Raw genomic sequence first — 113,392 nt, forward strand, 5'->3', positions numbered from 1 at the left:
CTGTTGCTCCAGGGCATCCAGAACTGTCAGCCCGAGGGCAGCCCCCGCAGCCTTGGCGCGGTCAAAGGCGTCTTGCCAGACGACGGGAGAGGTCATGTTCCACCTGCTGTAATAAGGGCCCAGCCACAGAGGGTTGCCCCGTCATAGACTGGGGACGCATCCGTCAGCGTGTATTCGCGCACGCCGTCGAACAGGCGGTCTCCTTTGAGAGGAGGCCCGTAGCCGGCTGCTGACAGTTCATCGTTCAGGATCTGGGCAATGAATGACTCGGTCGGCAATGTCGCATCGATCGTGGCGGCCGTAGGCGGCGGGGCATAGCCCAACAGTTCAACGGACTTGATCTTGTTGGCCGTCACCAGGCGCATCGGGCGCCCCTTGCTGCGGATCTGGCGTCGTCGTCGGTCTGCTCTGTAGCTCATCAGGTGCCCTTTACCGCCCGAAAGCTCTGAACGAGGCCTGCGGCTTCCGGTGTCAGGCCGCCCAGGGCCGGGTCGGGTGTGACCCAGCTTGTGGATCCGACACCCTGTTCGTTTTCTGACTTCAGAGCCTGATCCCGGCCTTGTGCGTGATAGGCCGCTGCGGCAACGCGCCGAACAGCCAGCGCAATCGGACCTGGGAATGTTCCCGGATCCGCCGTGCCGTCCTCATTCTTGCCTGGCAGCCTATAGCCAGCCTCATACGTGACCAGATATCGCCCCGGAGGCCAGAAAGGATGAGACACATCGGGCCGGAACACCTCGCCGCAATCGTCATCGATGACCAGATCGTCAAGCGCGTCTTGTGCAAGCGCTATTCCGTTGCGCGTGACGGCTGTCACTTTCTGAACGGGATACACGCCCAGGAGCAGAGACAGCGTGCGCGGGAAAGGCCGCACAAAGATCTGGTCCTGCCAGGTCTGATACAGAAGAGGTCGCCCAATAAATGCCAGGACGGCCTCAGTCGCATCCAGAAGGAAGCGCTGGAAGTCTGTGTCAGACTGGGCATCCGTGATGCCCAGATCTGCCTTGAGGTCATCGAGTGAGGCCAGAGGCACCAAGGCAGGAGCTGACCCGAGGGCTATGCTTCTCATCGATCAGTCTCCTGCTTGAGATCAGTTGCCGCCGCCAGCTGCCCCTGTCTGGAGCGCCTTGATGGCCGTTCCGGCACCCGGCAGGCCGCCGCCGAAGCGGGCATACCCGAAGAAGGCGGTCTGGAGAGCGTCGGCATAGCGCTCATTCAGGCGCACGACTGATACGCCCTTCACGTTGCGGAACTTGTAGTTCTTGAAGTTACCGAACAGCATGGCCTTATTGCCTGCCCCGATGTCAGGCATGCTCTGATTGATGTTCAGAGGCGAGCCCGCGAACATGTCCGGTGCGCCAGCAGCAATGGATGGAGACCAGAGCGGACGGCCTTCATTGTCCTTCAGCTTGCGCAGAGCCTTGAACGTCATGTCGTTCAACATGAACGAAGCGCCCTGACGATAGGCTGGATCCACGCTGTGCTGCAGGTCGAGAATGTCGTCATAGCCAACGGCAACGGTGCTCGTGGTAGCGCCTACCCCTGCGGCCGTGCAGACACCCTGCGGCATATTCGTGCCGGTACCTACCGTCAGATCATCTGCCAGTGTGCGCCCGAAGCGCGTCGCCAGAGCGCCGCGCAGGAAGGCGTCCAGATCAAGGAAGGAATCCTGCATCAGCGTCCAGGGCACCAGGACGGCATCCGTAGCGTACAGATAGGCCAGGACGTTGGAGATGCCGAACTTCAGGTCGCTGGTGCTGATCGTGGTATTTTCACCGATGATCTTCGCACGGGCGGATGTGTCATCGTTCGTTGGCCAAGGAAGCGGTGCACCTGATGCGGTGGGGATTTCGTCGAACAGATCCAGTGCCGTGAAGTAGCTCTTCAGAGCGACCAGAAGCTGATCAGCAAAAAGTGGCGGGACAAGATAGCCGCCAGCCTGGCCAGACTGGGTGCTTTGTGCTGCACGGAACTCAGTGCCTAGACGCGCCTGGTTAAGTGCGAAGACACGGTCCTCTCCAGCAAGGTTGTCCATGCCGCCACGCAACCAGGCCCCGAAGACGCGGACTTCCTGTGTTTCACGATCACGCTGTTCGTCAGCGCCCCGGCCTTCGTCTTCGCCACGGGCAGCGATCTGGCCAGCCAGTTCAGCCTCGGCAAGTTCTGCTGCCTCAATGCGGTCAATTCGGGCCTTCAGTTCATCTGCCTCGGTCATCATGGCATCGAACTGGGTGTTCTGTTCTGCGGTGACGGTTTCGCCGTTGATCAGGGCGCGGGCGTCAGAAATCAGCTTCGCACGCTTGGCGCGTAGTTCCTTGGAACGCATGGAATGTCCTGTTTTAGATAGGAAACGGGCATGCTGCGCCTGTGCGGCGCGCTACCGTAAAGTCATGTCTGATCCTGCCTCCCCTGGAGGTCAGTCAGAGCATGGTCAGAGGGTGTTTTCGGCCTCGGCCAGACGGGCCATGCGCCGACGCGAGCAGAGCGCCATATCGGCCGCCAGTGCGAGGACATCTTTATCAGGTGTCAGATCGATCTTGGCGGATGGCGAGGTCGTGCGGTCATCATTCACGATGACGTCTGCCAGACCTGCATCCTTGGCCTCTTCGGCCGTAAACCAGGTCTCGGCATCCATCAGTGCGGAAATCTCTTCGACACTCTGGCCGGTTTTTCCGGAGTAGAGGGCCGCCATCTGACCATCGATCTTGGCCATGACACCGGCCGTGGCTGTCATGTCCGCTTTGTTGCCGACGACAAGGCCCCAGGCATTGTGGATCATCATGAAGGCGTTTGGTGCGATCATGACCGTATCGCCTGCCAAAGCGATATAGGAGGCCGCCGAGGCTGCCAGACCGTCGATGATGACATTGACCGTGCCATCATGCTGCTTGAGCGAGGCATAGATGGCCAGGCCATCGAACACGTCACCGCCTGGGCTGTTGATGCGCAAGTTGATGGGGCCGGGACCGACCTGCGCCAGCTGGTTGGCGAAGTCCTTGGCCGTCACACCCCAAAAGCCAATTTCGTCATACAGCAGGATCTCGGCCGGTTGCCCGTCTGCACGTGGCCGGCTGGTCAGGGTCTGGGGAAGCCCTGCCTGCGTAAAGGCCAGGAGGGCGCGGTTTGAGAACCGGCCGGCCTGGGCATTATAGCGTTTCATTCCTGTTGCCCTGGTGAAGGTTGAGGAACAGGCGGGGCATTATCCGGCCCCTTCGCTGCCTGTGTCGCCAACGGCACGTTGGTGCTGTTGATTAGTGGCGTGTCACCGCCCTTGACGGGTGGTCGGTTCTTTTTCCGGCGCGCCTCATTGATGGTGCTGACACCACTGGAGATCTCGCTTTGCATGACCGACGCTGTCTTGGCCGGATCCATGGACAGCAAGCCATCCCGGTCAAATTCTGCGAACACACGCGTGCCGGAGAACAGCTTGTAATTCAGCTCGCTTTCGATCCGTCGCAGATCTGCATCGAGCGAGAAGATGAGGTATGCCAGCGTGTTCTCGGAGAGGCCTGTGCCCCAGGACGTGGTTTTGTCCGTCTCATTCAGCAGGTGAAGCGGGACGCCGAAGAAACGGGAAATATCCGCCACCTGGTAGCGTCTGGCCTCAATGGTCTGGAGGTCCTGCGGCGAGAGCTGGAAGGGCGTGTATTTCGACCCTTCATCCGCGATGACCGTTTTGCCCCAGTTGGCCACGCCCGTGTGAGCCTCTTCCAGCTGGCGGCGGAGCCGTTTGAAAGCTGGATCAGACATTTTCCCAGGCACCTGCATGACACCGCTCGGCATCGAGGCGTTCTGATGGACACGCCCTGTGCGCTCTTCCATCGAGCGTGCCAGGCCGACCGATCCGCGTGCAAAAGACTGGATCCGGGACAGGCCCTTGATTCCGTCAAAGCCCGGTCCGGGAATGTGCAGCATGTCCTCCTGGTGCAGCACTTCGCTGTTGCCGTCATCATCCGTGCAAACGTAGAAATTGATGCCACGCTTGCCAGGCAATCTGACCACTTGAACCTGCCAGGGCATATAGGCGTCGAAGCCGATAACGCGGCCGGCGTTGTCGTAGCGGATCGCGCTGTAATGATTGCCCCAGAGCAGCATGTTCACGCCCCAGAGCTCCCGCCAGGAGAAAGCCGTAAGAGCCCGCCCTGGAAAAGGTGCAGTCTGAAGGAGTGGCATCAGACGATGGTTCGGCAGCTCTTCGCGCTGCCCGTCCGCAGACAGGCGATAGATCCTGAGCGGCAGACCCGCGATGACGCCGGCTTCCAGGGTCACGCATCGATAGACCGCCGAGCAGGCCATGGCCGTGCGCTCACTGACAGGCGGCATCCAGTCATCATTGGTGCCTGGTAGCCCCAGAAACTCACCCCAGTTGCCGATGTCAGAAAGAGTCGTGCTGGGATTTTCGAGGCTCTGGGCCACCACGGGCGGCAAGACACGCTCGATCCGTTCCGAGGGGGGACGTTGAGAGCCGCCGAAAATAGTGTTCAGGAATCCCATAGGTCCTCACGGTCAAAAATGCTTTTGGGTCCGGGTGGCTCCGGGTTTTTGGACATACAGGCCACGGCATCGAACGTGGCCATCAGGGGATCGATCTTCTTTCCGCCTGCCAGCTGCTTGGTGATCTCGATATTGTTGCCCCGTGCCTGGGCTTTGGCGTTGCCAACCGCCCAGGCCATGATGGGACGGCCACCATGATGGAAAGACCCGTCCGCCAGCTTGCGCTCCAGGGTCTTGATTGGCCCGGTGAGCTTCCAGCCCTGACTGACACCGACGATCTGGCTTTCCTCGATTCCGCGACGGCGAAGCTCAAAGACGATTTCCGCGACCCCAGCCGGATCGAGCCCGATCAGGGCAAGTTTGCCCGATCGGTTGAGATCCTCTGCGATGTCGCCCAATTCAATGATGTCATCCTGCATGAGTGTGACCAGGACGAGATCGCCTTCTTTCTCGAAATCAAGATAGCGGGGAGCCTCTTCTTTGCGGGTCTTGAGGACATCGCAGAAGACCCAGCTGCATTGCCAATGCAGCCACTCTTCAGTTTCCTCATCACAGCCCAGAACGACCATGGACAGAAAGTCATCCAGGCCACCGCCGTCAATGCCGGCGACGAGGACACGAGAGCGTCTTACAAGCTCTTTTAGGGTCAGGTTCGGATCACCGCACTTTTCCCAGTATTTCGCACCGGCCCAGGCCTTTTCTCGCAGGGAGAGACCGACTTGGACATTCAGATGCTTTGCCATCCAGACCCGTAACGGGCCTTCACCGGCTTCCTTCTGCTGGTCAAACTGACTGAGAAGGAACTCCTCACTGACTGACAGCCCGTAGTTCGGATTGGTGATGTACCAATTGTCTGGATCTTTGTGTTTCTCAGCCTCGATAAGAGAGAAGGGAAACTCATAAATGACCGGAAAGAACTTCTTGTTTTCCAGCTTTCCATCGCGGACAGACCGGGCATATTCCAGCTTGGATTTAAAGACGCCTGCGGGCTCTTCTTCCGACTGAGTGGACAGGTAGATCACGAAGCCTTCTGGCCGCGAGGACATGCCGCCCATGGCCTCCATGATCATGTTTTCGCCTGTCGGTTTCTTTCCGAATTCCCACAGTTCGTCGATCAGGATCCCAGTGGCTTTCTTGCCAACGACTGCCTGACCATCAGCCGCAACGACTTTGAGCGTGGCCCCTGTCTGTCGGTGGGTAATGACGCGGTTGTACTGCTGGACGTGGAAGATTGCGTCCAGGTCCGGGTCGTTCAGGACCATGTCTCGCGCCGGTTTAAAGGCGTTGTCAGCTGCCTCCTTGGTCGGTGCCAGAATGAGAAATTCGGCAGACCGCCGCCAGTTCAGGACGAGCTGGGTCAGCATGACGCCGGCAGCGATGGTGGACTTGGTGTTCTTCTTGCTGACTAGCAGGAAGAATTCGTTGATGTGTCGGACGCCTGTGTCCGGATCGTAGGATCCGAAGAAGGATGCCGCGAAATCCTTCAGCCAGGGACGGCAGGACTCACCAATCGTTGGTTCGCCCATCACATCGACGAGCTTCAGGGCGTTGAAAACGTCCATGCCCTGCTTGGCAGCGTCAGGAAAGAGTGGTGCGCAGGGGATCAGGCTTTCGCGAGCAACAATCCGCTGTTCCCAATTAGGGCAGGCCGTTGACCAGGTGAGGCTCGCAACGGCCGCTGTAATAGCCGCGACCTGTTTAACCGCTTTTTTGATGCTTGATCGTTTTGGTGTCGTTTTCCGTGCCCGCGAGGTTGTTTTGACCGTCCCCTCACTTCCCATTGTTCACCACGAGCTTGGGCTGGTTCATCGGAGCAAACCGACCTGAAGACGCGTTTTCCGCCGCGTCTTTCTGCTGCTCTTTCTTGCCTTTTTTGGCACCAGCTTTGCCGCCCAAAAGTGCGACCGTCTGCGCAATCGTTTTGAGCGAATTCGTACGCATCGGGTGGCTGATGGCTTTCATCATGGCATCCCGCCGCCGAGAATTTTCGTCGTTAGCGGTCTCGATTTCAATCGCTTCCGAGATTTCGCCATGGTGCGCCGTGATGTCTTCCAGTTCATCGGTCATGCGCTCGGCCAGGCTCAAAAGGCGGCCTTCGAGGTCTTCGGGAATGGCTTCCGCAACGACAGGTGAGAGGCGTTTTTGCGCAACTGGACGTTGGTGCGCAGTGGTGCGCACTTTGGGAGTGGTTGTGCGCACCTTTTGCGCGGCTGTTTTCTCCCATCCTTCAGACGCGATGCGCTTGCGCAGGGTGCTTTCAGCAATCCCGAATTGCTTTGCAATCTGGCGGTTTGACAGGCTTCCCGCGCAATAAGCGTTGGCAATTTCCGCCCAGTCTGTTGGCGGTTTCTTCGACATTCTGGACCGTCCTGCGCAGGATGGTGCGCACCTCATTTCGTAATTTCAGGAAAAATTTTCACGCGTGGGACTGGCGCGGTTACGCCCCCTGGGCCGGCCTGAAGATCCGACCCACCCCCTTCAATCCGTACCATTTCGGTATGGTTTGACGTGTCGAGATGAAAAAACGTTAGTTTTCCGCCATTTTCACCAGTTTTTGGCGGTTCGCCTTGCTCTGGCCTGCGCCGTCTTGGCCGTGTGGCACGAACCACAGAGCATCTGGACGTTCTTCGGGTCCAGCTTCGCACCGCCATCCTTCAGCTCAACGATGTGATCACCGAAGATCCGGCAGCTCGTGCGGCCGCAGCGCTCGCAGACGCGTCCACGCTGTTTGAGGACGGTGGCCATCAGGCCTCGCCATTCCTTCGACACGTAGAACGCATCCGCAGTCTTGGGAGGAACGCGGGCAATGCTGGTGTCCAGCACTGTCAGACCGTTGTTGATGCACCGTAGAAGGCTCATGCCTTGGCGATATCCAATGGCACCTGAACGAACGCGCCATCAGGTGAGGCGCGTTCGTGAAAACGGATGTAACTGCGAGAGGCATTGACCTTCACTGCGTCAGTGATGGCCTGCATGGCGCGCTTCCATTCCTCATCGTCAATCGAGAGCCGGCGCAAGCCCAGGATCTTCGAGACGTTCAGCTTGCCTTCCTTGCCCACGTCAAAGGCATCCGTGACAACAGCGCGGATGTTGGCGTTTCCGCCTTCCGTCCAGCGTGTCAGGCAGCTGTCCACCAGTTCCTTGGCGATCTGGAGTTCAGGGCCGAACGTGATGGTGTCACTGATGGCGATGGTCACGCGCTCGCAGCCGTCATAGGTCGACAGCGTCAGATTGCCCTTCGCACCGCCTTTCTTGGCTCCATACTGTTCAGCCAGAAGGTCCAGAAAAGCCCGGATATCGCTGTCCGCATCCTCACGAAACTGGCGCATCAGCTCACGAATGGCGCGGGCACGCTCGAAGAGCTTCTTGACCAGTTCGTCCTGAAGAAGGTCTTCAGGCTTCACGTTCGCACGCGGGACAAGGCGTCCAGCGGAATCCTTCATGTAATCGTCGGGATTGTGGCTCATGCCTGTTCTCGCTTGCGCTTGGCCTCGACTGCGCGGGCGCGACGTGCCTCGGCAGCGGCCCAGATCTTCATTCCTGGCATCCGGGCATGGTGTGCCGTGCGTTCGTAGCGCTCGGCTGCGCGGGTCCAGAAGTCCACATGCTCGGCCCGGAGCTCGGCTGGTGTCTCGGGGCGTCGTCGGTATCGGGTGCTCATAGCGCTCTCCAATAATGGCCGACGCCGCCGCTTCGTGAGGCGTCAGTCTTTCAGGTAATTGCCGCCGCCATCGCCCTCTCGGACGTGGGCGTATCGAGTGGTGGTCTTCAGGTCGGAATGTCCCAAAGTCTGCTGGACAACATGGGCGGGTGCGCCGTTGTCCAATGCGTGTGAGGCATGGGCGTGCCGGAACCAGTGCGCAGAGGCATCAGGCAATCCGGCACGCTTCGCCGCCCGCTTCACGAGGCGATGTGCCGCTCTCAAGTGAAGCGGGCTCCCATCGTGGCCGGGGACGACAGGCGTATCGGGACGCCAGTCGTCTGCTCTCACAGCCACGATCTCTTTCCACAGCTTTGCGGGGACAAGCACATGGCGTGTCTTGTTTCCCTTGCCGAACACGGAGGCCACGCCTCCCTGTTGACGCCGTGTCATGTCTCGCCATTTGAGGGCGCACATCTCTGAGATGCGCAGCCCCATGAAATACAGAACGCGGAGCGCGACCCGCTTTCGCGGGCAGGGCTCCTGTTCGATGATGCGCTTTACATCCTCTTCCGTGAGGATCCGCTCACTGAGACGATCGCGCCCGCGCTCCAGGCGAAGCGCTGCGCCAACGTCCACATCCAGAAAACCAACGCGGACCCCGAAGGCCAGAGCTGATTTGACGGACGCCAACTTTCGACGGCGCGTGGCGTCTGATCCTACGAGGCCATCAAACCAGCCTTGCAGGTCATCCAGGACAACATCCACAAGCGGTTTGCCTGCCCACTGACGGAACGCATCCACATCTGCACGATAGGCGCGGGATGTGTTCGCGGATCGGTTGTGGAGCCACATATTCACGAGGCGATCGTCATCAGAGATACGGAGCTTTTTCGCGTCCGTCGCTGGCGCCATTGGCCCAACTCTCCGACAAGGTATTGAATTATAAAGGTTTCCGATCCTGCGGAGACCCTGAAAAAGCGTCAGATAACAGGTATTATCTGACGGAGAATTTGCCTTTTAGGCGGGTTATCGGACGATATGGCCGATCATACCTGTCATATAATTCCGGATTATCATGATGGCCAGTTATGCTCGGCCATATCTTCTACAGCTTTCCGCAGGTGAGACAATCTACCCATTACCATTACTGTGAATTGATCGGCTAAGCCGAATACCGCACAAACATTCTAGCAACCGGGGTTTAAAGCCTGATAAGATATGGATGCCATAATCGGTATTGTATATATCTAAGCTCCAATCCTGTTTCAGGTCAACGAAAGATTCGTAAAAAATATTCAAACCAAGATGTCAAGAAGAGCACTAACACTGATATGTCTTGCACCGGTACCTCTGACACGGGCTGAAATTTGTCCTTGGCCATCTTTTGAAATTAATCCGTTTAATACTTTCTGCTGTAATTGACGAGGACAGCGAATACGCAGAACACAGTCTGATAATTTTGCTTGACCTTTTGCAACAAAAGCAATCTTACGCTCTAAATTTCTATCGACACGAGCTAGTAAAATATCGCCTTTTTCTGCCCACACACCAGTCTCTTCTTGCGTTAATTCTGGTCCCTGTAAGTCTACGCCTGCCCCAAGGTTTGGGGGAAAATTGCAGGTATGGAACGTAGGGTGAGGAGATTGTGCCAGTTCATTCGAACTGAGTGTTCCTCGCCGTACTTCTACGCCTAGATCACGTAATGACTTGCGATCATTCTTTTTTAAAAGACGATTTTGAAAGTGAAATCCATGATCCATCCGAAGTGATGCGCTGTCTATACTAATTTCAATAGATTGCATCCAGGCATTATTATCGAGAATTCGATCGAGGCGTACAGGCAAAGATGATTTTCCGCGCTCTAGCACGACTACATATGTTTGCGCATCGGTGCCTTTAAAAGCTCTTCGAGGTAACTGAATAACGCGCGTTATACGATGTTCTTTGACTAATGCTTGCCGGAAAGGTGTCATGGCTTTTCCAGATATCATAGAATCCGGTAAAATTAGGCCCACACTTCCGCCTGGCCGGACTAGATTGAGTGCTTGAGCCACAAAAATAAGATCAGTAGGAATATCTCCACATAAAGTCGAAGGTTTAGGAAAACCTGCTTGTTCGAGAATAAGATCAAGTTCTGGATTCCATTGTGCAGAACGGTATGGAGGATTAGATACTACTAAATCTACTGATCCAGCTATTGATGCAAACGGATTTAATGGAAGCGTTTGCATTAAGTCTATATTTAAGTGGTAATGTGATAAGTTCTTATACAGTGACAATGCGCCAATGATTTCTTCACTTGCATTTTTGTCGAGATCTACGGTGTATAATTCAGAGGGGTTCCACCTTGCAAGCGCAGCAATTGAAAGCGCACCTCCACCACTGCCTAAATCAACAATCGACTGGGGAGTTGCTTTTCCAACTGCGCGCATCAGAACTTCACCAAGCCACTCAGGACTATCATATCGGCACAAAATACGCTTGAGGCTTGCTTGGTTTGTCACTTTACTCATTCCAAAAGGTCCTGCGTACCTTACTTTGATACACCACAGTTTACTATGGTCCACCGGTGGCAAGGACCGGTGTACCAGTAGCATTTTTCAAGGACTTATAGAATGGAGACGTTATGAAGGTAGGTAAGCCTATTTAGTTTAATCCGCTTCCTCTTCCTCTTCCTCTTCCTCATCTGGAAAAGGTGCACCTGAAGGGCCACAATGCGTGGCGAAATCAACATAAATATCGAACATGGAGCGAGAAGGTGGGCTATCTTCTAGCGAACAAAACAGACAATAATAATTTTCAAATATATTTTTATCATTTGACCATCGCCATTCCCAAGGTAGGGTCCCGAATGTATTCGTGGATGATGAAACCGTTCTATTGAGTAACTCAGTCCACACCCAATTATTTATTGTTTTAACAAAAGTTCGTAAAATATCTGAAATATTTTGCAGATCATCTATTGTTGGTTCAAAAGGTTTTTCGATTAAATCCGCATGCTGTTCTGACCCAAGTCTAAAAGCATTCTGGCTTCCGAGTTTACCGAATCTGTGTACACAACAATGGCGGATTTCACAGATCGACAAAAAGAATGAAAGGGTAGTCTCGACCTCAGAAGGCAGATGTCCCTTAATTCCTAGAACACTTTTTACAAAATCAATCGCTCCTTTTTTTCCAGCAAAAGAAATCCCTTCAAATAGAGCTTCCGGCAAAAGGCCGGGCTCATGATGAACAGCCGCACCGTACGGGATTGTCATCATTTCAACTGCTTTCTTAGTACTAGGATCGATTTGAATACATCTCCTGAGCATTGCACGAAAGTAGCTTTCAACAGCCGACATGTACCCAAGTAAAACTAAACTCCCTAGTTCAGGAGATATTTGATCTTCTGGTCCTATCGAGGAAAAATATAGTGTATTAATAATATTTGTATTTTTAATAAAAGAATCTATAGGACTAATTTGAGGATCTGAAGCATTTTCACGGAACATAAGCCAAGTATCTGGGCGATGAACAACCTGCACGGATACTATATTATTCCAATTAGGGTTATTTGTCATGATTAGCTCAAAAACTCATCAACGTAATTTTCAATGGTGGAAATAACTTGCCCTGCTCTAACTTCACCAATACCAGGAGAGCGCCGGATGGTACTGCCAGGATCTGTCATAGCTAAAAACTGTCCGATAGTGTCTAGCCCTACACCTTTCAAGCTGGTTCTTTTGAAAGCACTCAGTCCTGGAACTTCGTCCAAAGAAATTTTCATGCAGTGCTCAAAGGTAGATTCGTTTAGAAGTTTTGTTCCACACGAATGGCAAAATTTTTGACTTAAACTGAGTCGCAGAGTACCACATTTTTGACAAGGCGGCTCATCTAAATGAAGGCCTAATATTGTCTTTTCGCCAACAAGATTATTTAATGAGCGTCGCACAGGATGTTTTGTGTCTGGGAAGGAAAGCGCATTTATAATTTTTCGAGCACTTCCACCGCGTCCTGCTTCAAAGGCCCGATTGGCGATCAAGGCACCTATATGGGGCATAAGGCGTATGTATGACCGCTCCGGGCCATGAGATACTTCGCTTTCTTGCCGTATGAGGCCGACCTCCACTAAAAGACTCAGCATTCTTTGGGTCATGGAATTTAAGTCAGTAGTAGGGATTCCAATTAAAAGTTGTTTTTCTTGTTTTTGGATAAGCTCTCGGTTCTGTTTTACTAATTCTGAAATTATCGCATTAAATATTACTTCTCCCGTTCGGACTAGAGTTGCTAAGGTTGGAAGCTTTGTAGACAATGATCGGAATTCAGCCAGTCGTGCTTCACGATGACTACGAATTATTTGATTTAAAGCAGACTGGCCATGTCGATCTTTCGTTTCAATCCACTCTCTTAAAAGGGTAAGGTAGGCCCGAGGTATCCCAAAGGCAGCATACATGAGCACTTTATCAATGTCTTCAGGTATGGGCGTCGTCGCATGCTGATATCTTGCATGAGCAATGTTTTTCATTACATCCAAATATTTTGGATGGCTTAGCGAAAGCCAAGCTTCAACTCTCTTGCCTTCATGATCAACATGAAATCGTGGTCCGTATTCTGTTGTTCCGGGGTACACAGACGCTTTTGGCGAAATATCATGCGCCTTTAAAACTCTTAATAAATCAAAAAACTCTATTAATAAGTCTTTGCTAAGAGTTAATGCCGCGTCATCAAGGAGGAGTACTGTTCTTTTTCTTCCTGAAGCGCCGCATATATCGCGTATATATCCTAATACCTTGTCAACGTTTAATAGTTCGGCAATTTTTTCCTCTGTTTTTGACGGTTCTTTTCCGTGTTCAAGTTTTGATATTAATGAATTTATTTCGTCCATTGAAATTCCAACCAGTTCTTTCGAATCGTAATCAGAATTTTTGAGAAGAATTTTTGCTTTTTCCGTAGTTGCTTTAACTAGAAGAGCAAGGGCCCATGCTTGGAAGAGATTAAGAGCATCAGACCTAATACCTAATAAAGGCTCCAAGCGAAGATATCGATTGAAGCTGACGTAGACGGCCATGGGTTTGGTTGCATCTTCCGTGCATGCCAAGTCGACATAACGCATCATGTGCGTTTTGCCACATCCACGAGGTCCTTCAAGTAATATTAATCCTCTAGAAATCAATTCTTTTTTTACTGTATTAAATACGTCCTCAACAATAGTTTCTTCTCTAAGTTCTTTGGTGGATAATTGATCAGCGCGTTCTTCAAAGCTATTGCTATCCGAATCCTGATCATTACTTATTTCTTTAAAAGTCATACAGACATTCTTCTGTTGCTAAATTTATATGCGAATCACTGAGGAATCGAGCTGATTTGAGAATATATGCTTATTTCGTTGATAAGCTCAACAGGTACATAAGATAAGTGGATTTCTGATAAATATATAAAGCGCCTAAAAACTCTCATAGTAATCAGCTAACTGCTCGAGCAGTAACTCGGCAGCTCCTGTCATTCCCTGACGGTTCTTCCCGTAGTACTCCGCGATTTTTCCAAACGATAGCCCGTCCAAGATAAGCAGCACCAGCAAATCTGACGCATAGCGGCCCAGCCTGCGTCTGATATTCTCACACCGCGCCACAGCAGCCGAACGGGCGATAAGCATGTCGTGGATGTCGCCACCGCCGGATCCACGGCGCTCAGGATCTGATGCGCCCATAATGCCAGTCTCGAAATCACGCGCCCACCTCTGGGCGGCATCGACGTGGCGCTGGGTGATGGTTCCGGAACGCAGCAAGCCGTAGAGGCCAGCTCCACGGCGTAAGACCTCAATGGGTGGTCTATCTTTTCCCTGGTCCAGTTCAGCGAGAGCGATGCGGTTTTTCCAAGCCCCCTGCATGGGGACGGCGTCTTCAATTGGTCGAGTTGCCTCAGCGGCAGTAGTCATTTGCATTCCACGTTCATGTGGGGTTGCGCTTTATAAATCGGCCGTCGGCATCCCGGTTCGAGGTGAGCCGAGCCAGACGGGCCTGGAGTGTGACAATCTCCAGGGCTTGATCCGCCACAGTCCGCTCCAGTGCCAGGGCAGTACGCTGCGCCTGGTCACGTTCAGAGCGGACCATGATGAATTCAGAATGGGTGAAGGAGGCGAGGGCGCGCCGGAGTGCTTTCATGCGGCCTGAGCCTGCGGGCGGTACCAGTCCAAATACGCGGCGCGCTCAACAGGGCAGGCGGGCAGGTCATGCTTCTGGGCCAATTCCGGCCATTCGCGCTTCACGGCTGAGTAGTCCCGCTGGAGATGAAAGGCTTCACTCCAGATCTTCTGTGCCTTGGCGTAAGCCTCCAGCGCACGGTCTTCCCACTCTTCACGAGGGGTAGGTTCTGGCACTGGGTTAGTCGAAACACCGGCTTGATGATCGGCCCAAAACCGTTCGATAGGCTTGCGAAAAGCGCCCATTTTGTAGGCTGTGTCGCCGTTCAGAGCCATTTTCTCGGTGTGCTGCTTCACAGCCTCGACCAGAACATCAGCCGGGATGCCGTCCCGCAGGAGGCGACCGCAAATGCTCTTGGCAAAACCGGCCTGACCGTCAGGGAGGCGTCCAATCTTGAGAACGCGGGCGACGGTCTGGGAGATCAGGGCTTCTGAAATCCCAAGAGCCGGTTTCTCGGTTTCGGTTTCAGCCGGTTTCGTAGAATTAGAATCAGAAGGGGATATATCTTTCTCTACTTCTAGATCTACGGAAAACCTAGAAACCGGTTTTGAAACCGAAACCCCGGAAACCAAAACCGTTTTTGAAAACTGGTTTTGGTTTTCAGTTTCCGAAACACGCCCACCTGATACGGCCGACAGCAAACGCATTTCACGCTGCTGAACGGCTTCACGTTCCCGGCGGTCACGCGCTTCTTCGGCCGTTTCTCCCTTGCGAGGACGTCCACCCTTTGCGGCATTGGCACGAGACGTCATCACTTTCACGCTCGCGTCCGAAGCAAATTGGCCTGCGTCCTGACGCTCCTGAAACTCCTCCAGGCGACGTTGCTTTTCTGCGCGTGCCTGAGCGCGTTCTTCGCGGCGGATATGGCATTCTACGAGGTGAGGGCTGTAAAGCGCCCCGTCCTCATCGCGAAGGATGAAGCGGGTGAACTCGAGTTCCGGCAAAACACGCTGCAGCACATCGACATTCTCGCACGCCATCTGCGCCACCTGGGCATCATCTAACGCACGGCCGCCAACGCGGAACACGACGTCCCGAGCGGCTTTGAGGGCTTCCATCAGAGAGTGGAACACTCCCCGCTGTTCGGCCGGCAAAACTTTCAGGAATGCCATCGATGGAACGTTGTCACGGTCAAACGTGGCTGGGATCTGGATCGTCATGGCTGCGATCCCTTCTTGATACGGGACCGAACGGCACGAAGGCCATGGCTTACTGCCGTCTGCAGCTTGCAAAGTTCGGCTTCGAGTTCGACAGCCTCACCATCATCGATAACGCCGTCCGCCATGATCCGGACAGTCGTCGTCATGGTATCGCCTGCGCGCTTGGCCACCAGTTCCATGCTGGACGGAATATGTCCTTCCCCAACGTGGACGGGCACCAGGACATATCCAAGATGCTGCGCCATAACCGTCAGGATCAGCGGTTCCTGGGCAAACTCATCCAGAGCGACAGCCACATCCACGGGAATAACCGAGGAAGAATGGCGCTTCTGGTATTCAGAGATCCGTGCACGACTGACTCTTGAAGCCTCTGCTGCTGGATCTACACCGCCGATAGCTTTTACTGCCATCTGAGTCGCTGTTTTGATGCGGGAAAGCAGTGTCATACGCACGCTCCTCTCGCTATGGTCGAGGACTCGCGTCCCTGACCACGATCGTTCATCCTGTAGTCACCACAACCAACAGGAGACGATTCCGTGTATAAAACGGCTGCTAAGATTGCATCTTTCAAACGCGCCAATGATGGCACTGTAAAAGTTAAAATCAGAGCGTCTTCAGAACAAGGAGACAGGAAAGCAACTTTTGGCATTTCTTTCCAGGCGCCAAAGGAATTTTCACCTGAAGGCCAGTCGCTACTCGCATTGGAGTACGAGGTATTGAAAGAGCTGCGTGAGGTCTTAGAAAACAGGATCAGTGAACTTAATAAAGAGCGGTCCATAAACCGCCTTACGATGCGGTAACGAGCTCTCATTCTGAACCGTCCTTCGTATCACGGTACTGAATACCGATGACATTTCCAGACAGGACGGTTTGGAAATTTGCAGATGCTCCAAATATACTGCCACGAAGAATATTTACTCTTGCAAGCAGCGTATTAAGGATTTCGAGCTGTTCTTCAGCCGACTTCGAGTCAAATGCTCTGATCTCTTCTTGAGTAGGCTCAGACGTCCAAAGCCTTTCCGCTGCACCGATGCTTTCCATGCGCTCCAGCGCAGCAAGAACCCAAGGCTCCAGTTCCACTTTTTGTGCGGGCTGGCTCTCTTCTGGCATCGGAGGAACTGTCACAAGATCTTCCGGGTAGACCGGCCGGAAGGGCCGATATCCAAAATCCGCCTCAGATGCCGAGACAGCATCTTGCTGACGGCAGCATGAGCGAAGCTTACGCTTGAGGGTATGAAGAATGCTCATGCTGGAAGACCATCATCTTTAGAGAAAAGATCAGGACGTAAATCGGCAGGTGATTTCCCGCTGATTGCTGCAACTGCCTCTAGATGTTTTTTGGGAATGCGACGCCACTGTGAAACGGCAGCAGTGCTGATTTGGCAACGCTCGGCTATCCGGACGTTCATGCGTCGTCGTTCCATCAATTCTTCTAAGGCTCTATCTCTCATGATTATTGGTTAGCAACACTAAGCATGATCTGCAACCAGATTAAGCATGCAATACTAACCAACGTCGTTACGACTGAGGATATGAGCATCACCCCCCAGCCCTCTAAACGCCCAGTAGATCCTCGTGCCGTCATCATCGGTCAGAGAATCAGAACAAAAAGAGAACTTTTAGGCTTCACGACCGAAGAGCTTGGGGCCATGATAGGTGTTACAAGGAACGCGGTAACACAGTATGAAACTGGACGAGCCACGCCAAAACCAAAAAGATTTGAGGCACTTGCGGTGGCATTAGGGACCACGACCACATGGCTTTTAACGGGAAATGAACCTGACGAACTTGCTCGGGCACAGACTAAGAACGAACTCGAAATTCTTCAGATGTTGAGAACGCTTCCCCTAGATCGTCAGCAAATCGTTCTAGATATGCTGCGGGGTTTGGCTGACTCAAAAAGTAAGAAATAATTTCATTCTTAGCGTTGCTAACTTTTTTCTTGAAGCTTTTTGATTAACAATGCTAACCAAATTTCTATCGTATTAAAGCGATGGAGATCGTTATGTCATTGCATATAGGTGAGGCGGGTAAGTCTCACATTTCAACCAATTCTGATGTTTTGGAGGCTCGGTTAATTCTGAGGCCGCTTCATCCTCTCCTACGTGGTCATACCGATCAGACGTTTGCAGAGTATTTGTCTGACCGCCCGCTGGCAGTTCAAAAGAAAGCACGTGAGCGGCGCGTTTGCCTGGTGCATGCACGCGCGAGAGCTGCTGATGCGTCTATTCCGGGCATCGCCAAAGCGTATGCCGCAACGGCTGAAGCTGTTGAGGCGGAACTGGTCGCTCTGTTGCACGCCACGAAGCCGGCAGAGGCCATCCCGTTTCCGGAGCCGCCGATGCGTGGTCCTCAGACTATGCAAGATATGCTGATGCGCACTGAGGCCGCAAAGGCGTCCGGTCGCCTTGCTGGCTTCCTGCGCTTTTGCACCGACCTTCTGCCAGGAGGGCGCGATGTCCACTGAAGCAAGAACGCCGGAGATGTTTACGGTTTGCATGCTTGGCGTTCGCCCTCGGCCATACGCCGGCCAGCGTTACACCGACTACAAAGACGCCGAGCGGCAGGCGAAAGACGACGTCCGCGAGACGTTATGTGACCACGATATCTATTTGGGTAATCGCCTGGTCGCCACGGTCTGCTCACCGTCCTTCGCAGGGAAAATCAAGGTGGATCTGACTGAACTTGGAAGCCGCTTCGTATGAACGGCCTTCACTCAGACATGCGCCGCCTGCGCAAGAAAGCTGCTGCTCTTGGCTGGTCAGCGGCCCGCACCAACGGCGGCCACCTGCGATGGACGCATAAAACGGGCGGAATTGTCTTCAGCCCATCCACACCAAGCGATGTCCGTTCGATGCGCAACACTCTTGCCAGGATCAAACGGGAAACTCCCAAGGGAGATCACACTTATGCGACGCAGTAAGCCACTCCCGCCCCCGATCAGGGATGTTGAGCCCAAGCCACTGCCTGGGACATTGAGGCCAGAGAAGTTCGTCATTGTTGGCTGGCAGTACCTCGACCAATTCAAGAACTGGGTCGGTGCCCGCAATGAGCATCATGCGCGCAGCTGGGCTTCGACTTTAGAAACAGACTACCGGGCTATTTACGCCAAGTCTTCCACGCAGGATGCCGCGAAATGACCCAGAATACGGATCAGTACGTCATCGTGGATCTCCGCGCCGAATGGGCGCGTAGGCCGTTTCTTTCGTTCTGGCGTCCCAACTTCGCAGGGTACGCATACCCGCTTTCATGGGCTGGCGATTACGCTAAAGCCACAGTGATCGAAAAAGGGGACTACCTGACAGGACGCCGATATTCTGCTGCGACCGGCAAGGATACTGGCAAATGGAAGCGCTTTGCTGTCCTGCGATCAGTCGCAGAGGCAATTGCTATCGATCCGCCATCTGGTCAAATCGACGGGAACGCAGGACCTGTCGTGGTCAACAACAAGAAGAACCGGGATCATCTGATCGCAAACCGACTGCGACTACCGCCAACCGAACGCATCCGTAAAGCTTGGACCATATGTGTCGCAAGGTGGCTTGAAGGCGATAGCTGTACGGGATATGGCCCCTCAGCCAGCAAGGTTCGGGCTGAAGTGCGAAGGCACTTGGATGACGTCTCATTTGCAGACATCACAGTCCGACGCTGTAAAGAAAAGGACATCAGCCTTCCGGCTCCGGACGAGATTGCCTTGGGACTTACACTCAAGGAACGCGACGTGCTCTTGCACGCCCATGGCTCGACTTGTGGTGATGTTATGAAGGCAGGCTTCAGGGACTACTATTACACGGACCGAGCCAATCCTGTTCTTTGCTCACTGGTAGAGAAAGGATTGATGCGGCAATCAGATCGCGAGGTGCCTTGGGGAGAAGGAGACGTCTATTTCTTCACGACAGACGCCGGTAAGCACTGCGCGAACTCCCTTACGCCGGAGTACAACCCATGACTGATAAGCGCCTCTATACGACCCGAGAGGCAGCAGGATACTTGGCTCTATCCGAATCATCTTTCAGGACGGCCGTCGCACCGCATTGCCGGAAACTTTCTCCCGTGCCTGGTCGGGTAGCTTGGGCACGGGAGGATCTAGACGCATGGGTGGATGGACTGCTGGGAACGAAACGGCAAAGTATTCCTACGCCTGCATTGCCGACTAACCCCTTGGATCGTTTCGTTACGTGACCATTATCCGCCTGAAATATATCCAGAAGGTTAGGGATCGATACGGCAAGTACAGACTTTATTTCCGGAGGCCAGGGCATCAGTCTATACGGCTTCCGGCCCAAGAAGATGCCTGCTTCTTACTTGCCTATCAGGAGGCTCTGGCGAAAACGGAAACAATAGAACGGCCGCCAGCACCGAAAACGCTCGCCTACCTGATAGACCTCTGGATGGAATCCGCCCGGTTTATGTCTTTGGGCAAAAATACTCAGACGAACTACCGCCGATTGTTGCTGTCGATACAAAAAGCGCCATATGCGGACGATTATGTAGAGCATTTTCAGACACTACATCTGCGTCGGTTCGTTGCAGAATTTTCTGATAGGCCGGCAGCAGCAAATCATCGGATTAAATTGTTTCGCATGCTGTTCGACTATGCCGTCGATGACGGCTGGCGTGCAGATAATCCGGCTATTCCTCTCAAGAGATACAAAGAAAAGGCTGATGGTGCTGAAACGTGGTCTGATGAGCAGATCCAGCAATATGAAGATCACTGGCCTAGCGGGTCCGTCCAGCGTCGAGCCTTGGCGTTATTGTTATACACTGGGCAGCGTCGAAGTGACGTGGTGAGGATGGAACGGAAGCATCTGCGCGGGGACATTATTGAAGTAACCCAGCAAAAGACTGGAACGTCCCTGATGATACCTGTTCACCCCAATCTGATGACCGAACTAGTTCAGGCACCTGAGAATGGTAATTTCTTACAACGTCGTAATGGAAAATCATTTACAGCAAATGGTTTCTATATGCGCTTCAAGTCATGGCGAGACGCAGCAGGTCTCCCGGATGGCCTAAGCCCGCACGGCTTAAGAAAAGCTGCTGCACGACGTCTGGCAGAGGCCGGATGCACAGCGCATCAAATTGCCGCGATAACTGGCCATGCGACACTGTCAGAAGTGCAGAGATACACCCGCGCCGTTGACCAGGAGAAGCTGGCGAGAGAGGCGATGAAGCGGATGGATGCTGTAAAACAATCCCTAGGAACTGTAAAACAGTCCTAAAAAATGGGTTTTTACTGCGGCTCTTGTGATTGTGTGGTGTCCGCGAGAGGATTCGAACCTCCGGCCCCAGGATTCATACCACTTCGACTTTCGCCGCCATGCCCTTGAGCATGTTCGTGGTCTGGACTGTCTCTTCACCACAGCCCCCTAAGCGGCCAAGGTGTCACCCGTACAGTCTCTACACCTTCTTTCCAACCAATGCGGAAAGCTTGGCTCGGGATTGGCACGGCTCAAGTGAACCAGAGCGTTCCCCGAATTTGAGTGAATCCACCATGAAGTTTCCTGTCATGGCGCCCAATTCAGACCTTAGGAATCCTGTGCTCTATCCTGCTGAGCTACGCGGACACACGAGGAGCTAGTTATCCTAAGATGCTTTCACCTGCAAGCATCGCTCTGGATAGCCTTAACATTGAAAAAAAATGTTATTATTTTGCAAACCAAATATGATATCAGTGAAGCGGAAACGTTATTTATTCCGTAATTTAATTATCAAATTAACATAAAAACGTAAATCATATTTCCAATTATCGGGTTTTTGGCGTATTTATATGTCTAAATTTGGAGGCGAAAATGTAAGAACATTCTTGCACTTTCGTGTTGTCTGTGGTTCCAGTCATCCCTGTCTACATAGTTTTTTGATATCAAACTTTCAGAAGTGCCTGTGTCAAAAGCTGTCTCTGATGAAGTGCCATAGTCTTGGCTTATCCGGTGGATAGGTTGAGAAAGTAGTACGTAACTGGGTGGTATATCTTTGCCTCAATGTATGAGTGTGAAGAATTGCTATCCTCGAAATAGACCCCTCCATAAAGATTTCAAGAAATCTTCTGATGGGGTGTGGTTGCTGAACATTATCAGCGCCTGGGTAGGGAGGACGGTAATGCCACAGCCTGTTCCTACAGCGAGCGTTTTGAAACGCCTGTTTCAGGGCTGTTAGGGTTGAGGGTTGCTAGCCATGGTTTCGCATCGAATATCTGATCGAGATAGTCTGCGTCCTTTTCATGCGTTTCGGTCTGACTGCGGGTATTGATGGGTATGACTAAGATGCTTTCAAGTTCAGTGCGCCAGGCCCGCGAAGCAGACCCTACACTTCTCCGTCTCAAGCTTATTGGGCAAATGGAAGCGCGCACCCTGACCGGAGAGAGTGTTCTTCCTGTTGGGGGTAAAACGCGCGCGCTTCTGGCTATTCTGGCTCTGTCTGACAGGAAGCCCGTCCTCCGTTCCCGACTGGCTGAACTGCTATGGAGTCGTCGGCCAGAAGATATGGCGCGCGCTTCATTGCGGCAGGAAATTCACCGTCTTTTGGACGCTCTGAGCCCTTTGGGCGTCGAGATCATAGATGTGCAGCGGCATTCTCTTATGCTGAAGCCAGCTCTGACGTCTGTGGACGCTGAACGTATCCTCACGGCCAGTGTCAGGACCATCGACAGTATCCCTGCGCCAGAGGAAGTGCTGCTTGGGGAGCTTAGTGGAATCGATGTTGCGCTGGATGAGTGGCTCAGTCAGCAGCGTGCACGGCTCTCACATCATCTTCTCGGGCTCTACGAAGGCTGTCTGCGCGAGTTGACTGATCCAGAGCAGGTTGATGACGTTACGGATCGTCTTCTCAAGGTTGATGCCCTGAATGAGGCCGCATGGCGGGCCAAGATTCAAAGTGCTTTGCGTCGCGGTGAGCAGGCAAGGGCTGTTCTCCTGGCGGAGCAGGCCGTGCGAGCCTTTGGGCAGGAAGAGGGGCATGTGGCAGGCCCTGTTACCCAAGCGTTAATTTCCAGTGTTCTGAAGGCCGCGGGGCTCGAGCCGAGCATTGGGGCCGCAGGTATTGCCGAGCTGGACGGCGCTTCGGTGCTATTTTCAGGCAACGACGATACTCTTGCCGTTCCTACAGGCGCACAGCGTACAGATCCGATGCTGGCATTGCCGCTTCATCTTTCGCAGATGGCAGCAGGGCAGTCCCGAAAGATCTCCCTGCTTGTATTGTCTCCGTTTGCAGCGGACGGTTTGAAAGATGCCGAGTTAAAGTGCGCGACCAGCTTGAGCGATCAGTTTGAACTTCTGTTCGTTCATGTCGACACTTTTGATATTGTGGCGAAGCCTGAAGGTTTCGTTCCAGACCCGGCGAACCCTCTTGCATCGTATCGTGGCCTCGGTGCCGATTATGTGGTGACTGGCGCGGTTCGGGCCGGTGCCTCGGATAATGCTTTCCGGCTTATCCTGAAGGTTCTGGATGTTCGGGCCGGTGGATTTATCGTCTGGGGCACTTACTACGATCTGCCGGATCTGGACCCGATGTCAGTCAGCAACGGACTGATGGGGCCTGCAACGGCAATGCAGTGGGGCCTTCTCCTTGCGGAGGCACGCCGTACGGCGAACCGCGCAGATAGTGAACTCTCCGCGCTGGGTAAAGCGACTAGGGTTTTCATGTTGCTGTTGAAGCGGGACAATGCCCTGTTCCCGAGGATTAGTCAGCTTCTTGACGCTGCGGGTATCGAAGATCCGCGGGAAGGTACCGTGGCAGTGATGCAGGTGCTCTACTGCCTGATCCGCTACGAAAATGATTGGAGTGCGGCGGGAACAGCATTGCTCGGGCGTGGTATCGAGTTTGCGCGCCTGTTGGTGAATCTCAAGCCAGATGCGCCTGGGATGGCCATTCTTTTGTCCACGCTGCTGATGCACGATCCGGCATCTGTGCCTCTGGCACGTTCCATCATGCGGATGTGTGAGAAGTCTATGGCTGGGGCTTCAAGCATGCATAACATGCACGATGTGCTGCTATGCCGCGTCCTGTTACATGTTCTGGATGGAAACCTTGCTGAGGCGGCCGCGGTAGCAGGAAAGCTGCGTCACAATCCGTATCATTCTCCACTTTCAACACTGATCAGACCGTTTTTCATGATGGTCATGATGTTAGGCGGAGAACGTCAGGACGTCATTGAGATGGGACGTCTGATGGCTGGGCTGCATCCCAATTACTCGAGCACGCTGGTCTATTATCTGGCAGCTCTGGTGCTTGAGGGCGAAAGTACTGAGGAAATCCAGCAGGTGCGACAGCATTTGCACCGTCTGGTTCCGGATCTGACAATTGAGAAGATTTTGAGTCGTTTTCCGTATCTGAGTGCGGCCAAAAAGGCGGAGCTGCGGCAGGCTTTCAGCTCAACAGGTCTTTTATAAAGCGCTCATGTGCAGGTAGGGCGCTTGGCCTTACCGGATGAGCGCGATATGAACACGGAATTGATGTTGCCCGGATTCAGGTTTCGCCAGTCTGTTTCCATGCCCGTGACGGCCCTGGCCCGGCCCGCAGGACCACCATGATGTCTCGTATGCAGATGATTGTTTCCAGCTCTTCCCGCCGTTCAGCGCTTCGGACGGCCGTTGGCATTCTTGCCCTCGGTACAGTTGCTGCCTGTGGCGGCGCTCGCGATCCCAGCAGCCTTACTGCGCCCCGCAATCATCTGCTCGGCGTTGATCGCGGGGCAGAAGGTGGCGCTGACCAGCTCAAGGGCGGCGTTAATGCCTATCTGTGGCGTGGCGCGATCGATACGCTTTCGTTTATGCCGCTGGCTTCCGCCGACGCAGTTGGTGGTGTCATTCTGACGGACTGGTATCAGCCGCCGTCCAGCAAGGGCGAGCGCTTCAAGATTGCTGCGTATGTGCTTGACCGCCGTATGCGTTCTGACGCGCTTCGCGTGTCGGTATTCCGGCAGGTGTTTCAGGACGGCGAATGGCAGGATACTCCGGTTTCAGCCACGACCACGTCTGACATTACGACCCGCATCCTGACCCGCGCCCGCCAGTTGCGTGCAGAAAACGGCGAACAGGGTAACTGAGTTAGACATGAGCGACACGACACATACGGCTTTCGATTTTCAGTCCCGGGAGCCGTTCTGGCAGGCAGAGTGGAAACAGCGGAATGTATTTGCTGTTCCAGATGTGCCTCCGGCTGATCGGCCAAAATATTACGTTCTGGAGATGTTTCCGTACCCCTCCGGCCAACTGCATGTGGGCCATGTGCGGAATTATACGCTTGGAGACGTCGTAGCGCGTTATAAGCGCGCACGAGGGTTTTCGGTGCTTCATCCCATGGGATGGGATGCTTTTGGACTGCCCGCTGAGAATGCAGCGCGGGAACGTAATGTGCATCCTGGCAAGTGGACGATGGAAAACATCGCCACAATGCGCGGCACGCTGCAACGTCTTGGCTTTTCCTTGGACTGGGACCGCGAAATCGCGACCTGTCTTCCGGAATATTATGGCAAGCAGCAGAAACTGTTTCTGGACATGCTCGCCGGTGGTCTGGTTGAGCGTCGGGATTCGTCTGTAAATTGGGACCCGGTCGATGAGACGGTTCTGGCCAATGAGCAGGTTGTCGAGGGACGAGGATGGCGGTCCGGAGCGCTGATTGAGAAGAAAGTTCTTTCTCAGTGGTTCCTGAAAATCACCAAATTTGCTCAGCCGCTGCTCGATACGCTGGGGCAGCTGGATCGCTGGCCGGAACGCGTGCGGACGATGCAGGAGCGCTGGATTGGGCGTTCAGAAGGTGCACGTGTCCGTTTCGCTCTTCATAGCCCGCCGTCGGGCTTCGACATTGATCTTGATGGTATCGAAGTCTTTACGACCCGGCCGGATACGCTGTTCGGATTGAGCTTCGTTGGTATTGCCGCGGATCATCCGCTGGCCGCCAAGGTCGCCCGGACCAATCCTGCTGCGGCTGAATTTATTGAAGAATGCCGTCGTCTTGGAACATCCGAAGAGGTGATTGAGGCTGCTGAAAAGCGTGGCTTCGATACGGGTCTTCGCGTCAGCAATCCTTTGAATCCAGATCAGACGGCGCCTGTCTGGATCGCCAATTTCGTGTTGATGGATTATGGCACGGGGGCAGTGTTTGGATGCCCGTGTGGCGATCAGCGTGATCTTGATTTTGCTCATAAGTATGATCTCGCCGTGCCGCAGGTTCTGCTGCCCGCTGGTGAAGATGCTGAGACATTCCGCGTTGGCCGGAAGGCAGTCTCGGGCGAAGCTACGCTCTACAATTCGGGATTCCTTGACGGTCTGACTGTTGCAGTTGCCAAGAAAACAGTCATCGAGCGTCTTGAAGGCATGGGCGTTGGGCATGGCGTCGTAAACTGGCGTCTGCGGGACTGGGGAATTTCCCGTCAGCGTTACTGGGGCTGCCCGATCCCCATTATTCACTGTGAGAAATGTGGTGCAGTTCCGGTTCCGGATGATCAGCTGCCAGTTGTCCTGCCAGAAGATGTGACATTTGATCGGCCGGGCAACCCGCTGGATCATCATCCGACCTGGAAGCATGTTTCCTGCCCAAGCTGCGGGTCTGCCGCCACGCGTGAGACAGACACGTTCGACACGTTTGTAGACAGTTCCTGGTACTTCGCCCGCTTTACCAGCCCGCATGCGCTGACGCCGACCGTACCGGCTGCGGCTGATGGCTGGCTGCCCGTCGATCAGTATATTGGCGGCATTGAACATGCGATCCTCCATCTGCTCTATGCGCGCTTCTTTACCCGCGCCATGCATGAGACGGGGCACCTGGGTCTGGATGAGCCGTTTGATGGCCTCTTCACTCAGGGCATGGTCACGCACGAAAGCTACAAGGACGGGGCAAACTGGCTCTATCCGGAAGAAGTCGAGCGTAGCGGTGATGTGGTTGTCCGACGTGACACGGGAACGCCCATTCAGGTCGGACGCTCTGAAAAGATGTCCAAGTCCAAGCGCAATACGGTCTCTCCGGTAGAGATTATTGAGCGTTTTGGTGCTGATACGGCGCGGTGGTTTGTTCTGTCTGACAGTCCGCCAGAGCGTGACATGGAGTGGACAGCGTCTGGCGTGGCTGCTGCAGCCCGGTTTGGGCAGCGCCTGCATCGTCTGGTTTCCGCTGTGGCTGCGGCTGATCCGATTGACAGTGCGCATGGCTCGGCTGGAGATGATCTGCGCCGTGCTACGCATCGTGCGATTGCCGCCGTCACAGAAGCTTTGGAAGCGTTCACGCCGAACGTGGCAGTGGCTCGACTGCATGAGTTGACCTCCGCTCTGGCAGAGGCGCAGGGCAAAGAGGGGGCTGGTTTCTCTGCTGCACGACGGGAAGCTGCCTCCGCGCTGTGCCTGCTGTCTGCGCCAATGATGCCGCATCTTGCTGAAGACATGATGGCGGTTCTCGAACCTGGTGGTGAACTCGTTGTGGATCGGGCATGGCCCGAGGCGCAGGATGAGTGGCTTGCAGTTCAGAGCGTCACGATTGGTGTACAGGTGCTTGGAAAGCTGCGTGGAACAATCCAGGTGCCACCAGATGCCCCGAAGGATGAGGTTCTCGCTGCGGCGAAGGCTGAGCCTAATGTTGCCCGGGCCCTTGAGGGCAAACGTCTGGTGAAGGAAATCCACGTTCCCAACCGGATCGTCAATTTTGTGGTAGCAGGCTGATCGTGAAACGTCGCAGTTCCCTGACCCTTTCTGCGTTCCTTCTGCTGGGAGGGTGTGGTTTTACCCCTCTCTATGGCAAGATGGATACGAAAACCGATATTTCGGCCGAACTCGCACAGGTTTACGTCGCGAATATTCCGGGAAGATATGGTCAGGAACTGCGACTGGCCTTGCAAAAAAATCTTGCAGGTGCCGGTCCTGAAAATCCTCAGCATTATATGCTGCGGGTCAATTCCGGGGCCAACAGTGAAGCCATTGATATTCACCAGGACAATACAGCAGGGCGTATCCGTGTTTCTGGTTCAGCGCACTGGCAGTTGTTTACGGTAGAGCAGTCTCCCCAGTTAATCACGCAGGGAGATGCGACAACGCTTGACGGTTATAGCGGCAGTTTCGAGCAGTATTTTGCTCAGACGCTGAATGATGAAACGACCAAGGGGCGTGTTGCGGATACCTTGGCTCAAAGTCTCACACAGCAGCTCGCCGTCTGGTTCCGCTCCCATAACATGCCGTCCAATGCGGCCCCTGTTGATATGCCGAGATATATCAACACAGACAGAATGCCGTCCGATAACGGGTCTGCGACGGATCGCGTTGGCGTGGATGGCTTCCCGGCCTCTGCGACGGGACGTCTCTCTCAGGGCACCACAAGCAATTAATGAAAATTGAGGCCCGTAACATTGGCCGTGCCCTGTCCGATGCCGGAACATGGCGCGCCATTCTTCTACATGGCGAAGACACGGGGCTAATACGGGAAAGAGCGGCTCAGGCCGTTCGGCTCGTTGCAGAGACGCTGGACGATCCATTCCGCGTCTCCCAACTCGATCGCGAGACGCATGATCGTCTTGAGGAAGAGGGCACTGCTCTTTCGTTGATCGGTGGTCGGCGTGTTGTGTGGGTTCGCAGTGGCACAGACGCCCTGACGCCCATGCTGACGCGTGCTCTGGAAGTCTCGACAGACACGTTAATTGTGATTGAGGCACCCGGCCTTACGTCACGATCCACGCTGCGTGCTTTTGCCGAGCGGCACAAAGAAATGGCATCGATTGCCTGTTATCCTGAGGAGGGCCGGGCGTTATCCCAGACGGTGACGGATGCTTTGTCCCAGGCCGCAGTTTCCATTGATCGGGATGCTTTGACCTGGCTTATGGGACGGCTGGGGGCAGATCGAAGCGGTGTTCGCGGTGAGATCGAGAAGCTTGTTCTCTATGCAGGGCCAAACGGTCGGCTTGATCTTGATGCTGTTCAGGACTGCGTGGGTGATGCGGGAGGGAGTTCTCTCGAAGATGCGGTCTTCGCTGCATTGTCCGGCCATCGGGCAGAGGCAGATCAGGATCTGGAGCGCGCTTTGGCCGATGGGGCTAATCCCGTAGCGGTTGCGCGTGCGGTATTAAGCGTGCTGACGCGGCTTCAGAAAGTGGCACTTGCAGTGAAGGCTGGCCAAGGCCGCGCAGAAGCCATGAAAGCGCTCAAGCCGCCAATCTTCTTTAAACGAACAGCTGCTTTTAATCAGGCTCTGGACCGTTGGTCTGTCGCGGCACTGAGCCGGGCTGCGCGCGAAACGCAGGCTTTTGAACTGGCCTGCAAGCAGAGTGGTGCACCTGATCTGGCACTTTGCAGACGTCATATCTCGGCGCTGTGTGGCATCTGGAAAGTCTGAGTTTCCAGCGTCGCATCAAGTGGATGGGTTATCAGTGTTGTAGATATGCAAAACGGCGGAGTTGAGCTCCGCCGTTTTGCGCTCTGGCTTAGAAGCGCGCAGACACATCCAGATAATAATAGCCGCCAGCAATACCGAGCTGGTTGGTGCTCATGTAGTACTTGGGGGCACCAAGATAGCGGTTTTCCTTTGGCACAACGGAGGGGTAAGCAGCGAAGATGTTGTTGCCGCCAATCGTTGCACTCCAGCGGGTGTTGATGTTGTAGGTTACAGACGCATTGGTGGTCCATTTAGGTGCGTTCTGGAACTCACGATAGTTCGTGGTCGAGAACGCGTTCGGGCCAGTATAGTAGGTCAGGTTTGATGTCGTCTGGCCGTAGCGGATTTCATGAATGGCGACGGCCCAAGTGTTGTTGGGGGAGTGCCAGCGACCGCCAAAGATGATCTTGGAGCGCGGATAGGCTGTCGTCAGATAGGCGAGAGTAGGGATGGTCAGTAGGTTTGCACCGCGGGTGGTTGTACCCTGATGGCGCAGGCGCGTCCGGTTCAGGTTGATGGCAACGTCCCAGTCCACATGACCGAAGCGGCCGAACTCGCTTGGGTAAGTTGCATTGATATCCAGGCCCTGTGTGCGGGTCGTGGCGACGTTCGCGAACCAGTAAGCTGACAATTGGCCAGCACCCCAGTTTTCGGAACCTGACGGCAGCGGGAAGCCGTTTGCATAGAGGGCCTTGTACGCCTGTGAACCGTAGATCGTTCCGCCTGGCTGGATACGATCACGGAGATCAATTTGGTAGGCGTCGACCGTGACGTGAAGCTTACGGATCGGTTCAACGATGATGCCGCCTTCGACGCTTGTGGCCTGCTCCGGCTTCATCTGTGAAGCGCCGTTAGCCAATGCACCAGTGGAGTTGGCTGCAATCAGGCCGCGAGCTGCTGTTGGGGAGACGGCAAGCGCGGAGTAATGCTGCTGGGCCAGTGTCGGGGCATGGAAGCCACTGCTGAATGTTCCGCGAACAGCAAATCGCGGGCTGAAATCGTAGCGTGTGGAGACTTTGCCGGTTTTGGCATTTCCAACATCTGTATAGTGCTCGACGCGGCCTGCCAGATCGACCTGCCAGTTCTTCATCAAGTGTGTAGAGATATCGACATATCCAGACGCGACATCACGGGACCAGTTGCCTGCGTTGTAGGTTGTCGTACCGGGAATGCCGTCAGCGCCTGTGCCCGCAATGCTGTCTGCGGAGCCGGTGCCCATGGAATAGGATTCATAGCGATACGCTGCGCCGCCGGCGACGTTGATGCTGTGAGGCCAGAAAGAGAAATTGAACTTCCGGGACAGATCGAAACTGCTCGTCCACTGGGAGTTGTTATACCCCTGCGCATTGTAAAAGTTCGTAGGCGTCCGTCCGTCGGCTTTGTAAACGGCGCTGTTAATCGTGCTGAGAGCATCAAACCGATCGAAGTCACGGCCATACACTGTGGAAAGATCCCAGTGCCAGCCAGCCAGCATACCCTTGAAACCAGCTGTCAGTTCGTAATCGTTTTCTTCCAGTCCCAGGATTGGCGAATAGCCATAAGGGTATTTTGCGGCGTATCCGGGATAGGCGCTCAGGGTCGAGGGCAGGCGATAATTCTGGTAGGATTCCGCATGCCGATGGGCATAGGTAGCACTGGCATAGGCCTGAACAGTCTCGGTGATGTCGTAACCTGCAGTGATGGCGACGCTCTCACGTGTCTGTTCGGGCTGGCTCAGCACCTGGTTGGTATACTGATTGGTACGATTGTCTTTACCGGACCGGAAAGCGTGGTCCTGATGCACGAAATCGCCTCCGATATGCACATAGCCGCGGTTATTCAGATTGAAGCCGCCATCCAGATACACACCCTGCTGGAAGCCATCCCCCTCGCTGGTGATGCCGGTGTTGGAGCGCATGCTCAGTCCGTGGTCCTGCTTCTTGGTGATGATGTTCACCACGCCAGCGATCGCGTCGGAGCCGTACTGGGCTGATGCGCCGTCACGCAGAACTTCGATGTGGTCGATCATCGACATTGGCAGCATGTCGATATCAACCGGGGTTGCGCCCTGAGACGGCCCCGGATCGGCATAAATATTGGCCGTCGTATGACGACGCTTGCCATCCACGAGCACAAGGGTTTCGTTCGGGTTCAGGCCACGCAGGGCGATGGTGTCCGTAAGGGCGCCAGCGTCGAAGCCTGCTGTCGGGACTGTCAGGGACGGCAGCAGGAGGGAGAGCGCATCGCGAAGGGTTGGCTGACCCGTTGACGTGATCTGGCGGCTTGAAACAACATCGATCGGAGAAATCGAATCCCGTGCTTTCTTGCCGAACTCACGCGTTCCCGTGACAATCACCGCCTCAGTGCCGCCGGAGACGTCCTTGGCGTGTGCGGGAGCGGCATTGCGGACTGCCTGGCTCTTGGCTTTTTTGTGATGGGTGTCCGCTGTCGGGACGGCTGCGCATAGTCCTGCAACCGGCATCATGAGGGAGGAGCCAAGAAGTGTGGTACCAAGGAGTCCCAGATGTCGGGAAGAAAAGCGTACAGCCACGATTTAACGATCTCACGAGAGTGTATTGATAATTCGACAATCTGATGTCGTGTATCGTTTTGGTCAACGCAATTTCTTGCAGTTTGATAACATTCCCGAAAATTGTGTCCTGGTGTTGCTTCATTCCCTCAGTTGAGGCGTTGCTCTTTGACTGACCACTTGGAGCTTGAACAGTGAAGCGTCGTCATTTTCTGCGCGCAGCATCGGTTGCGCCCGCCTCTCTCGCTGCATCCTCTCTGGTATCTCAACCCGCCTGGGCTGATGGAAACGAAGACCGGGGAACAGGCCCGTCCGGTGTATTCGAAGTGGTGGCCCGGTTTGATGGACCAGGGCCTTCGGGTGTCGTGGTTCTGCCAGATGGTCGCATTTTCGTTGGTTTTCCGCGTCATGCAGTTGACCATAAGGGTGCGACCCTCGGTGAACTCGTGAAGGGAAGGGTGGTTCCTTATCCTTCGGCCGAGGAAAGTATGCCCGGCAGCCGCGCGGCCGCAGATTGCCTTGTATCCATTCATGGCATGACGCTGGACGCAAAAGGTAGGATCTGGGCGATTGATGATGGCAAAAGAGCCGGTCACCCGCTGGCGCCAGGGGCTGCCAAGATCATTTGTGTCGATCCGCAGACCAACACCATTGTTCACAGGATTATCCTGAAAGCGCCGGCGCTTCTGCCGGACAGTCATATGAATGACCTGCGTGTGTCCTTGTCTCATGGACCCCAAGGCACGGTATTCGTAACGGATTCTTCATTCGGGACGAAGCCGGGACTTGTGGTGGTGGATGTCGCGACAGGGCAGGCGCGTCGTGTCCTGACGCAAAGCAAGGCCATTCTGGCGGAACAGGGCTTTCTGGCAATCGTGGAGGGCGAGCCCCGCCGATATATTCCCGGCAAGCCTCAACTTGTTTCAGGTGGTGTGGATGGTATCGCCATCACAAAGGACGAGCAGCGTCTGTACTTCTCGCCTCTGACAAGTCGCCGTCTTTACAGCTTGCCCGTTGCTCTGCTCGCAGATGTCTCCTCGGATGACGCAACGCTTGAGCCAGCGATCAGGGATGAAGGTGAGAAAGGGGTGGCTGATGGCCTCGATTTCGACCGACATGATCGCCTTTACACGACCAACTACGAACACGACTGTATCTTGCGGCGTGATCCGGATGGCAGTTTCAAGATGATGCTGCGGGACCCGCGCGCTCTTTCGCCGGATGGAATTTTTGCATCCGACAATTATGTCTACTGCACGTTTGGTCAGTGGAACCGGCTGGCGTCTTTCAATGAAGGCAAAGACCGGCGCGTTCCGCCCTATCTGCTGGTCAGGTTCCCGATTGAAGAGCCGGAAGCCTACAATGCCCTGCCCGAGGGGGCACCATCCAAAGCCGGGACACCGGGGGATTAAAAACGAAAAAGCCCTCGACCAGAGGACTGGATCGAGGGCTTTTTCGGGCTTGGAGCCTTCAGGCTGTCTGCTGCGGAGGCAGCTGGTCTTCTGTCGTGTGCTTGTCCACTGCCGCAGGAAGCAGCTGGGCAATAGCCGGAAGAATGGTTGCTGCCGGAAGACCTGTCTTTGCGACAATCATCTGGATCTGCTCGTTCGTCAGCAGGTTGCGGAGTTCATCCGTGGTGATGGGCAGGTTCTCGCCATTACCAATCCAGGAATGGATCTTTTCATCGAGGCCTGCGCTCTTGGCCTGTGCAATGAGCATGTTCAGGCCTTCGCCCTTAAGCATGTCCCCAAAGCTGCCGCCCAGCTTGTCGCCGAGTTGGCCGCCGAGGGCGCCCATGGCCTGATTCACGATGTTACCGAAAAAGCCGCTCATGGCGCATGTTCCGTTTTTGATGCGGCCTGAACGCCGCTAGGAGAAAAAAGGGCCGAGCCAAAATGATCGGCCCGGCTTTAAATCAGGACGCCCGTTTTTTGTTCAGTTCCTGAGGAACTTCGACGTCAATTTCGAGCATTGAACAGCCACTGCCACGGTCGACCTTGATCTTGACCTTGTCCTGATCGACGGCGACGTGGCGTGCGATGACTTCCATGATTTCTTTGTGAAGCTGCTTGATCAGGTCTGACTCGCCTTCTTCACCTGCGCCACGTTCGTGTGCGAGAAGAATCTGGAGGCGATCCCGTGCGACAGCGCTACTGGACGTCTGCTGACGTTTTGCGAAGAGGTTTGCGAGGAAGCTCATGCCGCACCCTTCTTGCCAAGGAGCCAGTCAAAGAAGCCACGCTTCTCGACCGGGACTGAAACTTCAATCTTCTCACCAGCCAGACGACGTGCGGCTTCGAAATAGGCGCGCGCCGGGAGGCTTTCCGGAGAGGACAGGGTGACAGGAGCGCCAACGTTGGACGCCTTCAGAACATCATCGCTTTCCGGAACAATACCAACCAGCGGGATGGATAGGATTTCCAGAACGTCTTCAACGCTCAGCATTTCCTTGCGGGCAGCGCGGATCGGATCATAACGCGTGATGAGAAGATGCTTTTCAATCTTCTCGCCGCGTTCGGCCTTTTCGGTCTTGCTATCCAGCAAGCCGATAATGCGGTCTGAGTCACGTACGGAGCTGACTTCAGGGTTCGTCACGATGACCGCAGCGTCAGCATGGTACATGGCGAGTTGCGCACCGCGTTCAATGCCGGCCGGGCTATCACAGATGACCCAGTCAAACTTCTCGCGAAGTTCTTCCATGACGCGGGCTACGCCTTCTGACGTCAGCGCGTCTTTGTCACGCGTCTGGGATGCCGGAAGAATGGAAAGGGTTTCGCAGCGCTTATCGCGGATCAGGGCCTGGGACAGTCTTGCGTCGCCCTGCACCACGTTGATGAGGTCAAACACAACGCGACGTTCTGCACCCATCACCAGATCAAGGTTACGCAGGCCAACGTCAAAATCCACCACAACGACGTTCTGGCCGCTCTGCGCGAGTGCGGCGCCGAGAGCGGCGGTCGATGTCGTCTTGCCGACGCCACCCTTGCCTGAGGTGACAACCAGAACCTTGGCCATGAATACTCCAAAAACTGCTTCTGTGACGTAATGCCGCCCGTTGTGCGGAACCCGCGCCTGATGCCTTATCCTATGGGATAGTAAAGCCTTACGGCAACACGGGAATAAGGGCTGTTTCGTGGCATGAGGTCACTTTCTTGCAGTTCCCGCCTCCGGATCAGCGCGGAAGAGGCAAAACGCGGACCCGGTCCTCATCCAGAAGGACCTGTGCGGGCTGGCCGAAAATCGCAGCGTCAATGTCTTCCGTAACGGCGTAAAAGCCATCCAGAGCAAGGAGTTCGGCCTCCATTCTGGATGCAAAAATCCGTGCTTCAGACTTGCCGCCGACACCGGCAATCGCGCGGCCACGTAACGAACCGTAAACGTGGATGGAACCTGCTGCAACGATCTCTGCTCCTGATGAAACGGAGCCGATAATGATCACGTCGCCCTGCATGTGCTGGATGCACTGTCCTGAGCGGATGGCACCATCGAGAATCAGCGTTTGCCCGCCTGCGGGCGCCGCGACGGCCGTTGCATCTGCTGCGGCCCCTTGATCGGGAAGTTCCACTTCGCCGGAAGGACGGCCGCCTTCGAAGGAGGCAGGCCAGTCCCACCCCGCGACAGCCGGCCATGAACGATCACCGCCTTCAATGCTGATGATCCGTACGCCACGACTGCGGATGTCTTTCAGGAGGGTTGGTAGGCCCGGTGTTTCTTCCGAGAGAAGTCCGAGGTCGAGAATCACCGGCTTTCCGCTGAAAAGGCCGCCGGAACGGACGACCTGCTGATCTAGGCCGGCCAGCCAGAGATTCAGGGGAGCCTCCGGTGACAGGACCAGAGCCAGAAAAGAGCGGCCGCGGGCACGGATGCGCATCGGGGAGGAGGCGTGAGAAGCGGATGCGGTGTCTGACATCGGAAAATTCGTTGGCCCTGTATGGAAGCAATGACGGAGGCTCTTGTGAGCGCGTAATGGCTGACTTAGAACATGAAGAATGCGTATCCTGCATCACCTTCCACTCTCCCCGCAATGCCGTCTTGTCCGGCTTGTGCTCGGCGAGAAGAGACTGCCCTGTGAACTCGTGATCGAACGAGTGTGGGAACAGCGCGAGGAATTCCTTGCTCTGAACCCTGCTGGTGAGGTTCCGGTTCTTGTTGAAGAGAACGGGCTTGCCGTACCTGGCGCCCGCGTCATCTGCGAATATCTGGATGAAGCCTATCCGGATACACCCCTGCTTGGCCGTACGCTTGCCGAACGTGTCGAAGTCCGTCGATTGATGGACTGGTTTGAGACCCGTTTCGGGCAGGAAGTGACGCGTAACCTGCTGGGCGAAAAAGTTGACAAGCGGTTGTATGGCCGTGGTCACCCGGACGGAAACGTCCTGCGGGCCGGTTACGGCAACATGCGCTTCCATCTGGACTATATCGGCTGGCTGGCAGAAACGCGGTCCTGGCTTGCTGGCCCGTCCATTTCGATGGCTGACTTCGCTGCTGCTGCGCATCTCTCGGCGCTGGACTTTATTGGGGATGTGAACTGGGCAAAAGCGCCGGCCGCCAAGGACTGGTATGCTCGGGTGAAGTCGCGCCCGTGTTTCCGCGGCCTTCTGACTGACCGGATGAGTGGCATTACGCCGCCCGGTCATTATGCGAATCTGGATTTCTGAGCGGGAGCTGTCCGTGACATTTGATGTGGTGGTCCTTGGGGCTGGTGCGGCTGGCCTCATGGCTGCTGCAACAGCGGGACGTGGTGGTGCGCGTGTACTGGTTCTGGATCACGGGTCCGAACCCGGACGCAAGATCCTGATTTCGGGCGGTGGGCGCTGTAACTTTACGCATCTGGAGACGGGGCCAAACTGTTTCCTGTCCCAGAACAAGCATTTTGCGCGCTCGGCGCTGGCACGGTACACGCCGCGTGATTTCGTGAAGTTGGTGGATCGCTATCAGATTGCCTGGCACGAGAAGGCCAAGGGGCAGTTGTTCTGCGATGGGTCTGCCCGTCAGATCGTGGATATGCTGGTGTCTGAATGTCAGGATGCTGGTTGTGAAGCACGGATGGAGACCCGGATTACGGATGTCGAGGCCGATGCGGATGGCTTTGTCGTTCGCACGGCTGCCGGGGATGTTCGAAGCCGTTCTGTGATTTTGGCAACCGGCGGTCTGTCCATTCCCAAACTGGGCGCTACTGACCTTTCCCTTCGGATCGCACGATCCTTCGGTTTGAAAATTGTCCCGACTGCTCCTGCTTTGGTGCCGTTGGTCCTGGATGATGCGGACCCTTCTCTGGCGGGTGTGTCTCTGGATGTCGTCACAACTTGTGGGAAAAAAGGGCCTCGCTTTGCTGACGGGATGGTTTTCACCCATCGTGGGCTGTCAGGCCCGGCCATCCTCCAGATTTCCTCTTATCTTGAGGCAGGCGGCACGGCTCATATTGACCTGATGCCGGGGCGAAACGCGTTGGAGGTTTTGCTGGCGATCAAGAAGGCACGGCCGCGTGCGCTTCCTCCCAGCCTGCTTGAAGCACTTCCTGCGCGTCTGGCGAAAGAGCTGGCTGCCGGGCTTGGAGACGTCATGCTGGCCAATCAGCCGGACAAAAATATCAAAGCGCTCGCAGAACGTCTGTCCCGATGGGAAGTCCGCCCTTCTGGAACGGAAGGGTACGCGAAGGCCGAAGTTATGCGCGGAGGGATCGATACGAGCGGTCTCTCCTCCCAGACAATGGAAGTGCGGGACGTCCCGGGGCTGTATGCGATTGGTGAAGCAGTGGATGTCACGGGATGGCTGGGTGGCCACAATTTCCAGTGGGCGTGGTCCAGCGGTGTTGCTGCAGGGCAGGCTGCCGCTGCCCGCATGTAGACTGCTGCGCCACAGGATTGCCATATCGGCATAGGATGCCCGCAACTGATGAGCGGAAGATCCGTTTTGCGCTCACATGGATTGTTTTGAGAGGGTCATGTTGATGTCTGGTTCTATTCGCCGTTCAGCCCTGCGTGCTGTTGCAGGCCTTTCATTCCTTGGGTTGGGTGCATGCGTCGGAACGGCCGCGCCGGGCCCTGTTAACCCGTCAGCGCCTGTCGCAGGGTATGGCTATACCTGCAAGGCCGGGATCTACACCTGCAAGATGCCAACTCAGGTTCCTTTGGGTACCTCCTGTTCCTGCCCGGGACTGGGCGCAGCAAGCTACGGCAACATCCATCAGCCCTGAGGCTGCCAGGATTGGACTTGAGCTCCTAAGGGGCTAGAACCGCGCCATGCAGGATGGGAGTTCCGGTATGGTGCAGTTCGTTCCATGGATTATTGCAGCAGCGGCGCTCGTGGTGGCTGCCTTGGCGTTGTTGCGTGGTAATAGCAGGGACGTCGCCCGCCTTCTGGACCGTGAAGCCGATGAGCGTGCGCGGGATGCGGACTATCAGCGGGCGCACTTGGCCGAGGTTGAGCGTGTCCTATCTGGTCGGATGGATGCTCTTCGGCTTGAAACCAGTGAAAAACTTGGTGATCTCGCGCGCCGCGTTGGGCAGGATCAGGCTGAAGGGCGCGTTCTGCTCTCCGATGCGTTGCGTGACATGGCACAAAGTCAAAACGAACAGATCGAGCGGATCCGTCTGGCCGTAAATGAACAGTTGCACGGTGCTGTCGAAAAGCAGATGCAAACTAGCTTTCAGCGCGTGGTTGAGCAGTTCAGTGCGATGCAGAAAGCTCTCGGTGAAGTCACAAGCGTGACAGCCCAGATCGGGGACCTCAAGCGTCTGTTCTCGAACGTCAAGACGCGCGGTGGCTGGGGCGAGGCACAGTGCCGGGCTATTCTGGACGATATTCTTCCGGAAGGGAGCTATGACACCAACTTCCGACTGGGAGACAGCGGAGAGTCGGTAGAGTTTGCCATTCGAATGCCTGTGAAAGGGCATGTTGCTCCCCGCTTGGCGATTGACAGCAAATTTCCCACCGAGGCTTACGAGCGGCTTTTGAATGCATCAGAGCTTTCGGATGCATCGGCAGAGAAAGCTGCAAGGCGTGAGCTTGAAACGGCGATCAAATTCGAGGCGCGCAAGATCGCGTCCAAGTATATCCGGCCACCTGTCACGGTTGAATTTGCCGTCCTGTATCTGCCGACGGACGGTCTTTATACCGAAATTGCCCGGATGCCCGGCGTTATTGATGAAATTGGGCGGTTGTATCGGGTGATTGTCATGGGACCGTCATTGCTACCTGCCATGCTGCGTACGGTTCATCTCGGTTATGTGACGCTGGCGTTGGAAGAGCGGACAGAAACCATTGCAAGCCTGCTGGGCGCGACACGGCAGGAAATGCTTCGGATGGATCAGGTTCTTGAACGATTGCAGCGTAATGCCGGTACGATGGGGAACACGATCGAAGAGGCGCGCCGCCGGACCCGTGTTCTTGGGCGTCGCCTGAGATCGCTGGATGGTATTGATAAAACGGATGAGGAGCAGGACGAGATTGATAGCCTGGAAGCTTAAGACTGATTTTAATTGGATGACAGGATATATTCCCGCATGTGACAGTTATGAGCATGATGCCCGTACCTGAGCACGAGGCGGTCTCCCGCCCGATTGAGCCTGTCATTCGTCTCCTGCTGATTGAGGACGATGAAAGTATTGCGTCGGAAGTCTCCGAGGAGCTTAAGACGCGCGGTTATGATGTGACGTGGGTCGATAACGGCATTCTGGGCCTCGAAGCTGCGCAGTCCGGTCAATACGACCTGATGGTCGTTGATCGTATGTTGCCTGAGATGGACGGCCTGAGTGTTATCGAGGCCCTGCGCCGCCAGAAGATCACACTTCCTGTTCTGGTTCTTTCCGCATTGTCCGCAGTTGATGACCGTGTGAATGGCCTGAAGGCGGGCGGTGACGACTACCTTACAAAGCCGTTCGCCATGGAGGAGCTTGCTGCCCGATTGGAGGCTTTGCTGCGTCGCCCCACGGATAGCCGTGTAACGGTTCTGCGTGTTGGTCCGCTTGAAATGGACCTGATTGAGCGCAAGGTGTCTCGCAGTGGCCGGGACGTTGAACTTCTGCCGCGTGAGTTCCGTCTTCTGGAATACATGATGCGTCGCCCGGGCACCGTTCTGACCCGAACGATGCTGCTTGAGGACGTGTGGAACTACCGCTTTGTTCCACAGACCAATCTGGTGGATGTGCATATCGGCAAGTTGCGCAGGAAGATTGATCTTCAGGGTGAAACGCCGCTGATCCATAGCATCCGGGGCGCGGGGTTCAGTCTGCGTGTATCGGACTGACATTTTCCGGACAGCCACGTTCCGGCTGACACTGGCATTCGTGGTGGCGATGATCGGTGGCATCACGATGCAGTTCCTGCTCGTCTATGCCCAGATGAACGGTTACGAAAGTGCTCGTTCCAGCGATCTGCTCCGGCGTGAGGCAGCACTTCTCGTTCAGGAAACGCCTGAGCGTCTGGAAGACGTCGTCCGGGAACGAAGCAAGACGGACCTGCGCGTCATTTTGAATGGCGCTGGCCTGTTCGACCTGAATCACAACCGTATTGTTGGTGACATTCGGCGTTGGCCTGAAGGGCTGGAGGTCTCCAACCGGACGCGTCGGCTCAAAGTCGCGCCGCCGGGGGACACACCCTATGAGATGCGATATCTGGCGATAGAAGTTCCGGGGCCGGGTGGCGGAGCAGGGGATCGGATTCTGGTCCTTGCCCGCTCCATGCATATGGCGGATGAGCTTCGGTACATCATCAAGCGGGCTGCGCTGATCTCACTGGTGCCAATGGTGTTGTTTGCGCTGCTGGCGGGATTGTTTCTCAGTCATCGGGCCTTGGCGCGGGTTAAGGAGATGCGGCAGGCCATTGAGCGGATCATGGCGGGCGATCTGCATGAGCGTTTGCCCGCCGGGCGCGAATGGGATGATATCGAGCGTCTTGCAGGCGCGGTGAACCGGATGCTGGATCGGCTTGAACATCTGCTCGATGAAATTCGGGATGTTGGCAACGATATTGCGCACGATCTTAGGACCCCGCTGGCACGTGTGCGGGCGCGGTTGGAACGAGCGCTCTCCTCGTCAGATGATCCTGTTCACCTCAAGTCCATTATTCTGCGGGCCACGCAGGATCTGGATCAGTGCTTTTCGGTGATTACGGCGCTGCTACGTATCGGTGAAATTGAGAACGGACGCCGGCAGGCTGGTTTCACAACGATGGATCTGTCGGAGTTGGTTGCCGGTATCGCAGATCTCTACGAGCCGATTGCCGAGGCTGGGGGGTTGGCTCTGAGTGTGGAAGGCGCAGATCGCGCAATCCCCCTCTATGGAGATATGGATCTTCTGAACGAGGTTCTGGCAAATCTCGTGGACAACGCCATCAAGTTCACGCCTCCAGGCGGGGATGTTGGGTTGATGGTCGGGCAGGACGAGCAGGGCTGCGCCTGGCTTCGGGTTCATGACACGGGCATCGGGATTGCGGAGGAAGAGCGGGGCGCCGTACTGGGGCGATTCTACCGTTCAGACAAAAGTCGTCACATTCCGGGAAGTGGTCTTGGTTTGAGTCTTGTATCTGCAATTCTGCATTTGCATGGGGCAACGCTGAAAATCAGTGCGTTCCGGCCCAATCAGGAACTGGCAGGATCAGTATTTACGATTCATTTTTCAGGGCGCAGTGGCTCCGATCGTAGTGCCAGTATTACATGACATTTCTGTTTCATGCCTGAATCCGGTCTTTCTTAAATTCAATTTTGCTTGTCGCACTTCCTGTGTCCGGTATGACTTGTCTCAATTTAAAGGGGACGCCCGTTGAGACTGAAAAAGACTGACGTAATCGCGCAGCTCCGATCATCCAGGAACGGGAGCATCGCAGACGCATGAATGCCATCGTCGTAACGGCCCTCAAACGGCCTTATACGTTCGTTGTTCTTTCGATCATGATCCTTATTTTTGGGGTCAGGGCGATTGTTTCGACGCCGACGGACGTTTTTCCTTCAATCAAGATCCCTATTGTTGCGATTGTCTGGTCCTATACTGGGCTCATGCCAGACGACATGTCGGGTCGTATTGTTTATTATTACGAAAGATCGCTAACAGCGACTGTCAGTAATATCGAGCATATTGAGAGCTCGTCTTACTACGGCCGTGGCATCGTCAAGGTTTTCTTCCAGCCCGGAACGAATACTGCGGTTGCGCAAACGCAGATTACGTCTGTTTCCCAGACGGTCATCAAGCAGATGCCGACCGGGGCGACGCCGCCGCTGATCATTGCGCTGGATGCGTCCTCCGTCCCGGTTCTGACGTTACAGGTCAACAATTCGACCATGTCCGGGTCGGAAATCTACAACATGGCGTCCAACCTGATTCGCCCGGCGCTTGTGCCGGTCGCGGGTGCAGCCATTCCGAATCCATATGGTGGTCTTGCGCCGGACATCATGGTCGATATCGACCCGATCAAACTTCAGGCTCATCGTCTTTCACCCGAAGACGTTGCGAATGCGCTGAACCGCCAGAACATTGTTCTGCCAGCTGGTGATCAGAAGGTCGGGTCCATTGACTGGATGGTGAAGACCAACTCGACCCCACTTGATCTCTCGGTCTTCAACAAAATGCCCATCAAGCAGGTGGGGAATTCCGTTATCTATCTGCGAGATGTCGCGTGGGTGCATCGAGGGGGCCCTCCCCAGATCAATGCTGTTCTGGTGAAGGGGCAGCAGGCCGTTCTGATCGTCATCCTGAAAAGTGGTGACGCCTCGACCCTGTCTGTCGTCGCGGGCGTGAAGGCGCTTCTGCCTCAGATCAAGGCTACGTTGCCCGCAGGCACTACTCTGAACGTACTGACGGACGCGTCAGGCTTCGTGAAAGAGTCGGTTTTTGACGTGGTGCGTGAGATGATCACCGCTGCGATTCTGACCAGTTTGACAGTTCTGCTCTTCCTCGGTTCCTGGCGCTCTACCGTCATCGTTGCGACGTCTATTCCGCTGGCCATGCTCTGTTCGTTGATCGGCCTTAGTATTGCGGGGCAGTCGATTAACGTCATGACACTGGGTGGTCTTGCTCTGGCTGTCGGTATTCTCGTGGATGACGCGACCGTCATGATTGAGAATATCGATGCCCATCTTGAGATGGGGAAAGAGCTTGAAGACGCCATCATTGATGCAGCCAATCAGATTGTTATCCCGACATTCGTATCGACAACCTGTATCTGTATCGTCTGGCTACCGCTTTTCGAGCTGACGGGCGTTTCCGGCTGGCTCTTCATGCCAATGGCCGAGGCCATCATCTTCGCGATGATTGCGTCCTTCATTCTTTCACGGACCCTCGTCCCGACAATGGCGAACTGGCTGCTTCCGGCACAGGTGAAGATGCACCGCGATCCGGAGTGGCATCATCGTAAGCCAGGCTTTTTCGGCAGGTTCCAGAGAGGCTTTGAAGCCCGGTTTACGAGCTTCCGCGAGCATTACAAAGGTATCCTGTCTGGCCTGATTGCTATTCGCGGCCGATTTGTTGCCATGTTCCTTCTGGCGGCTGTGGCGTCCATGGCTCTGCTGTTGTTCGTCGGGCAGGATTTCTTCCCGGAAATCAAATCCGGTACGCTTCAGATGCATATGCGCGCACCGGTTGGCACGCGTATTGAAGAGACAGGCAAGATCGCTGGGCTCGCAGAAAAGCGCCTGCGAGAGATCCTTCCGGGTCAGGTCGAGAATGTCGTGAATAACTGTGGCTTGCCGTTCAGTCAGTTGAACCAGGCCATGGTGCCGTCACCGACAACGGGTGCGCAGGATTGTGACATCACGATTCAGCTCAAGAATGATGAAAGCCCTATCCCGGAATACCGTCAGAAAGTCCGTAAGGGTCTGACAGATGCGTTTCCTGGAACAATCTTCACGTTCCAGCCGGGTGACATGACTGCCAAAATCCTGAACTTCGGGCTGCCAGCGCCGATTGACGTTCAGATTTCGGGCCGTGATCTGCAGAACAACTTTGCCTTTGCAACGCATCTGGCCAAGAAGCTGCGTCATATTCCGGGTATCACGGACGTATCCGTTCAGCAGCCGATGACCCAGCCAACGTTGCTGATCAACAACCGTCGAAGCTTTGCACTGGGAACGGGCATTACACAGCGGGACGTTGCGTTGAATGCTCTCGTAACGCTGTCTGGTAGTGCGCAGGTGGGGCAGACCTACTACCTGAATGCTCAGGGGACGTCTCAGCTTATCGATGTGCAGACACCTGCGAACTATCTTCAGACCATGAATGATCTGGAAATTGTTCCAATCGACAAGGGCGACGGCAATCCGACCAACCAGAACCCGCAGATGCTGGGTGCCCTGAGCGAACTGGTTCAGACCGGTACGCCTGCGGAAATTTCACATTACAACATCATGCCGGTCTTCGATATTTACGCAGCTCCAGAGGGGACGGACCTTGGCACCCTGTCGCGCGCAGTGAACCGCGTTGTTGATGGAGAACGTAAAGACCTGCCGCACGGATCAACCCTTGTGGTGCGCGGTCAGGCGGTGACCATGAATGATGCCTATGTGCAGTTGATTGGCGGTCTCGCCCTGTCCATTGTTCTTGTTTACCTGATCATCGTAGTGAATTTTCAGTCCTGGCTTGATCCGTTCGTGATCATCACAGCGTTGCCGGGTGCGCTTGGTGGTATTTCCTGGAGCCTGTTCCTGACCCACACGCCATTGTCTGTGCCTGCATTGACCGGTGCGATCATGTGTATGGGAACGGCTACCGCGAATGCCATTCTTGTCGTCTCGTTTGCACGAGAGCGGCTGGATCACCACGGTGATGTTCTGCTGGCGTCTCTGGAGGCGGGATATGAGCGTATCCGCCCGGTTCTGATGACAGCGCTTGCCATGATGATCGGCATGATTCCGATGTCGATCAGTAATTCTTCGAACGCTCCGCTGGGTAAGGCCGTGATTGGTGGCCTACTCATCGCAACAGTGGCAACGTTGCTGTTCGTTCCCTGTGTCTTTGCCCTAATGCATTACAAGCGGCCTGCTGGGCCTGAAGGAGACCGCGCGTGACCCACCCGACACAACAGGGGCAGACGCCTCAGGGAAACCGACAGGAAAGTGGATCACCCGTGCGGAACAGACTGATTCTTCTTGGTGTCGTGGTGGTTGCCATTGTGCTGGCTGCCTGGGGTATCGTTGAAAGAGGCGTGCACTATCATTCGCTCAGCGGTGTGACTGAAGAAGCAGCCATTCCGCCGGTAACGCTGATTTCTCCGCAGCCTGGGCCGAAAACGCGTCAGGTTGATCTGCCTGCTAATCTGGCTGCCTGGTATGAAGCGCCGATTTACGCTCAGGTCTCCGGCTATGTGAAGATGTGGTACAAGGACTACGGCGCGCATGTGAAGCGTGGCGATGTTCTGGCTGAAATCAATACGCCAAGCATCGATGCCCAGTTCCAGGCGGCCAAGGCGCAATATAACGTCAAACTGGCACGCTATAATCTAGCCGTTATCACGACGCAGCGCTGGACCGCTCTGAAGGGGACGCAGGCTGTTTCCCGGCAGGAAGTGGATGTGCAGGCTGCAAATGCAGCGGCACAGAAAGCTGAGCTGGAAGCTGCCGAGCACGAAGTCGAGCGTTTTCAGGCGCTGGAAGACTTCAAAAAAATTGTCGCTCCATTCGATGGAATCGTGACGTCACGTCTGGTGAACGTCGGTGACTATGTGAATGCAGGGGGTGGAAACGTGAATTCGCGCGGAACAGCCTCAGAGCTGTTTTCGGTGGCAGATGTTCATCGGATGCGCGTTTTCGTCTCTGTTCCGCAGGATTTTGCGAGCGTTATTTCGCCTAAAATTACGGCTGATCTGTCTGTTCCGCAGTATCCAGGGCGCCGCTTCCGCGCCACGTTCCTAGCAACGGCAAACGCGTTCAATGCGTCTACGCGAACTGTGACGACAGAGCTGACGATCGGGAATGAGGACAATCTTCTCTGGCCGAATTCCTACGCAACGGCTCATATCGCTGCTCCCGGAAATCCGGACATTTTGATTCTTCCTGAGGGCGCTATCATTTTCCGGGCCCAGGGAATGCAGGTTGCCAAAGTTATCAACGGACATGTCCATCTGGTCAGCGTGACCGTTGGTATCAATTTTGGGACGACTGTGCAGATCCTGAGTGGTGTGACGAAGGATGACCAGCTTATTGCCAACCCGACCGCTGATCTGCTGGAAGGGGATGAGGTTCGTGTTGTGCCAACGACACCGGGCTATAACATTCCGACCAAGGCTCAGCAGGAAGAGGACCAGAAATCTGTGCGTTCGCATGATGCCAATCCGGATGAGGCTGGATCCCGTTGATGAGATTGACTGATCGCAAGCGCGGATATTTCTCCAGGCCTCGCCGTCATGTGGCGACGGCTTTGGCTGGTGTCCTGTCCATCGGTCTGGCGTCCTGCAATCTGGCGCCAGAGTACCATCCTCAGAAATTCCTCTATCCGGAAGGCTGGGAAGGGAAGGGGGTCATGGGCAACGCCCGTCCTGCGGATGATGCGCTCCGCAGTGACTGGTGGACGATGTTCAAGGACCCGATCCTGAACGAGATGGAAACGCGGATGCTGCAGGTCAATCCGGACCTGCAAGCCGCCGCGGAAGCCTTTACCCAAGCCCGGGACGTTGCGCGAGAGGCGGAGAGCAAGCTCTATCCGCAGCTCACCGGTGCAGCTCATATGAGCTATAACAAGGGCTCGGTCGGGCGGTTGTATAACAATCCGAGAACCAGTTCGTCGCTCGTGTATGAGTCAAATCAGGCTTATAGTGGTGCTGCAACCTGGGAGCCCGATTTCTGGGACTCCATCCGTAACTCAACACGGATGGAGAAAAACCTCGCTCAGGCAACGGCCGCAGAATATGCGTCCGCCAAGCTGAGCCTGGAGGCGGAGCTCGCCAGCGATTATATCGCGTTACGAGGGCTTGATGCCCAGAATGCGGTTTATGAAGACTCAATCCATTACTTTAAGGCCGCAGTAGAAATTACGGAGCTGCGTCAGGCTGGTGCCATTGGTGCTGGGCTTGACGTTTCGCGTGCCCAGAATCAGCTGTTTTCAGCTATGGCTGCTCAGAGCACTCTGGTTGCAGATCGCAGAGTGATGGAAAATGCGATCGCCGTGCTGCTGAATACAGCGCCTGCGGGTTTCCATATTGCGCCAGTTCGCGACGTGAAAATGCGGTTTGGTGTCGTGAAGGTAAATCCGGGCTTCCCGTCGTCCCTGCTGGAGCGGCGTCCGGATATTGCATCAGCTGAACGACATATGGCCGCAGCCTCCCGGGCGATAGGCATATCACGCGCAGCGTTCTATCCGCATATTACGTTGAGCGCGGATGGGGGCTTTGAGGATGGCGGGTTCGATCTTGCCAGTGTCTCCCGGGCATTCTGGAAAATTGCAGTTCAAGCTGTGGAGCCGGCATTTACGGGTGGACTACGGCGTGCGGCATTGCAGCGGGCGTGGTCTCAATATCGGGCTTCGGTTGATGACTATCGCGGCGTTGTCCTGTCTGCGTTTCAGGACGTGGAAAACGGTCTGACCCAGAGCGGGCAATACAAGATTGCTCAGGACCAGCAGCAGAAAGCTGTTGAGGCCGCATTGCGGACGCAGAGCATGACCATGGCGCTCTATACAGGTGGATTGTCGAACTACCTGGATGCTCTCGTAGCGCAGCAGGATGCGCTTCAGGCGCGGCTGGGGCTGGTTCAGACGCAGACGTCACAGATACAGGCGACAGTCCGTCTTGTGCGCTCTCTGGGCGGCGGATGGGATGTCAGTGAGCTTCCAGGTGTAAAGCAGATCGATCCGTTTGGTGCGTTCCAGTATGAAGGATTGCACAAACCGGCACCTGTGGCGGGAATTGATGCCCATGAGTCTGCAGCTGACAACGATCTGAGCGGCGACAAAGGGACGAAAAATGTCGGCGGAGGGTTGACGCACTAGGCTAAACCAGTCTAGGGGACCGCCTCACTTCGAACGCGGGAGGGGGCGGCTGTGTCCGACTCCGTTGTCACCGCGGTTCGGGAACGACAAACAGGGGAGTCCCGGATATGGCCAAAAAAGTTGTTGGCTACATCAAGCTTCAGATCCCGGCTGGTAAAGCCAACCCGTCTCCGCCGGTAGGTCCGGCACTGGGTCAGCGCGGCCTGAACATCATGCAGTTCTGCAAAGAGTTCAACGCGAAGACGCAGCAGCTTGAACCAGGTATGCCGATCCCGGTGGTTATCACCGCGTATGCAGACCGTACGTTCTCCTTCATCACGAAGACCCCGCCGAACACGTACTTCCTTCTGAAGGCCGCCAAGATTTCCAAGGGCAGCCAGACGGTTGGTAAGGCTGCGGCTGTTGGTTCCGTGACGACGTCTCAGCTTCGCGAGATTGCTGAAACGAAGTTCAAGGACATGAACGCCAACGATCTCGATGGCGCCGTGCGTATGCTCGCAGGCTCCGCGAAGTCGATGGGCCTGAACGTGGTGGAGGGCTGATATCATGGCCAAGAACAAGCGTCTGAATGCTGCGCAGGCTACTGTCGAGCGCAACAAGCCATATGCCCTTTCCGAAGCTGTTGCTCTGGTGAAGAGCAACGCCAAGGCAAAGTTCGATGAGACCATCGAAATCTCCCTGAACCTTGGCATTGATCCGCGTCATGCTGATCAGATGGTTCGTGGTCTGATCTCCCTGCCGAACGGCACGGGCAAGACACTTCGCGTTGGCGTGTTCGCACGTGGCGCCAAGGCTGAAGAAGCTTTGGCAGCTGGTGCAGAAGTTGTTGGTGCAGAAGACCTGGCTGAAAAGATCCAGGCTGGCGAGATCGCTTTCGACCGCTGCATTGCAACGCCTGACATGATGGCTCTCGTTGGTCGTCTCGGTAAGGTTCTTGGTCCGCGTGGCCTGATGCCGAACCCGCGTCTCGGCACGGTAACGATGGACGTCAAGGGTGCGATCACGGCTGCCAAGTCCGGTCAGGTTGAGTATCGCGCTGAAAAAGCCGGTATCATCCATGCTGGCGTTGGTAAGGCTTCTTTCGATGAAGCCAAGCTGGTCGAGAACATCAAGGCTCTGGTCGATGCCGTTCAGAAGGCTCGTCCGTCTGGCGCCAAGGGTACCTACATGAAGAAGGCAGCGCTGTCTTCCACGATGGGGCCGGGCGTCCGCGTTGACGTGTCCTCCTTCGAGGCTTGATTGAATTGAGGGCTTTCTGTAGAAAGCCCTCAACAAGGAATGACGCCATGTTTCGGCATGGTGGCGTAGGGGTAATTCGCTCGCGAATTGCTTCCAAACCTGTCCAAGACCGCACGTAGCGCCTCTGGTGCTTTAAATGCTCCTCTCATGGAGCGGCGAGCGTCAGGCGGGGCGCCAGTGTTTCAGTGGCTTTGCCAAGATGCACTGGGTTCGCTCACTTCTGTGGACAGGCGAGCGGGATATTTTCCGGAAACGGGGGTATCCCATGGGTAACTTGGTCCGGATCGTTCCGGACTGACGAGGAGACAGGTTTTGGACCGTACGGAAAAGCGGGCCTTTGTCGAGTTCCTCGCCGATGTGTTCAACAGCACGTCCATGGTTGTCGTCACCCAGAACAAGGGTCTGACGGTTGCTGATGTGACGGAGCTGCGTCGACGCATTCGTGCGGCAGGTGCGACATATAAGGTTGCGAAGAACCGGCTGGCCAGCCGCGCTCTGGATGGGACCCAATTCGACGGCATCGCGCCGCTGCTCAAGGGGCCAACCGCCCTGGCTTGGTCTGAAGACCCGGTTGCAGTTGCAAAGGTGATCGTCGAGTTCGCCAAGACGAATGACAAGCTTGTAGTGCTCGGTGGCTCCCTTGGTTCCCAGACGCTTGACGTCGCTGGAATCAAGACACTTGCCGAGCTGCCGTCTCTGGACGAACTGCGTGCGAAGCTGGTGGGTATGATTCAGACCCCCGCTACGCGTATCGCAGGTGTTGTTCAGGCTCCGGCAGGCCAGCTTGCTCGCGTCTTCGGCGCCTATGCCAAGACCGGCGAAGCCGCCTAAGAGTAGAATCAACGCTGCGGCGTAGATTTGAACCCAATCAAACAGTGCATCACGTAGGATAAGACCATGGCCGATCTGGCAAAGATTGTTGAAGAGCTATCCGCTCTTACCGTTCTCGAAGCTGCTGAGCTTTCCAAGCTTCTCGAAGAGAAGTGGGGCGTTTCCGCTGCTGCTCCAGTAGCTGTCGCTGCTGGCCCGGCTGCTGCTGCAGCTCCTGCTGAAGAGCAGACCGAATTCACCGTTGTTCTGGCCGCTGCTGGCGACAAGAAGATCAACGTGATTAAGGAAATCCGTGGCATCACGGGTCTGGGTCTGAAGGAAGCTAAGGATCTGGTTGAAGGCGCACCGAAGACCGTCAAGGAAGGCGTGTCCAAGGACGAAGCCGAGAAGATCAAGAAGACCCTGGAAGACAACGGCGCCAAGGTCGAAATCAAGTAATCAACTTGATCGGGTCGTTTCCTCTCTGAGGAGGCGGCCTCTGCGAAAGCAGACGGATAGGGCGGGGATCGCATGCGGTTCCCGCCCGATTTGCCGTTGGTGGAAATAAGAGTATAATACGCGGCTCGCTACGTATTGAAATTACTGAAAGCCGGTCGTTCCGGTCGTCCGTGTCGTGTCAGGCGTTCGTCTGACAATGAAATCCCGGGCGACTCGAAGGTCTGGTGCAGAGGGCAAGATAGATGAACGCGATCACCAAATCGTTCACGGGACGCAAGAGGATCCGCAAAAGCTTCGGGCGCATTCCCGAAATTGCGCCGATGCCCAATCTGATCGATGTGCAGCGCGCGTCCTACGAAGCGTTCCTGCAAATGAACGTGAGTCCTGACAGCCGTCAGAACTCCGGTCTGCAGGAAGTCTTCCGTTCGGTTTTTCCAATCAATGACTTTGCTGGTCGCGGTCGTCTGGACTTCGTGTCTTACGAGTTCGAAGAGCCGAAGTATGACGTTGAAGAGTGCATTCAGCGCGGTCTGACATTTGCAGCTCCGCTGAAGGTTATCCTCCGTCTTACGACTTGGGATATCGATGAAGATACAGGTTCACGCTCCATTCATGATCTGAAGGAACAGCCGGTTTACATGGGCGACATGCCGCTCATGACCAATAACGGCACCTTCATTATCAATGGTACCGAGCGTGTCATCGTTTCTCAGATGCATCGTAGCCCGGGCGTCTTCTTCGATCATGATAAGGGCAAGACGCATTCTTCGGGCAAGTATCTTTTTGCTGCCCGCGTGATTCCGTATCGTGGTTCGTGGCTGGACTTCGAATTCGATGCAAAGGACCTGATTTACGTCCGCATCGATCGCAAGCGTAAGCTTCCGGTTACGACGTTGCTTTATGCTCTTGAGGGCGCGAACTATATCGCCCAACGCGAAGAGAAGATTGCAGAAGGCGGTGATGTCGAAGGTCTAGACATCCGGGGTATGGATCAGGATGAAATCCTGTCCTACTTCTACGACATGGTCACTTTTACCCGCATGGGTGATGGCTGGGCACGTCCGTTCGAGCCTGATGCGTTCCGCGGCCAGAAGCTGCTGAGCCCGTTGGTTGACGCTGATACCGGTGAAGTCGTTGCTGAAGCCGATGCCAAGCTGACAGCGCGCATGGTTCGCAAGATTGCTGAAAAGACCCGTGTAGTTCAGGTCGGCCGTCTTGATGTTCTTGGCTGCTATCTTGCCCATGATCTCATCAATGAGAATACTGGCGAGATCTACGGTGAAGCTGGTGAAGAGCTGACGGAAGACCGTTTGGCAGCACTTGAAGAGCTGGGAATTACAGAGCTTCCAACGCTTTCCATCGATGGTTCGCACGGTCCTTGGATCCGCAACACGCTCTCAGTTGATAAGAACACGAGCCGTGACGAAGCGCTGATCGATATTTATCGTATCATGCGTCCGGGCGAGCCGCCGACCAAGGAAACCGCTGAAGCGATGTTCCGCGGTCTGTTCTTTGACCAGGATCGCTACGACCTTTCGTCTGTTGGTCGTGTCAAGATGAACATGCGTCTTGATGTAGACGCTCCGGACACCCTGCGCGTTCTGCGCAAGGAAGATATCCTGCGTACCATCAAGATCATGTGCGATCTCAAGGATGGTCGTGGCCAGATCGACGATATCGATAACCTTGGTAACCGTCGCGTTCGCTCTGTCGGCGAGCTGATGGAAAACCAGTATCGCGTTGGCTTGCTTCGTATGGAGCGTGCCATCCGCGAACGCATGGGCTCCGTCGACATCGACACGGTCATGCCGCATGATCTGATTAACGCCAAGCCTGCGGCTGCTGCCGTACGTGAGTTCTTCGGGTCGTCGCAGCTGAGCCAGTTCATGGATCAGACAAACCCGCTTTCCGAAGTGACGCACAAGCGTCGTCTCTCGGCGCTTGGCCCGGGCGGCCTGACCCGTGAGCGCGCAGGCTTCGAAGTTCGTGACGTCCATCCGACGCATTACGGTCGTATCTGCCCAATTGAGACGCCTGAAGGCCCGAACATTGGTCTGATCAACTCGCTTTCGACCTATGCCAAGGTTAACAAGTACGGCTTCATTGAGACACCGTATCGTCTTGTGAAGGACGGCATTCTTCAGGATGGCTGGAAATATCTTTCCGCCATGGAAGAAGAGAAGCTTGTTGTTGCCCAGGCTGATGCGAAGCAGAGCGCCGATGGCCATCTGACGGACGAACTGGTCTCGGTTCGTAAGTCTGGTGACTTCCGCGTTGTTCCGCCTGAGCAGGTTACGGCTTGCGACGTATCACCGAAGCAGCTTGTTTCTGTTGCCGCAGCTCTCATTCCGTTCCTTGAGAACGATGACGCGAACCGCGCCCTGATGGGTGCGAACATGCAGCGTCAGGCCGTTCCGCTGGTGAAGGCTGATGCCCCACTGGTTGGTACGGGCATGGAAGCAGCCGTTGCACGTGACTCTGGCGCGACAATCGTTGCCAAGCGTGACGGTATTATCGACCAGATCGATGGTGCCCGTATCGTGGTCCGCGCGACCGACGATGCTGGTGCAACTCAGGGCGTCGATATCTATCGCCTTCGCAAGTACATGCGTTCGAATCAGTCGACCTGCATCAACCAGCGCCCGCTGGTGAAAGTTGGCGATACGGTTCATGCTGGCGACATCATTGCTGACGGTCCGTCCACGGAACTGGGTGAACTGGCTCTGGGTCGTAACGTGCTCGTCGCGTTCATGCCTTGGAATGGTTACAACTTCGAAGACTCCATCCTGATTTCTGAGCGTATTGCTCGTGATGACGTGTTCACCTCGATTCATATCGAGGAATTCGAAGTCATGGCTCGTGATACGAAGCTGGGTCAGGAAGAAATTACGCGCGACATTCCTAATGTCGGCGAAGAAGCTCTTCGTAACCTTGACGAGGCTGGCATTGTTTATGTCGGCGCAGAGGTTAATCCGGGCGACATTCTTGTTGGTAAGGTGACACCAAAGGGCGAAAGCCCGATGACGCCAGAAGAGAAGCTTCTGCGTGCCATCTTTGGTGAAAAGGCTTCTGACGTTCGTGATACGTCTCTGAAGCTTCCACCTGGAACGACCGGAACGATCGTTGATGTTCGTGTCTTCTCGCGCCGCGGCGTGGACAAGGACGAACGCGCCATGGCCATCGAACGCGCTGAAATCGAGCGTCTGACGAAGGACCGTGATGACGAGCGTTCCATTCAGGAGCGTAGCTTCCACAACCGTCTGCGTGAGCGCCTGGTTGGTGAGGTGGCAGGAGCCGGCTTCAAGGGGATCCGTGCAGGAACGCCGATCACAGTAGAGGTGCTTGATGAGCATCCTCGCGCTGCATGGCGGAACGTCACGGTTGCTTCTGACGAAGTTACCGCCGAGCTTGAGACCCTGCGTTCAGAGTTCGACGAAGCTGTTCGCCTCATCAACTCTCGTTTCGAGAACAAGGTCGAGAAGCTTCAGCGTGGTGATGAACTGCCGCCTGGCGTGATGAAGATGGTCAAGGTCTTCGTCGCTGTGAAGCGTAAGCTTCAGCCTGGCGATAAGATGGCCGGTCGTCATGGTAACAAGGGTGTTGTCTCCCGCGTTGTGCCAGTCGAGGACATGCCATTCCTGGAGAACGGACAGGCGGTTGATATCGTTCTGAACCCGCTCGGTGTGCCGTCTCGTATGAACATCGGTCAGATCCTTGAAACCCATCTGGGTTGGGCATGTGCCAATATTGGCGCAAGCATCGGGGAAATGGTCGACGAGTATCAGCGGTCTGGCGAACGTAAGCAGGAACTGCTTGATCGCCTGCGTGATGTCTATGGCGACGAAGTGTTCGAGACGGATGTGGCAACGCTTCCTAACGAGCAGCTTGTTGAGCTGGCCAATAATCTCCGTAAGGGCCTGCCAATTGCTACGCCTGTTTTCGATGGGGCTTCCATCCCTGATATCGAAAACATGCTGGAGAAGGCTGGCGTTGATAAGTCTGGCCAGTCCCAGCTGATCGATGGTCGTACAGGCGAGCTGTTCGAGCGTAAGACGACAGTTGGCTACATCTACATGCTGAAGCTGCATCACCTTGTCGACGACAAGATCCATGCACGTTCGATCGGTCCTTACTCGCTTGTTACGCAGCAGCCGCTGGGTGGTAAGGCGCAGTTCGGTGGTCAGCGCTTCGGTGAGATGGAAGTGTGGGCACTTGAGGCGTATGGCGCAGCATATACGCTGCAGGAAATGCTGACGGTGAAGTCGGATGACGTGTCCGGCCGTACCAAGGTTTATGAGGCGATCGTGCGTGAGCAGGATGACTTCGAGGCCGGTATTCCTGAGAGCTTCAACGTTCTGATCAAGGAACTGAAGTCGCTCGGTCTGAATGTCGAACTTGAGCAGGGCGCCGCTTAATTGGCGTCTCTGCTGCTCGCTTTACGGTTCAATTTTGACGCGCCCGCAGGACGCTGCGGCGCGCATTGGGGTTTCGGCGCATGAACGAACTCATGAAGATCCTGGGTCAGGCTGGCCAGTCGGTAGCCTTTGATCAGATCAAGATCCAGCTTGCTTCCAGCGAGCAGATCCGTTCCTGGTCTTACGGTGAAATCAAAAAGCCGGAGACCATTAATTACCGGACGTTCAAGCCTGAGCGTGACGGCCTTTTCTGTGCGCGTATTTTTGGTCCGATCAAGGACTACGAATGCCTATGCGGAAAATACAAGCGGATGAAGTTCCGCGGCATCGTCTGTGAAAAGTGCGGTGTTGAAGTTACGCTGGCGAAGGTTCGCCGTGAGCGTATGGGCCATATCGAGCTCGCTTCACCTGTTGCACATATCTGGTTCCTGAAGTCGCTTCCTAGCCGTATTGCTACGATGATGGATATGGCTCTCAAGGATGTTGAGCCAGTTCTGTACTTCGAAAAGTTCCTTGTGCTCGACAAGGGAGTCTGTGACTCCGATCAAATTGAGTCTTACAAGAACGGCAAGAAGCGCGACCAGTACCTTCTGGACGAAGTACGCTGTGAAGATCTTCTGGATGAATATCCGGATGCAGGCATCGACGTCGGTATCGGCGCTGAAGCCATCAAGCGTGCACTTTCCACGTATGACTGGGGTATTCCTAACGCTCAGGAGCGTGAACTGAGCCTTGCCGCTAAGGCAAAGGGCTTGGCGGATCCGTTTGACTATGACGCTGAAGTCATGGAAGGCGATTCCGAAAAGACGATGATGCGCAAGAAGCTGCGCAAGGCAACGTCCGAGGCTGCTCGCAAGAAGCTGGTCAAGCGTCTGAAGCTCGTTGAGGCATTCGTTGAGAGTGGTTCACGTCCGGATTGGATGATCATGGACATTATTCCGGTGATCCCACCGGAACTGCGTCCGCTGGTCCCGCTGGATGGTGGTCGTTTTGCCACGTCCGATCTGAATGATCTGTATCGTCGCGTTATCAATCGTAATAACCGTCTGAAGCGTCTGATCGAGCTTCGTGCGCCGGACATTATTGTTCGCAACGAAAAGCGTATGCTTCAGGAATCTGTTGATGCGCTGTTCGATAACGGTCGTCGTGGACGTGCCATCACGGGTGCCAACAAGCGTCCGCTGAAGTCTCTGTCCGACATGCTAAAGGGCAAGCAGGGCCGTTTCCGTCAGAACCTTCTTGGTAAGCGCGTTGACTACTCTGGCCGTTCGGTCATCGTGGTTGGCCCGGAGCTGAAGCTGCACCAGTGCGGTCTTCCGAAGAAGATGGCGCTCGAGCTTTTCAAGCCGTTCATCTACTCGAAGCTTGAGAAGTACGGTCACGCTACCACCATTAAAGCTGCAAAGCGCATGGTGGAGAAAGAGCGTCCGGAAGTTTGGGATATCCTCGAAGAGGTTATCCGCGAGCATCCCGTGATGCTGAACCGTGCGCCGACGCTTCACCGTCTTGGTATTCAGGCATTTGAGCCAACGCTGATCGAAGGGAAGGCTATCCAGCTTCACCCTCTGGTCTGCACCGCGTTCAATGCTGACTTTGACGGCGATCAGATGGCCGTGCACGTTCCGTTGTCGCTCGAAGCGCAGCTGGAAGCCCGTGTGCTGATGATGTCCACAAACAACATCCTCAGCCCGGCTAACGGTAAGCCGATTATCGTGCCGTCTCAGGATATCGTTCTGGGTCTCTATTATCTGAGCCTTGAAGTTCCTGAGTATCGCGCAACGCCGGACGAAGCTGTCATTGAAGGCGACAAGGTCGTTAAGGCTGCGCCGCCGGCTTACTCGGATGTTGCAGAAATCGAGAGCGCAATGCTGTCGGGCACTCTGCAACTGCACGATAAGATTCGTCTGCGCCTGCCGACCGTTGATGAAAACGGTAAGCCGATCCGCCAGATGATCGTGACGACGCCAGGACGCGCGCTTATTGCGCAGATCCTGCCGAAGCACCCAGCGATTCCGTTCAGCCTGATCAATAAGCAGCTGACGAAGAAGAACGTGTCTGACGTAATTGACACGGTTTACCGTCACTGTGGTCAGAAGGAAGCAGTGATCTTCTGTGACCGTCTGATGGGTCTTGGCTTCCGTCATGCTGCCCGTGCCGGCATTTCCTTCGGCAAGGATGACATGATCATCCCGGCAGAGAAGGCGCCGCTAGTTGCCAAGACGTCGGAAGAGGTCAAGGAATTCGAACAGCAGTATCAGGATGGTCTGATTACCGCTGGCGAGCGCTATAACAAGGTGGTTGACGCATGGTCACGTTGCACGGACGAAGTCCAGGCAGCCATGCTGAAGGAAATTTCCAAGCAGGTTATCGGTAAGCCGACCAACTCTGTCTGGATGATGAGCCACTCCGGTGCTCGTGGGTCGCCAGCCCAGATGAAGCAGCTCGCTGGTATGCGCGGTCTGATGGTGAAGCCTTCGGGCGAAATTATCGAACAGCCGATTATCGCAAACTTCAAAGAAGGCCTGTCGGTTCTCGATTACTTCACGTCCAGCCATGGTGCTCGTAAGGGCCTCGCGGATACGGCTCTGAAGACTGCAAACTCGGGTTATCTGACGCGTCGTCTCGTTGACGTTGCCCAGGATTGCATCATCGTTGAGCCGGATTGCGGTACTGAACGCGGCCTGACGGTTCGTGCGGTTATGGATAGTGGTGAAGTCGTCGCTTCCCTGTCTGAGCGTATTCTGGGACGTACGACGTCCAAGGATGTGCTGCATCCGGTGACGCATGAAGTTCTGCTTCCGCGCAACACCCTGATCGAGGAGCCCGAAGCCGAGCTCATCGAAAAGGCTGGCGTCGAGAGCATGGAGATCCGCTCGGTTCTGACATGCGATAGCCGCGTTGGTATCTGTGCGCATTGCTATGGTCGTGATCTGGCTCGCGGTACGCCAGTGAACATCGGTGAAGCTGTCGGCGTTATTGCCGCTCAGTCCATCGGTGAGCCTGGTACACAGCTGACGATGCGTACCTTCCATATTGGTGGTGCAGCAACGCGTGGTGCTGAGCAGTCGATGGTCGAAGCCTCCCGTGATGGGCGTGTGACGATCAAGAACCGCAACGTCGTTGAGAATTCTCAGAAGGTTCTGGTGGTGATGTCGCGTAACTGCGAAATCCTGCTGACCGATGAGAACGGTGTCGAGCGTGCTCGTTACCGTGTTCCATACGGTGCACGCCTGATGGTGGGCGAGGGTGAGGCAGTCGCACGTGGTCAGAAGATGGCCGAGTGGGACCCGTACACCCTTCCAATCATCACCGAGCAGGCTGGTACGGTTGAATACCTTGACCTGATCGACAGCATCACGCTTGTCGAACGTATGGATGAGGTCACCGGCCTTAGCTCCAAGGTTGTGGTTGACTACAAGCAGGCTTCCAAGGGTGTCGATCTTCGTCCACGTCTGCAGCTCAAGGATGCTGCGGGTAATGTGGTCAAGCTCGCCAATGGCAATGATGCTCGCTACTTCCTCTCACCAGACAGTATTCTGTCGATTGAGAATGGTGCCGAGGTTCATGCTGGTGACGTGCTGGCGCGTATTCCGCGTGAAGGTTCAAAGACCCGTGACATTACCGGTGGTCTGCCGCGTGTTGCCGAACTGTTCGAAGCCCGCCGTCCGAAAGATCATGCGATCATTGCCGAAGGCGATGGCCGTATTGAGTTCGGGAAGGATTACAAGTCGAAGCGTTGCGTGATCGTGAAAAACGACGAGACCAGCGAAGAGACGCAGTATCTCATCCCGAAGGGCAAGCACGTTTCCGTTCAGGAAGGTGACTTTGTTCAGAAGGGTGATCCGCTGGTCGATGGTCCGCGTGTGCCGCATGACATCCTGAAAGTTATGGGTGTCGAGGCGCTTTCGGATTATCTGGTCAACGAAATTCAGGACGTCTATCGACTGCAGGGCGTGAAGATCAATGACAAACACATCGAGGTCATTGTTCGTCAGATGCTGCAGAAGGTTGAAATTCTGGAGCCAGGGGATTCTACCTATCTGATCGGCGAAACCGTGGATCGGATTGAGTACGAGATCGAGAACCAGCGTCTTCAGGAAAATGGTGATACCCCAGCAGTGGCTATGCCGGTGCTACAGGGCATTACGAAGGCTTCCCTGCAGACGCAGTCCTTTATCTCGGCCGCATCCTTCCAGGAGACGACGCGCGTACTTACGGACGCTGCGACGTCTGGTAAGGTCGATACATTGAACGGTCTCAAGGAGAACGTGATTGTGGGGCGTCTGATCCCGGCCGGTACGGGTAGCGTTATGAACCGTCTGCGCGGGATTGCCGCTAGCCAGGATCGTCATCGCGTTGGCCGTTCAGCGGCTGAAGTGAAAGACGCGGCAGAATAATGAGAAACCCCTCTGTTCCTCTTTTAGAAGAAGAGCAGGGGGGAAATTGCGGCGATTCTAAAAACTCTCTCTTTAGAATCGCCGCAATTTTAGCCGAAACACTTGACTCAACGCGGAACCCTTCGTAGGTTCCGCGCCCTCGGCTACTCCCGTCTAATTAGGCGAAAAAAAGCCGTCGAAGACAAAGAATCGCATGTGGTGCCGCTACCCCGGATTCGGGGGATGCCAAGGCCGCACGCTACAAAAGGAGGGAAATGGCTTTTGCTGTTTCTCTTTCCAAATGTGGGATAGGCAGGCGGTTCAGCCGCATGTCGATTTGAATAAAATGTCATGGCAGAAAGTCTGGTGCTTTCTGTCCGGAATAGGACAAGGATTGGGAAGGGCGCATGCCGACCATCAACCAGTTGATCGCGAACGGCCGTGAGCCGGCCGCAAAGCGGAATAAGGTCCCTGCACTACAGGGATGCCCCCAGAAGCGTGGCGTATGCACGCGCGTGTACACGGTAACGCCAAAGAAGCCGAACTCCGCTCTGCGTAAGGTCGCCAAGGTGCGTCTGACCAACGGGTACGAGGTCGTAAGCTACATTCCGGGTGAAGGTCATAACCTTCAGGAACACAGTGTTGTTCTTATCCGTGGTGGGCGAGTGAAGGATCTTCCTGGTGTGCGTTATCACATCCTGCGAGGCGTGCTTGACACGCAGGGCATCGCTAAGCGTCGTCAGCGTCGTTCGCTGTATGGCGCGAAGCGTCCGAAGTAAGAGGTATTTGGAATGAGTCGCCGTCACCGCGCTGTAAAGCGTGAGATCCTTCCCGATCCAAAATTCGGAGACATCGTCATTACGCGCTTCATGAATGCGCTGATGTACGATGGAAAGAAATCCACCGCCGAAGGCATCGTTTACGGTGCTCTCGAGGTTCTGCGTCACCGTGGTGGTGCAACTGCTGACCCGGTGGCTATGTTCCACTCGGCTCTGGACAACGTGAAGCCGGCTGTTGAAGTCCGTTCACGTCGTGTCGGTGGTGCTACCTATCAGGTGCCTGTCGAAGTGCGCACTGAGCGCCGTCAGGCTCTGGCGATCCGGTGGTTGATCGATGCCTCCCGCAAGCGCGGTGAGAACACGATGCAGGAGCGCTTGTCCAACGAACTGATGGACGCGGTTAACAATCGTGGCGCTGCTGTAAAGAAGCGCGAAGACACCCACCGTATGGCTGAAGCCAACAAGGCATTCAGTCACTATCGCTGGTAATCAGAACCCGCTAAAGGGCTTCCGGCAGTATCTGGGAATCTAACAGGTACTGACTGGATGAACTTTCAGTCTTATCTCTGCCTCGTGGAAGGCAGGGTTTTGGAGAAAGACGATGGCAAAGGCTAAATTCGAGCGGAACAAGCCGCACTGCAACATTGGTACGATCGGTCACGTCGATCACGGCAAGACCTCGCTGACTGCTGCAATCACCAAGGTGCTGGCAAAGACCGGTGGCGCAACGTTCAGCGCATATGACCAGATCGACAAGGCTCCTGAAGAGCGCGCTCGTGGTATCACCATCTCCACGGCTCACGTTGAGTATGAGACGAAGAACCGTCACTACGCTCACGTCGACTGCCCTGGCCATGCTGACTACGTCAAGAACATGATCACCGGTGCCGCTCAGATGGATGGCGCAATCCTGGTTGTGTCCGCTGCTGACGGCCCGATGCCACAGACGCGTGAGCACATCCTGCTTGCCCGTCAGGTCGGTGTTCCTGCTCTGGTCGTGTTCCTGAACAAGGTCGATCAGGTTGATGACGAAGAGCTGCTTGAGCTCGTGGAAATGGAAGTTCGTGAGCTTCTGTCTTCCTACCAGTTCCCAGGCGACGATATCCCCATCGTCAAGGGTTCTGCTCTTGTAACTCTTGAAGATGGTGATGCCACCATCGGTGAAGATCGCGTTCTTGAGCTGATGGAAGCTGTAGACACCTACATTCCGCAGCCTGAGCGTCCGGTTGACCGTCCGTTCCTGATGCCGATCGAAGACGTGTTCTCGATCTCTGGTCGTGGTACGGTTGTTACCGGCCGTGTCGAGCGTGGCGTTGTGAACGTTGGCGATGAAGTTGAAATCATCGGCCTAAAGGACACCATCAAGACAACCGTTACGGGTGTTGAGATGTTCCGCAAGCTGCTCGATCGTGGTGAAGCCGGTGACAACATCGGTGCGCTGGTTCGTGGCACGAAGCGTGAAGACGTTGAGCGTGGTCAGGTTCTTGCAAAGCCAGGTTCCATTACGCCGCACAAGACGTTCAAGGCTGAGGCTTACATCCTCACGAAGGAAGAAGGTGGCCGTCATACGCCGTTCTTCACGAACTACCGCCCGCAGTTCTATTTCCGTACGACCGACGTCACTGGCGTCGTGACGCTGCCAGAAGGCACGGAAATGGTCATGCCGGGTGATAACGTAGCCATGGATGTCGAGCTGATTGCTCCGATCGCCATGGACGAAGGCCTCCGCTTCGCAATTCGCGAAGGTGGCCGCACCGTGGGTGCAGGCGTGGTTTCTTCAATCAGCGCCTAAGTCCTGCGTTTCGCCGTTGATATGGAAGCCCCGGTCAGATTTATTTCTGGCCGGGGTTCCCTTTCAGATGCAATGGCAGTAGGACGAGACCCGAATTTTTGAGTTGGACGAATTAAGACTATGGACAACCAGAACATCCGCATTCGCCTTAAGGCGTACGATCATCGAGTGCTGGACAACAGCACCAAAGAGATCGTAAACACGGCGAAGCGTACGGGTGCGCGGGTTCGGGGTCCGATCCCGCTGCCGACGCATATCGAACGTTTCACGGTGAACCGTTCGCCACACGTGGATAAGAAAAGCCGCGAGCAGTTCGAAATTCGGACTCACCGCCGGCTGCTCGACATTGTCGAGCCGACACCGCAGACCGTGGACGCCCTCATGAAGCTCGACCTCGCCGCTGGCGTTGATGTCGAGATCAAACTCTAAGGTCCAGACGATGCGTACCGGATTGATTGCAAAAAAGCTGGGGATGACCCGGCTGTTTAAAGAAGACGGCACTCATGTGCCTGTGACGGTCCTGCACCTTGACGAAGTTCAGGTTGTAGATACCCGCACGAATGAGCGTGATGGCTATACAGCCGTTCAGCTCGGTCTTGGTAATGCCAAGGTGAAGAATGTCACCAAGGCAAATCGTGGCCACTTTGCCCGTACCAAGGTTGAGCCGAAGAAGCACCTCGTAGAGTTCCGCGTTGCGGAAGATGCTCTGCTTGAGGCCGGCGCAAAGCTCTCCGCTAACCATTTCGTGGTTGGGCAGAAAGTTGATGTCACGGGCCAGAGTAAGGGTAAAGGTTTTGCGGGTGTTATGAAGCGTCATAACTTCGCTGGCCTTGAAGCCTCTCACGGCGTTTCCATTAGCCACCGTTCTCATGGTTCTACGGGCCAGCGCCAGGATCCTGGCAAGGTCTTCAAGGGCAAGAAGATGGCAGGTCATATGGGTGACGAGCGTGTTACAACGCTGAACCTGGAAGTGGCAGCCGTGGATGAAGAGCGTAACCTGATTATGGTCAGGGGTGCGATTCCTGGTGCGAAGAATAGCCTTGTGCTGATTCGCGATGCAATCAAGAAGGCTCGCCACGCCGATGCGCCGTACCCGGCTGCAGTCGTAGCGGCCGCCGGTTGAGGACGAGGGGCATGGAATACGATATCAAGACCCTCGATAATGGCAGCGCTGGCTCAGTCGCGCTTCCAGAAGAGATTTTCGCGGTTTCTCCGCGTGCCGACATCATGGCGCGAGTTGTTCACTGGCAGCTGGCTAAGCGCCGCGCTGGCACGCATCGCACCAAAGGCATGGGTGAAGTTTCTGGTACGACGAAGAAGCCGTTCCGCCAGAAGGGCACCGGTTCTGCACGTCAGGGCTCGCTGCGTGCGCCGCAGTTCCGTACGGGTGGCGTTGTTCATGGTCCGGTTGTCCGTGACCACGGATACGACCTGCCAAAGAAGGTTCGTCGTCTCGGCCTGATTTCTGCGCTGTCGCAGAAGGCTGCTGCTGGCAAGCTGGTTGTGCTTGATACCGCCAATGGCGTGAGCAAGACCCGTGAAGCTGCTGCTAAGCTCAAGGTTCTCGGCTGGTCCTCCGCGTTGATCGTGGATGGTGCGGTTGATGAGCAGTTTGCTCGTGCGGTTGCGAACCTGCCGAAGATTGACGTCCTGCCGACCATCGGCGCGAACGTCTATGACATCCTCAACCACGATGTACTGGTTATTACCCGTGCGGGTCTTGAGGGTCTTAAGGAGCGTCTGGCATGACCATCTCTATCGTCATGAACGCACGTAAGACAGCTGAGAACATGTCTCAGGAAGCTCTTTACGATGTGGTCCGTTCGCCGCTGATCACGGAAAAGGCTACGCTTCTTTCGGAGCGTAATCAGGTTGTTTTCAAGGTCTCCACGACTGCAACCAAGCCGCAGATCAAGGCCGCTGTCGAAAAGCTCTTCAACGTTAAGGTTTCTGGCGTGAACACGCTGGTCCAGAAGGGTAAGACGAAGCGCGTCAAGGGTCGTCCTGGTCGCCGCTCTGACATCAAGAAGGCGTATGTACAGCTTGCAGAAGGTCAGTCCATTGACCTTACAGCGAAGCTGGGCTGACGCGGGGTAATAACCATGGCACTAAAGCACTTTAATCCCACGACGCCGAGCACACGCGGCACCGTGCTGATTGATCGTAGCGAGCTCTGGAAGGGCAAGCCGGTCAAGCAGCTGACGGAAGGTAAGAACAAGTCTGGCGGTCGTAATAACCACGGCCGTACGACAGTTCGGTTCCGTGGCGGCGGGCACAAGCAGTCCTATCGTTACGTCGATTTCAAGCGTCGTAAGTTCGATGTGGGTGCAACGATTGAACGCCTTGAGTACGATCCAAATCGTACGGCGTTTATCGCACTCATCAAGTACGATGACGGCGAGCTTGCTTACATTCTGGCTCCGCAGCGCATCAAGGTTGGCGATCGCGTCATCTCTGGTGCCCATACGGACGTGAAGCCGGGCAATGCGATGTCTCTCGGTGCTATGCCGGTTGGTACGATTGTTCACAATATTGAACTGAAGCCAGGTGCTGGCGGCAAGATGGCACGTTCCGCTGGAACGTATGCTCAGCTCGTCGGTAAAGATGCGGGCTACGCCCAGATCAAGCTTCAGTCTGGTGAACTACGTCTTGTTCGCGGCGAATGCATGGCAACGGTTGGTGCTGTCTCTAACCCAGACAACATGAACCAGCACATGGGTAAAGCTGGACGTTCCCGTTGGCTCGGACGTCGTCCGCACAACCGTGGCGTTGTCATGAACCCGGTCGATCACCCACATGGTGGTGGTGAAGGTCGTACCTCTGGTGGCCGTCATCCGGTTACGCCGTGGGGCGTTCCGACGAAGGGTTACAAGACGCGTGTTAACAAAAAGACGGATAGCTTGATCATCCGTCGCCGTAAGTCCGGCAAGTAAGAGGGGGCAAACAGAGATGGCACGTTCCGTCTGGAAGGGCCCGTTCGTTGACGGGTATCTGTTCGGCAAAGCAGAAGCAGCTCGTGCTTCTGGTCGTAACGAAGTGATCAAGATCTGGTCACGTCGTTCCACGATTCTGCCGCAGTTCGTCGGGCTTACGTTCGGCGTCTATAATGGTCACAAGTTCCTGCCTGTGCAGGTCACGGAGAACATGGTCGGTCACAAGTTCGGTGAATTCTCACCGACACGGACCTACACCGGTCATGGCTCTGACAAGAAGTCGAAGCGGGGCTGAAAATGAGCAAGCCGAAGCACATCCGCACGCTTGCTGATACGGAAGCGCAAGCAATTACGCGTAACATCCGTGTTAGCCCGCGTAAGCTGAACCTGGTTGCGGCAATGATCCGTAACCAGCCAGCTGACAAGGCTATTGCCGCTCTGACCTTCTCGCGTCGTCGTATCGCGCAGCAGGTCAAGAAGACTCTTGAGAGCGCCGTGGCCAACGCTGAGAACAATCATCAGCTGGACGTTGATCGTCTGGTTGTGAAGACGGCTGAAGTCGGCAAGTCCATTGTCATGAAGCGTTTTCACGCTCGTGGCCGTGGTCGCTCGGCTCGCGTTGAAAAGTTCTTCAGCCACCTGAAGATTGTTGTGGCCGAAGCTGCAGAAGCGTCGGAAACCAGCGAAGAGCAGAAGGCAGCTTGATCCATGGGACATAAGGTCAATCCAATCGGGCTTCGGCTCGGTGTTAACCGTACCTGGGATAGCCGCTGGTACGCAGGTGCAGACTATGCACGTCTTCTTCATGAAGACCTTAAGCTGCGTGCATTCCTGCGTCGTAAGCTGTCTGGTGCTGGTGTCTCTCGTGTTGTTATCGAGCGTCCGGCAAAGAAGCCCCGCGTAACGATCTACGCTGCCCGTCCGGGTGTCGTGATCGGTAAGAAGGGTCAGGACATCGATGCACTGCGTAAGGAACTGAGCCGTATGGCGAAGACCGACGTGGCGCTGAACATCGTTGAGATCCGTAAGCCGGAAATCGACGCAACTCTGGTTGCTGAAAACATCGCTCAGCAGCTTGAGCGTCGCGTTGCTTTCCGCCGCGCCATGAAGCGCGCAATCCAGTCTGCAATGCGTCTGGGCGCCCAGGGCATCCGTATTACTTGCAGCGGACGTCTGGGTGGTGCCGAAATCGCACGTGACGAGAAGTATCGTGAGGGACGTGTGCCGTTGCATACGCTCCGCGCTGATATCGACTATGGCACGGCGACGGCCAAGACGACTTATGGAACCTGCGGTGTGAAGGTCTGGATCTTCAAGGGTGAGATCCTGGCTCATGACCCCCTGGCACAAGACCGTCGTGCCGCGGAGCAGGCTCCGCAACGTTGAATTGTAGGCGAAAGCCTACAGTTCCATTGCTGGTGCTGATTGAGGATTTAACAACATGCTTTCCCCAAAGCGGACAAAGTTTCGTAAAGCTCACAAAGGCCGTATCCACGGTCTTGCGAAAAGCGGAACGCAGCTGAACTTCGGTGCATATGGTCTGAAGGCTCTTGAGCCAGAGCGGATCACGGCCCGTCAGATCGAAGCGTCCCGTCGTGCTATTACTCGTGCGATGAAGCGTGCCGGTCGCGTCTGGATTCGTATTTTTCCTGACCTTCCGGTCTCGACAAAGCCTGCAGAAGTGCGTATGGGCTCGGGCAAGGGTTCCCCAGAGTACTGGGCAGCTCGTGTCAAGCCAGGTCGCATCCTGTTTGAGATCGAAGGCGTTCCGCCGGAAGTCGCTCGCTTGGCACTGAGCCTGGGAGCTGCAAAGCTTCCGATCAAGACCAAGTTCGTTCAGCGTATCGGAGACGCGTAAGATGGCCGACACGTACAAGCCTGCAGATCTGCGCGCGAAGAGCGAGGACGAGCTGAACGCTCTGCTCATCGATCTGAAGCGCGAACAGATCAATCACCGTTTTGCGGCTGCCACCGGGCAGTCGGAAAACACAAGCCGTGTTAAGGTCGTGCGTCGTGCTGTCGCGCGCATCAAGACACTGGCTCATCAATCGAAGAACCGTGCGGGCGCCCAAACGTCCGCCGCAAAGTCCTGAGAGGAGACGGACGATGCCAAGGCGCGTCCTGACAGGGCGAGTAACGAGCGACAAGATGGACAAGACGGTTACCGTTCTTGTTGATCGTCGTATCATGCACCCGCTCTATAAGAAATTCATCCGCCGCTCCAAAAAGTATGCGGCTCATGATGAAGCCAACGTCTGCCAAATTGGCGATCTGGTTCGCATTGAAGAATGCGCACCGATTTCCAAGCGCAAGACTTGGTCTGTCGTCGCACGCAACGGAGAGGACATGGCTTCGGCTTCCTCTTCCGTCAGCGCATAAGGGGGTAGGCACATGATTCATCCCGAGACCAACCTTGACGTCGCCGATAATTCCGGTGCGCGTCGGGTGCAGTGCATCAAGGTGCTGGGCGGCTCCAAGCGGAAGACTGCCTCGGTCGGCGACATCATTGTCGTATCCGTTAAGGAAGCCATTCCCCGCGGTAAGGTGAAGAAGGGTGACGTCCATCAGGCCGTTATCGTTCGTACATCTTATCCGGTACGTCGTGCAGACGGATCTGCGATCCGTTTTGACAAGAATGCTGCTGTGCTGATTAACAAGCAGCAAGAGCCGATTGGCACGCGTATCTTTGGCCCGGTCGTTCGTGAACTGCGTGCTCGCAAGTTCATGAAGATTATCTCCCTGGCGCCGGAGGTGCTGTAATGGCTGCACGTATTAAAAAAGGCGATCAGGTCCTCGTTCTTTCCGGTAAGTCCCGGGGCGTTCGTGGCGAAGTCCTTTCAGTGATGCCGAAGGCTGAGAAAGCTGTCGTTCGCGGCGTAGCTATCGCTAAGCGTCACACGAAGCCCAACCGCGCAGGTGGAGAAGGTGGTATCATCGAGCAGGAAATGCCGATCCATCTGTCAAACCTGAAGCTGGTTGATCCCAAGAGCGGTAAGCCGACACGCGTTGGCTTTCGGGTTCTTGAAGACGGTCGCAAAGTTCGTGTTGCCAAGGCAACCGGCGAAGTGATCGAAGGCTGAGGAACGCAAAAATGAGCGATAACAACACCGCTTTGCCGCGTATGCAGCAGCGCTACGAAGAAATTCTTCGTAAGCAGCTTCTCGAGCAGTTCGGCTACGCAAACCCGATGCAGGTTCCTAAGCTCGAGAAGATCGTGCTGAACATGGGCGTTGGCGAAGCCGCTGGCGACCAGAAGAAGCTGGATGCAGCAGTTGCTGAAATGGCAGCGATCTCCGGTCAAAAGCCGGTTAAGACGCTGGCACGCAAGGCTATTGCTGGCTTCAAGATCCGTGAAGGTCTTCCGATCGGTTGTAAGGTTACTCTGCGTCGGCAGCGTATGTATGAGTTCCTCGACCGTCTCGTGACGATCGCAATGCCTCGCATTCGTGATTTCCGTGGTCTTCCGGCAAACAAGGGTTTTGATGGTCGTGGCAACTTCGCCATGGGCATCAAGGAACAGATTGTTTTCCCGGAAATCGAATATGACAAGATCGATGCCGTTCGCGGTATGGACATCATCTTCGTGACCACTGCAAAGACCGATGCCGAAGCAAAGGCTCTGCTGAAGGCCTTCGATCTGCCGTTTGCAGGTTGATCAGGTAATTTTTCAGACCGATCGCGACTAAAAATAAGGATTCGGCCTTCCATTGGAAGGCCGCTTTCCTTTATAGACACGCAGATTGGAAAACCGTCGGGATAGGCCTGACAGGTTCCGGGAGAAAATTCGAGATGGCGAAGATCTCAGCGGTTAACCGTAATAACCATCGCGCAGCTCTTGCGAAGCGCGATAAGGAAAAGCGGACCGCTCTTAAAAACATCATCAAGGATCGTTCCCTTTCGGTTGAAGACCGATTTGAAGCGACTCTTAAGCTGGCACAGATGCCACGTAACGGATCCGCAACGCGCGTCCGTCTTCGTTGCAAGCTGACCGGTCGTCCCCGTGCTAACTACCGTAAGTTCGAGCTTTGCCGTATTGCTCTGCGTGATCTTGCGTCCGCCGGCCAGATTCCTGGCATGGTCAAGTCGAGCTGGTAAGGGATAGATCGAATGTCGTTGTCTGATCCACTGGGTGATATGCTTACCCGGATCCGTAATGCTCAGCGTGCTCGTCATGCTGCCTGCGTTGCGCCCGCTTCCAAGCTTCGCACGAACGTGCTTGAGGCTCTGAAGCGTGAAGGTTACATCCGTGGTTTTTCCACGGAAGAAGTCCGTAAGGGCGTATCGCAGCTCCGTATTGAGCTGAAGTACGTTGAAGGGCAGCCGGTCATTAAGGAAATCCATAGGGTCTCCAAGCCTGGCCGTCGTGTCTATTCGAAGATCAAGGAACTTCCGCGCGTTTATGCCGGCCTTGGTGTGTCGATCCTGTCCACCCCGCGTGGCGTCCTTTCGGACGTCGAGGCCCGCGCTGCCAATGTTGGCGGCGAGGTTCTCTGCCGCGTCTTCTGAGGAGGGTCGCATGTCTCGCGTAGGTAAATATCCCGTAGAAGTTCCGGCAGGTGTGCAGGTCGCAGTTGCCAACGGTGTCTTCACGGCCAAAGGCAAGCTTGGTGAACTGAGCTTCCCGGTTTCTCGTCACGTGGACGTGAAAATCGAAGACAACTCAGTGGCAGTTGCTCCGATTGGTCGTCGCTCCCGTGAAAACTGGACGATGTGGGGAACGACGCGCGCTCTGATCGCAAATATGGTCAAGGGTGTGTCTGTTGGTTTCACCAAGGGTCTTGAAATTCAGGGTACGGGTTTCCGTGCTGCTGTTCAGGGATCCAATCTGGTGATGAACCTCGGCTTCTCGCACGATGTCGTTTATCCGATTCCGGCCGGTATCAAGATCACCACGCCGCGTCCGACCGCTATTGTTGTTGAAGGCAACGACAAGCAGCGCGTTGGTCAGGTCGCTCTCGATATTCGCAGCTTCCGCAAGCCTGAGCCATACAAGGGCAAGGGCGTTCGTTATGACACGGAAGTTCTGCGTCGCAAGGAAGGTAAGAAGAAGTAATGGCATCGCAGCAAGGATTGCAGGAACGTCGCCGTCAGCGGCTGCGTTTCCAGCTTCGTCGCAAGAGCGGCGGCCGGCCGCGTTTGTCGGTCTTCCGTTCCAGCAAGCACATTCACGCCCAGATCATCGACGATGCACAGGGTCGTACTCTTGCCAGCGCATCTACGCTGGAAAAAGAGCTTCGCGACAATGGCAACACCGGTGCTAACGTGGACGCAGCTTCGGCGATCGGTAAGCTGATCGCGGAACGTGGCTTGGCAGCTGGCGTGACGGCCGTCGTGTTTGATCGCGGCGCTTATGTCTATCATGGCCGGGTCAAGGCCCTGGCAGAGGCTGCCCGTGAGGGCGGACTCTCGTTCTAAGGAGGATCACACATGGCACGTGAGCCAAGAGAAGGCGGCCGTGGTGGTCGTGAGCGCGAGCAGGGCGACGATCTGGTCGACAAGCTCGTAACCATCAATCGTGTTGCCAAGGTTGTTAAGGGTGGCCGTCGCTTTGCTTTCGCAGCGCTGGTTGTCGTTGGCGATCAAAAGGGACGCGTTGGTTACGGTGCGGGTAAAGCTCGTGAAGTGCCCGAAGCTATCCGTAAGGCTACCGAGCGCGCCAAGCGTACGATGATCCGCGTACCAATGAAGGAGGGTCGTACCCTTCATCATGATACGTCAGGTCACTACGGCGCTGGTAAGGTTGTTGTTCGTGCGGCTGAAGCCGGTACGGGTATCATCGCAGGTGGTCCGATGCGTGCGGTTTTCGAGAGCCTGGGTGTTAACGACGTTGTCGCTAAGAGCCTCGGAACGCGTAACCCGCACAACATGATCAAGGCTACGTTCGCTGCCCTTGAAAAGGCAAGCAGCCCTCGCAACGTCGCTTCGCGTCGTGGCAAGAAGGCCGCTGAACTTTTCGGTAAGCGCGAGCAGGCTCAGACCGAGGAGACTGCAAATGTCTGAAAACGGTAAGACCGTTCAGGTAAAGCAGATCGCTTCTGTCATTGGTCGCAAACCGGGCCAGGCTGAGACCCTTGTTGGTCTTGGTCTGCGCGGTATCGGTTCCACCCGTACGCTGGAAGATACTCCGGCTGTGCGTGGGATGATCCGCAAGGTTGCCCACCTCATCCAGGTGGAGGGTTGAAATGAACCTCAACGAATTACGCGATAACGAGGGCTCTCGTTATCGCAAGAAGCGCCTAGGACGTGGCATTGGTTCTGGTAAGGGTAAGACCTCCGGACGCGGTGTTAAGGGTCAGAAGGCTCGTGAAGGCGTCTCGCTGAATGGCTTTGAAGGTGGTCAGCTTCCGCTGTATCGCCGTATGCCTAAGCGTGGCTTCGTGAACATCTTCCGCAAGGAATATGCTCCGGTGAACCTTGGCGCGATTTCGAAGGCTATCGAAGCAGGCAAGCTGGATAAGTCGGCTCCTGTTACGGAAGCAACACTTCGCGCTGCTGGGCTTGTCAATGGCAAGACCCATGGTGTTCGTCTTCTTGCGAAGGGTGAACTTTCGCATGGCGTAACCATCGAAGTTGACGGCGCTTCCGCGGCAGCTCTTGCTGCTGTTGAGAAGGCTGGCGGCTCCGTTAAGGTGCTTGCACCGAAGAAGGAAGTTCAGGCTGAAGCCTGAGTTCTCCTCTCCCAGATTTATCTGGGGTATGGTTAGATAGTGAACAGCGTCCCGTGCAGATGTGCGGCGACGCTGTTTTCATGAAAGGACAGGTGGATGGCTTCCGCAGCAGAGCAGCTCGCCGCCAATCTCAATATGAGTTCCTTTGCCAAGGCGACTGAACTCAAGAAGCGTATCTGGTTTACGCTTTTGGCCCTTATCGTTTATCGCCTCGGAACATACATCCCTGTTCCTGGCGTTGATGCGACAGTCATGGGTCAGCTGCTGGCACAGCATCAGGGTGGCATTCTGGGCATGTTCGACATGTTCACGGGTGGTGCTCTCGGACGCATGACTGTGTTCGCCCTGAACATCATGCCGTACATCAGTGCATCGATTATCATTCAGCTTCTTTCAACTGCTCTTCCGTCTATGGAAGCAATGAAGAAAGAGGGTGAGGCGGGGCGCAAAAAGCTTAACCAGTATACCCGCTACCTCACGGTTTTTATTGCACTTTTCCAAGCGTACGGCATCGCTGTTGGGCTGGAGAACATGACATCTCATGGCGCAAGCGCTGTGGTGATGCCGGGTGTCTTCTTCCTCGCGTCGTGTGTCGTGACGCTGGTCGGTGGCACGATGTTCCTGATGTGGCTTGGCGAGCAGATCACATCACGGGGTGTCGGTAACGGTATTTCGCTGATTATTTTTGCGGGTATTGTCGCCAATCTGCCCCATGCGCTGGCTAGTTTGTTTGAACTGGGTCGCACCGGAGCTTTGTCCCCAATCTTCGTGATGATCTTTCTGGTTATGGCGATTGCCGTCATTGCCTTTATCGTCTTTATGGAGCAGGCGCAGCGTCGTGTTGTGATCCAGTATCCGAAGCGTCAGATTGGTAATCGCATGTTTGGTGGTGACTCCACTCACATGCCGCTGAAGGTGAATACGGCAGGTGTAATCCCTCCCATTTTTGCTTCTTCCGTGTTGCTGATTCCTGTGACGATTTCAGGGTTCATGAACGGGCATAATATGCCGGGTTGGCTTTCCGTTCTCGGGCAGCAGCTTGGTCAGGGACAGCCCCTTTACATGCTGTTCTATGCCGCAATGATCCTGTTTTTCTCATACTTCTACGCGGCTGTGACATTCAATCCTGAAGAAACGGCTGAGAACCTGCGGAAGCAGGGGGGCTTTATTCCGGGTATACGTCCGGGGGCAAGCACGGCGTCGTATTTTGATCGCATCCTGTCGAGACTGACCACAATCGGTGCTCTGTATCTGGTTGTTGTTTGTCTTCTGCCGCAGATTTTGATCAGCAAGTACAACGTGCCATTTTATTTTGGCGGTACGAGCCTCATCATTATCGTGTCCGTAACGATCGATACCGTGACGCAGGTTCAGTCCCATCTTGTCGCACATCAGTATCAAGGGCTGATCCGCAAGCAGCGTAGCCGTGGTTCCAGGAATGGTGTTTCGGGAGGAAACAAGCGTCGATGAATATTATTCTTCTTGGTCCTCCTGGGGCAGGTAAGGGGACGCAGGCAAAGCGTCTTGAGCAGCTTTATGGCCTTAAGCAAATCTCCACTGGAGATATGCTGCGCGCTGAAGTTGCTGCTGGAACGCCTATCGGACAGGAGGCTAAGGCCATTATGGAAAGGGGAGAATTCCTTCCTGATCCTATCATGGTAAAGATGATCCAGGGGCGTATAGCGCAGCCCGACTGTGCTCAGGGGTTTATTCTGGACGGCTTTCCAAGAACGGAAAGCCAGGCGGAAGCACTTGATGCCATGTTGGGCACCGATGGGTTGAAGATTGAAGCCGTCATTCTTCTGGACGTTGCCGAAGATCAGCTTGTCGAGCGTATTGCCAGTCGTACTGCGGAAGATGGTACACGCCGGCCAGATGACAATCCTGAGGTGGTGAGATCTCGTCTTGATATCTATCGCCGTCAGACGGCACCAATCCTTCCTTATTATGAGAAGGCTGGTCGTTTGAAGCATGTTGATGGAATGCTGGGCGTTGACGAAGTGGGTGCAGAGATCGATGCACTCATCGGAAAGACCGCAAAAAATTGAAGAAATGAGAATGATCACGAAGAAGTGATCATTCTCATTTGACTCAAGGGGGGTGCCCGGTATATTGCGCGCCCTCGACATATCTGTGGCGTGAAGGTGGCCCTGGGTTCCGGAATCGGACTGGGAGCTGACATGCCTGCGATGCAAACGATCCGGTTTCGACCGGACATGAAACAGGCTGACGCGGTCAATTGATCGCGTCGATGGGAGAATTGGCGTGGCACGTATTGCCGGCGTAAACATTCCGACCAACAAGCGGGTGGTCATCAGCCTGCGCTATGTCTACGGCATTGGCCCGTCGACCGCGCAGGCAATCTGCAGCAAGCTCGGTATCCCCGATGCGAAGCGCGTCAACGAACTGTCTGATGACGAGATCGTAAAGATCCGTGAACTGATCGACGGTGAGCACCGCGTTGAAGGCGACCTGCGTCGCGAAACCGCTATGAACATCAAGCGTCTGATGGATCTGGGCTGCTACCGCGGTCTGCGTCATCGTCGCGGCCTTCCGGTCCGCGGTCAGCGTACGCACACGAACGCACGTACCCGTAAGGGTAAGGCAGTGGCGATTGCTGGCAAGAAGAAGGTCACGCGCTAATTCGCGCCTGACTGCTTCACTCTGACGCTTCTCGCTAACTTTTAGGACGACCTCTATTATGGCTAAGGCCGCAGCACCGCGCATTCGCAAGAAAGAGCGCAAGAATATCATCTCTGGCGTTGCTCACGTGCTTTCCACGTTCAACAACACCATGATCACGATCTCCGATGCGCAGGGTAATGCAATTGCATGGTCCTCCTCGGGCGCACAGGGCTTCAAGGGCTCGCGTAAGTCCACACCGTACGCTGCGCAGGTTGCTGCAGAAGACGCAGGCCGCAAGGCTCGCGAGCACGGCATGGAAACGCTTGAGATCGAAGTGTCCGGCCCAGGTTCGGGGCGTGAAAGCGCTCTTCGCGCGCTGCAGGCTGTTGGCTTCACGATTACGTCCATCCGTGACATGACGCCGGTGCCCCATAACGGCTGCCGTCCGCGCAAGCGTCGTCGCGTTTGAGTGATGCCATGCCGCGCGTTCGTGAGAATGCGCGGCATGTGTAGTGATTGCATCTCCCTCCGCACGATTTGTGCGGGCCAGGTGCCGCCAATTTTTGTTGGCGGGCTTCGTTGTTTGAAAGGCCACGACCTTGGTTCTCCAGAAAAACTGGCAGTCCCTCATCAAGCCGGAGAAGCTTGAAGTCGAGCCCGGCCCGGTTGCCTCGCGCATCGCCACAGTCGTGGCGGAGCCGCTGGAGCGCGGTTTCGGTATGACGCTCGGTAATGCGCTGCGTCGTATTCTTCTGTCCTCACTACAGGGCGCTGCAGTAACAGCCATTCAGATTGATGGCGTTCTGCATGAGTTCTCGGCTGTTCCAGGTGTGCGCGAAGACGTTACGGACATCGTCCTGAACGTTAAGCAGCTCGCTCTGCGTATGCACAGTGAGGGGCCGAAGCGCATGATTCTCACGGCGACTGGTCCGGGAGAAGTGACGGCAGGACAGATTCAGGCTGGGCATGATATTGAAATCATGAACCCTGATCTCGTGATCTGCACTCTTGATGATGGTGTGAAGCTCGGAATGGAGTTCACCGTCAACATGGGCAAAGGTTACGTTGCTGCTGTTGCAAACCGTCCGGAAGATGCTCCGATTGGTATGATTCCGATCGATGCAATCTACTCACCGGTTCGTCGCGTGTCTTACAAGGTCGAGCAGACCCGCGTTGGTCAGGTTACTGACTACGACAAGCTGCTGCTGACGGTTGAGACGAACGGTGCTGTGACGCCGGAAGACAGTCTGGCTCTTGCTGCGCGTATTCTTCAGGATCAGCTTCAGCTGTTCATCAACTTTGATGAGCCGCGTCCGGTCCAGCATGAAGAGCCGCAGGATGACCTGCCGTTCAACCGCAATCTTCTTCGCAAGGTTGACGAGCTCGAGCTTTCGGTGCGTAGCGCCAACTGCCTCAAGAACGACAACATTGTTTACATTGGCGATCTGGTGCAGAAGTCCGAACAGGAAATGCTCCGTACGCCAAACTTCGGGCGTAAATCGCTCAACGAGATCAAGGAAGTTCTCACCGGTATGGGGCTGTCGCTCGGCATGAGCGTCCCGGCCTGGCCGCCCGAGAACATCGAGGATCTGGCCAAGCGTCTCGACGAGACGTTTTGAGAACTTCTTAGGGTAAGGAAAACTAGCAATGCGTCATGGTGTGAGCGGGCGTAAGCTCAATGTCACCTCTTCTCACCGCGCTGCCATGTTCCGCAACATGGCCGTCGCACTCATCAAGCACGAGCAGATCACGACGACTCTGCCGAAGGCGAAAGAACTTCGCCCGGTTGTTGAGAAGCTGATCACTCTCGGTAAGCGCGGTGACCTGCACGCTCGTCGTCAGGCATTCGCTCAGCTGCGTGATGACACGGTTGTCAGCAAGCTCTTCAGCACGGTTGCAGAGCGCTACAAGGCTCGTGCCGGTGGCTACTCCCGCGTTCTGAAGGCTGGCGTACGCTACGGCGACAATGCCGACATGGCAGTCATCGAACTCGTAGAGCGCGATGTTGATGCCAAGGGCCAGGACAGCGGTCCGAAGCCAGTTGCAGAAGAGCAGGAAGCCGCCTGAGGCTTCTCGTTTTGAGACGAAAGAAAGGCCGGTGCAGCAATGCACCGGCCTTTTTTTTATTCTGCGGTTCACATTGCTGTGCAGAGTGTGTAGTTTTGCCACATCTCTTGCAGGACGATTCCCGTCTGGTTTCTTAACCGGCTGTTTTTTCTCCCGCCCGTCAGGGCGGGGAGGGTGTCTCTTTTCCTGAAGGTCGACAATCTGTTGGCCTCGCTGTCCTGCATAATTTTGAGAAACGGGTCCGAGCACTCTCGTAGGGCCCGCAACGACGCCTCCCATATCTGTTTCGGCAATGAGGTCGAAGCAGGTTCGTGACGCGCCTATGCCTGGAGAGCATGAAAATGTCCGAAACAGCCGCACCTAAACGCGGACTAGCGGAAATTCTTGGCATCCCACGCGCCCTTTTCTGGGCTTTTGTTGGTCAGCTTTTATTCATGGTGGGAGACGGTGTCGAAGCCGGATATCTCGACACCTACATGCTGCACCACGGCCACTCCCAAGGGTTCGTCAACGAACTCTTCACTCTTTACGGCATCACGGTCATGATTGCCGCCTGGTTTTCCGGGCCTCTGTCTGATCTGATGGGTCCCAAAAAGGTCATGTGGATCGGCCTGATCCTTTGGGCTCTTCTGGAAGTCTGCTTCCTGACGTTCGGGCTGGGTCCGAATAGTGGGCCTATGATCCTTCTCTTTTATGCGCTGCGTGGATTTGCCTATCCGCTGTTCGCATACGGTTTCCTCGTGTGGATTGCTGCCGCCACCCCGGCTGCCATGCTTGGATCGGCTGCTGGATGGTTCTGGTTCTCTTTCTCTGCGGGTCTGCCGACACTTGGCTCCCAGTTTGCACGCTATACGATTCCATATCTTGGTGAACTCAAGACGTTCTGGTGCTCACTGGGTCTGGTGATTATCGGTGGCCTCGTGGCATTGCTGTTTACGCACGAGCCTACGGGCAAGAAGCGTCTTCTGCCGGATCATGTGCCCACCAAAGATATTTTCTTTGGCTCACTCAGCATCATGTGGCGTGAACCCAAAACGACGATTGCTGGCATTGTCCGTATTATCGATACGTCTTCGGAATACGCTTTCCTTGCCATCATGCCAGCGTTCTTTGTGGACCAGCTGCACTTTAGCCTCGAACAATGGCTCAACCTGCTGTCGCTGATCTTCCTCAGCAACATCCTGTTTAACCTTGTCTCCGGCATGATTGCTGACACTTTGGGACATCGTTTCGTGGTGTCGGTCTTCGGTGGTATCGGCGGCTTCATTGCCATTCCGCTGTTTTACTATGTGCCTATCTGGTACCCAGGGAATTTCTGGGCGGTTGCCGCAGCGGGCATTTTCTATGGTGCAACGGTGGCTGCTTTCGTGCCGCTTTCAGGCCTGATGCCGCAGATTTGCCCACGTGAAAAAGCTGCAGCTCTGTCCATTCTGGGTCTCGGCGCAGGCGCCTCGACATGGGTTGGTCCGGCAATCGTCTCGTTCTGTGGAGCAGTTTTCGGTCCGGGCATGAGCTATGTGATCTGGACATTTGCTGTGATCTACCTTGCTTCCGCAGGTATGACGCTTGCTCTCAAGATTTCTCCTGAGGCTCGTCGTTACACAGAAGAAGCTACGGCCCGAGGCGAAGTGAGTACGACTGTCGGTCACTAAGAGCGATCTGTCACATCTTCGTTGTTAAGCTGTTAAAGAGCAGGGGTGGTTCGTTATCGAGCTGCCCCTGTTTTCTTATGTCGTGGATGAAATGGTTTTGGAGTTGAAAACTATGGATGCGGATCTGGCGTCATATCTGGATGAGAGCGTGCCGTCCTTGCAGGATGGGGCTGGGCGGGTCGTCGGCTGCACCCGTGCAAAGAAAAATATTTGCTCGTTCTTAAAAGAAAGTCGGGCAGTTGTGGCTGATCTGATGGTGGATCAGCCGTTGTTCTTGCTGTTTTCCGCATTTCTCAGCGGTCTGTTGTTCGCGCGTACTCTTTTTTCAGGAAAGAAACCTTCCTGAGGCGCATGACGTTACGACATGACCACGACCTATAATTCAAGGATCATGTCCCATGCTGCACTATGCTATCGTTTTCTTTATCATTTCCATCATTGCTGGCGTGTTTGGCTTCTCGGGCATTTCTGCCGCGACAGCAGGTATCGCCAAGCTGTTTTTCATTATCTTCCTGGTGCTGGCCGTTCTGGCGATCCTGGCCGGTGTTGCTGGACTGCATGCTCTCTAAGAGCCGCATCCTCTGCCCGAAGAGGCCATAAAAAAGGGCGGGATCTTGAAGATCCCGCCCTTTTTGTTTTTTAGCGCCCGTTCTTGTCTTTTTGGATAAATGACGGGAGCAACGGATTGTCTGTCTGAAGAGAGGCTTTTGTCGGCAGGTCTTTGGAGTTCCAGCCGCCACCGAGATCTGTCAGTAGAGCAACTTCCGCATTGAATTGCTGCTGACGGATGCTCAACTGACTCTCTTCATATTGAAGGGCAGTCTGCTGTGCCGTGATAACGGTTGTATAAATCTGCGTCCCCGCAAGATACTCGTTCATGGATACTCGTACGGCGGCCTCGGCACTCGCAACAGCCTGGTTCTGAAGTCCTAGCTGCTGATCGAGATAGTGCAGGTTGGACATCTGGTCTTCCGTGTCCTGCATGGCGGCCAGAACGGTCTGTCGATATGTGGCGACCGCATTATCATAATCTGCCTCAGCCTCACGGACAGCCGCTGTTCGAGCGCCTCCCTGGAAGATCGTTTCGGTGGCAGCAGCCCCCAGGCCCCAGGTGCGCGTAGCCGTCTGGATCAGCTGCTGGAGCGGGTTGCCGCTGTATCCATAAGACGCAGAAAGCGTGATTTCCGGGAAAAAGGCGCCAATCGCATATCCGATCTCTGCGTTATAGGCTTCCATGTTCCGCTCAGCCTGAGCGACGTCTGGCCGGCGTTCGAGGATCATGGACGGAACGGCTACCGGCGCTGCTGGAATCTCCTTGGGCAGCAGTGCCGCAGCGATAGTGACATCTGCCGGTGCTCGACCGGTCAGCACTGCAATGGCATGCTCATACTGTGCGCGAGCGATATGAGCATTGGCAAGGCTGGCTTCGGTGGACTGCAGCAGATATCGAGCCTGAAGAACGCTTGTTGGATCTGCAACACCAGCCTCAAGCTGGTTCTCAAGGATTTTGAGATTATCCCGGTATAGACCCACGTTGCGCGTGTAGAGATCGATCAGGCTGTCCTGATAGCGCATGCTGAAATAGTCCTGCGCCAGTGTCAGCTGGTAGGACAAGCGCATACTGGCAACCAGTGCGGCGTCGCCCTGCGTCGCGGCGACCTGTTGCTGCACCTGCCGACGTATCTTTCCCCAGACGTCAACCGTCCAGCTGGCAGATGGGCCAGTTGCCCAGGTGTTGCTCGTGTAGGACTGCGACGAGGTGTACGTGAAGCCGCCACTTGTGCTTGAAGCACTGCTTCCCTGTGAATTTCTGTTGAAGCTGAAATTCCCGCTCAGTGTGGGGTAGAGGCTTGCCTTGATGGAATCGATTGTCGCAGCGGCTTTGCGATACTGCGCTTCGTATTCCTTCAGGCTCTGATTGGACGTGGCGATCCGTTCTTCCAGATCATTGAGAAGCGGATCATTAAAGATGGTCCACCAGTCGCCTTTGGGCATCTGCACCAGATCCGGGCGTGCCTTGTTCCAGCCGGCTGGGGGAGGCACTTCCTTGAAATGCGGAGAAATGACTGCCGAAGGACGATGGTAATTCGGTCCGACCATGCACCCACTCAGGAAAGGCAGGGCTGCGGCTCCCAGCAGAAGAGTACGCAGGGAAGGCATACGAAGGACGGTCATCAGATTTCCGTTTCCCGGGGCGAGATGTGAAGCAGAATGGCAAAGTGATGTCGGGCGCGGCCGAGCATTTTTCCGAAACGATCAAGGTATAAAAACACGACGGGCGTGCTGTAGAGCGTAAGAAGCTGGCTGACCATCAGGCCACCCAGAATGGCGATGCCAAGCGGGCGGCGCAGTTCGCAGCCATATCCATTCCCGAAGACGAGAGGCACGGCACCAAAGGCTGCGGCCAGAGACGTCATGAGGATTGGGCGGAACCGCAGAACACTCGCCTGTTGGATAGCCTCAAAAGCTGTCGCGCCCTCACGTTGCGCCACGAGTGCAAAATCGATCAGCATGATGGCGTTCTTTTTGACGATGCCAATCAGAAGAATGACACCAATCATCGCCATGAGTGAGAACTCCTGCCCAAACAGCTGAAGGGCGAGAAGGGCGCCGACGCCAGCGGAAGGGAGCGTGGACAGGATCGTCAGGGGATGAATGAGGCTCTCATAAAGCATACCCAGAACGATGTAGACCGCAGCAAGAGCCGCAAGGATCAGCAGAGGCTCATCACTGACAGACTTCTGGAAGGCAGCGGCGTTGCCAGCAAACCCACCGTGAATGGTCGGTGGAACATGCAGTTTGACCATAGCGGCTTCAACGGCCTGAACGGCAGGCCCGAGGGACGCTCCTGGGGCAAGGTTGAAAGATACGGTCGTTGCAACCGAGAGGCCATCATGGTTGACGGTCAGGGCCGTGTTTGTTGCGCGCTGGTATCCAAGCACCGATAGCGGCACCATGTTGGAAACGCTTGTTGCGACGGCGGCACCACTGGAAGCAGATTTTCCACCAGCCAGAGCATTGGCCACAGAGTTAATGTAGGACTGCTCGCTTTGCGAGAGCGTACTGGTTGTGGTGTCGGCTCGAACACGCAGGTTGTTCGAAGACGTGCCACCTGCGGCTGTTCCGCCAGAGGCACTCACCCACATCTGTTTCAGCGTTTCGGGGCTTTCCCAGTATCGCGGAGCGACCTCCATCACCACATGATACTGGTTCAGATTTCCGTAAATGACGGAAGCTGAGCGCTGTCCGAACGCATCGTAGAGTGTGTTGGCAATGAGCTGGGGCGTGATGGAATACCGAGAGGACATATCCCGGTTGATCGCAATGGCAATGGCCTGACCGCCTTCTTCCACGTTGGATGAAACATCCATCAGCAGAGGAATTTTTGAGAGCGCCGAGACAATCTTCGGCGTCCATTCATAGAGATCTTCGGCCGACGGGCCTTCCAGCGAATACTGATAGGCTGCGTCACCTGAGCGCGCACCTATACGGACGGCGCCGGGGGCCATCAGACGGAGCTGCGCACCTGGAACATTCGAAAAGGCCCGGTTGATGCGTTGCACCGTGGCAGCCAGATCGTCCTTACGGTCCTCTTTAGACTTCAGAGCAACGAAAAGATTGGCAGAGTTGGCCGAACGCCCGCCGGCGCCGCCCATAACGCCTGCGACATCCCTGTCTGCGGCGACAACCTTCATGGCGTGAGCCGTGATGTCTTTCAGAGACTGGAAAGACACGGACTGGTCGGCGACCAGACGCCCCATCAACTGACCGGTGTCTTCAGAGGGAAAGAAGCCTTTGGGCATTTTCACAAAGAGAACACCAGCCAAAATCAGTGTGGCTGGCAGAGACATGACGATCAGGAACGGATGCCGGAGGCTCCATCCTAGCGATTGCTCGTAGCCTTTCGCGACGCGGTCGATCATGCGTTCGAGCAGGGAGCCAATTCTGCCCCAGAAACCCTGTGAGGCGGCTGGCGCAGAGGTGAGGATCAGTGCGCTGAGCATCGGGGTGAGGGAGAGGGACAGGACCATGGAGATGGTCAGGGTAATGACCATTACCATCGCGAATTCATGGAATAGCCGACCCGCAATGCCCCCCATGAACATGATGGGAGCGAAAACCACAATCAGGGACACGGTGATGGATAGAACCGTGAAGGCAACTTCGCTGGCCCCAAGGATGGCAGCTTCCATCCGCTCATGGCCCATTTCCATGTAGCGGGTGATGTTCTCAAGAACGACAATGGCATCGTCCACAACGAAACCGGTGGAGATTGTCAGGGCCATCAGAGACATATTGTCGAGCTGATAACCCAGCAGTGACATCACCCCAAACGTTCCGATGATCGAAATGGGGACGACAATCGCTGGAATGAGAATGGCGGACAGGCTGCGCAGGAACAGCAGCACAACGACGACGACCAGCACCACGGCTATGATGAGGGTCTGTTTCGTATCATTCAGGGACGCGCGGATTGTCTTGGATCGGTCAATCAGGACGTTGATATGGGTGTTGCCCGGCATTGCCGACTGAAGAATGGGAAGGCGCTTGCGGATACCATCAACAGTCTTGATGACGTTGGCGCCACCCTGTGTGAACACCGTACAGATGATGGCGCGTTGACCGTTGAGGAAGCCTGTCTGGCGTAGATCTTCAACGCTGTCATTGACTTCCGCGACGTCTGTCAGGCGGACGGGTTGGCTGTCACGATAGGCGACGACCAGCCCACGATAATCAACGGCTTTGCTGGCCTGATCGTTGGTGGACAGCATGAGACGCGTGCCATGGGAGTCAATGAAACCCTTCGGCGTATGAGCGTTGGCCGATGCAAGTGCCGCGCGAACATCTTCGAAACCAATGCCATAGCGGAACAGGCGGAGAGGATTTAGTTCTACGCGAACCGCTGGGAGGGAACTGCCGCGGATTTCGACTTCGCCCACGCCCTCAACCTGACTGAGCTGCTGAATCAGAACGTTGCTGGCAAACTCATAAAGCTCCTGTGGCGTCCGTGTGCTGGACGTCAGCGTCAGTGCAACAACCGGGGGACCGTTGGAGTTGGCTTTGTCGTAAGTCGGGTTTGTACGCAGAGTGGAGGGAAGATCCTGGCGTGCGCCCTGAAGTGCAGCCTCCACGTCTCGTGCGGCACCATTAATGTCGCGGGAGAGGTCAAACTGAAGAGTAATGCGCGTCTGATTGACCGTTGATTCAGACGTCATCTCCGTAACGCCCGAAATTGCGCCCAGATGCCGCTCCAGCGGTGCTGCGACTGTACTGGCGATCTCGGACGGAGAACCGCCAGGCTGGTTCGCCATCACCATGATGACCGGGAAGTCCACGTTCGGCAGATCGGCGACGGGCAGGCTGAAATAGCCCAGGATGCCGCCGATCAGGAGCGCGACGGCCAGAAGGATCGTTCCAACTGGCCGCATGACGAAAAGGCGGATCAGCTTCACGGGTTGCTGTGCGTGCTTGGAGTTTGCGCTCGGCCTGCGTGATAGCGCTGCATGAGCGTCCTTGTCTTACGACCGATGCCGTCCATGAACAGATAGATGACCGGAGTGGTAAACAGGGTCAGCATCTGTGACAGCATCAGGCCACACACAATCGCCACGCCGAGGGGGCGGCGCAGTTCGGAGCCGACGCCATGGCTCAGCATGAGAGGCAGGGCACCAAACAGGGCGGCCAGCGTCGTCATAAGGATTGGACGAAAACGCAGGAGAGCTGCCTGGCGAATGGCTTCGAGCGGTGTGTGCCCCTCCAGTCGCTCGGCCTCGAGTGCGAAGTCGATCATCATGATGGCATTCTTTTTCACGATGCCGATCAGCAGCACGATGCCAATGATCCCCATGATGTCGAGGTCCATACCGAACAGGTACAGGCCAATCAGCGCGCCGATAGCAGCGGATGGCAGCGTGGACAGGATGGTGATGGGGTGGATGAAGCTCTCATAGAGAATACCCAGCACGATATAGACCGCGATGACCGCAGCCATAACAAGCCAGACTTCGTTCGTCAGAGACGAGCGGAAAGCTGCGGCTGTGCCCTGGAAAGCAGTTTCGAATGCCGGGGGAAGGCCAAGCTGCTTCTCAACCCGTTCAATGGCACTCGTTGCCGCACCGAGCGAATACCCTTTCGAGACGTTGAAAGAGATCGTCGTGGCTGGGAACTGGCCGTAATGACTGATGAGGAGGGGGGCAAGGCTATGACTGATTGTCGTAACCTGCTTCAGCGGGACCAACCCGGAAGTCGGCTGACGTGTCGGGCCGGAGGTGCTGCTGCCTGCTTCGGATGAAATCCCCGGCAGGTACAACTGGTTGAGGGATGTCAGGTCGTTTTGAAGGTCTGGAAGCGCTTCCAGAATGACGCGGTACTGGTTGGCCTGCGTGTAGATTGTTGAGATCTGACGCTGGCCATAACTGTCATACAGAAGGTTATCGACCGTCTGCGGTGTGATGGAATAACGCGCACCCGTTGCACGGTCGAGCGAGAGCTGGGCAACCAGACCTTCAGCCTGCAGATCGGACGTGACATCCGACAGGGAAGGCTCCTGTTTCAGCGCGTCGACAATTTTTGGAACCCACGTCTTGAAGGTGTCGTAATCCGGGTTCTCAAGCATGAACTGGTATTGTGTGGCCGAAATCGAGGAATCCAGAGACAGATCCTGAATCGGCTGAACAAACAGCTGCGTTCCGATGACATTCTGGCCGACCTGGCCCAGACGCTGAAGGATGGTCGACAGGTCGGAAGTGCGCTCGTCCCGCGCCTTGAGATTGATCAGGAAACGACCCACGTTCAGCGTCATGTTCTGGCCGTCAATTCCCACAAAGGAGGAAATGCTGGCTACATCCGGATCCTTGAGGATCTCTTCGCCCAAAGCGGCCTGACGTTCTTTCATGCCGTTGAAGGAAATCGCCTGCGACATGACGGAAATGCCCTGCACAACGCCAGTATCCTGCGTTGGGAAGAAGCCTTTGGGGATTGTGTAGGCCAGTGCGCCCGTCAGGATAATTGTTCCGAGCGTGACCAGAAGCGTCAGGCCACGGAACCGCAGAACCACGTCCAGCCAGCGGCCATACAGGGCAATCATGCCATTGATGCCACGTTCGGTGCCGTCGGAGAGGCGACCCCAGATTCCACGGCTCTTGGACGGAGCATGCGTATCCGTCAGCATCCGCGCGCACATCATTGGAACCAGCGTAATGGACACAATGGCCGAGATGACAATCGTGATGGAGAGCGTCATGGCGAATTCGTGGAACAGGCGTCCCACGACATCCTTCATGAACAGCAGTGGAATGAGCACTGCGATCAGCGAAACCGTTAGCGAGATGATGGTAAAGCCGATTTCCCCGGCACCCTTCAGGGCGGCAGTGTAACGGTCTTCGCCAGCTTCCACGTAGCGGGCAATGTTCTCGATCACCACGATGGCGTCATCCACCACAAAGCCTGTGGCAATGGTGAGGGACATCAGCGACAGGTTATCGAGCGAGAACCCGAGCAGATACATTGCCGCCATGGTGCCCACCAGCGAAAGCGGGACCGACAGGCTGGGAATGATTGTGGCAGGAACATTGCGCAGGAAGACGAAAATGACGCCGACCACGAGCAGCATGGACAGACCCAGCTCGTATTCAACATCATCAACAGAGGCGCGGATGGTTGTTGTCCGGTCTGTCAGCGGTGTGATTTCGATGCCAGGAGGGAGATCCTGCTTAAGCTGGGGCAGGATGCGCAGAACATTGTCCACCACGCCAATCACGTTGGCGCCGGGCTGACGCTGAACATTCAGGATCAGGGCAGGGGTTTTGTTCGACCATGCCGCCAACTGAGTGTTCTCTGCGCCTTCGACGACCGTAGCCACATCGCGAACGCGGATCGGGCCGCTGTTCTGATAGGCAATGATTTGATCCATCAACTGATCGACGGACTTGATCTGCCCATCAATGCGCAGGGACGTAGAGCGCTTGGGGCCGTCAAATGTGCCCGTTGGGGAGTTGACGTTCACCGTTGTGATGATGGTCCGCAGGGTATCGATCGCGATGCCGTATGATGTCAGCTTCGGGATGTTGACCTGAATACGGTACGCTTTGCGATTGCCGCCAGACAGCGTGACAAGGCCCACGCCGGAGATCTGGCTGATCTTCTGCTCAAGACGCGTGTTGACGTAATCTTCCACTTCCGGAAGCGGCAGGGTTTTCGACGTGATACCCAGTGTCAGGACCGGAGTATCCGCCGGATTGACCTTCGCATAAATCGGAGGTGCTGGCAGATCCGTTGGCAGCAACGATGTCGCGTTGTTGATGGCGGCCTGAACTTCCTGCTCGGCCACGTCCATGGACATATCGAGGCCAAAGCGCAGAGTGATGACCGACGCACCGCCAGAAGACTGAGACGTCATCTGGTCAAGGCCCGGCATCTGGCCAAGCTGCGTTTCAAGCGGAGCGGTGATGGATGTGCTCATCACGTCCGGTCCGGCGCCCGGGTAATAGGTCGATACCGTAATGGTTGGATATTCAACCTGTGGCAGTGCTGAGACTGCCAGGAAGTGGTAGCCGAGCAGTCCGCTCAGCAGGATGGCGAACATCAGGAGGCTGGTGGCAACCGGACGCTCGATGAACAGGCGGGACGGATTCACGGTCTTGCTGTTCCCTGTGAGCGGTCAGTGATTGCCGGTGACATCGGCTGCGGACGGATCATTGCCACGCTTGGCGGCATCAGTGCTTTGCTGACCATTGCTATGGCGATGATGGGTCTCGGCCGTTTTGGCTTCAGCTGCAGCATTCTGTGTCGTTGGAGCGGAAGTGTCAGGGATCGAGATTTTCTGACCCGGGCGCAAATGGCTCACGCCATCAGTCACGACACGATCACCGGCTTTCACACCGGACAGAATGACGGCGTTGCTGTCGTCAGTCTCGCCAACCTTCACCGGAAGGTCCTTCACCGTCATGTCCGGCTGTACAACATAAAGGAACTGCCCGTCCGGGCCTGTCTGAAGCGCATTACCCGGCACGATAAGAACGTTGTGCAGTGTGTTCACGAGCAGGCGGGCATTCACGAATTCATTCGGGAACAGCCGTTCGTCTTCATTGGCGAAAATGCCACGCATACGAACCGTGCCGGTGGACGTGTCGATTTGGCTATCCAGCGCCTTCACGGTGCCGGTGGCGATTTTCTGGGTGTTATCGCTGTTCCAGGCTTCGACCGGAAGTTCCTGCACTTCACGCAGACGGTCAGCAACCGGGCCAATCTGATTCTGCGGCACAGTAAAGATAACGGAGATTGGCTCCATCTGTGTCAGGATTGTCAGGCCGCCGGACTGGCCGGCAGAGACATAGTTGCCCTTATCGAGCACACGGATACCGACGCGGCCATCAACCGGGGCAATGATGTGACAGTACATCACGTTCAGTTCGGCATTATGGACGTTGGCTTCGTCGAACTTCACAGTGCCTTCAAGTTGCTGAACCGTGAATTCCTGATCCCGAGCTGTCATCGCTGATGTTGAATTCTGACGGATCAGCTTCTGGTAACGGGCATTATCCACACGGGCCTTTTCCAGCTGGGCGCGGTCAGCTGCAAGTGTTCCTTTGTACTGGGCAAGGATTGCTTCGTACGGACGTGGATCAATCAGTTCCAGTTCATCGCCCTTTTTAACGTGCTGGCCTTCCTGATAATAAACATCAAGAATATGGCCATCCACGCGCGGTGTAATCGTCACGTTCGTCACGGGAACGACGGTGCCGATCAGTTGCAGGATTACAGGCATGTCGCCTGTATGCACCGTGGCAACAGCAACAGGCTGCGTATCGCCCGCTGCGCCATTTTTGCGCGATTTTCCGGAATGAGATCCATGCGTCCGCAGGACTGCAAAAAGGATCAGCAGAATCACCAGAACAATTGTGCCCCATAGCAGCCAGCGACGGCGGGGGCGTCGGGCTGGTGTGGGGGACTGGGCGTTGATGCTCTGGTGGCGGTCGCTGGGTCCGGCCGTCTGCTCGTCCATAGTGGTCCTGTCTTTCCCGTACAGCTTTTTGGCATGGATGCGCCTGAGAAACGGCATCCTTCCGTCAGTTGTTCTCTTATAGTGCAGCGAATGCAATGCTGCCATGACGGGACCTTAAATCCTGTTCAGGTTCAGCAACGAATTTGAAACATGGAAGGCTAAGAGATTGCTTTTCAAGGCAATCTCTCTCTTGCTTCATTTCACGCTCGCACCATATCCTTATGGAAACCCGATGGTCCGTGAGCCGTTTAAGGCAGGAACGGATCATATCCGGATAAGGAGATACAGACATGGCTGATACGACAGGTACAAAGGCCGAGGGCCTTCTTGATGAAGTCAAGGGCAAGGTCAAGGACGGCGTTGGCGGTCTGACGGGTGACACGGCCACGCAGGCTGAAGGCAAGTTTGACCAGCTTTCGGGTATGGCTCAGCAGGAATTCGCTGATCTTTATGACGAAGGCGAAACGAAGCTTGAAGCCGCTACGGCTTTCGTTCAGGACCGTCCGCTTATCTCCATCGTCATTGCCACCGTCGTTGGCATGATTGTTGGCGGCCTGCTGTTCGGTCGCAAGAGCAGCTGATTTCACACACGCATTACTTCGTGTGCTAGAAGCCTCCCGGAGTAATCCGGGAGGCTTTTTCTATGGAATGGTTTTACGAGAATAACGGGCAGCAGACAGGGCCCGTATCCCGTGAAGAAATTCTGCGTCTGATCATGCAGCAGCGGATTCGTCCGGAGACGCTGGTCTGGACGTCAACCTTTGGGGATTCCTGGCGTCCGGCGTCGTCCGCCGGGCTGGTATCGCCATTGACCGGACTTGTGCGTCCTTCCGCAGAAATTTCAGAGCACTGGGCCTGGGCGCTGCTTGTTGGCCCGTGGATCATGGGACGTGTGACGCTCTACATCGTGGACTGGCGGCATGTGGCAGAAGCCGACCGCATGAACACGATGTCCGTGGTTAGTCTTCTGGTGCTAGGTCTGTTCTTTACGGCGTTTTTCATGGATCGGAACTCGATCCGAGAAACAGGCGCGACACCGCCGGGGTTCTGGTGGTGGCTTTTCCTCCCCGGATATTTCTGGCGCCGCCGTCAGATCACCGGGCGAGGCCGATCTCTTCTTGTCGTGAGCCTTGTACTGCTCGTGTTCAACATTGGTGACACCCTCAGCCGTTGGCCGGAAATACAGCAACAGGTGAAGCACGGTCACCACGTGACCAGTGCTCCTCAGGACCCTGCGGAAGGCGACGGCGAGCAGGAAAACCTCTGAAAGGCACGAGAAAGAGTCTTTCGAGGCACACTTGACAACTTATTCTGAAAAATAAGCCATTTTTGGGCTTCCCTTTCGAGTCGCCATGATTCAAAACCGATTCGGTAGTCAGTTGATTGACCGGATTGGTCGGGGAGAAGTTCAGGAATGCCAGATTACGCCCTTGAAGCGGCCCATGGCGGGCTGGTCGTCGGGATCGACGAAGTCGGGCGTGGTCCTCTGGCTGGACCTGTAGTCGCAGCAGCCGTTGCGTTCACCTCTCCCCCTGATGAAACGCTTTCGCGTCTTCTTGATGATTCCAAGAAACTGACAGCGAAGCGTCGTATGGTCGCCTATGACCTGCTGATGCAGGCGCCGAACATCCTAATTGGGGTGGGCGCAGCATCCGTCACGGAAATTGAACAGATCAACATTGCGCAGGCCTGCCACCTGGCCATGAGACGAGCGTTGGACCGGTTGGATCGCATGCCGGATCTTGCGCTGGTTGATGGCAAGCACGCGCCCAAGCTGCCCTGTCCCATTCAGATGGTGATTGGTGGAGATGGCATCAGCCTCTCCATCGCGGCAGCCTCCATTATCGCAAAAATTACACGAGACCGCCTGATGGCCCGTCTTGCCGTTCGGCATGATGCCTATGGATGGGAGCGCAATGCCGGATATGGCACCGCTGTTCACATGAGCGGCCTGAAAACACAGGGTGTGACGCCCCATCACAGGCGCGGATTTGCGCCTATTCGAAACATGATTGAAGCAGAGGCACACGCAGCATGACCGGCGAACTCCCAGTGGACCAGATCCTGCGTGGTGAATGCGTGGAGACGATGAAGACCCTGCCGGATGGCAGCGTGGACTGCATCTTTGCCGATCCGCCATATAATCTTCAGCTTCGTGGCGAACTTCGGCGCCCGGACGAAACTGTCGTTGATGGCGTTGATGATGCCTGGGACAAGTTCGACGATTACTCGGCTTACGACAAATTCACGCGTGAGTGGCTGTCAGAAGCACATCGTATTCTGGACAAGGACGGCACGATCTGGGTGATCGGCTCCTATCATAACGTGTTTCGTCTTGGTGCTATTCTTCAGGATCTTGGGTTCTGGATCCTGAACGACATCATCTGGCGCAAATCCAACCCGATGCCGAATTTTCGTGGGCGCCGGTTTACGAATGCTCATGAAACGATGATCTGGGCTGCCAAGAGCCCGCAGAGCCGTTATCGCTTCAATTATCAGGCCATGAAAGCGCTGAACGACGACCTTCAGATGCGATCAGACTGGTACTTGCCGTTGTGCACGGGGAACGAGCGCCTCAAGAACGAGCACGGTTTGAAGCTGCATCCGACGCAGAAGCCGGAAAGCCTTCTGCATCGTGTGCTTGTGGCGTCCACGAATGTTGAAGATGTCGTGCTTGACCCATTCTGTGGCAGTGGCACGACACCTGCGGTGGCCAAGCGACTGGGGCGTCACTACGTCGGAATTGAGCGTCACCCCGATTATGTGAAGGCTGCGCGTGAGCGGGTTGCCCGCGAGGAACGTCTGACGTCCGAACATGTTGCTGTCACGCCTGCCAAACGCGATATTCCACGGATTCCGTTTGGGAGTTTCGTGGAGACGGGTGTCTTGCCTGCGGGAACGGCACTGTATGATCGTCAGAAGCGTCTGAAGGCAACGGTCACGCCAGATGGCACGCTGGTATCGGGCAATCAGCGTGGTTCCATTCATAAGTTGGGCGCAATGCTGACCAATGCGCCTTCCTGCAATGGATGGACGTTCTGGTTCTTTGAGCGGGACGGAGAAATGGTGCCGATTGATATCCTGCGCCAGGAAAGCGTTGCCCTGCGAAACGTGGGCTAAAGCGCCCTTCCGCTCTGGAAAGCAGATTATAAAAAAGGCCTGAAGGAGAACTCTCCTTCAGGCCTTTTCTGTTTCTAAAACGTTAGGAAATCAGCGTCCTGCAAATCCAAGGAAGCCGGATGCCGGATCAGCGGTACCGCCCTTTTCATCGAAATGAGGAGAAGGCGCCGCACGGGTTGCTGTCGAGGCTTTGCCGCCGATTGTCAGGTGACCGCTGCCACCTTTCATCTGCACGCCGCTATCCTTAACGCTCGTTTCCAGACGTCCATCCGGATTATAGGTCCGCATGGAAAGCAGCAGGAACATGATGTCCTTGCGGTTGAGGTCAATCGCCATGTCCAGTGGGGTTTGATCAAGAATGTTGTGGCCATTCATGTCAGCACCGCGATTCAAGGCTTCCTTTGACGCATTCAGCGAACCGCGATTAATGGCATCGAAAAGAGCCGTCGTCGGGTTCGTGTCCACACGCGCATGACCTGCGTCGTCATCTGCGGCTTCTGCACCTGGCAGGGCTGAAGGAGGAGCTGCACGTTTGGCAGCCTTGCGGGCTTCTGCCTTTTTGGCAGATTCTTCCGCATCCTGTTCAGCTTCCGCGTCATCGGCATCCTGCGCATGGGCAGAGTGCCAGGGCACGAAGATTGTCGGTGTGGCTGCCAAAGCGGCAATCAGCAGAAGGCGGGGCAGGGTGAGGGGCAGTCGCATAGGGTCAATATACTGCGATCTGAAGTCCTGTGCGAGTCTCCAGAATCGTCGTCCGCAACTTGTCACATGCTGCAATATCAACGTCCTTCCCGCCACCAGCCCATGCCAAGGAATATCAGAGCCAGAACGAGCGCCAGCCATGCCGGAACAAGGTCCTGTGTACGTGTCTCTCCTGCGACCGCAGTCTGACTCACAGGCAGGCCGATCCACCCGGAGCCGGAGAGATCTTGACCAGCTGTGACCTGGCGCAGATGAGGAATACCGATTCCTGCCCAGTTCTGGCTTCCGCCCGAGGCCTGGGCCGTGGCGCCCATAACTGTTGCGGTCGCGCGGAGGTCCTGCCGTTCAAGAATATCCTGTGCGGCAGGGCTGGCGAAGGCCACGAGGCCATCTTGCCGGATGGTCCAGATCCCGCTGCCTGTTACAGGCACTGTGCCATGCCAAAGGCCTTTTCCGCCTGTCATGGGGAGGGGCTGGGTGTGCCCGTCCGGAAAGGTGACCATGGCTTGCGGTGTTATTGTTGTCTGACCCAATGCGTGACGGTCCACCACAAGCTGACCATTTTCAATGCGGGCACTCAGCCGGTTTTCTTCAAGATCCGGCTCCTTCATGAGCCAGTGCGAAAGACGGCGCAGCAACTCAGCCTGCGGACCCCCGCCGCCCTCATTGCGGGACCAGAGCCAGAGCTGATCAGACAGCAGCATCGCCACGCGCCCTTGATCCACTCGGTCAAGCAGAAGGAGAGGTGAGCCATTGGGGCCGCTCATTAGATTCTGGCCGTGGGACTGATCCACCTTCGCTGAGCGGTACCAAGGGCCCCAGTCAGCGCTGTTTCCCAGTCCCGCAGTGACAGGATGAGCTTTGCCAAGGTCTGTCAGGGCCGGACGAAAAGCCTGCGTTACGAGACCATCGGTTGGGACATGTGCTGGAAAAACCTGAGCCAGTGTCGTGTCCTGCAAGGAGCCATCCTGCACGAATTCTGGCCCCGCCGTGACAAGCAGGCCACCACCACGGCGAACATAATCCGCGATGTTTGTCAGATACTCTTCCGGCAGGATATTGCTGTTACGAAATCCATCCAGAATAATGAGATCAAAGCTGCGGATTTTTTCCTGGAACAGTTCCCTGATCGGGAAAGGTATCAGCGCCAGATCCGAAAGCGGTGTGCCATCATCTGTGCTCGGGGAGCGGAGAATGGTGAAGTGGACCAGATCGACCGACGGGTCCGCTTTCAGCAGGCGGCGCCAAACACGCTCACTCTGGTTCGGGACGCCAGAAACCAGCAGAACGCGCAGACGGTCCCGAACGCCGCGAATGCGAATAACATCGTTGTTGTTCAGCGTAGAGGCCTCGCCTGGGAGGACTGAGACGGAGAGGCCAACCAGTGTTTCACCGGGGTGCTGAACAGGAACGGTAATATCTTGCGGCTGGCCTGTTTGGATTGTCCGGGTCGTTGCAGAAGCATCTCCCGCACGGACAGTCAGGGTTGCTGTCGCCGGGGCAGGCGTTCCCAGATCGTCGACTTGAAGGCGAATGGTCGCGTTCTGGCCGACAATGGCATACGGCGGAGTGCTCAAAATTCGCAGACGACGATCCGTTTCTTCTCCCTTCGCCGCCAGAACCAGATGAAGCGGTAATCTCTGTCCGTTCGGCCCCTGAAAGCGAGTTGGAAGCCGGGACGGAACGTCATGATCCATGCCATCCGTGACAACGATGGCCCCGGCAAACCGACCTTGCGGCAGATCCGCGTGATCCATCGCGTCAAACAGGCGCGTTCCGTGGCCTGAGCCTCCCGGCACATCAATGCGATGAAGTGTCAGGCCCGGCAGGTGCGTTGCATCCTGCGTGATCTGATTGGCTGTCTGATCTGCGAGAGATGCACGCTGCCCGACCTGCATGGACGGAGAATGATCCACGATCAGAAGGGCATCCTGTGGAACAGGTCGAAGAACTGGATGCAGGGAGCGCGGTCCAGCCATCCAGCCCAGAAGCATCAGAACGGCCAATGCACGCCAGACCATCCCGCGTGCACCACGCACCAGACCGTAAAGGGCGCCTAAAATAATGAGTGCGCCCACAGTAGCCAGAAGCCAAAGTGGAAGCATGGGGGCAAGGTCGAACGTCATGGTGCGTCCTCCTCGTCTTCGTCCGTGCCGACGGAAGGGGTTTGCGTGTCAGGATTGTCCTGCCCCAGGCGATGGAGCATTTCCGGGTAATGGGCCTGATCGCTCTTGTAGTTTCCGGTCAGGGCGTAGAGCACCATGTTGACGCCAAAGCGATAGGCTTGTGTGCGTTGATCATCCCCGCCGGGGAGAACGGCGTAAGGGTGGTTACCGGACGCATCGACAGCCCATGCGTGGGCCCAGTCACCGTTGCCGATGATGACAGGACTGACATCATCGTTCGCTTCATCTCCGTTACGAGCCACATAAACGGGCTGCCCATTGACGCGCCCCGGGAAGCCGCTGTGGAGCAGATAGAACGTGTGCCCCAGAACGTGCTTGTCCGTAAGTTTGGCAAGAGGAGGAATGGTCAGTCCGTCCGTGACGCGCTTCAAAGCGGCTCTCACAGCACCTCCTGATCCTGCATCCATATCCGTGCCGGCGCCCTGCTGATCAATGAGCAGAATTCCGCCGTGATCCATGAAGGCGTTCAGGGCTTTGGTGCGAGCGGCATCCGGTTGTGCATCTGCTGTAATGGGCCAGTAGATGAGCGGATAGAACGCCAGATCGTCTTTCCCGGGAACAACACCGTCAGGGTGTCCAAGAAGGGCAGAGCTTCGGGCACTTGTATAGTCAGACAATCCCTGAAGTCCCTCCCGGGAAGCTGTATCCACATCGTCATTGCCCGTGACGACGTAAGCCAGCCGGGTCTCCAATGCGGCCTGCGGCACCGTTGTCGGGAGTGCTGAGGGGACTGGTTGCTGAGCCTGAGCCTGAGCCTGTTGGAACGAAAGTACCACAAGTGCACCACACAGAGGGCCAAGCAGGCCACGCCGTCGCAGGGACAATGCAAAATCCACAAGCAATACCAGCAGTCCGGTGGCAAGAAGCCATGGGCCAAGCGGCCGGTCTGGCGACGCGCCTTCAGGCGTAAGCTGCGTTCCCATGAGCGCCTCTTCATGAAGCGGAGGGGCATGGTCTGACAGGTTCAGTGGGCGTGTTCCGTGGACGGGACCATAGAGCCCTGCTGGGTGAGTGACGCTGACTTCTGTGGTGGCAAGAGCATTGGCTTTGACGGCCCTGGCTGCTGCGGGAGGCATAATAAGGCCGCCGGTACTGTCCAGCGTGCGCCAAGGGGTAAGATCGGTGGGGCTCGTGCCAGTCACTCCTGCGGAGCGCTCGATCAGACGCTCCAGCATCTGTGGAAATAGGCCGGAAATGGGAAGATTGGACCAGTCAGGAGAGGCTGTGATGTGGAACAGGACAATTTCTCCATTGCCTTCCGACCGTGCCGTGACCAGCGGCGTCCCGTCTGCCAAGGCGGCCCAGACGTGATCCTGCAAACCCGTTTCCGGCTTCGCAAGAACCTGGCGTGAGACTGTCACGTCTGGCGGAATGGCGAGGTCAGCAAAAGGCGACGTGGCAGGGAAAGTTTCCAGAGCCTGAGGCTTGCCCCAGGACATCGGCCCCCCAAGCTGGCGCATACCGCTCATCAGGGGAACGGGCAGCAGAGCATCCGGTGCGTCGTCGGTCGCGTTATCCTGTTGCGAAGACTGAGCGGCTGCAAGGCCCGGCCCAGCAAAGCGGATAAGCATTCCACCATGGTGGACCCACTCCAGAACGCGGTTGCGGGTCTGGTCGCCAGACAGGGACCCATCGGTGGCCACCAAGACGGAAAGTGATGAACCAAGCAGAGCGTTCGCGTCACCGGTTCGGCGTTCCGAGAGTGTATCGAGCGCATGGTTAAGGAAGAATGCTGAACCAATGAGCGGTGTGTTGTCGCCGGGCGTCTGAAGGAGACCAACAGGGCGACGATGCCCGGCGTCTCCTCTCAGCACTGTCGTCGCTGGGCCTGCCAGGCCTTCTACAGCGAAATGATCCAGCTGGTTACGAAGCAGCGCAGGTAGCGGAAGTATTTTGTCTTCGCCAACCTGAACCGGATACGCTGCCAAGGTCCCGCTATTCCCTGCAACGGCACGAACCGTGACTGTTCGGCTGGGGCAGGAAAACCCTTCGACCTTTGCATGAAGAGTGCCGTTTGCCTCTTGATTGGCGCTCAGGCGTAGAACATCGCAGGGGTTCCAGCGCATATCCTGCACGGCTTCTGCTTTGCTTAAGGCTTTTTGTAGAGCTTCGTCATGAGGGGCGGCGACCCCGTCAGATAGCAGAGTAATATGTTGGTTCGACAGATCCATATGGCCAAGCTCGTCAGCCAGCCCTGCGCGATCAACCGGCCAAGGCTGAGGGCGCATGTGCTCAAGACGTTCCGAAAGAGCGTGGCTATCTCTCGTAACGAAAGGCTCCGGCATTGCGCCATCGGGGGAGCGGGCTGCACGAACAAGTGTTACCGGGTTTCCGCTGCGGAGAGCCGATTGTCCAAGGGAAAGAGCCGCTGCAACGCGTTCATTCCAGTGCGGGATTGCGGCCCATCCGTCATCCATAACAATGAGGACGGGACCGTTAGTCTTCCCAGAGCTGTGTGGAATGAAAACGGGACGGGAAAGGCCGAAAATAACCAGTGCAACTGCGGCAATCCGGAGAATCAGGAGCCACAGAGGCGAACGGGCTGCATCCTCCCGCTGCGCCGTCAGGCGGCGGAGCAGCAGCAGTGATGGAAAGGATTTCTCCTGCGGGGCAGGAGGTGTCGCGCGGACAAGCCACCACAGCGCTGGAAGTGCCAGTAGACCAAGCAGAAGAAGAGGCGAAAGAAAAATCATCGTCCGCTTCCCATGGCAAGGTGGAGGGCCAGCAGCGCAGGGAGTGGGTCCTGCGACGTTTCATGCACAATGCAGTCTGCATGCAGGTTTGCTGCACTTGCTTTCAACGCATCCAGATGCGCTGCGACTGCGTGTTCATAGGCTGAATTGAGACTTTCCACGGCGGGAAGGGTCAGAACACCGCCCTCCAGACCGGAAAAGCGGATTCGTCCTGTCTGGTTAAGGGAACGCTCGCCGGGATCCAGAATGCAGAGCAGATGGACGCGGACAGGCCGACTGGCGCAATGCTTGAGAACGGCTTCGATCCGGTCTTCTTCCCAAAGAAAGTCACTGATGAGAACCAGATCTGTCTGAGGTGACAGCGCATTCAGGGGAGGAAGTTCTGGTTCATCCGTCGAAGAGTGAAGGAGAGCTTCGCCAAGCCGGCTGAGCACCTGAGCTCCACCAAAAACGCGTCCGGCTTCTGGCCCTGTCAGAAGGCCAGCCCGTTCACCACCGCGGAGAGCCGCACCGGCCAGTGCCAGTGTACAGAGCTGAGCACGCTCCCGTTTGGTGGGGAGCTGGTTGGAAGACCGCCAGCCCATGGATGCAGAAGGGTCGCACCACACGAGCAGAGACTGGGCGTTTTCCCGCTCCCGTTCCCGCACCCAGAACGTGTTTTCGATGGGAGAGCGCGCGGACTGCCGCCAGTCAATGGCCGTTGCCGGTTCCCCAGAGTGATAGGGACGGAACTGCCAGAAGTCTTCTCCACTCCCGGAACGTCTGCGGCCATGTGCGCCGGCCTGAAGGCTGGCTGCAATCTTTTCGGCCTGAAGCAGCAGAGCCGGCAGGGCGAGTTGCTCGGCTGGTGCCGTGAGAGAGGCGGGAGAGGGCCTGTTCTGGGAAGAGAACAGGCCCCGGAGCGTTTCAATCGGACTTTTCACAGGGGTCAGAGGATCGTTTGAGCCTGTGCGCGGATCAGGGCTTCGACTGTTACGCCGGAGGCCCGCGCACTGAAGCCAAGACCGATACGGTGTGAGAGGACGGGTTCTGCCAGCGCGATGACATCGTCCAGGCTGGGGGCAAGACGGCCGTTCAGCAGGGCGCGGGCACGGGTCGCAATCATCAGGGCCTGCGCGGCGCGAGGACCTGGGCCGAAAGAAACGGCATCCCGCACTTCGGAAGAAGCAGACGGGTCTTCTGGACGAAGCGCGCGCGTCAAGCTCAGGATTGCGTCAACGATTTTATCGCCAACAGGAAGCCGACGAACGAGGGCCTGTGCTGCCAGAAGGGATTCGGCGTTCAGAAGCGTCGGCGCCTGTGCCGTCGTGGCGCCCGTGGTTTGCAGGAGCATCTGGCGCTCTGCGTCCCGATTTGGGAAATCCAGCGGAATGCGAAGCATGAATCGATCGAGCTGTGCTTCTGGCAGCGGGTAGGTGCCCTCCTGCTCGATCGGGTTCTGTGTTGCGAGAACGTGGAAGGGACTTGGAAGAATGTAATCCTTGCCCCCCTGCGTCACGCGGTGTTCTGCCATGGCCTGCAACAGGGCGGACTGCGTGCGGGGGCTTGCGCGGTTGATTTCATCCGCCAGTACAAGCTGTCCGAAGATCGGGCCAGGAAGGAATCGGAACGCCCGCTGTCCGTTAACGTCCTGATCCAGGATTTCAGCACCCGTGATGTCTGATGGCATCAGATCAGGCGTAAACTGGATACGCGTGGCATCCAGGCCCAGCACGCGGGAGGCCGTGTTGACGAGAAGGGTTTTGCCGAGGCCCGGCGCGCCCATCAGAAGTGCGTGACCGCCAGACAGGATCGTGACGAGAACCTGCTCGATCACCCGGTCTTGTCCCAGCACGATACTGCCGATAGCTGTGTGGACATCGCGGAGAACAGGGGCCAGACGATCGGCCTCGGCCACATCTGCTTCGCCCCGGAGGGTTCCGGCGGAGGCGCCGGTAGAATAATGCTGCTCGCTCATATCACCAGTCTGACAGGTGTGGGGGTTTCATCAAGGCTCGATTGCACCCAACTTGGTGTGAGAAGAGAAGTTTTCATTTTAACCGGAGGGAAAATTGAGCGCTCATGATTGTCGGGATGTCTCCCCATCTGACGTTTTCCCCGCGACGGGATCTGCTGATGCGGCTCCAGCACCGGCTACCGGTGTCCGGAAAATTCCATTTCTGATTCGTAGGGATGGCACCTGGCTGTATCGGGGGTCTCCCGTGACGCGCAAGGCGATGCTTTGCATGTTTTCTTCCATGCTGACACGCGATAGCGAAGGCACGTACTGGCTGAAAACGCCCATGGAAAGCGGGGTTATTCAGGTCGAGGACGTCCCCTACATCGCCGTTGAAATGGACTTTCGGGGAAGTTGTGGGCGCCACCAGACGCTCTGTTTCCGCACCAATATGGACGAACTCGTTTGCGTGGGGCCGGAACACCCTATCGCGTGTGACTGGGACCGTCCGCTCGATGAGTGTGGCGCCATTCCTTACGTTCATTTGAGAAACGGGGAAGGTGATTTCCCGATCCAGGCGCGAATCAGCCGATCCGTCCATTTTGAGCTCGCGGCTCTTGCCGTGCAGGGCCATGTTGAGGGCAAGCCGTGTCTGGGCGTCTGGAGTCAGGACTGTTTCTTCCCGTTATCCCGCCAACCATGATGGAGACATCCGGACTTTTGGCCCGTCTGGACGACCGGAGTGGTCTGGATGTGTTGTGGAGGCTCCTGCCAGAGGCACGTTTGGTTGGCGGGTCCGTCAGAGATCTGCTGCGGGGCGTCTCCGTGCACGATCTGGATATGGCAACACCTGAGCCTCCCGAAAACGTACAGGACATTCTGAGGGCCGACGGAGTCCGGGTTATTCCGACCGGATTATCTCATGGCACTGTGACGGCTGTGATTCGGGGTGTGTCGTACGAAATTACAACTCTGCGACGTGACGAGCAGACAGATGGTCGGCATGCTGTTGTTGCCTGGACAGAAAGCTGGGAAGAGGACGCTGCACGTCGCGATTTTACCATCAACGCGATGTCTCTGGATCGGCATGATCGTCTGCATGACTATTTCCAGGGCAGCCAAGATCTTGAAGCCTATCACGTTCGATTTGTTGGAAACGCCGGGCGTCGCATTGAGGAAGATGCTCTGCGGGCGCTCAGATTTTTTCGCTTCGATGCGCGCTATGGCAGGGGAACACCGGATCATGAGGCCTGCACGGCGATTGCGGAACGGCTTGATCTGATTGATGGCTTGTCTGCCGAACGGATTGCTTCAGAGCTGCTACGGATTCTGACGGGGCCAAGGTTGCAGGAAACGTTGCAGGCTATGCAGGACGTCGGCCTTTTGGCTCGGATTGTCCCTGCACCCAATCTGGTCCTGTTACAGCGGCTTCTGATGTGTGAAGCGCCAGAAGATCCAGTGTTGCGGCTGTCGGCTCTCGGTCATGGGCAAGGTGAAACGTTGGCAGAGCGTCTAAGGCTCTCCAATGCGGATCGTGACCGGCTGCGTTTGTTTGATTTTGATCGGCCAGATCTGGCACCCGCAATGTCTGCTGACGATATCCGGCGAGCACGTGTGGAACAAAACCTTCCCGTCTTGCTGGACAGAAGCTGGCTGTTGCAGGCTGCTCTCATGGGTGCCCCGAGTATTGAATGGAACAGGCTGCGAGATCGTCTGACGCAGGAACCGCAACCTGTGTTCCCGCTTGGAGGCAAAGAGGCCAGAGACGCCGGGATTATGCCAGGCCCAGGCATGGGGCAGTGGTTGGCTAAGGGGCGTTTATGGTGGATGAACCAGGGGTGCCTTCCGGGCCGAGACGCATGCGTGGCGTATCTTCTGGATGAGATGGGCGACGCGTCAGAGTAGGCACATGGTGTCGTCGCGGTTTCGTGCTTTTGCAGAGGCCTGCTAAACCCCATCGAATGAGCAGAAAGACAGCCCTTGATACAGACAGCCAGATTCTGATTCGACGGATCTGGCGTGATGAAATGCGTCATCACGTGCGCCAGATTGTGAGCGTGGTTGTGCTGACGGTTCTGATGGCAGGACTGACGGCGCTCTATCCAGTGGTGATCAAACGCGCTGTAGACATGTTTGCGGCTCAGGACCCGCGCATTCTCTATCAGGTGCCGGCACTCGTTGTGATTGTGACGACCCTCAAGGCTGCCTCCCAGTATGGGCAGACAATTGCCGTTCAAGGGCTGGTACTGACTGTTATCCGCGGGCTTCAGTCGCGGATGTTTGCACATGCTCTGCAAACGGACATTTCGCGCATTGAGCGCGAAGCGCCTGCTCAGTGGGCCGCACGTTTCACAACGGACGCTGTTTCGATCCGTGAAGCCATGATTCGGGTCGTGAATGCGCTGGGCGACGCTGTTACTGTGGTCGGGCTTGTAGCAGCTATGATCTGGGCTGACTGGGAACTTAGCCTGATTGCCCTGGTGCTTTATCCCGTCGCAGCAGTGCCGATTCAGAAGCTTGGTAAAAAGGTTCGTCGGGCTTCGGGGGGAATGCAGGAGCAGATTGGCGAGACTTCTGCGCTCCTCAATGAGAGCTTTGCCCTGGCGCGTCAGGTGCGCATTTACCGGATGGAAAGCCGGGAAAGCGAGCGCGTCGATCATTCTCTGGATCTGTTGCACACTGCTTTTCTGCGGATTGCGAAGGGACGTGCACGCGTCGATCCCGTTCTGGAAGTTCTGGGTGGAACAGCTGTTGCCGTTGTGCTGGGCTTCGCTGGGTGGCGTGCGGCCATGGGGGGCGCTACGCTTGGCGATTTCACAGCTTTCATCACAGCGCTGCTGACTGCGGCGCGCCCAATTCGGGCTCTGGGCTCTCTCAATACGGCGATGCAGGAAGGATTGGCCGGGCTGTCTCGTGTCTTTGCAGTGATTGATGAGCCTCCTGCGGTTGTCGAACGGACGGACGCGCTGGCGGTCCCAACTGGGACAGGGCATCTGGTTTTCGAAGAGGCGTCCTACGAATACGAAGATGGGCGTGTCGGATTGGCCGGTCTGACCCTGGATGTTCAACCAGGGCAAACAGTCGCGCTGGTGGGCCCTAGTGGTGCGGGAAAGTCGACTGCACTCTCCCTTATCCCACGTCTGCATGACGTGACGGCAGGGCGTATTCTGCTGGAGGGCGTAGATATCCGGGATGTGCGCGTATCGTCCCTGCGTGATGCGATTGCGTATGTCAGTCAGGACACGACGCTTTTCGATATGTCGCTCATGGAAAATATCTGGATTGGCCGCCCGGATGCGAGCAGGGAAGAGGTCGAGAACGCCTGTCGGATGGCGGCTGTCGATTTTCTCGGCAACCTCCCGCATGGACTGGAAACGCGTGTTGGGCCGGGGGGGCGGCGCCTTTCAGGAGGACAGCGACAGCGTGTTGCTCTTGCGCGGGCTCTTCTGCGTAACCCGCGCGTACTGTTGCTGGACGAAGCAACAAGTGCGCTGGATTCCGAGAGTGAATCTCGTGTTCAGGAAGCTCTCGGTACGCTTCGCACAGGTCGCACCACTGTTATTGTGGCGCACCGACTTTCAACCGTGCAGGCTGCCGACGTTATCGTTGTGATGGATGGAGGCAAGGCCGTTGAATCTGGGTCTCATGCGGAGTTGCTCAAAAAGAACGGTCTCTACGCCCGCTTGGTCCGAAGCCAGTCTCTTGAAGCGGCCTGATAGAGGTTTTTGAGTTCAGGCAGGAGCGTTTCATAAAGCTCTCGTTTGAACCCCAGATTGCGCTGAAGAAGATCCTCAGGGGCAATCCATTCCCATGTATCGAACTCGGGCGGGAGATGAAGATCCAGACGGATATCCCCGTCTTCCCCATCAAATCCGAGAACGAACCATTTCTGTGTCTGGCCTCTGAATTTTCCGCCTAGCGCGCGACCAATCAGGGCAGCAGGAAGATCATAGGACAGCCAGTCCGGCCGTTCTGCGAGCAGTGTCGCCTTCGTGCACCCAGTTTCTTCTTTAAGTTCACGGAAGGCCGCAGTTCGCGGGTCTTCTCCGTCATCAATACCGCCCTGGGGACATTGCCAGATGTCTCCAGGAAGATCGGCGCGACGGGCGACGAAGAGCTCTCCATGACGATTGAACAACGCCACGCCAACATTTGGGCGGTAGGGCAGGTCTGAAAAATCGGTCATAGGGGTGCCGTCTGGATGTTTGTTGACTGAATGGATGCCTGATGATCCGTCGTGCCGTTATCGGCAAGTGCGGAGGGTGGGACCAGAATGAAACGCTCTGCCGCCGGGCTTTTCAACCATGCTTCAAGGCGGTCGATTGCGACGGGTGTCAGCGGCCCCATCATCAACAGAATATGGGTGGGCTTGGCCCCGTCTGGGACTAGGGCTGCAAACTTTGCGTCAAGCGTTTTGGCATCTGTGTCACCATTGATCCACGTGGACGCTGTCATACCCCGGATACGACGGTCTTCCTGCGAAGATCTGCTGATATACAGAAAGCCACGGCTGGAAATCGTATCTGCCAGAGATTGAAATGCAGGCGTAGCTGCGTAGCCATCTGCCGGTTGGCTGTCTCCGGCTTCGGAAGCATCTGTTAGACCTGTGGCCCCTTTAGCCTGCGAGAGGCACCAGTCCAGTTCCTGTCGGTCTTCCGCTTCCGAATTGCCATAGCCTAACGCATGAGGGCCTTCGTCAACCTGCTCCGGATGAGCGCTTTGCATGGGGAGTGTGACGTAAGTTTCGCGATGGGCAGCGTGTGCTCGGGACAGGACGTCCGTCAGGTTGCCAAGATAGGGTGACACACCGACCGCAACAGGCTCAGGGATGCGGGAAAGGACGTCATATGTCATGGCGTCTGAATACCCGAAACCTTCGAGCACGATGGCCACAACGCTGTTGCCTGAAGTTGTAATTGTTGCCAGATCAGTATGGGTTGTCTGCGCAATCGGAGGCGGCATTTCCGGCGTTTTTATAGCTGACGCAGGTTGCACTGGTGAGACCGATGAATTTGCATTGAGAGCGGCTTTGGAATTCTGAATTACCGGCGTAGCCTGAGGGGAGGTCTTCTCACCAGAAGCAGCATTTTTTGGCGGGTGTGACGGTATCGCCAAAGCCACTTTAGTTTTTTGTGGTGGCACGTCAGCAGGTGTCTGATGCCGAAGCATCAGGGCTGCTGCCGTGCCGCCAACCAGGACGACACCCCAGAACACGATCAGAAGACGCCCGATAACGGGAAGGCGGCTCCAGAGCCCAGAGCGGGATGAAGCGGGACGGTTCTGCACGGTCTGGGCTGTCCTGTATCGTTCTACGGGTTAGTGCGTCGGCGCCGGTGCAGGGGCGGCCTTTTTGTCTGCTGGAGGCGCTTTGACTTCCGTGGCCTGCTCTACAGCCGGTGCAGGATTGGAAATTCCAGCCATGGCGTTGACGACCTTGATGGCCTGCTGCAGCTGGAAGTCCGTCGCAGGTTTGGTCAGATCAAATTTCGGCCAGTCTGCCGGCGGAGCTTTCGGAATGGACTTTGAGATCGGGGGCAGGTCAGTCCGAGGCGTTTCTGCTGTCCGGTTTCCACCGACATTGGTCAGAATGTGGGACAGGTCTGCTTCCCGATAACCATAGGCGTCATCGTCCTTGGTTTCCGCAACGGGGATGTCAGGCGTGATGCCCAGTCCCTGAATGGAGCGGCCAGATGGCGTGTAGTAACGCGCCGTTGTCAGGCGAACGGCACCCTGATCTCCAATAGGAATCAGCGTTTGGACAGACCCCTTACCAAACGTCTTTTCACCCAGAATGACAGCCCGACGATGGTCTTTCAGCGCTCCGGCCACGATTTCACTGGCAGACGCAGAGCCGCCATTGGTCAAGACGACAATCGGAAGGCCATTTGTGATGTCCGTGCCGCGCGCATCCCAGCGCTGGTTGTTTTCAGCATGCCGCCCGCGGATGGAGACGATTTCTCCCTCCTTGATGAAGTCATCAGAGACGGCAATAGCCTGATCCAGCTTGCCTCCCGGATTGGACCGCAGATCAAGGATGATACCTGTCAGCTTGTGGGCTGGACTCTTGGCAGCTTCAGCTTTCAGCTTGTCAAAAGCGGCATGCATTGCGCCTTCGAGATCATCGTCGAACTCTGTCAGGCGAATATAGGCAGTGCTGCCGTACAGAGCGGACCTTACGATCTGGACGTGAACGATTTCGCGCTTCATGTCGAACGTGAGTGTCTTGCCCGTTTTCGGACGAACCACCGTCAGGCTGATGGATGTTCCTGGATCGCCGCGCATCTTGCGAACAGCTTGATCGAGCGTCAGGCCATCAATGCTCTTGTGATCCACCATGGTGATGAAATCACCAGTCTGGATACCAGCCCGTGCGGCAGGCGTGCCATCAATTGGTGAGACAACGCGCACATGGCCGGATTCAGCCTGAACCTGTAGGCCCAGACCGCCGAACTTGCCGGAAATCTCGGTCTGCATGTCCTTGAACTGGGCGGCAGTCATGTAAGACGAGTGGGGATCGAGTTCACCAACCATGCCGTCCAGGGCATTGTTGATGAGATCTTTGTCCGTCACGGGATGGACGTATTCAGCTTTCACAACATCCATGACCGTGCCGAGCAGGGTCAGGAGGCGAACGGTTTCAGCGCTGTTGTCGTGAGAGACGTCGCGAGCGATGGCGGCGGTGGGGAAACTGCCAGCGGACCCGACGAGACGCAGTGCGCCCGGTCCGACAGCCAGTCCGGCCAGAAAGGCGGTGCCCAGCAACAGGCCAGTACGGAACTTCATGTGATCTCCATCCTCGGGAACGGGCGTGCTTCCGGCGTCTCTTGCAGTGTGTGAACTAGCGCGAAACGGGTTGCCGAAATGTTAAGACGTGATCTTACAGTGTCCTGCCCTGTCAGAAAACAGGGTCACAGAAACGGAGCAGGGCTGACGATCTGGGCGCCGTGGCGCAGTTGGACAAAGAGCAACCCCTCAGCAGACGGCATTTGCCCAAGTGCGGCAGCTTTCCTGACACTTTGCCCGCTGGAAACACCCAGTGAACCCAGACCAGAGAGAACAAAGCGGTAATTCTGTCCGCAATCCAGAATCAACATCTGTCCAAAAGAGCGGAACGGACCAGAAAAGACGATTCGGCCACTGCACGGAGCTTGAACGGATGCAGAAGGCACAGCGGCATAGGTGATGCCTGTTGACGGACCGGCTTCCGTATCCTGTCCCCACCGGACCGCAATACGCCCGGTGACAGGTGCATGGCCGCTCCCGGAAGAAACACCATTCCCGGCGGAAAGAGCTTTGACCTGAGCACGGGCTTTGCGCGCCTGTTCCATCTGATGGCTCTTTGCGAGCGCACGGGCTTCGGCTTCCAGTGTTGCTTTGGCCTGAGCTTCCTGCCGGGCGATTGCGTCGATTTCTGCGGAAAGGTCCGCAGACGCCTTCATCGCTTCGGCAACTGCGGATTTCGCACGGCGTGCGGCCTGGTCCGACACGTTTTCCTGCTTGGCCGCAATCCGGGTTCTGGCGGCCGCGATATCACGTTGATGCGTTTGTGACTGAAGGAGGCTATCGAGCTCTTTCTGGCGGGCTTCCAGAGTGGCCCCGATATCCTGAAGCTCATCTTCCTTCGTTTGTAAGTTTGCTGCCCGCTGCTGGGTCAGGCGGGAGAAACCTCCTAAAATGGAAAGTGCGGTAATGCTCTCCGTCGCAGTCGTCGGGGAGGCCAGTAGAGCAGCATCAGGCGCTATCGAGAGTCTCGCTGCAACGGGCAGGAGCGGTTGGAGCGCTTGGTTTTCGTGGGCGATATCCTGCCGCACGGTTGCTTGCCGACTGGTGAGATCTGCGATTTCGGTGTTCAAAGCCGCGATACGGGAACGTGTAGTCTGTACCACGGTCTGGGCCGTATGGGTCTGAGCGGCCAATGCATCTTTGCGCGCGCTATCCTGCAGGGCCTTTTGCTGTGCGGCAACTGCGGCAGCCTGTCTGGCACGGAGTGTGGCGGCTTCCTGAGCCTGCTGTGTCTCAAGCGCTTTCCGGGCAGCCTGAGCTCGGGCCAGTGCTTGTTGTCCCGCGCTCAGGGCATGCGTCGGGTGGGCGTGGGCAGTGGTATGATGCCCATGAGGCGTGGACGCAGTCGCGGCCACCAGCAATGGCGAGAACGCCAAAACCAGTGGCAGAACGACGGCTGGGTCAGGCGTTTTCAAGCAGGGAGACGCCTGTCATCGCTGGGGGCTGAGCAAGACCCAGAAGTGCCAGAAGCGTCGGGGCCAGGTCTGCCAGGCGTCCGTCGTGAATCGTTTTGCCCTCAGCATGGGCCAGAATGACCGGAACGACGTTGAGGGTGTGGGCCGTATGAACGCCGCCCGTCTCAGGGTCGCGCATGGTTTCGCAGTTTCCGTGATCGGCGGTGACGACCAGTGTGCCACCTGCACGGACAAGTGCGTCATTGATGCGGCCCAGCCCTTGATCAACAGTTTCGCAGGCCTTGATGGCAGCGGGCAGGGAGCCTGTGTGGCCAACCATATCCGGGTTTGCGAAGTTCAGAATGATCATGTCGAAGCGGCCGGAATCAATGGCTTCTACAGCACGATCTGTCAGTTCGGGAGCGGACATTTCTGGTTGCAGGTCGTAGGTAGCGACCTTGGGAGACGGCACGAGAATGCGTTCTTCGCCCGGAAGCTGAACTTCACGACCGCCATTCAGGAAGTATGTGACGTGAGGGAATTTCTCAGTTTCTGCCATACGAAGCTGAGTCTTGTTAGCCTTGGCCACGACCTCACCCAGAAGATCTTCCAAAGGAATTTTTGGGAACAGGACTGTCATGTAAGGGGACAGGTGATCCGAGTAGCGCGTCATGCCGGTAATGGCGGCAAACTTGATGCGGCGGCCGCTGTCGTATCCATCAAAGTCCGGAGCAACGAGAACATCCAGCAACTGACGGATACGGTCGGCACGGAAATTACAGGAGAGAATGCCATCGCCGTCTTTCATGCCACCATACTGTCCGAGTACGGTTGGAAGGACGAATTCGTCTCCCTTGTCCTCCGCGTAACTGGCTTCGAGTACAGAGAGGGCGTTATCGGCATGAGGGCCTTGACCATCACGGATCGCATCCACGGCCAGCTTGACGCGCTCCCAACGGCGATCGCGGTCCATGGCGTAGTAGCGGCCACTGATTGTGGCAATCTGTACGGTTTCTGGCAGATCTCGAAGGAGGGCTGAAATGAATTCCTCGCCGGAGCGTGGGGGAGTGTCACGGCCGTCGCTGAAGATGTGTAGAGCGACAGGCACCCCTGCTGCGCTGACGATTTTCGCGAGAGCCAGAATATGGTCCTGGTGTGCATGAACGCCGCCGGGCGAGACGAGACCCATCAGATGGCAGGTTCCACCTGAAACTTTCAGCGCATGAATATATTCTTTGAGGGCTGTATTTTCGGCGAGTGAGCCGTCACGGGCGCTGCGGGAAATGCGAGGCAGTTCCTGCATCACGACGCGGCCTGCACCAATATTCAGGTGGCCGACTTCGGAGTTGCCCATCTGGCCTTCAGGAAGCCCGACATCTTCTCCGCATGTTTTAAGAAAAGCATGCGGGTTATTCGCCCAAAGTCCGTCAAACGTTGGGGTGTTTGCCATTCTTACCGCGTTATCGGAGTTTTCTTCACGCCAGCCGAACCCGTCCAGAATGACAAGCATGACGGGGCGGCGTGGAGAAGAAGCGGTATGGGACATGATTGGACTTCCTGTCTCGCATTAAGGAGGAAAAGATTGTTGGGCATTATGCCACCTCTCCTCCAAAATGCGAACGCCCGCCAGATGGCGGGCGTTGCAGGTGACATGACAGTCGCGTGAGCGTCAGATCTTGTCGATGCCGCCCTTGACGGCATCCTTGACGTCGCCCTTGGCGGTCTGGGCCTGTCCCTTTAGATTTTGGACAACGCCTTCACCTTCAAGCTTTTCATCGTCGGTGACGCGACCAACTTCTTCCTTGATCTTGCCGACGACCTTGTTGGTGGCGCCTTTGATCTTGTCTTCAATGGAGCTCATGACATTACCTCCTGAAACAGGGTTGCCGAACATAAACGGCTGGTGAGGCAGGAAGTTTCATATCTTGTACTCAGATATGCGTGACAAAGCGGCGTGTGGCTTCCATATATCCAAGACTGAAAACCTCAGATTTTCTGGAGATTGACCATGACCCAAAGCTGCGGTCCCGTTTCGGGAACCAATGGCGGGGGGTGTGGCGTCGGCCTTACGCCGGAACAGCGCCGTATCCTGCTCGAGCATGGCACCGAATATCCCGGTTCCAGCCCGCTGAATGATGAAAAGCGAGCGGGAATTTATGCCTGCGCAGGGTGTGGGCGTGAACTTTTTTCATCCGCCACGAAATACGAGAGCGGAAGTGGCTGGCCGTCTTTTTTCGCGCCTTTGGAAAACGGTGTCGGGACGACGCAGGACGCCAGCCACGGAATGGTTCGGACGGAAGTGCACTGTGCGGGTTGTCATGGGCATCTGGGGCATGTTTTTCCTGATGGGCCACCGCCTACAGGGTTACGGTATTGCATGAACGGTCTGGCACTCGATTTTCGCCCGGCCGAAGGAGAAAAAGCATGAGTCAGGCGCTGCCGCCTATCGTTCTCGACCACCCGCTGGTGCGCCACAAGCTGACCCGTCTGCGTGATAAGAATACATCTACAGCAGGCTTTCGTCGGCTGACCCGTGAGCTCAGTCTGCTTCTGGCATACGAAGCGACGCGCGGGCTTTCTCTGGCGTCTCGCCATATCGAAGCCCCGAGCGGGCCAATGGAAGGTGAGGAACTGGACGGCAAGAAGCTCTGCTTCGTCTCCATTCTGCGCGCAGGAAACGGCCTTCTGGACGGAATGCTGGATCTGGTTCCGTCTGCGCGCGTGGGACATATTGGTCTGCGCCGCGACCATGAAACGCTGGAAGTCAGCGAATATTATTTCAATATGCCAAGCGACGTTCCGGGGCGGACATGTATTGTTCTGGACCCGATGCTCGCCACGGGACATTCCGCCGCGGCGGCTGTTGCGCGCGTCAAGGAAGCTGGTGCGATTTCACCTGTTTTCGCCTGCCTGCTCGCGGCACCGGAAGGCATTGATTACATGACGAAGCTGCATCCCGATGTGCAGATCGTAACGTGTTGTGTTGATCAGAAGCTTGATGAACACGGATATATCGTCCCCGGTCTGGGCGACGCTGGCGATCGTCTTTTCGGGACGCGCTAAAAAAGGGCTCAAATGTTCAGCACACGCGCTTGTGTGCTGAACATCCCGCCGTTTTGTGGCCGGTTATGCATCACCCCCGTTCAGGAGATGAAGTACCATGACCGCTTACGCTATTTTCATTCGTGACAAATTGACCGACCCAGCCGAATTTGAAGCCTATTCAAATGGTGTTGGTGAGACCTTCAAGGGACATCCGGCCAAAATTCTTGCTGCCTACGGAAAGCAGGAAAAGCTTGAAGGTATCGAGCCGGATGGTGTCGTTATTGTCGAATTTCCGGATATTGCTGCTGCCCGGGCCTGGTATGACAGCCCAGCCTATCAAACGGTCGCGAAGCATCGCTGGAAAGCCGCTTCTTACAACGTGGTGATTGTAGAAGGCGTCTGAATTTCGGAAATTAGGTTGCAGTTGCATTGTGTTCGGCGCTGGTAGACCAGTTCGAACACAATGCGTGCAGTTTCAGTCCCGTCGAACGATGTAATGACGGGCAAGATCGGTTTCGATCTGCGTGGCGTGTTGAGTGTCACGAGCTTCGATCATCACAACCAGTTCGGCTGTCTGAACTGACGGCGAGGCAAAAAGGCGATGATGGGACACTTCGATGATGTTTCCGCCGTAGTTGCCAATGCGCGCGGAAATGTCAGCCAGCATTCCGGGGCGGTCGGGAATTTGGAAGATCAGGCGAAGAATTCTTCCGTCCCGGAGAAGGGAGCGAAGGATTGTATTCGCCAGAATACGGGCATTGATGTTGCCACCCGACAAGGGAAGGGCAACCTTGCGGCCCTTGAACATCTCAGGGTTGGCCAGAACAGCAGCCAGACCCGTCGCGCCAGCGCCTTCGCAGACCTGCTTGGCTTTTTCCGCCAGCGTCGTGATGGCGCTTTCGACCTGAAGTTCGTTGACTACGAGAATTTTGGAAATCCGGTGACGAAATGCTCTGAGGCAATGATCGCCCAACTGTGTTACGGCAATGCCTTCAGCAATTGTCGAGCCGCCGAGAGTGGCGCCACCTTCCGTCGGAAATGCGGCTAGAGAGGCATAAGCCTCGACCTGCACGCCAATGATTTCCACATCGGGACGAAGTGCAGCCATGACGGTTGCAAAACCACCGATCAGGCCACCACCGCCGACAGGGACGACAACCGTATCAATGTCAGGCGCATCTTCAAGAAGCTCGAGTGCAGCAGTCCCCTGACCCGCAATGACGGCAGGGTCATTGAACGGATGGACGAGGACCCGGCCTTCTTTATTCTGAATTTCTTCCGCCGTTACGCATGCAGAAGCAAAATCGTCACCTGCGAGGACAACATTTGCTCCCCATGCCTGCGTCGCTGCAACTTTGGTTGCTGGCGTAAAGCGGGGCATGACGATCGTGGCATCAATACCAAGAAGGCTGGCCTGACGCGCCACACCCTGTGCGTGATTGCCTGCCGAGACTGTAATAACGCCGCGGGCGCGTTCCTCGGGCGTCAGAAGCGCCATTTTGTTGGCTGCTCCCCGTTCCTTGAACGAGCCAATAGCCTGAAGATTTTCAAGCTTGAGCGTAATTTCGGCACCTGTCAGGCGGGAAAGGGCCGGGCAGGCAATCGTCGGCGTGCGAACGACCGTGGACGCAATACGCTTCTGAGCGTTTTCAATGTCCAGGAGGGTCACGACAGGGGCGACGGACGTCAGGACGTCAGACATTAGCGGTATGTGACTTTCAGGATCTCGTAGCTGCGGTCACCACCGGGAGCGGGAACGGAGATGGTGTCGCCTACATCTTTGCCAATCAGTGCCTTCGCCAGAGGAGACGAGATTGAAATCAGGCCCTGCTTGATGTCGGCTTCATGAACACCGACGATCTGATAGGCGTTTTCCTTGTCCGTCTCTTCGTCAACGACTTCGATATGCGCGCCGAAACGTACTTTCGTGCCGGTCAGGGTCGAAGGATCAATAACTTCTGCCGAGGAAACAATGCTTTCCAGCTCAAGTACGCGACCTTCGATGAAAGACTGACGGTCTCGGGCGGCGTGATATTCGGCGTTTTCGGAAAGGTCGCCATGTTCGCGGGCTTCTGCGATGGCACGAATGACTGCAGGGCGGTCAACGCTCTTGAGGGTACGCAGTTCGTCTTCAAGACGCTGCAGTCCCTTTGCGGTCATGGGGATCTTCTGCACTCTGAAATCCTCGGAAAAGCGTGACTGAAATTGAATGAACAGCCTGACAACATAGGATTTTAGGGGGGTTTATGCAAGGTGGCGCGTTTTTGTTTATCGAAAAGCAATAAATTCTCTAGCGAAACGAAATGAAACATATTATTGAAAAACGATAAATTCATTGTCAGGGTGGGTAAGAATGATTGCAGGTACGCGTAAGGGCAGGACAGAGAGAAAAATCGAATATGCATTGACCCTGCTCAAGCTGTTCCGTCTGCTCCTTTGGCTTCCCATTGGTTTTTTCGGGATGGCTACGTTTGTTATCATTTTTATTGTAATTGTTGACCATTTCCCCATGGATAATTCTCTTGGATATACGAAAGAAGATTTATGCTGGAGCTTTGTATTTATTTGTGAATTAGTAATAATTTACTCTTGTTTAGAAATAATATTCAGAATTTTTTCCAAAATTTTAATGAACTCCAGACGGGGAAATATTTTTACAAAAGAAAATGTGAAAAGAGCATATAAGATTTTATTTCTTGGGTTTGTTTATGATTTCCTCATGCCTGTAACGAATTATATCCATGATATTTATAGTTTATCAGGATTGGGTTTTGCGAATTGGATTGGCTATTTTGCTGAATTTCTGTCAGGCGTGCCTGAAGCGATTGTCCTGTTTGCTGTTGTGTGGCTTTTTGATTTAGGAACCCAGCTTCAGTCCGAAATGGATGAGGTCATTTAATGCCGGTTCAGGTCAGTCTGGATGCACTGCTGAAAGAGCGCGGTATGTCTCTTACGGAGCTGTCAGAGAAGGTCGGCCTGACTCTCGCCAATCTTTCAATTCTCAAGACTGGTAAGGCAAAGGCAATCCGGTTTTCCACGCTTGAAGCGCTCTGCCATGTGCTGGAGTGTCAGCCGGGAGATCTTCTGCGCTATTCCAACGATTGAATACAAAAAAGCCCGCCAGATTGCTCTGACGGGCTTCTTTGCTGGAAGGGCTTAGAACTCGCCCTTGAAGTAGGACTGAAGCGGAGCGACGCCGAGGTCGCCTTCCTTAAGAACCGCGATGGCGTAGGTTGCCGCGCGGGCACCGGCAATCGTGGTGTAGTGCGGGATGCCCATGGTCAGAGCGCCGCGACGGATATCGTAGCTGTCACGTGCGGCTTGGCCACCCTGCGATGTGTTGATGACCATCTGAACGTCACCCGAGCGGATGGCATCCACGCAATTCGGACGGCCCTGCATGACTTTGTTCACGCGCTTGACCGGAATATTAGCCGCTTCCAGGCGTGAAGCTGTTCCGCTGGTTGCAAGAACGGTGAACCCCATTTCAACCAGTTTGCGGGCTAGCGGCTGAACATGTCCCTTGTCGCTGTCACGAACGGACAGGAAGACCGTTCCAGCCAGTGGCAGCTTTACGCCGGCAGCAAGCTGAGACTTCGCAAAGGCACGCTCGAAGCTGGAATCCAGCCCCATGACTTCACCCGTAGAGCGCATTTCCGGACCGAGGATCGTGTCTGCGTTCGCAAAGCGATGAAACGGGAAGACGGCTTCCTTGACCGCAACGTGCGGGGAGACCGCCCCGCCATCCAGGCGGAACTCGGACAGACGCGCGCCAGCCATAACGCGAGCGCCGATTTTGGCAACCGGAACGCCTGTTGCCTTGGCAACGAACGGGACGGTTCGGGAGGCGCGGGGGTTCACTTCAAGGACAAAGACTTCTTGATCCTTGATGGCGTACTGCACGTTCATCAGGCCGCGGATGCCAAGCTCACGAGCCATGGCTTCCGTCTGGGAGCGGAGTTCCGTCACCAGTGCCGGGGAGAGCGTGTAGGGTGGCAGTGAGCAGGCAGAGTCACCGGAATGGATACCGGCTTCCTCAATGTGTTCCATGACGCCGGCGACATAGACGTTTTCGCCGTCCGAAATGCAGTCCACATCGGCTTCGATGGCATCGTTCAGGTAGTGATCGAGCAGGACCGGACCAGTGGAAACTTCCGGGCCAGCAGCGCGCAGAACCGTATTCAGGTAATGCTTCAGACCTGCGTTATCATAGACGATTTCCATCGCACGGCCGCCCAGAACGTAGGATGGACGGGCAACGACCGGGTATCCGACCTCTTCGGCCACTTTCTCGGCTTCTGCCGGATTGCGGGCAATGCCGTTACGTGGCTGGCGAAGACCCAGCTTGCGCAGCATGGTCTGGAAGCGTTCACGGTCTTCCGCGCGATCAATAGCGTCAGCCGGGGTGCCGAGCAGCGGGATACCTGCCTCTTCAAGTGCGCGGGACAGCTTGAGAGGCGTCTGGCCACCGT

Annotated in this window: 116 protein-coding genes (1 of these 116 only partly in view); 74 read left to right on the top strand and 42 right to left on the bottom strand. The window is 55.9% G+C overall.

Annotation, left to right across the window (positions count from 1 at the left end; genetic code table 11):
• Window positions 1-92: 92 nt before the first annotated feature.
• From R5H23_RS11420 to R5H23_RS11505, 18 genes are all read right to left on the bottom strand, one after another.
• On the bottom strand, window positions 93-419 hold the full coding sequence (locus R5H23_RS11420; RefSeq protein ID WP_317215504.1) for a hypothetical protein: 327 nt from the start codon (window positions 417-419) through the stop codon (window positions 93-95).
• Window positions 419-1,069 (bottom strand): hypothetical protein, encoded by a 651-nt coding sequence (locus R5H23_RS11425; RefSeq protein WP_317215505.1) that lies wholly within the window; start codon window positions 1,067-1,069, stop codon window positions 419-421. Before R5H23_RS11425 ends, R5H23_RS11420 begins: the two co-directional genes overlap by 1 nt.
• Before the next feature lie 21 nt (window positions 1,070-1,090).
• Window positions 1,091-2,326 carry a phage major capsid protein gene (locus R5H23_RS11430; RefSeq protein ID WP_317215506.1) on the bottom strand — a complete coding sequence of 412 codons (1,236 nt, stop codon included), beginning with the start codon at window positions 2,324-2,326 and terminating at the stop codon, window positions 1,091-1,093.
• 105 nt (window positions 2,327-2,431) lie between these two features.
• Entirely contained in the window at window positions 2,432-3,160 is a 729-nt protein-coding gene (locus tag R5H23_RS11435) for a head maturation protease, ClpP-related (protein ID WP_211512786.1), read from the bottom strand.
• Window positions 3,157-4,494, bottom strand: coding sequence for a phage portal protein (locus R5H23_RS11440; RefSeq protein ID WP_317215508.1), 1,338 nt, complete (start codon window positions 4,492-4,494; stop codon window positions 3,157-3,159). The genes R5H23_RS11435 and R5H23_RS11440 overlap by 4 nt, the downstream gene beginning before the upstream one ends.
• Window positions 4,482-6,275, bottom strand: a complete 1,794-nt coding sequence (locus R5H23_RS11445) for a terminase large subunit (RefSeq protein WP_317215509.1) — start codon at window positions 6,273-6,275, stop codon at window positions 4,482-4,484. The genes R5H23_RS11440 and R5H23_RS11445 overlap by 13 nt, the downstream gene beginning before the upstream one ends.
• Complete coding sequence (locus tag R5H23_RS11450; RefSeq protein WP_317215510.1) at window positions 6,265-6,852, bottom strand: terminase; 588 nt, start codon at window positions 6,850-6,852, stop codon at window positions 6,265-6,267. Before R5H23_RS11450 ends, R5H23_RS11445 begins: the two co-directional genes overlap by 11 nt.
• A 186-nt stretch (window positions 6,853-7,038) precedes the next feature.
• A complete protein-coding gene (locus R5H23_RS11455; protein ID WP_317215511.1) occupies window positions 7,039-7,353 on the bottom strand; it encodes an HNH endonuclease in 315 nt (104 codons plus the stop codon).
• Window positions 7,350-7,961, bottom strand: a complete 612-nt coding sequence (locus R5H23_RS11460; protein ID WP_317215512.1) for a DUF3164 family protein — start codon at window positions 7,959-7,961, stop codon at window positions 7,350-7,352. The genes R5H23_RS11455 and R5H23_RS11460 overlap by 4 nt, the downstream gene beginning before the upstream one ends.
• Window positions 7,958-8,155 carry a hypothetical protein gene (locus R5H23_RS11465; protein ID WP_317215513.1) on the bottom strand — a complete coding sequence of 66 codons (198 nt, stop codon included), beginning with the start codon at window positions 8,153-8,155 and terminating at the stop codon, window positions 7,958-7,960. The genes R5H23_RS11460 and R5H23_RS11465 overlap by 4 nt, the downstream gene beginning before the upstream one ends.
• Window positions 8,156-8,197: 42 nt before the next feature.
• Window positions 8,198-9,049 carry a tyrosine-type recombinase/integrase gene (locus tag R5H23_RS11470; protein WP_317215514.1) on the bottom strand — a complete coding sequence of 284 codons (852 nt, stop codon included), beginning with the start codon at window positions 9,047-9,049 and terminating at the stop codon, window positions 8,198-8,200.
• Window positions 9,050-9,432: 383 nt separating this feature from the next.
• Window positions 9,433-10,650 carry an N-6 DNA methylase gene (locus R5H23_RS11475; RefSeq protein ID WP_317215515.1) on the bottom strand — a complete coding sequence of 406 codons (1,218 nt, stop codon included), beginning with the start codon at window positions 10,648-10,650 and terminating at the stop codon, window positions 9,433-9,435.
• Window positions 10,651-10,788: 138 nt separating this feature from the next.
• Entirely contained in the window at window positions 10,789-11,697 is a 909-nt protein-coding gene (locus R5H23_RS11480) for a hypothetical protein (protein WP_317215516.1), read from the bottom strand.
• 2 nt (window positions 11,698-11,699) lie between these two features.
• Window positions 11,700-13,424, bottom strand: coding sequence for a hypothetical protein (locus R5H23_RS11485; protein WP_317215517.1), 1,725 nt, complete (start codon window positions 13,422-13,424; stop codon window positions 11,700-11,702).
• A 135-nt stretch (window positions 13,425-13,559) separates the two neighbouring features.
• Window positions 13,560-14,051: a hypothetical protein gene (locus R5H23_RS11490; protein ID WP_317215518.1), complete on the bottom strand. Its 492-nt coding sequence runs from the start codon at window positions 14,049-14,051 to the stop codon at window positions 13,560-13,562.
• 13 nt (window positions 14,052-14,064) lie between these two features.
• Window positions 14,065-14,277 carry a hypothetical protein gene (locus R5H23_RS11495; protein WP_317215519.1) on the bottom strand — a complete coding sequence of 71 codons (213 nt, stop codon included), beginning with the start codon at window positions 14,275-14,277 and terminating at the stop codon, window positions 14,065-14,067.
• On the bottom strand, window positions 14,274-15,476 hold the full coding sequence (locus R5H23_RS11500) for a hypothetical protein (RefSeq protein WP_317215520.1): 1,203 nt from the start codon (window positions 15,474-15,476) through the stop codon (window positions 14,274-14,276). Before R5H23_RS11500 ends, R5H23_RS11495 begins: the two co-directional genes overlap by 4 nt.
• Complete coding sequence (locus tag R5H23_RS11505; RefSeq protein ID WP_317215521.1) at window positions 15,473-15,922, bottom strand: phage regulatory CII family protein; 450 nt, start codon at window positions 15,920-15,922, stop codon at window positions 15,473-15,475. The genes R5H23_RS11500 and R5H23_RS11505 overlap by 4 nt, the downstream gene beginning before the upstream one ends.
• Before the next feature lie 90 nt (window positions 15,923-16,012).
• On the opposite strand from R5H23_RS11505, the gene R5H23_RS11510 reads away from it, so the two are divergent.
• A complete protein-coding gene (locus R5H23_RS11510) occupies window positions 16,013-16,276 on the top strand; it encodes a hypothetical protein (protein WP_317215522.1) in 264 nt (87 codons plus the stop codon).
• A gap of 7 nt (window positions 16,277-16,283) precedes the next feature.
• On the opposite strand, the gene R5H23_RS11515 is transcribed toward R5H23_RS11510, so the two are convergent.
• On the bottom strand, window positions 16,284-16,724 hold the full coding sequence (locus R5H23_RS11515; RefSeq protein WP_317215523.1) for a hypothetical protein: 441 nt from the start codon (window positions 16,722-16,724) through the stop codon (window positions 16,284-16,286).
• A gap of 284 nt (window positions 16,725-17,008) precedes the next feature.
• On the opposite strand from R5H23_RS11515, the gene R5H23_RS11520 reads away from it, so the two are divergent.
• The 12 genes from R5H23_RS11520 (at window position 17,009) to holA (ending at window position 28,784) form a co-directional block, all read left to right on the top strand.
• Window positions 17,009-17,389 carry a helix-turn-helix domain-containing protein gene (locus R5H23_RS11520; protein ID WP_197458724.1) on the top strand — a complete coding sequence of 127 codons (381 nt, stop codon included), beginning with the start codon at window positions 17,009-17,011 and terminating at the stop codon, window positions 17,387-17,389.
• Window positions 17,390-17,481: 92 nt separating this feature from the next.
• Window positions 17,482-17,943, top strand: coding sequence for a hypothetical protein (locus tag R5H23_RS11525; protein ID WP_317215524.1), 462 nt, complete (start codon window positions 17,482-17,484; stop codon window positions 17,941-17,943).
• Window positions 17,933-18,181, top strand: a complete 249-nt coding sequence (locus R5H23_RS11530) for a hypothetical protein (RefSeq protein ID WP_317215525.1) — start codon at window positions 17,933-17,935, stop codon at window positions 18,179-18,181. Before R5H23_RS11525 ends, R5H23_RS11530 begins: the two co-directional genes overlap by 11 nt.
• The gene (locus R5H23_RS11535; RefSeq protein ID WP_317215526.1) at window positions 18,178-18,399 is read left to right on the top strand and encodes a hypothetical protein; all 222 of its coding nucleotides are present in this window, start codon (window positions 18,178-18,180) and stop codon (window positions 18,397-18,399) included. The genes R5H23_RS11530 and R5H23_RS11535 overlap by 4 nt, the downstream gene beginning before the upstream one ends.
• Complete coding sequence (locus tag R5H23_RS11540) at window positions 18,386-18,616, top strand: hypothetical protein (RefSeq protein ID WP_317215527.1); 231 nt, start codon at window positions 18,386-18,388, stop codon at window positions 18,614-18,616. The genes R5H23_RS11535 and R5H23_RS11540 overlap by 14 nt, the downstream gene beginning before the upstream one ends.
• Complete coding sequence (locus tag R5H23_RS11545) at window positions 18,613-19,425, top strand: hypothetical protein (RefSeq protein WP_317215528.1); 813 nt, start codon at window positions 18,613-18,615, stop codon at window positions 19,423-19,425. The genes R5H23_RS11540 and R5H23_RS11545 overlap by 4 nt, the downstream gene beginning before the upstream one ends.
• Window positions 19,426-19,654: 229 nt before the next feature.
• Window positions 19,655-20,698 carry a site-specific integrase gene (gene xerC, locus R5H23_RS11550; protein ID WP_317215529.1) on the top strand — a complete coding sequence of 348 codons (1,044 nt, stop codon included), beginning with the start codon at window positions 19,655-19,657 and terminating at the stop codon, window positions 20,696-20,698.
• A 1,026-nt stretch (window positions 20,699-21,724) separates the two neighbouring features.
• Complete coding sequence (locus tag R5H23_RS11555; protein ID WP_408874351.1) at window positions 21,725-23,863, top strand: hypothetical protein; 2,139 nt, start codon at window positions 21,725-21,727, stop codon at window positions 23,861-23,863.
• A gap of 74 nt (window positions 23,864-23,937) precedes the next feature.
• Complete coding sequence (locus R5H23_RS11560) at window positions 23,938-24,519, top strand: DUF3576 domain-containing protein (protein WP_317215608.1); 582 nt, start codon at window positions 23,938-23,940, stop codon at window positions 24,517-24,519.
• Between the two features lie 7 nt (window positions 24,520-24,526).
• The gene (gene leuS / locus R5H23_RS11565) at window positions 24,527-27,124 is read left to right on the top strand and encodes a leucine--tRNA ligase (protein WP_317215532.1); all 2,598 of its coding nucleotides are present in this window, start codon (window positions 24,527-24,529) and stop codon (window positions 27,122-27,124) included.
• Window positions 27,125-27,126: 2 nt separating this feature from the next.
• The gene (locus tag R5H23_RS11570; protein WP_099213168.1) at window positions 27,127-27,783 is read left to right on the top strand and encodes a hypothetical protein; all 657 of its coding nucleotides are present in this window, start codon (window positions 27,127-27,129) and stop codon (window positions 27,781-27,783) included.
• Window positions 27,783-28,784, top strand: coding sequence for a DNA polymerase III subunit delta (gene holA / locus R5H23_RS11575; RefSeq protein WP_211508686.1), 1,002 nt, complete (start codon window positions 27,783-27,785; stop codon window positions 28,782-28,784). Before R5H23_RS11570 ends, holA begins: the two co-directional genes overlap by 1 nt.
• Window positions 28,785-28,872: 88 nt before the next feature.
• On the opposite strand, the gene R5H23_RS11580 is transcribed toward holA, so the two are convergent.
• Complete coding sequence (locus R5H23_RS11580) at window positions 28,873-31,287, bottom strand: TonB-dependent receptor plug domain-containing protein (protein ID WP_408874352.1); 2,415 nt, start codon at window positions 31,285-31,287, stop codon at window positions 28,873-28,875.
• Window positions 31,288-31,526: 239 nt separating this feature from the next.
• Between R5H23_RS11580 and R5H23_RS11585 the strand changes: the two genes are divergently transcribed.
• The gene (locus R5H23_RS11585) at window positions 31,527-32,744 is read left to right on the top strand and encodes an L-dopachrome tautomerase-related protein (RefSeq protein WP_211511545.1); all 1,218 of its coding nucleotides are present in this window, start codon (window positions 31,527-31,529) and stop codon (window positions 32,742-32,744) included.
• A gap of 58 nt (window positions 32,745-32,802) precedes the next feature.
• Here R5H23_RS11585 and R5H23_RS11590 read toward each other — a convergent pair whose 3' ends face one another.
• From R5H23_RS11590 to minC, 4 genes are all read right to left on the bottom strand, one after another.
• Window positions 32,803-33,165 (bottom strand): YidB family protein, encoded by a 363-nt coding sequence (locus R5H23_RS11590; RefSeq protein WP_046901159.1) that lies wholly within the window; start codon window positions 33,163-33,165, stop codon window positions 32,803-32,805.
• Window positions 33,166-33,247: 82 nt separating this feature from the next.
• A complete protein-coding gene (gene minE / locus R5H23_RS11595) occupies window positions 33,248-33,532 on the bottom strand; it encodes a cell division topological specificity factor MinE (RefSeq protein WP_046901160.1) in 285 nt (94 codons plus the stop codon).
• The gene (gene minD / locus R5H23_RS11600) at window positions 33,529-34,347 is read right to left on the bottom strand and encodes a septum site-determining protein MinD (RefSeq protein WP_046901161.1); all 819 of its coding nucleotides are present in this window, start codon (window positions 34,345-34,347) and stop codon (window positions 33,529-33,531) included. Before minD ends, minE begins: the two co-directional genes overlap by 4 nt.
• 157 nt (window positions 34,348-34,504) lie before the next feature.
• Window positions 34,505-35,242, bottom strand: a complete 738-nt coding sequence (gene minC, locus R5H23_RS11605) for a septum site-determining protein MinC (RefSeq protein ID WP_317215534.1) — start codon at window positions 35,240-35,242, stop codon at window positions 34,505-34,507.
• 79 nt (window positions 35,243-35,321) lie between these two features.
• On the opposite strand from minC, the gene R5H23_RS11610 reads away from it, so the two are divergent.
• The 48 genes from R5H23_RS11610 to R5H23_RS11845 all read left to right on the top strand — a co-directional run bounded on the left by R5H23_RS11610 (window position 35,322) and on the right by R5H23_RS11845 (window position 77,627).
• Entirely contained in the window at window positions 35,322-35,990 is a 669-nt protein-coding gene (locus R5H23_RS11610) for a glutathione S-transferase family protein (RefSeq protein WP_046901163.1), read from the top strand.
• A gap of 13 nt (window positions 35,991-36,003) precedes the next feature.
• Complete coding sequence (locus R5H23_RS11615; RefSeq protein ID WP_317215535.1) at window positions 36,004-37,179, top strand: aminoacetone oxidase family FAD-binding enzyme; 1,176 nt, start codon at window positions 36,004-36,006, stop codon at window positions 37,177-37,179.
• A 103-nt stretch (window positions 37,180-37,282) separates the two neighbouring features.
• Window positions 37,283-37,528 (top strand): hypothetical protein, encoded by a 246-nt coding sequence (locus tag R5H23_RS11620; RefSeq protein WP_046902022.1) that lies wholly within the window; start codon window positions 37,283-37,285, stop codon window positions 37,526-37,528.
• Window positions 37,529-37,574: 46 nt separating this feature from the next.
• Complete coding sequence (locus R5H23_RS11625) at window positions 37,575-38,801, top strand: DNA recombination protein RmuC (RefSeq protein ID WP_211496672.1); 1,227 nt, start codon at window positions 37,575-37,577, stop codon at window positions 38,799-38,801.
• 47 nt (window positions 38,802-38,848) lie between these two features.
• Complete coding sequence (locus tag R5H23_RS11630; RefSeq protein WP_086632943.1) at window positions 38,849-39,580, top strand: response regulator transcription factor; 732 nt, start codon at window positions 38,849-38,851, stop codon at window positions 39,578-39,580.
• On the top strand, window positions 39,567-40,991 hold the full coding sequence (locus R5H23_RS11635; RefSeq protein WP_317215536.1) for an ATP-binding protein: 1,425 nt from the start codon (window positions 39,567-39,569) through the stop codon (window positions 40,989-40,991). The genes R5H23_RS11630 and R5H23_RS11635 overlap by 14 nt, the downstream gene beginning before the upstream one ends.
• Window positions 40,992-41,161: 170 nt before the next feature.
• Window positions 41,162-44,329 carry an efflux RND transporter permease subunit gene (locus R5H23_RS11640; protein ID WP_086632945.1) on the top strand — a complete coding sequence of 1,056 codons (3,168 nt, stop codon included), beginning with the start codon at window positions 41,162-41,164 and terminating at the stop codon, window positions 44,327-44,329.
• Between the two features lie 59 nt (window positions 44,330-44,388).
• Complete coding sequence (locus tag R5H23_RS11645; RefSeq protein ID WP_046901168.1) at window positions 44,389-45,615, top strand: efflux RND transporter periplasmic adaptor subunit; 1,227 nt, start codon at window positions 44,389-44,391, stop codon at window positions 45,613-45,615.
• Window positions 45,615-47,243 (top strand): efflux transporter outer membrane subunit, encoded by a 1,629-nt coding sequence (locus tag R5H23_RS11650; protein WP_211501356.1) that lies wholly within the window; start codon window positions 45,615-45,617, stop codon window positions 47,241-47,243. The genes R5H23_RS11645 and R5H23_RS11650 overlap by 1 nt, the downstream gene beginning before the upstream one ends.
• 107 nt (window positions 47,244-47,350) lie before the next feature.
• Window positions 47,351-47,785, top strand: coding sequence for a 50S ribosomal protein L11 (gene rplK / locus R5H23_RS11655; RefSeq protein ID WP_046901169.1), 435 nt, complete (start codon window positions 47,351-47,353; stop codon window positions 47,783-47,785).
• 4 nt (window positions 47,786-47,789) lie between these two features.
• On the top strand, window positions 47,790-48,482 hold the full coding sequence (rplA, locus tag R5H23_RS11660) for a 50S ribosomal protein L1 (RefSeq protein WP_046901170.1): 693 nt from the start codon (window positions 47,790-47,792) through the stop codon (window positions 48,480-48,482).
• A 312-nt stretch (window positions 48,483-48,794) separates the two neighbouring features.
• Complete coding sequence (rplJ, locus tag R5H23_RS11665; RefSeq protein ID WP_046901171.1) at window positions 48,795-49,313, top strand: 50S ribosomal protein L10; 519 nt, start codon at window positions 48,795-48,797, stop codon at window positions 49,311-49,313.
• Between the two features lie 66 nt (window positions 49,314-49,379).
• Window positions 49,380-49,751, top strand: coding sequence for a 50S ribosomal protein L7/L12 (gene rplL / locus R5H23_RS11670; protein ID WP_064275059.1), 372 nt, complete (start codon window positions 49,380-49,382; stop codon window positions 49,749-49,751).
• A 242-nt stretch (window positions 49,752-49,993) separates the two neighbouring features.
• Window positions 49,994-54,166 (top strand): DNA-directed RNA polymerase subunit beta, encoded by a 4,173-nt coding sequence (gene rpoB, locus R5H23_RS11675; protein ID WP_099213177.1) that lies wholly within the window; start codon window positions 49,994-49,996, stop codon window positions 54,164-54,166.
• Between the two features lie 80 nt (window positions 54,167-54,246).
• Complete coding sequence (gene rpoC, locus R5H23_RS11680) at window positions 54,247-58,563, top strand: DNA-directed RNA polymerase subunit beta' (protein ID WP_086632948.1); 4,317 nt, start codon at window positions 54,247-54,249, stop codon at window positions 58,561-58,563.
• Between the two features lie 386 nt (window positions 58,564-58,949).
• On the top strand, window positions 58,950-59,321 hold the full coding sequence (rpsL, locus tag R5H23_RS11685; protein WP_010502158.1) for a 30S ribosomal protein S12: 372 nt from the start codon (window positions 58,950-58,952) through the stop codon (window positions 59,319-59,321).
• Window positions 59,322-59,333: 12 nt separating this feature from the next.
• On the top strand, window positions 59,334-59,810 hold the full coding sequence (gene rpsG / locus R5H23_RS11690) for a 30S ribosomal protein S7 (RefSeq protein WP_046901175.1): 477 nt from the start codon (window positions 59,334-59,336) through the stop codon (window positions 59,808-59,810).
• 112 nt (window positions 59,811-59,922) lie between these two features.
• On the top strand, window positions 59,923-61,113 hold the full coding sequence (tuf, locus tag R5H23_RS11695) for an elongation factor Tu (RefSeq protein ID WP_086632949.1): 1,191 nt from the start codon (window positions 59,923-59,925) through the stop codon (window positions 61,111-61,113).
• Between the two features lie 120 nt (window positions 61,114-61,233).
• Complete coding sequence (rpsJ, locus tag R5H23_RS11700; protein ID WP_007282720.1) at window positions 61,234-61,542, top strand: 30S ribosomal protein S10; 309 nt, start codon at window positions 61,234-61,236, stop codon at window positions 61,540-61,542.
• Window positions 61,543-61,552: 10 nt separating this feature from the next.
• Window positions 61,553-62,236 carry a 50S ribosomal protein L3 gene (rplC, locus tag R5H23_RS11705; protein ID WP_046901177.1) on the top strand — a complete coding sequence of 228 codons (684 nt, stop codon included), beginning with the start codon at window positions 61,553-61,555 and terminating at the stop codon, window positions 62,234-62,236.
• Between the two features lie 11 nt (window positions 62,237-62,247).
• Window positions 62,248-62,862: a 50S ribosomal protein L4 gene (gene rplD / locus R5H23_RS11710; RefSeq protein ID WP_046901178.1), complete on the top strand. Its 615-nt coding sequence runs from the start codon at window positions 62,248-62,250 to the stop codon at window positions 62,860-62,862.
• Window positions 62,863-62,903: 41 nt separating this feature from the next.
• Window positions 62,904-63,200: a 50S ribosomal protein L23 gene (locus R5H23_RS11715; RefSeq protein ID WP_174694852.1), complete on the top strand. Its 297-nt coding sequence runs from the start codon at window positions 62,904-62,906 to the stop codon at window positions 63,198-63,200.
• A gap of 15 nt (window positions 63,201-63,215) precedes the next feature.
• The gene (rplB, locus tag R5H23_RS11720; RefSeq protein ID WP_046901180.1) at window positions 63,216-64,046 is read left to right on the top strand and encodes a 50S ribosomal protein L2; all 831 of its coding nucleotides are present in this window, start codon (window positions 63,216-63,218) and stop codon (window positions 64,044-64,046) included.
• 16 nt (window positions 64,047-64,062) lie between these two features.
• Window positions 64,063-64,341: a 30S ribosomal protein S19 gene (rpsS, locus tag R5H23_RS11725; RefSeq protein WP_007282725.1), complete on the top strand. Its 279-nt coding sequence runs from the start codon at window positions 64,063-64,065 to the stop codon at window positions 64,339-64,341.
• A 2-nt stretch (window positions 64,342-64,343) separates the two neighbouring features.
• Window positions 64,344-64,751 (top strand): 50S ribosomal protein L22, encoded by a 408-nt coding sequence (gene rplV, locus R5H23_RS11730; RefSeq protein ID WP_046901181.1) that lies wholly within the window; start codon window positions 64,344-64,346, stop codon window positions 64,749-64,751.
• A gap of 3 nt (window positions 64,752-64,754) precedes the next feature.
• On the top strand, window positions 64,755-65,432 hold the full coding sequence (gene rpsC / locus R5H23_RS11735; RefSeq protein ID WP_046901182.1) for a 30S ribosomal protein S3: 678 nt from the start codon (window positions 64,755-64,757) through the stop codon (window positions 65,430-65,432).
• Between the two features lie 55 nt (window positions 65,433-65,487).
• Window positions 65,488-65,904, top strand: a complete 417-nt coding sequence (gene rplP, locus R5H23_RS11740; RefSeq protein ID WP_007282728.1) for a 50S ribosomal protein L16 — start codon at window positions 65,488-65,490, stop codon at window positions 65,902-65,904.
• A 1-nt stretch (window position 65,905) separates the two neighbouring features.
• Window positions 65,906-66,139 (top strand): 50S ribosomal protein L29, encoded by a 234-nt coding sequence (gene rpmC, locus R5H23_RS11745; RefSeq protein ID WP_010502114.1) that lies wholly within the window; start codon window positions 65,906-65,908, stop codon window positions 66,137-66,139.
• Window positions 66,140-66,152: 13 nt separating this feature from the next.
• A complete protein-coding gene (gene rpsQ, locus R5H23_RS11750; protein WP_010502113.1) occupies window positions 66,153-66,425 on the top strand; it encodes a 30S ribosomal protein S17 in 273 nt (90 codons plus the stop codon).
• A gap of 12 nt (window positions 66,426-66,437) precedes the next feature.
• Window positions 66,438-66,806 carry a 50S ribosomal protein L14 gene (gene rplN / locus R5H23_RS11755; protein WP_007282731.1) on the top strand — a complete coding sequence of 123 codons (369 nt, stop codon included), beginning with the start codon at window positions 66,438-66,440 and terminating at the stop codon, window positions 66,804-66,806.
• The gene (gene rplX / locus R5H23_RS11760; RefSeq protein WP_046901183.1) at window positions 66,806-67,126 is read left to right on the top strand and encodes a 50S ribosomal protein L24; all 321 of its coding nucleotides are present in this window, start codon (window positions 66,806-66,808) and stop codon (window positions 67,124-67,126) included. Before rplN ends, rplX begins: the two co-directional genes overlap by 1 nt.
• A gap of 11 nt (window positions 67,127-67,137) precedes the next feature.
• Entirely contained in the window at window positions 67,138-67,701 is a 564-nt protein-coding gene (gene rplE / locus R5H23_RS11765; RefSeq protein ID WP_046901184.1) for a 50S ribosomal protein L5, read from the top strand.
• Window positions 67,702-67,835: 134 nt separating this feature from the next.
• Complete coding sequence (rpsN, locus tag R5H23_RS11770; protein WP_007282734.1) at window positions 67,836-68,141, top strand: 30S ribosomal protein S14; 306 nt, start codon at window positions 67,836-67,838, stop codon at window positions 68,139-68,141.
• 12 nt (window positions 68,142-68,153) lie between these two features.
• A complete protein-coding gene (gene rpsH, locus R5H23_RS11775) occupies window positions 68,154-68,552 on the top strand; it encodes a 30S ribosomal protein S8 (protein ID WP_010502111.1) in 399 nt (132 codons plus the stop codon).
• A 10-nt stretch (window positions 68,553-68,562) separates the two neighbouring features.
• Window positions 68,563-69,099 (top strand): 50S ribosomal protein L6, encoded by a 537-nt coding sequence (gene rplF / locus R5H23_RS11780; RefSeq protein WP_046901185.1) that lies wholly within the window; start codon window positions 68,563-68,565, stop codon window positions 69,097-69,099.
• Entirely contained in the window at window positions 69,099-69,461 is a 363-nt protein-coding gene (rplR, locus tag R5H23_RS11785) for a 50S ribosomal protein L18 (protein ID WP_046901186.1), read from the top strand. The genes rplF and rplR overlap by 1 nt, the downstream gene beginning before the upstream one ends.
• Window positions 69,462-69,473: 12 nt before the next feature.
• Window positions 69,474-70,046 (top strand): 30S ribosomal protein S5, encoded by a 573-nt coding sequence (gene rpsE / locus R5H23_RS11790; RefSeq protein WP_046901187.1) that lies wholly within the window; start codon window positions 69,474-69,476, stop codon window positions 70,044-70,046.
• Window positions 70,039-70,227: a 50S ribosomal protein L30 gene (gene rpmD / locus R5H23_RS11795; RefSeq protein WP_046901188.1), complete on the top strand. Its 189-nt coding sequence runs from the start codon at window positions 70,039-70,041 to the stop codon at window positions 70,225-70,227. Before rpsE ends, rpmD begins: the two co-directional genes overlap by 8 nt.
• A 1-nt stretch (window position 70,228) precedes the next feature.
• Window positions 70,229-70,714 (top strand): 50S ribosomal protein L15, encoded by a 486-nt coding sequence (gene rplO, locus R5H23_RS11800; RefSeq protein ID WP_046901189.1) that lies wholly within the window; start codon window positions 70,229-70,231, stop codon window positions 70,712-70,714.
• A 96-nt stretch (window positions 70,715-70,810) separates the two neighbouring features.
• Complete coding sequence (secY, locus tag R5H23_RS11805; protein ID WP_046901190.1) at window positions 70,811-72,184, top strand: preprotein translocase subunit SecY; 1,374 nt, start codon at window positions 70,811-70,813, stop codon at window positions 72,182-72,184.
• A complete protein-coding gene (locus R5H23_RS11810; protein ID WP_317215537.1) occupies window positions 72,181-72,762 on the top strand; it encodes an adenylate kinase in 582 nt (193 codons plus the stop codon). The genes secY and R5H23_RS11810 overlap by 4 nt, the downstream gene beginning before the upstream one ends.
• Window positions 72,763-72,979: 217 nt before the next feature.
• Window positions 72,980-73,357: a 30S ribosomal protein S13 gene (rpsM, locus tag R5H23_RS11815; RefSeq protein ID WP_046901192.1), complete on the top strand. Its 378-nt coding sequence runs from the start codon at window positions 72,980-72,982 to the stop codon at window positions 73,355-73,357.
• Between the two features lie 58 nt (window positions 73,358-73,415).
• Entirely contained in the window at window positions 73,416-73,808 is a 393-nt protein-coding gene (rpsK, locus tag R5H23_RS11820; protein ID WP_007282744.1) for a 30S ribosomal protein S11, read from the top strand.
• Window positions 73,809-73,938: 130 nt separating this feature from the next.
• The gene (locus tag R5H23_RS11825; RefSeq protein WP_046901193.1) at window positions 73,939-74,958 is read left to right on the top strand and encodes a DNA-directed RNA polymerase subunit alpha; all 1,020 of its coding nucleotides are present in this window, start codon (window positions 73,939-73,941) and stop codon (window positions 74,956-74,958) included.
• Window positions 74,959-74,986: 28 nt separating this feature from the next.
• Complete coding sequence (gene rplQ, locus R5H23_RS11830) at window positions 74,987-75,406, top strand: 50S ribosomal protein L17 (RefSeq protein WP_046901194.1); 420 nt, start codon at window positions 74,987-74,989, stop codon at window positions 75,404-75,406.
• 335 nt (window positions 75,407-75,741) lie between these two features.
• The gene (locus R5H23_RS11835; RefSeq protein WP_174694847.1) at window positions 75,742-77,058 is read left to right on the top strand and encodes an MFS transporter; all 1,317 of its coding nucleotides are present in this window, start codon (window positions 75,742-75,744) and stop codon (window positions 77,056-77,058) included.
• Between the two features lie 112 nt (window positions 77,059-77,170).
• Entirely contained in the window at window positions 77,171-77,404 is a 234-nt protein-coding gene (locus R5H23_RS11840) for a hypothetical protein (RefSeq protein ID WP_317215538.1), read from the top strand.
• Window positions 77,405-77,456: 52 nt separating this feature from the next.
• On the top strand, window positions 77,457-77,627 hold the full coding sequence (locus R5H23_RS11845) for a DUF1328 domain-containing protein (protein WP_007282750.1): 171 nt from the start codon (window positions 77,457-77,459) through the stop codon (window positions 77,625-77,627).
• Window positions 77,628-77,697: 70 nt separating this feature from the next.
• On the opposite strand, the gene R5H23_RS11850 is transcribed toward R5H23_RS11845, so the two are convergent.
• From R5H23_RS11850 to R5H23_RS11865, 4 genes are read right to left on the bottom strand one after another with little or no spacing between them, the layout of a single operon-like run.
• Complete coding sequence (locus R5H23_RS11850; RefSeq protein WP_086632955.1) at window positions 77,698-79,233, bottom strand: efflux transporter outer membrane subunit; 1,536 nt, start codon at window positions 79,231-79,233, stop codon at window positions 77,698-77,700.
• Window positions 79,233-82,511 carry an efflux RND transporter permease subunit gene (locus tag R5H23_RS11855; RefSeq protein WP_317215539.1) on the bottom strand — a complete coding sequence of 1,093 codons (3,279 nt, stop codon included), beginning with the start codon at window positions 82,509-82,511 and terminating at the stop codon, window positions 79,233-79,235. The genes R5H23_RS11850 and R5H23_RS11855 overlap by 1 nt, the downstream gene beginning before the upstream one ends.
• Window positions 82,508-85,693, bottom strand: a complete 3,186-nt coding sequence (locus R5H23_RS11860) for an efflux RND transporter permease subunit (RefSeq protein ID WP_211498493.1) — start codon at window positions 85,691-85,693, stop codon at window positions 82,508-82,510. The genes R5H23_RS11855 and R5H23_RS11860 overlap by 4 nt, the downstream gene beginning before the upstream one ends.
• A 24-nt stretch (window positions 85,694-85,717) precedes the next feature.
• Window positions 85,718-87,061, bottom strand: a complete 1,344-nt coding sequence (locus R5H23_RS11865) for an efflux RND transporter periplasmic adaptor subunit (protein WP_099213183.1) — start codon at window positions 87,059-87,061, stop codon at window positions 85,718-85,720.
• A 290-nt stretch (window positions 87,062-87,351) separates the two neighbouring features.
• Here R5H23_RS11865 and R5H23_RS11870 point away from each other — a divergent pair, with 290 nt between their 5' ends.
• The 4 genes from R5H23_RS11870 to R5H23_RS11885 all read left to right on the top strand — a co-directional run bounded on the left by R5H23_RS11870 (window position 87,352) and on the right by R5H23_RS11885 (window position 90,181).
• Window positions 87,352-87,642, top strand: a complete 291-nt coding sequence (locus tag R5H23_RS11870) for a CsbD family protein (protein ID WP_046901199.1) — start codon at window positions 87,352-87,354, stop codon at window positions 87,640-87,642.
• 62 nt (window positions 87,643-87,704) lie between these two features.
• Complete coding sequence (locus R5H23_RS11875; RefSeq protein WP_317215540.1) at window positions 87,705-88,328, top strand: DUF4339 domain-containing protein; 624 nt, start codon at window positions 87,705-87,707, stop codon at window positions 88,326-88,328.
• 147 nt (window positions 88,329-88,475) lie between these two features.
• A complete protein-coding gene (locus R5H23_RS11880; protein ID WP_211503292.1) occupies window positions 88,476-89,099 on the top strand; it encodes a ribonuclease HII in 624 nt (207 codons plus the stop codon).
• Entirely contained in the window at window positions 89,096-90,181 is a 1,086-nt protein-coding gene (locus tag R5H23_RS11885; RefSeq protein WP_046901202.1) for a DNA methyltransferase, read from the top strand. Before R5H23_RS11880 ends, R5H23_RS11885 begins: the two co-directional genes overlap by 4 nt.
• 90 nt (window positions 90,182-90,271) lie before the next feature.
• Here the strand turns inward: R5H23_RS11885 and R5H23_RS11890 are convergent, their stop codons facing one another.
• The 5 genes from R5H23_RS11890 to R5H23_RS11910 form a co-directional block, all read right to left on the bottom strand.
• The gene (locus tag R5H23_RS11890; RefSeq protein WP_099213186.1) at window positions 90,272-90,883 is read right to left on the bottom strand and encodes an ankyrin repeat domain-containing protein; all 612 of its coding nucleotides are present in this window, start codon (window positions 90,881-90,883) and stop codon (window positions 90,272-90,274) included.
• Window positions 90,884-90,960: 77 nt separating this feature from the next.
• Window positions 90,961-93,009, bottom strand: a complete 2,049-nt coding sequence (locus tag R5H23_RS11895; RefSeq protein ID WP_317215541.1) for a VWA domain-containing protein — start codon at window positions 93,007-93,009, stop codon at window positions 90,961-90,963.
• Window positions 93,006-95,762, bottom strand: coding sequence for a DUF4159 domain-containing protein (locus R5H23_RS11900; protein ID WP_317215542.1), 2,757 nt, complete (start codon window positions 95,760-95,762; stop codon window positions 93,006-93,008). Before R5H23_RS11900 ends, R5H23_RS11895 begins: the two co-directional genes overlap by 4 nt.
• Window positions 95,759-96,685: a DUF58 domain-containing protein gene (locus R5H23_RS11905; protein WP_317215543.1), complete on the bottom strand. Its 927-nt coding sequence runs from the start codon at window positions 96,683-96,685 to the stop codon at window positions 95,759-95,761. Before R5H23_RS11905 ends, R5H23_RS11900 begins: the two co-directional genes overlap by 4 nt.
• Before the next feature lie 5 nt (window positions 96,686-96,690).
• Window positions 96,691-97,719, bottom strand: a complete 1,029-nt coding sequence (locus R5H23_RS11910; protein WP_317215544.1) for a MoxR family ATPase — start codon at window positions 97,717-97,719, stop codon at window positions 96,691-96,693.
• A gap of 94 nt (window positions 97,720-97,813) precedes the next feature.
• On the opposite strand from R5H23_RS11910, the gene R5H23_RS11915 reads away from it, so the two are divergent.
• The 3 genes from R5H23_RS11915 to R5H23_RS11925 are packed head-to-tail and all read left to right on the top strand — an operon-like array spanning window position 97,814 to window position 101,414.
• Window positions 97,814-98,401 carry a DUF1285 domain-containing protein gene (locus R5H23_RS11915; RefSeq protein ID WP_086632964.1) on the top strand — a complete coding sequence of 196 codons (588 nt, stop codon included), beginning with the start codon at window positions 97,814-97,816 and terminating at the stop codon, window positions 98,399-98,401.
• Window positions 98,398-99,603 (top strand): CCA tRNA nucleotidyltransferase, encoded by a 1,206-nt coding sequence (locus R5H23_RS11920; protein ID WP_317215610.1) that lies wholly within the window; start codon window positions 98,398-98,400, stop codon window positions 99,601-99,603. The genes R5H23_RS11915 and R5H23_RS11920 overlap by 4 nt, the downstream gene beginning before the upstream one ends.
• A gap of 56 nt (window positions 99,604-99,659) precedes the next feature.
• Window positions 99,660-101,414 (top strand): ABC transporter ATP-binding protein, encoded by a 1,755-nt coding sequence (locus R5H23_RS11925; RefSeq protein ID WP_317215546.1) that lies wholly within the window; start codon window positions 99,660-99,662, stop codon window positions 101,412-101,414.
• Here the strand turns inward: R5H23_RS11925 and R5H23_RS11930 are convergent.
• The 6 genes from R5H23_RS11930 to R5H23_RS11955 form a co-directional block, all read right to left on the bottom strand.
• Entirely contained in the window at window positions 101,372-101,884 is a 513-nt protein-coding gene (locus R5H23_RS11930) for an RNA pyrophosphohydrolase (protein WP_317215547.1), read from the bottom strand. The two genes, R5H23_RS11925 and R5H23_RS11930, sit on opposite strands and share 43 nt — an antisense overlap.
• Window positions 101,881-102,984, bottom strand: a complete 1,104-nt coding sequence (locus tag R5H23_RS11935; protein WP_317215548.1) for a divergent polysaccharide deacetylase family protein — start codon at window positions 102,982-102,984, stop codon at window positions 101,881-101,883. Before R5H23_RS11935 ends, R5H23_RS11930 begins: the two co-directional genes overlap by 4 nt.
• Before the next feature lie 30 nt (window positions 102,985-103,014).
• Window positions 103,015-104,481 (bottom strand): S41 family peptidase, encoded by a 1,467-nt coding sequence (locus R5H23_RS11940; protein ID WP_099213195.1) that lies wholly within the window; start codon window positions 104,479-104,481, stop codon window positions 103,015-103,017.
• Window positions 104,482-104,606: 125 nt separating this feature from the next.
• The gene (locus R5H23_RS11945) at window positions 104,607-105,896 is read right to left on the bottom strand and encodes a peptidoglycan DD-metalloendopeptidase family protein (RefSeq protein WP_317215549.1); all 1,290 of its coding nucleotides are present in this window, start codon (window positions 105,894-105,896) and stop codon (window positions 104,607-104,609) included.
• Window positions 105,883-107,421 carry a 2,3-bisphosphoglycerate-independent phosphoglycerate mutase gene (gene gpmI / locus R5H23_RS11950; RefSeq protein ID WP_317215550.1) on the bottom strand — a complete coding sequence of 513 codons (1,539 nt, stop codon included), beginning with the start codon at window positions 107,419-107,421 and terminating at the stop codon, window positions 105,883-105,885. Before gpmI ends, R5H23_RS11945 begins: the two co-directional genes overlap by 14 nt.
• A 123-nt stretch (window positions 107,422-107,544) precedes the next feature.
• Window positions 107,545-107,736, bottom strand: a complete 192-nt coding sequence (locus tag R5H23_RS11955; protein WP_046901216.1) for a CsbD family protein — start codon at window positions 107,734-107,736, stop codon at window positions 107,545-107,547.
• A gap of 147 nt (window positions 107,737-107,883) precedes the next feature.
• Here R5H23_RS11955 and msrB point away from each other — a divergent pair, with 147 nt between their 5' ends.
• From msrB to R5H23_RS11970, 3 genes are all read left to right on the top strand, one after another.
• Window positions 107,884-108,303, top strand: a complete 420-nt coding sequence (gene msrB, locus R5H23_RS11960; protein WP_211508710.1) for a peptide-methionine (R)-S-oxide reductase MsrB — start codon at window positions 107,884-107,886, stop codon at window positions 108,301-108,303.
• On the top strand, window positions 108,300-108,938 hold the full coding sequence (gene upp / locus R5H23_RS11965; protein ID WP_064275018.1) for a uracil phosphoribosyltransferase: 639 nt from the start codon (window positions 108,300-108,302) through the stop codon (window positions 108,936-108,938). Before msrB ends, upp begins: the two co-directional genes overlap by 4 nt.
• A gap of 97 nt (window positions 108,939-109,035) precedes the next feature.
• Entirely contained in the window at window positions 109,036-109,323 is a 288-nt protein-coding gene (locus tag R5H23_RS11970; RefSeq protein ID WP_099213198.1) for a DUF1330 domain-containing protein, read from the top strand.
• A 72-nt stretch (window positions 109,324-109,395) separates the two neighbouring features.
• Here the strand turns inward: R5H23_RS11970 and R5H23_RS11975 are convergent, their stop codons facing one another.
• Both R5H23_RS11975 and greA read right to left on the bottom strand, forming a co-directional pair.
• On the bottom strand, window positions 109,396-110,622 hold the full coding sequence (locus tag R5H23_RS11975) for a threonine ammonia-lyase (RefSeq protein WP_086632974.1): 1,227 nt from the start codon (window positions 110,620-110,622) through the stop codon (window positions 109,396-109,398).
• On the bottom strand, window positions 110,622-111,095 hold the full coding sequence (gene greA, locus R5H23_RS11980; protein WP_086632975.1) for a transcription elongation factor GreA: 474 nt from the start codon (window positions 111,093-111,095) through the stop codon (window positions 110,622-110,624). Before greA ends, R5H23_RS11975 begins: the two co-directional genes overlap by 1 nt.
• Before the next feature lie 178 nt (window positions 111,096-111,273).
• On the opposite strand from greA, the gene R5H23_RS11985 reads away from it, so the two are divergent.
• Both R5H23_RS11985 and R5H23_RS11990 read left to right on the top strand, forming a co-directional pair.
• Complete coding sequence (locus R5H23_RS11985) at window positions 111,274-111,819, top strand: hypothetical protein (protein ID WP_317215551.1); 546 nt, start codon at window positions 111,274-111,276, stop codon at window positions 111,817-111,819.
• Window positions 111,819-112,025, top strand: coding sequence for a helix-turn-helix transcriptional regulator (locus tag R5H23_RS11990; RefSeq protein ID WP_046901223.1), 207 nt, complete (start codon window positions 111,819-111,821; stop codon window positions 112,023-112,025). Before R5H23_RS11985 ends, R5H23_RS11990 begins: the two co-directional genes overlap by 1 nt.
• Before the next feature lie 51 nt (window positions 112,026-112,076).
• Here R5H23_RS11990 and carB read toward each other — a convergent pair whose 3' ends face one another.
• On the bottom strand, window positions 112,077-113,392 hold the final stretch of the coding sequence (carB, locus tag R5H23_RS11995) for a carbamoyl-phosphate synthase large subunit (RefSeq protein ID WP_317215552.1). 1,939 nt of this gene lie beyond the right edge of the window; the window shows 1,316 of its 3,255 coding nt (coding positions 1,940-3,255); its start codon lies beyond the right edge, outside the window; it ends in the stop codon at window positions 112,077-112,079.

Source organism: Gluconobacter sp. GP1 (genome assembly GCF_032913585.1).
GTDB lineage: Bacteria > Pseudomonadota > Alphaproteobacteria > Acetobacterales > Acetobacteraceae > Gluconobacter > Gluconobacter cerinus.

Bases quoted from the DNA above. Each gene is read 5' to 3' on its own strand.
- R5H23_RS11420 (WP_317215504.1), bottom strand. From the start codon at position 419: ATGAGCTACAGAGCAGACCGACGACGACGCCAGATCCGCAGCAAGGGG.
- R5H23_RS11425 (WP_317215505.1), bottom strand. From the start codon at position 1,069: ATGAGAAGCATAGCCCTCGGGTCAGCTCCTGCCTTGGTGCCTCTGGCC.
- R5H23_RS11430 (WP_317215506.1), bottom strand. From the start codon at position 2,326: ATGCGTTCCAAGGAACTACGCGCCAAGCGTGCGAAGCTGATTTCTGAC.
- R5H23_RS11435 (WP_211512786.1), bottom strand. From the start codon at position 3,160: ATGAAACGCTATAATGCCCAGGCCGGCCGGTTCTCAAACCGCGCCCTC.
- R5H23_RS11440 (WP_317215508.1), bottom strand. From the start codon at position 4,494: ATGGGATTCCTGAACACTATTTTCGGCGGCTCTCAACGTCCCCCCTCG.
- R5H23_RS11445 (WP_317215509.1), bottom strand. From the start codon at position 6,275: ATGGGAAGTGAGGGGACGGTCAAAACAACCTCGCGGGCACGGAAAACG.
- R5H23_RS11450 (WP_317215510.1), bottom strand. From the start codon at position 6,852: ATGTCGAAGAAACCGCCAACAGACTGGGCGGAAATTGCCAACGCTTAT.
- R5H23_RS11455 (WP_317215511.1), bottom strand. From the start codon at position 7,353: ATGAGCCTTCTACGGTGCATCAACAACGGTCTGACAGTGCTGGACACC.
- R5H23_RS11460 (WP_317215512.1), bottom strand. From the start codon at position 7,961: ATGAGCCACAATCCCGACGATTACATGAAGGATTCCGCTGGACGCCTT.
- R5H23_RS11465 (WP_317215513.1), bottom strand. From the start codon at position 8,155: ATGAGCACCCGATACCGACGACGCCCCGAGACACCAGCCGAGCTCCGG.
- R5H23_RS11470 (WP_317215514.1), bottom strand. From the start codon at position 9,049: ATGGCGCCAGCGACGGACGCGAAAAAGCTCCGTATCTCTGATGACGAT.
- R5H23_RS11475 (WP_317215515.1), bottom strand. From the start codon at position 10,650: ATGAGTAAAGTGACAAACCAAGCAAGCCTCAAGCGTATTTTGTGCCGA.
- R5H23_RS11480 (WP_317215516.1), bottom strand. From the start codon at position 11,697: ATGACAAATAACCCTAATTGGAATAATATAGTATCCGTGCAGGTTGTT.
- R5H23_RS11485 (WP_317215517.1), bottom strand. From the start codon at position 13,424: ATGACTTTTAAAGAAATAAGTAATGATCAGGATTCGGATAGCAATAGC.
- R5H23_RS11490 (WP_317215518.1), bottom strand. From the start codon at position 14,051: ATGACTACTGCCGCTGAGGCAACTCGACCAATTGAAGACGCCGTCCCC.
- R5H23_RS11495 (WP_317215519.1), bottom strand. From the start codon at position 14,277: ATGAAAGCACTCCGGCGCGCCCTCGCCTCCTTCACCCATTCTGAATTC.
- R5H23_RS11500 (WP_317215520.1), bottom strand. From the start codon at position 15,476: ATGACGATCCAGATCCCAGCCACGTTTGACCGTGACAACGTTCCATCG.
- R5H23_RS11505 (WP_317215521.1), bottom strand. From the start codon at position 15,922: ATGACACTGCTTTCCCGCATCAAAACAGCGACTCAGATGGCAGTAAAA.
- R5H23_RS11515 (WP_317215523.1), bottom strand. From the start codon at position 16,724: ATGAGCATTCTTCATACCCTCAAGCGTAAGCTTCGCTCATGCTGCCGT.
- R5H23_RS11520 (WP_197458724.1), top strand. From the start codon at position 17,009: ATGAGCATCACCCCCCAGCCCTCTAAACGCCCAGTAGATCCTCGTGCC.
- R5H23_RS11525 (WP_317215524.1), top strand. From the start codon at position 17,482: ATGTCATTGCATATAGGTGAGGCGGGTAAGTCTCACATTTCAACCAAT.
- R5H23_RS11530 (WP_317215525.1), top strand. From the start codon at position 17,933: ATGTCCACTGAAGCAAGAACGCCGGAGATGTTTACGGTTTGCATGCTT.
- R5H23_RS11535 (WP_317215526.1), top strand. From the start codon at position 18,178: ATGAACGGCCTTCACTCAGACATGCGCCGCCTGCGCAAGAAAGCTGCT.
- R5H23_RS11540 (WP_317215527.1), top strand. From the start codon at position 18,386: ATGCGACGCAGTAAGCCACTCCCGCCCCCGATCAGGGATGTTGAGCCC.
- R5H23_RS11545 (WP_317215528.1), top strand. From the start codon at position 18,613: ATGACCCAGAATACGGATCAGTACGTCATCGTGGATCTCCGCGCCGAA.
- R5H23_RS11555 (WP_408874351.1), top strand. From the start codon at position 21,725: ATGGGTATGACTAAGATGCTTTCAAGTTCAGTGCGCCAGGCCCGCGAA.
- leuS (WP_317215532.1), top strand. From the start codon at position 24,527: ATGAGCGACACGACACATACGGCTTTCGATTTTCAGTCCCGGGAGCCG.
- holA (WP_211508686.1), top strand. From the start codon at position 27,783: ATGAAAATTGAGGCCCGTAACATTGGCCGTGCCCTGTCCGATGCCGGA.
- R5H23_RS11580 (WP_408874352.1), bottom strand. From the start codon at position 31,287: ATGATGCCGGTTGCAGGACTATGCGCAGCCGTCCCGACAGCGGACACC.
- R5H23_RS11590 (WP_046901159.1), bottom strand. From the start codon at position 33,165: ATGAGCGGCTTTTTCGGTAACATCGTGAATCAGGCCATGGGCGCCCTC.
- minE (WP_046901160.1), bottom strand. From the start codon at position 33,532: ATGAGCTTCCTCGCAAACCTCTTCGCAAAACGTCAGCAGACGTCCAGT.
- minD (WP_046901161.1), bottom strand. From the start codon at position 34,347: ATGGCCAAGGTTCTGGTTGTCACCTCAGGCAAGGGTGGCGTCGGCAAG.
- minC (WP_317215534.1), bottom strand. From the start codon at position 35,242: ATGTCAGACACCGCATCCGCTTCTCACGCCTCCTCCCCGATGCGCATC.
- R5H23_RS11610 (WP_046901163.1), top strand. From the start codon at position 35,322: ATGCGTATCCTGCATCACCTTCCACTCTCCCCGCAATGCCGTCTTGTC.
- R5H23_RS11620 (WP_046902022.1), top strand. From the start codon at position 37,283: ATGTCTGGTTCTATTCGCCGTTCAGCCCTGCGTGCTGTTGCAGGCCTT.
- R5H23_RS11625 (WP_211496672.1), top strand. From the start codon at position 37,575: ATGCAGGATGGGAGTTCCGGTATGGTGCAGTTCGTTCCATGGATTATT.
- R5H23_RS11630 (WP_086632943.1), top strand. From the start codon at position 38,849: ATGAGCATGATGCCCGTACCTGAGCACGAGGCGGTCTCCCGCCCGATT.
- R5H23_RS11640 (WP_086632945.1), top strand. From the start codon at position 41,162: ATGAATGCCATCGTCGTAACGGCCCTCAAACGGCCTTATACGTTCGTT.
- R5H23_RS11650 (WP_211501356.1), top strand. From the start codon at position 45,615: ATGAGATTGACTGATCGCAAGCGCGGATATTTCTCCAGGCCTCGCCGT.
- rplK (WP_046901169.1), top strand. From the start codon at position 47,351: ATGGCCAAAAAAGTTGTTGGCTACATCAAGCTTCAGATCCCGGCTGGT.
- rplA (WP_046901170.1), top strand. From the start codon at position 47,790: ATGGCCAAGAACAAGCGTCTGAATGCTGCGCAGGCTACTGTCGAGCGC.
- rplL (WP_064275059.1), top strand. From the start codon at position 49,380: ATGGCCGATCTGGCAAAGATTGTTGAAGAGCTATCCGCTCTTACCGTT.
- rpoB (WP_099213177.1), top strand. From the start codon at position 49,994: ATGAACGCGATCACCAAATCGTTCACGGGACGCAAGAGGATCCGCAAA.
- rpoC (WP_086632948.1), top strand. From the start codon at position 54,247: ATGAACGAACTCATGAAGATCCTGGGTCAGGCTGGCCAGTCGGTAGCC.
- rpsL (WP_010502158.1), top strand. From the start codon at position 58,950: ATGCCGACCATCAACCAGTTGATCGCGAACGGCCGTGAGCCGGCCGCA.
- rpsG (WP_046901175.1), top strand. From the start codon at position 59,334: ATGAGTCGCCGTCACCGCGCTGTAAAGCGTGAGATCCTTCCCGATCCA.
- tuf (WP_086632949.1), top strand. From the start codon at position 59,923: ATGGCAAAGGCTAAATTCGAGCGGAACAAGCCGCACTGCAACATTGGT.
- rpsJ (WP_007282720.1), top strand. From the start codon at position 61,234: ATGGACAACCAGAACATCCGCATTCGCCTTAAGGCGTACGATCATCGA.
- rplC (WP_046901177.1), top strand. From the start codon at position 61,553: ATGCGTACCGGATTGATTGCAAAAAAGCTGGGGATGACCCGGCTGTTT.
- rplD (WP_046901178.1), top strand. From the start codon at position 62,248: ATGGAATACGATATCAAGACCCTCGATAATGGCAGCGCTGGCTCAGTC.
- R5H23_RS11715 (WP_174694852.1), top strand. From the start codon at position 62,904: ATGTCTCAGGAAGCTCTTTACGATGTGGTCCGTTCGCCGCTGATCACG.
- rplB (WP_046901180.1), top strand. From the start codon at position 63,216: ATGGCACTAAAGCACTTTAATCCCACGACGCCGAGCACACGCGGCACC.
- rpsS (WP_007282725.1), top strand. From the start codon at position 64,063: ATGGCACGTTCCGTCTGGAAGGGCCCGTTCGTTGACGGGTATCTGTTC.
- rplV (WP_046901181.1), top strand. From the start codon at position 64,344: ATGAGCAAGCCGAAGCACATCCGCACGCTTGCTGATACGGAAGCGCAA.
- rpsC (WP_046901182.1), top strand. From the start codon at position 64,755: ATGGGACATAAGGTCAATCCAATCGGGCTTCGGCTCGGTGTTAACCGT.
- rplP (WP_007282728.1), top strand. From the start codon at position 65,488: ATGCTTTCCCCAAAGCGGACAAAGTTTCGTAAAGCTCACAAAGGCCGT.
- rpmC (WP_010502114.1), top strand. From the start codon at position 65,906: ATGGCCGACACGTACAAGCCTGCAGATCTGCGCGCGAAGAGCGAGGAC.
- rpsQ (WP_010502113.1), top strand. From the start codon at position 66,153: ATGCCAAGGCGCGTCCTGACAGGGCGAGTAACGAGCGACAAGATGGAC.
- rplN (WP_007282731.1), top strand. From the start codon at position 66,438: ATGATTCATCCCGAGACCAACCTTGACGTCGCCGATAATTCCGGTGCG.
- rplX (WP_046901183.1), top strand. From the start codon at position 66,806: ATGGCTGCACGTATTAAAAAAGGCGATCAGGTCCTCGTTCTTTCCGGT.
- rplE (WP_046901184.1), top strand. From the start codon at position 67,138: ATGAGCGATAACAACACCGCTTTGCCGCGTATGCAGCAGCGCTACGAA.
- rpsN (WP_007282734.1), top strand. From the start codon at position 67,836: ATGGCGAAGATCTCAGCGGTTAACCGTAATAACCATCGCGCAGCTCTT.
- rpsH (WP_010502111.1), top strand. From the start codon at position 68,154: ATGTCGTTGTCTGATCCACTGGGTGATATGCTTACCCGGATCCGTAAT.
- rplF (WP_046901185.1), top strand. From the start codon at position 68,563: ATGTCTCGCGTAGGTAAATATCCCGTAGAAGTTCCGGCAGGTGTGCAG.
- rplR (WP_046901186.1), top strand. From the start codon at position 69,099: ATGGCATCGCAGCAAGGATTGCAGGAACGTCGCCGTCAGCGGCTGCGT.
- rpsE (WP_046901187.1), top strand. From the start codon at position 69,474: ATGGCACGTGAGCCAAGAGAAGGCGGCCGTGGTGGTCGTGAGCGCGAG.
- rpmD (WP_046901188.1), top strand. From the start codon at position 70,039: ATGTCTGAAAACGGTAAGACCGTTCAGGTAAAGCAGATCGCTTCTGTC.
- rplO (WP_046901189.1), top strand. From the start codon at position 70,229: ATGAACCTCAACGAATTACGCGATAACGAGGGCTCTCGTTATCGCAAG.
- secY (WP_046901190.1), top strand. From the start codon at position 70,811: ATGGCTTCCGCAGCAGAGCAGCTCGCCGCCAATCTCAATATGAGTTCC.
- R5H23_RS11810 (WP_317215537.1), top strand. From the start codon at position 72,181: ATGAATATTATTCTTCTTGGTCCTCCTGGGGCAGGTAAGGGGACGCAG.
- rpsK (WP_007282744.1), top strand. From the start codon at position 73,416: ATGGCTAAGGCCGCAGCACCGCGCATTCGCAAGAAAGAGCGCAAGAAT.
- rplQ (WP_046901194.1), top strand. From the start codon at position 74,987: ATGCGTCATGGTGTGAGCGGGCGTAAGCTCAATGTCACCTCTTCTCAC.
- R5H23_RS11835 (WP_174694847.1), top strand. From the start codon at position 75,742: ATGAAAATGTCCGAAACAGCCGCACCTAAACGCGGACTAGCGGAAATT.
- R5H23_RS11840 (WP_317215538.1), top strand. From the start codon at position 77,171: ATGGATGCGGATCTGGCGTCATATCTGGATGAGAGCGTGCCGTCCTTG.
- R5H23_RS11845 (WP_007282750.1), top strand. From the start codon at position 77,457: ATGCTGCACTATGCTATCGTTTTCTTTATCATTTCCATCATTGCTGGC.
- R5H23_RS11850 (WP_086632955.1), bottom strand. From the start codon at position 79,233: ATGACCGTCCTTCGTATGCCTTCCCTGCGTACTCTTCTGCTGGGAGCC.
- R5H23_RS11865 (WP_099213183.1), bottom strand. From the start codon at position 87,061: ATGGACGAGCAGACGGCCGGACCCAGCGACCGCCACCAGAGCATCAAC.
- R5H23_RS11870 (WP_046901199.1), top strand. From the start codon at position 87,352: ATGGCTGATACGACAGGTACAAAGGCCGAGGGCCTTCTTGATGAAGTC.
- R5H23_RS11875 (WP_317215540.1), top strand. From the start codon at position 87,705: ATGGAATGGTTTTACGAGAATAACGGGCAGCAGACAGGGCCCGTATCC.
- R5H23_RS11880 (WP_211503292.1), top strand. From the start codon at position 88,476: ATGCCAGATTACGCCCTTGAAGCGGCCCATGGCGGGCTGGTCGTCGGG.
- R5H23_RS11885 (WP_046901202.1), top strand. From the start codon at position 89,096: ATGACCGGCGAACTCCCAGTGGACCAGATCCTGCGTGGTGAATGCGTG.
- R5H23_RS11890 (WP_099213186.1), bottom strand. From the start codon at position 90,883: ATGCGACTGCCCCTCACCCTGCCCCGCCTTCTGCTGATTGCCGCTTTG.
- R5H23_RS11895 (WP_317215541.1), bottom strand. From the start codon at position 93,009: ATGACGTTCGACCTTGCCCCCATGCTTCCACTTTGGCTTCTGGCTACT.
- R5H23_RS11900 (WP_317215542.1), bottom strand. From the start codon at position 95,762: ATGATTTTTCTTTCGCCTCTTCTTCTGCTTGGTCTACTGGCACTTCCA.
- R5H23_RS11910 (WP_317215544.1), bottom strand. From the start codon at position 97,719: ATGAGCGAGCAGCATTATTCTACCGGCGCCTCCGCCGGAACCCTCCGG.
- R5H23_RS11920 (WP_317215610.1), top strand. From the start codon at position 98,398: ATGATGGAGACATCCGGACTTTTGGCCCGTCTGGACGACCGGAGTGGT.
- R5H23_RS11925 (WP_317215546.1), top strand. From the start codon at position 99,660: ATGAGCAGAAAGACAGCCCTTGATACAGACAGCCAGATTCTGATTCGA.
- R5H23_RS11930 (WP_317215547.1), bottom strand. From the start codon at position 101,884: ATGACCGATTTTTCAGACCTGCCCTACCGCCCAAATGTTGGCGTGGCG.
- R5H23_RS11940 (WP_099213195.1), bottom strand. From the start codon at position 104,481: ATGAAGTTCCGTACTGGCCTGTTGCTGGGCACCGCCTTTCTGGCCGGA.
- gpmI (WP_317215550.1), bottom strand. From the start codon at position 107,421: ATGTCCCATACCGCTTCTTCTCCACGCCGCCCCGTCATGCTTGTCATT.
- R5H23_RS11955 (WP_046901216.1), bottom strand. From the start codon at position 107,736: ATGAGCTCCATTGAAGACAAGATCAAAGGCGCCACCAACAAGGTCGTC.
- msrB (WP_211508710.1), top strand. From the start codon at position 107,884: ATGACCCAAAGCTGCGGTCCCGTTTCGGGAACCAATGGCGGGGGGTGT.
- upp (WP_064275018.1), top strand. From the start codon at position 108,300: ATGAGTCAGGCGCTGCCGCCTATCGTTCTCGACCACCCGCTGGTGCGC.
- R5H23_RS11970 (WP_099213198.1), top strand. From the start codon at position 109,036: ATGACCGCTTACGCTATTTTCATTCGTGACAAATTGACCGACCCAGCC.
- R5H23_RS11975 (WP_086632974.1), bottom strand. From the start codon at position 110,622: ATGTCTGACGTCCTGACGTCCGTCGCCCCTGTCGTGACCCTCCTGGAC.
- R5H23_RS11985 (WP_317215551.1), top strand. From the start codon at position 111,274: ATGATTGCAGGTACGCGTAAGGGCAGGACAGAGAGAAAAATCGAATAT.
- R5H23_RS11990 (WP_046901223.1), top strand. From the start codon at position 111,819: ATGCCGGTTCAGGTCAGTCTGGATGCACTGCTGAAAGAGCGCGGTATG.